Annotated in this window: 110 protein-coding genes, 6 tRNA genes, 3 rRNA genes and 1 riboswitch (2 of these 120 cut by a window edge); of the genes, 35 read left to right on the top strand and 84 right to left on the bottom strand. The window is 52.2% G+C overall.

Annotation, left to right across the window (positions count from 1 at the left end):
- Positions 1 to 88: the beginning of a 4-hydroxybenzoate octaprenyltransferase gene (gene ubiA, locus DYA43_RS14730; protein ID WP_061057100.1), read on the bottom strand. Its footprint begins 767 nt before the window's first position; 88 of the gene's 855 nt are visible here — the first part of the coding sequence; it begins with the start codon at positions 86 to 88; its stop codon lies off the left edge, out of view.
- Positions 89 to 628: a chorismate lyase gene (locus DYA43_RS14725; RefSeq protein WP_024373758.1), complete on the bottom strand. Its 540-nt coding sequence runs from the start codon at positions 626 to 628 to the stop codon at positions 89 to 91.
- A gap of 166 nt (positions 629 to 794) precedes the next feature.
- Here DYA43_RS14725 and DYA43_RS14720 point away from each other — a divergent pair, with 166 nt between their 5' ends.
- A complete protein-coding gene (locus tag DYA43_RS14720) occupies positions 795 to 1202 on the top strand; it encodes a flagellar basal body-associated protein FliL (protein ID WP_020331963.1) in 408 nt (135 codons plus the stop codon).
- Positions 1203 to 1256: 54 nt separating this feature from the next.
- Here the strand turns inward: DYA43_RS14720 and glpG are convergent, their stop codons facing one another.
- The 6 genes from glpG to ftsY form a co-directional block, all read right to left on the bottom strand.
- Complete coding sequence (gene glpG, locus DYA43_RS14715) at positions 1257 to 2102, bottom strand: rhomboid family intramembrane serine protease GlpG (RefSeq protein ID WP_020331962.1); 846 nt, start codon at positions 2100 to 2102, stop codon at positions 1257 to 1259.
- A 3-nt stretch (positions 2103 to 2105) separates the two neighbouring features.
- Positions 2106 to 2426, bottom strand: a complete 321-nt coding sequence (gene glpE / locus DYA43_RS14710) for a thiosulfate sulfurtransferase GlpE (protein ID WP_020331961.1) — start codon at positions 2424 to 2426, stop codon at positions 2106 to 2108.
- A gap of 397 nt (positions 2427 to 2823) precedes the next feature.
- Entirely contained in the window at positions 2824 to 3681 is an 858-nt protein-coding gene (gene rpoH, locus DYA43_RS14705) for an RNA polymerase sigma factor RpoH (RefSeq protein ID WP_020331959.1), read from the bottom strand.
- A 167-nt stretch (positions 3682 to 3848) separates the two neighbouring features.
- Positions 3849 to 4817: a permease-like cell division protein FtsX gene (gene ftsX / locus DYA43_RS14700; RefSeq protein WP_061057099.1), complete on the bottom strand. Its 969-nt coding sequence runs from the start codon at positions 4815 to 4817 to the stop codon at positions 3849 to 3851.
- A complete protein-coding gene (gene ftsE, locus DYA43_RS14695) occupies positions 4807 to 5481 on the bottom strand; it encodes a cell division ATP-binding protein FtsE (protein WP_020331957.1) in 675 nt (224 codons plus the stop codon). The genes ftsX and ftsE overlap by 11 nt, the downstream gene beginning before the upstream one ends.
- Before the next feature lie 67 nt (positions 5482 to 5548).
- Positions 5549 to 6694: a signal recognition particle-docking protein FtsY gene (gene ftsY / locus DYA43_RS14690; protein WP_061057098.1), complete on the bottom strand. Its 1146-nt coding sequence runs from the start codon at positions 6692 to 6694 to the stop codon at positions 5549 to 5551.
- Between the two features lie 283 nt (positions 6695 to 6977).
- On the opposite strand from ftsY, the gene rsmD reads away from it, so the two are divergent.
- Positions 6978 to 7577, top strand: coding sequence for a 16S rRNA (guanine(966)-N(2))-methyltransferase RsmD (rsmD, locus tag DYA43_RS14685; RefSeq protein WP_020331954.1), 600 nt, complete (start codon positions 6978 to 6980; stop codon positions 7575 to 7577).
- On the top strand, positions 7574 to 7840 hold the full coding sequence (locus tag DYA43_RS14680; RefSeq protein WP_020331953.1) for a DUF1145 domain-containing protein: 267 nt from the start codon (positions 7574 to 7576) through the stop codon (positions 7838 to 7840). Before rsmD ends, DYA43_RS14680 begins: the two co-directional genes overlap by 4 nt.
- A 24-nt stretch (positions 7841 to 7864) precedes the next feature.
- Here the strand turns inward: DYA43_RS14680 and DYA43_RS14675 are convergent, their stop codons facing one another.
- The 4 genes from DYA43_RS14675 to DYA43_RS14655 form a co-directional block, all read right to left on the bottom strand.
- Positions 7865 to 8452: a YhgN family NAAT transporter gene (locus tag DYA43_RS14675; protein WP_020331952.1), complete on the bottom strand. Its 588-nt coding sequence runs from the start codon at positions 8450 to 8452 to the stop codon at positions 7865 to 7867.
- A 97-nt stretch (positions 8453 to 8549) separates the two neighbouring features.
- Positions 8550 to 8786, bottom strand: a complete 237-nt coding sequence (locus DYA43_RS14670; protein WP_020433043.1) for a YecH family metal-binding protein — start codon at positions 8784 to 8786, stop codon at positions 8550 to 8552.
- Positions 8787 to 8853: 67 nt separating this feature from the next.
- Positions 8854 to 9489 carry a lysoplasmalogenase gene (locus tag DYA43_RS14665; RefSeq protein ID WP_024373752.1) on the bottom strand — a complete coding sequence of 212 codons (636 nt, stop codon included), beginning with the start codon at positions 9487 to 9489 and terminating at the stop codon, positions 8854 to 8856.
- An 878-nt stretch (positions 9490 to 10367) separates the two neighbouring features.
- On the bottom strand, positions 10368 to 10736 hold the full coding sequence (locus tag DYA43_RS14655) for a hypothetical protein (RefSeq protein WP_020331948.1): 369 nt from the start codon (positions 10734 to 10736) through the stop codon (positions 10368 to 10370).
- Between the two features lie 227 nt (positions 10737 to 10963).
- Between DYA43_RS14655 and DYA43_RS14650 the strand changes: the two genes are divergently transcribed.
- On the top strand, positions 10964 to 11293 hold the full coding sequence (locus tag DYA43_RS14650; protein ID WP_020433049.1) for a DUF2500 domain-containing protein: 330 nt from the start codon (positions 10964 to 10966) through the stop codon (positions 11291 to 11293).
- Here the strand turns inward: DYA43_RS14650 and DYA43_RS14645 are convergent.
- The gene (locus DYA43_RS14645; RefSeq protein ID WP_061057096.1) at positions 11290 to 12303 is read right to left on the bottom strand and encodes an acyltransferase; all 1014 of its coding nucleotides are present in this window, start codon (positions 12301 to 12303) and stop codon (positions 11290 to 11292) included. The two genes, DYA43_RS14650 and DYA43_RS14645, sit on opposite strands and share 4 nt — an antisense overlap.
- 229 nt (positions 12304 to 12532) lie before the next feature.
- On the opposite strand from DYA43_RS14645, the gene DYA43_RS14640 reads away from it, so the two are divergent.
- A complete protein-coding gene (locus DYA43_RS14640) occupies positions 12533 to 13003 on the top strand; it encodes a Dps family protein (protein WP_020331943.1) in 471 nt (156 codons plus the stop codon).
- A 21-nt stretch (positions 13004 to 13024) separates the two neighbouring features.
- Here DYA43_RS14640 and arsJ read toward each other — a convergent pair whose 3' ends face one another.
- From arsJ to rhtB, 6 genes are all read right to left on the bottom strand, one after another.
- On the bottom strand, positions 13025 to 14251 hold the full coding sequence (gene arsJ, locus DYA43_RS14635) for an organoarsenical effux MFS transporter ArsJ (protein WP_061057095.1): 1227 nt from the start codon (positions 14249 to 14251) through the stop codon (positions 13025 to 13027).
- 48 nt (positions 14252 to 14299) lie between these two features.
- Positions 14300 to 14797 carry a cyclin-dependent kinase inhibitor 3 family protein gene (locus tag DYA43_RS14630; protein ID WP_061057094.1) on the bottom strand — a complete coding sequence of 166 codons (498 nt, stop codon included), beginning with the start codon at positions 14795 to 14797 and terminating at the stop codon, positions 14300 to 14302.
- Complete coding sequence (locus tag DYA43_RS14625) at positions 14794 to 15798, bottom strand: ArsJ-associated glyceraldehyde-3-phosphate dehydrogenase (RefSeq protein ID WP_047459736.1); 1005 nt, start codon at positions 15796 to 15798, stop codon at positions 14794 to 14796. Before DYA43_RS14625 ends, DYA43_RS14630 begins: the two co-directional genes overlap by 4 nt.
- 10 nt (positions 15799 to 15808) lie before the next feature.
- On the bottom strand, positions 15809 to 16144 hold the full coding sequence (locus tag DYA43_RS14620; protein ID WP_020331937.1) for a metalloregulator ArsR/SmtB family transcription factor: 336 nt from the start codon (positions 16142 to 16144) through the stop codon (positions 15809 to 15811).
- 91 nt (positions 16145 to 16235) lie between these two features.
- On the bottom strand, positions 16236 to 17462 hold the full coding sequence (locus DYA43_RS14615; RefSeq protein WP_020331936.1) for an EAL and HDOD domain-containing protein: 1227 nt from the start codon (positions 17460 to 17462) through the stop codon (positions 16236 to 16238).
- Between the two features lie 30 nt (positions 17463 to 17492).
- Positions 17493 to 18110 (bottom strand): homoserine/homoserine lactone efflux protein, encoded by a 618-nt coding sequence (rhtB, locus tag DYA43_RS14610; RefSeq protein ID WP_020331935.1) that lies wholly within the window; start codon positions 18108 to 18110, stop codon positions 17493 to 17495.
- An 84-nt stretch (positions 18111 to 18194) separates the two neighbouring features.
- On the opposite strand from rhtB, the gene DYA43_RS14605 reads away from it, so the two are divergent.
- A complete protein-coding gene (locus tag DYA43_RS14605) occupies positions 18195 to 19175 on the top strand; it encodes an alpha/beta fold hydrolase (RefSeq protein ID WP_081094792.1) in 981 nt (326 codons plus the stop codon).
- 114 nt (positions 19176 to 19289) lie between these two features.
- Entirely contained in the window at positions 19290 to 20117 is an 828-nt protein-coding gene (locus DYA43_RS14600) for a Cof-type HAD-IIB family hydrolase (protein WP_020331931.1), read from the top strand.
- Positions 20118 to 20203: 86 nt separating this feature from the next.
- Here the strand turns inward: DYA43_RS14600 and DYA43_RS14595 are convergent, their stop codons facing one another.
- The gene (locus DYA43_RS14595) at positions 20204 to 20665 is read right to left on the bottom strand and encodes an EVE domain-containing protein (RefSeq protein ID WP_061057093.1); all 462 of its coding nucleotides are present in this window, start codon (positions 20663 to 20665) and stop codon (positions 20204 to 20206) included.
- Positions 20666 to 20706: 41 nt separating this feature from the next.
- Here DYA43_RS14595 and DYA43_RS14590 point away from each other — a divergent pair, with 41 nt between their 5' ends.
- Together DYA43_RS14590 and DYA43_RS14585 are read left to right on the top strand one after the other, a co-directional pair.
- A complete protein-coding gene (locus DYA43_RS14590) occupies positions 20707 to 22236 on the top strand; it encodes a COG3650 family protein (protein WP_061057092.1) in 1530 nt (509 codons plus the stop codon).
- Positions 22233 to 22829, top strand: a complete 597-nt coding sequence (locus DYA43_RS14585) for a tRNA-uridine aminocarboxypropyltransferase (RefSeq protein ID WP_061057091.1) — start codon at positions 22233 to 22235, stop codon at positions 22827 to 22829. Before DYA43_RS14590 ends, DYA43_RS14585 begins: the two co-directional genes overlap by 4 nt.
- Positions 22830 to 22857: 28 nt before the next feature.
- Here the strand turns inward: DYA43_RS14585 and DYA43_RS14580 are convergent, their stop codons facing one another.
- From DYA43_RS14580 to lptM, 7 genes are all read right to left on the bottom strand, one after another.
- Positions 22858 to 25341 (bottom strand): bifunctional diguanylate cyclase/phosphodiesterase, encoded by a 2484-nt coding sequence (locus DYA43_RS14580; protein WP_061057090.1) that lies wholly within the window; start codon positions 25339 to 25341, stop codon positions 22858 to 22860.
- A 107-nt stretch (positions 25342 to 25448) separates the two neighbouring features.
- Positions 25449 to 26168, bottom strand: a complete 720-nt coding sequence (gene yigB, locus DYA43_RS14575; protein WP_061057089.1) for a 5-amino-6-(5-phospho-D-ribitylamino)uracil phosphatase YigB — start codon at positions 26166 to 26168, stop codon at positions 25449 to 25451.
- Between the two features lie 3 nt (positions 26169 to 26171).
- Complete coding sequence (gene xerC / locus DYA43_RS14570) at positions 26172 to 27101, bottom strand: tyrosine recombinase XerC (protein ID WP_061057088.1); 930 nt, start codon at positions 27099 to 27101, stop codon at positions 26172 to 26174.
- Complete coding sequence (locus DYA43_RS14565; RefSeq protein WP_032082424.1) at positions 27073 to 27777, bottom strand: DUF484 family protein; 705 nt, start codon at positions 27775 to 27777, stop codon at positions 27073 to 27075. The genes xerC and DYA43_RS14565 overlap by 29 nt, the downstream gene beginning before the upstream one ends.
- Positions 27778 to 27789: 12 nt before the next feature.
- On the bottom strand, positions 27790 to 28620 hold the full coding sequence (gene dapF / locus DYA43_RS14560) for a diaminopimelate epimerase (RefSeq protein WP_020331923.1): 831 nt from the start codon (positions 28618 to 28620) through the stop codon (positions 27790 to 27792).
- Positions 28621 to 28631: 11 nt separating this feature from the next.
- Positions 28632 to 29885: a diaminopimelate decarboxylase gene (lysA, locus tag DYA43_RS14555; protein ID WP_020331922.1), complete on the bottom strand. Its 1254-nt coding sequence runs from the start codon at positions 29883 to 29885 to the stop codon at positions 28632 to 28634.
- A gap of 30 nt (positions 29886 to 29915) precedes the next feature.
- Positions 29916 to 30032, bottom strand: a complete 117-nt coding sequence (lptM, locus tag DYA43_RS23335) for an LPS translocon maturation chaperone LptM (RefSeq protein ID WP_020433066.1) — start codon at positions 30030 to 30032, stop codon at positions 29916 to 29918.
- 75 nt (positions 30033 to 30107) lie between these two features.
- On the opposite strand from lptM, the gene cyaY reads away from it, so the two are divergent.
- Positions 30108 to 30422: an iron donor protein CyaY gene (gene cyaY / locus DYA43_RS14545; protein ID WP_020331920.1), complete on the top strand. Its 315-nt coding sequence runs from the start codon at positions 30108 to 30110 to the stop codon at positions 30420 to 30422.
- A gap of 64 nt (positions 30423 to 30486) precedes the next feature.
- On the opposite strand, the gene DYA43_RS14540 is transcribed toward cyaY, so the two are convergent.
- A complete protein-coding gene (locus DYA43_RS14540) occupies positions 30487 to 33015 on the bottom strand; it encodes a class I adenylate cyclase (RefSeq protein ID WP_061057087.1) in 2529 nt (842 codons plus the stop codon).
- Positions 33016 to 33366: 351 nt separating this feature from the next.
- Between DYA43_RS14540 and hemC the strand changes: the two genes are divergently transcribed.
- Genes hemC through DYA43_RS14520 form a run of 4 tightly spaced genes read left to right on the top strand, consistent with a single transcriptional unit; the run spans position 33367 to position 37454 of the window.
- A complete protein-coding gene (hemC, locus tag DYA43_RS14535; RefSeq protein ID WP_020331918.1) occupies positions 33367 to 34305 on the top strand; it encodes a hydroxymethylbilane synthase in 939 nt (312 codons plus the stop codon).
- A gap of 3 nt (positions 34306 to 34308) precedes the next feature.
- Positions 34309 to 35037 carry a uroporphyrinogen-III synthase gene (locus DYA43_RS14530; protein WP_061057086.1) on the top strand — a complete coding sequence of 243 codons (729 nt, stop codon included), beginning with the start codon at positions 34309 to 34311 and terminating at the stop codon, positions 35035 to 35037.
- An 18-nt stretch (positions 35038 to 35055) separates the two neighbouring features.
- Positions 35056 to 36273 (top strand): uroporphyrinogen-III C-methyltransferase, encoded by a 1218-nt coding sequence (locus DYA43_RS14525; RefSeq protein WP_055452921.1) that lies wholly within the window; start codon positions 35056 to 35058, stop codon positions 36271 to 36273.
- Positions 36273 to 37454 (top strand): heme biosynthesis protein HemY, encoded by a 1182-nt coding sequence (locus tag DYA43_RS14520; protein ID WP_055452922.1) that lies wholly within the window; start codon positions 36273 to 36275, stop codon positions 37452 to 37454. Before DYA43_RS14525 ends, DYA43_RS14520 begins: the two co-directional genes overlap by 1 nt.
- Before the next feature lie 67 nt (positions 37455 to 37521).
- Here the strand turns inward: DYA43_RS14520 and hemN are convergent, their stop codons facing one another.
- From hemN to DYA43_RS14490, 5 genes are all read right to left on the bottom strand, one after another.
- Positions 37522 to 38910, bottom strand: a complete 1389-nt coding sequence (gene hemN, locus DYA43_RS14515; RefSeq protein ID WP_020331914.1) for an oxygen-independent coproporphyrinogen III oxidase — start codon at positions 38908 to 38910, stop codon at positions 37522 to 37524.
- A gap of 138 nt (positions 38911 to 39048) precedes the next feature.
- The gene (locus DYA43_RS14510; RefSeq protein ID WP_020331913.1) at positions 39049 to 39537 is read right to left on the bottom strand and encodes a DUF2489 domain-containing protein; all 489 of its coding nucleotides are present in this window, start codon (positions 39535 to 39537) and stop codon (positions 39049 to 39051) included.
- 9 nt (positions 39538 to 39546) lie between these two features.
- A complete protein-coding gene (gene yihI, locus DYA43_RS14505; RefSeq protein ID WP_024373655.1) occupies positions 39547 to 40113 on the bottom strand; it encodes a Der GTPase-activating protein YihI in 567 nt (188 codons plus the stop codon).
- Positions 40113 to 40751, bottom strand: a complete 639-nt coding sequence (locus DYA43_RS14500; protein WP_020331911.1) for a class I SAM-dependent methyltransferase — start codon at positions 40749 to 40751, stop codon at positions 40113 to 40115. The genes yihI and DYA43_RS14500 overlap by 1 nt, the downstream gene beginning before the upstream one ends.
- Before the next feature lie 692 nt (positions 40752 to 41443).
- Complete coding sequence (locus DYA43_RS14490; protein ID WP_020433074.1) at positions 41444 to 42061, bottom strand: c-type cytochrome; 618 nt, start codon at positions 42059 to 42061, stop codon at positions 41444 to 41446.
- A 146-nt stretch (positions 42062 to 42207) separates the two neighbouring features.
- Between DYA43_RS14490 and yihA the strand changes: the two genes are divergently transcribed.
- A complete protein-coding gene (gene yihA, locus DYA43_RS14485; protein WP_020331909.1) occupies positions 42208 to 42873 on the top strand; it encodes a ribosome biogenesis GTP-binding protein YihA/YsxC in 666 nt (221 codons plus the stop codon).
- Positions 42874 to 43358: 485 nt separating this feature from the next.
- Here the strand turns inward: yihA and spfP are convergent, their stop codons facing one another.
- From spfP to hemB, 4 genes are all read right to left on the bottom strand, one after another.
- Entirely contained in the window at positions 43359 to 43406 is a 48-nt protein-coding gene (gene spfP, locus DYA43_RS23330) for a small protein SpfP (RefSeq protein WP_438356636.1), read from the bottom strand.
- Between the two features lie 193 nt (positions 43407 to 43599).
- Positions 43600 to 46398, bottom strand: coding sequence for a DNA polymerase I (polA, locus tag DYA43_RS14480; RefSeq protein WP_061057085.1), 2799 nt, complete (start codon positions 46396 to 46398; stop codon positions 43600 to 43602).
- Positions 46399 to 47086: 688 nt separating this feature from the next.
- Positions 47087 to 47521 carry a GNAT family N-acetyltransferase gene (locus DYA43_RS14475; RefSeq protein ID WP_061057084.1) on the bottom strand — a complete coding sequence of 145 codons (435 nt, stop codon included), beginning with the start codon at positions 47519 to 47521 and terminating at the stop codon, positions 47087 to 47089.
- A gap of 117 nt (positions 47522 to 47638) precedes the next feature.
- Entirely contained in the window at positions 47639 to 48682 is a 1044-nt protein-coding gene (gene hemB / locus DYA43_RS14470) for a porphobilinogen synthase (RefSeq protein ID WP_020331906.1), read from the bottom strand.
- 184 nt (positions 48683 to 48866) lie between these two features.
- Here hemB and DYA43_RS14465 point away from each other — a divergent pair, with 184 nt between their 5' ends.
- Positions 48867 to 49628: a TatD family hydrolase gene (locus tag DYA43_RS14465; RefSeq protein WP_061057083.1), complete on the top strand. Its 762-nt coding sequence runs from the start codon at positions 48867 to 48869 to the stop codon at positions 49626 to 49628.
- A 307-nt stretch (positions 49629 to 49935) separates the two neighbouring features.
- Here the strand turns inward: DYA43_RS14465 and tatC are convergent, their stop codons facing one another.
- The 7 genes from tatC to rmuC form a co-directional block, all read right to left on the bottom strand.
- Entirely contained in the window at positions 49936 to 50679 is a 744-nt protein-coding gene (gene tatC, locus DYA43_RS14460; RefSeq protein ID WP_020331904.1) for a twin-arginine translocase subunit TatC, read from the bottom strand.
- Between the two features lie 63 nt (positions 50680 to 50742).
- Positions 50743 to 51144: a Sec-independent protein translocase protein TatB gene (gene tatB / locus DYA43_RS14455; RefSeq protein ID WP_020331903.1), complete on the bottom strand. Its 402-nt coding sequence runs from the start codon at positions 51142 to 51144 to the stop codon at positions 50743 to 50745.
- A gap of 3 nt (positions 51145 to 51147) precedes the next feature.
- Positions 51148 to 51390: a Sec-independent protein translocase subunit TatA gene (gene tatA, locus DYA43_RS14450; protein WP_020331902.1), complete on the bottom strand. Its 243-nt coding sequence runs from the start codon at positions 51388 to 51390 to the stop codon at positions 51148 to 51150.
- A 50-nt stretch (positions 51391 to 51440) separates the two neighbouring features.
- Positions 51441 to 53075 (bottom strand): ubiquinone biosynthesis regulatory protein kinase UbiB, encoded by a 1635-nt coding sequence (ubiB, locus tag DYA43_RS14445; RefSeq protein ID WP_020331901.1) that lies wholly within the window; start codon positions 53073 to 53075, stop codon positions 51441 to 51443.
- 7 nt (positions 53076 to 53082) lie between these two features.
- A complete protein-coding gene (locus DYA43_RS14440) occupies positions 53083 to 53691 on the bottom strand; it encodes a ubiquinone biosynthesis accessory factor UbiJ (protein WP_020331900.1) in 609 nt (202 codons plus the stop codon).
- A gap of 10 nt (positions 53692 to 53701) precedes the next feature.
- Positions 53702 to 54484, bottom strand: coding sequence for a bifunctional demethylmenaquinone methyltransferase/2-methoxy-6-polyprenyl-1,4-benzoquinol methylase UbiE (ubiE, locus tag DYA43_RS14435; protein WP_020331899.1), 783 nt, complete (start codon positions 54482 to 54484; stop codon positions 53702 to 53704).
- Between the two features lie 49 nt (positions 54485 to 54533).
- Positions 54534 to 56066: a DNA recombination protein RmuC gene (gene rmuC, locus DYA43_RS14430; protein WP_061057082.1), complete on the bottom strand. Its 1533-nt coding sequence runs from the start codon at positions 56064 to 56066 to the stop codon at positions 54534 to 54536.
- A gap of 146 nt (positions 56067 to 56212) precedes the next feature.
- Between rmuC and DYA43_RS14425 the strand changes: the two genes are divergently transcribed.
- Positions 56213 to 57118 carry a DMT family transporter gene (locus tag DYA43_RS14425; protein ID WP_024373649.1) on the top strand — a complete coding sequence of 302 codons (906 nt, stop codon included), beginning with the start codon at positions 56213 to 56215 and terminating at the stop codon, positions 57116 to 57118.
- A gap of 26 nt (positions 57119 to 57144) precedes the next feature.
- Here the strand turns inward: DYA43_RS14425 and DYA43_RS14420 are convergent, their stop codons facing one another.
- The 6 genes from DYA43_RS14420 to DYA43_RS14395 form a co-directional block, all read right to left on the bottom strand.
- Positions 57145 to 57975 (bottom strand): HDOD domain-containing protein, encoded by an 831-nt coding sequence (locus DYA43_RS14420; RefSeq protein WP_020331895.1) that lies wholly within the window; start codon positions 57973 to 57975, stop codon positions 57145 to 57147.
- A gap of 80 nt (positions 57976 to 58055) precedes the next feature.
- Positions 58056 to 58895 carry an arabinose operon transcriptional regulator AraC gene (gene araC / locus DYA43_RS14415; RefSeq protein WP_055452955.1) on the bottom strand — a complete coding sequence of 280 codons (840 nt, stop codon included), beginning with the start codon at positions 58893 to 58895 and terminating at the stop codon, positions 58056 to 58058.
- Between the two features lie 65 nt (positions 58896 to 58960).
- On the bottom strand, positions 58961 to 59476 hold the full coding sequence (locus DYA43_RS14410) for a hypothetical protein (protein WP_061057081.1): 516 nt from the start codon (positions 59474 to 59476) through the stop codon (positions 58961 to 58963).
- Between the two features lie 44 nt (positions 59477 to 59520).
- Complete coding sequence (gene araA, locus DYA43_RS14405) at positions 59521 to 61023, bottom strand: L-arabinose isomerase (protein WP_061057080.1); 1503 nt, start codon at positions 61021 to 61023, stop codon at positions 59521 to 59523.
- A gap of 13 nt (positions 61024 to 61036) precedes the next feature.
- Positions 61037 to 61786 carry an L-ribulose-5-phosphate 4-epimerase gene (gene araD, locus DYA43_RS14400; protein WP_061057079.1) on the bottom strand — a complete coding sequence of 250 codons (750 nt, stop codon included), beginning with the start codon at positions 61784 to 61786 and terminating at the stop codon, positions 61037 to 61039.
- Entirely contained in the window at positions 61779 to 63482 is a 1704-nt protein-coding gene (locus DYA43_RS14395; protein ID WP_061057078.1) for a ribulokinase, read from the bottom strand. The genes araD and DYA43_RS14395 overlap by 8 nt, the downstream gene beginning before the upstream one ends.
- Before the next feature lie 362 nt (positions 63483 to 63844).
- On the opposite strand from DYA43_RS14395, the gene DYA43_RS14390 reads away from it, so the two are divergent.
- The 3 genes from DYA43_RS14390 to araH are packed head-to-tail and all read left to right on the top strand — an operon-like array spanning position 63845 to position 67426.
- A complete protein-coding gene (locus tag DYA43_RS14390; RefSeq protein WP_020331889.1) occupies positions 63845 to 64846 on the top strand; it encodes an arabinose ABC transporter substrate-binding protein in 1002 nt (333 codons plus the stop codon).
- A gap of 60 nt (positions 64847 to 64906) precedes the next feature.
- A complete protein-coding gene (araG, locus tag DYA43_RS14385) occupies positions 64907 to 66421 on the top strand; it encodes an L-arabinose ABC transporter ATP-binding protein AraG (protein WP_061057077.1) in 1515 nt (504 codons plus the stop codon).
- An 18-nt stretch (positions 66422 to 66439) separates the two neighbouring features.
- A complete protein-coding gene (gene araH / locus DYA43_RS14380) occupies positions 66440 to 67426 on the top strand; it encodes an L-arabinose ABC transporter permease AraH (protein ID WP_020331887.1) in 987 nt (328 codons plus the stop codon).
- Between the two features lie 73 nt (positions 67427 to 67499).
- Here araH and DYA43_RS14375 read toward each other — a convergent pair whose 3' ends face one another.
- From DYA43_RS14375 to ftnA, 3 genes are all read right to left on the bottom strand, one after another.
- A complete protein-coding gene (locus DYA43_RS14375) occupies positions 67500 to 68687 on the bottom strand; it encodes a BaiN/RdsA family NAD(P)/FAD-dependent oxidoreductase (protein WP_032082399.1) in 1188 nt (395 codons plus the stop codon).
- A gap of 104 nt (positions 68688 to 68791) precedes the next feature.
- Positions 68792 to 69115, bottom strand: a complete 324-nt coding sequence (gene uspB / locus DYA43_RS14370; RefSeq protein WP_020331884.1) for a universal stress protein UspB — start codon at positions 69113 to 69115, stop codon at positions 68792 to 68794.
- Between the two features lie 74 nt (positions 69116 to 69189).
- Positions 69190 to 69717, bottom strand: coding sequence for a non-heme ferritin (gene ftnA, locus DYA43_RS14365; protein WP_020331883.1), 528 nt, complete (start codon positions 69715 to 69717; stop codon positions 69190 to 69192).
- Between the two features lie 163 nt (positions 69718 to 69880).
- Here ftnA and uspA point away from each other — a divergent pair, with 163 nt between their 5' ends.
- Positions 69881 to 70306 carry a universal stress protein UspA gene (gene uspA / locus DYA43_RS14360; protein WP_020331882.1) on the top strand — a complete coding sequence of 142 codons (426 nt, stop codon included), beginning with the start codon at positions 69881 to 69883 and terminating at the stop codon, positions 70304 to 70306.
- A gap of 56 nt (positions 70307 to 70362) precedes the next feature.
- Positions 70363 to 71247 (top strand): carboxylate/amino acid/amine transporter, encoded by an 885-nt coding sequence (locus tag DYA43_RS14355; RefSeq protein ID WP_061057076.1) that lies wholly within the window; start codon positions 70363 to 70365, stop codon positions 71245 to 71247.
- Positions 71248 to 71300: 53 nt separating this feature from the next.
- Here DYA43_RS14355 and DYA43_RS14350 read toward each other — a convergent pair whose 3' ends face one another.
- The 3 genes from DYA43_RS14350 to DYA43_RS14340 all read right to left on the bottom strand — a co-directional run bounded on the left by DYA43_RS14350 (position 71301) and on the right by DYA43_RS14340 (position 74930).
- Entirely contained in the window at positions 71301 to 71708 is a 408-nt protein-coding gene (locus DYA43_RS14350) for a hypothetical protein (RefSeq protein ID WP_055452940.1), read from the bottom strand.
- Between the two features lie 77 nt (positions 71709 to 71785).
- Complete coding sequence (locus tag DYA43_RS14345) at positions 71786 to 72574, bottom strand: class I SAM-dependent methyltransferase (protein ID WP_061057075.1); 789 nt, start codon at positions 72572 to 72574, stop codon at positions 71786 to 71788.
- Positions 72575 to 72638: 64 nt separating this feature from the next.
- A complete protein-coding gene (locus tag DYA43_RS14340; protein ID WP_061057074.1) occupies positions 72639 to 74930 on the bottom strand; it encodes a sensor domain-containing protein in 2292 nt (763 codons plus the stop codon).
- A 100-nt stretch (positions 74931 to 75030) separates the two neighbouring features.
- Between DYA43_RS14340 and asnC the strand changes: the two genes are divergently transcribed.
- Entirely contained in the window at positions 75031 to 75495 is a 465-nt protein-coding gene (gene asnC, locus DYA43_RS14335) for a transcriptional regulator AsnC (protein WP_020331877.1), read from the top strand.
- A 40-nt stretch (positions 75496 to 75535) separates the two neighbouring features.
- Here the strand turns inward: asnC and tsrA are convergent, their stop codons facing one another.
- Both tsrA and DYA43_RS14325 read right to left on the bottom strand, forming a co-directional pair.
- Positions 75536 to 75817 carry an H-NS-like global regulator TsrA gene (gene tsrA / locus DYA43_RS14330; protein ID WP_004724296.1) on the bottom strand — a complete coding sequence of 94 codons (282 nt, stop codon included), beginning with the start codon at positions 75815 to 75817 and terminating at the stop codon, positions 75536 to 75538.
- A gap of 104 nt (positions 75818 to 75921) precedes the next feature.
- Complete coding sequence (locus DYA43_RS14325) at positions 75922 to 77082, bottom strand: multidrug effflux MFS transporter (RefSeq protein WP_172465301.1); 1161 nt, start codon at positions 77080 to 77082, stop codon at positions 75922 to 75924.
- 144 nt (positions 77083 to 77226) lie between these two features.
- On the opposite strand from DYA43_RS14325, the gene DYA43_RS14320 reads away from it, so the two are divergent.
- From DYA43_RS14320 to choV, 8 genes are all read left to right on the top strand, one after another.
- On the top strand, positions 77227 to 78168 hold the full coding sequence (locus tag DYA43_RS14320; protein ID WP_020331872.1) for a LysR family transcriptional regulator: 942 nt from the start codon (positions 77227 to 77229) through the stop codon (positions 78166 to 78168).
- Positions 78169 to 78282: 114 nt separating this feature from the next.
- Entirely contained in the window at positions 78283 to 80073 is a 1791-nt protein-coding gene (locus tag DYA43_RS14315; protein WP_061057072.1) for an aminopeptidase P family protein, read from the top strand.
- 286 nt (positions 80074 to 80359) lie between these two features.
- Complete coding sequence (gene betI, locus DYA43_RS14310; RefSeq protein ID WP_020433587.1) at positions 80360 to 80965, top strand: transcriptional regulator BetI; 606 nt, start codon at positions 80360 to 80362, stop codon at positions 80963 to 80965.
- Positions 80966 to 80973: 8 nt separating this feature from the next.
- Positions 80974 to 82434, top strand: coding sequence for a betaine-aldehyde dehydrogenase (gene betB, locus DYA43_RS14305; protein ID WP_061057071.1), 1461 nt, complete (start codon positions 80974 to 80976; stop codon positions 82432 to 82434).
- Positions 82435 to 82443: 9 nt separating this feature from the next.
- Positions 82444 to 84165, top strand: coding sequence for a choline dehydrogenase (gene betA, locus DYA43_RS14300; protein WP_061057070.1), 1722 nt, complete (start codon positions 82444 to 82446; stop codon positions 84163 to 84165).
- A gap of 10 nt (positions 84166 to 84175) precedes the next feature.
- Positions 84176 to 85105, top strand: coding sequence for a choline ABC transporter substrate-binding protein (locus DYA43_RS14295; RefSeq protein ID WP_061057069.1), 930 nt, complete (start codon positions 84176 to 84178; stop codon positions 85103 to 85105).
- 51 nt (positions 85106 to 85156) lie between these two features.
- A complete protein-coding gene (gene choW, locus DYA43_RS14290) occupies positions 85157 to 85996 on the top strand; it encodes a choline ABC transporter permease subunit (protein ID WP_061057068.1) in 840 nt (279 codons plus the stop codon).
- Positions 85996 to 87180: a choline ABC transporter ATP-binding protein gene (gene choV, locus DYA43_RS14285; protein WP_061057067.1), complete on the top strand. Its 1185-nt coding sequence runs from the start codon at positions 85996 to 85998 to the stop codon at positions 87178 to 87180. Before choW ends, choV begins: the two co-directional genes overlap by 1 nt.
- Positions 87181 to 87268: 88 nt before the next feature.
- Here the strand turns inward: choV and thiH are convergent, their stop codons facing one another.
- The 20 genes from thiH to DYA43_RS14185 all read right to left on the bottom strand — a co-directional run bounded on the left by thiH (position 87269) and on the right by DYA43_RS14185 (position 104333).
- Entirely contained in the window at positions 87269 to 88381 is a 1113-nt protein-coding gene (thiH, locus tag DYA43_RS14280) for a 2-iminoacetate synthase ThiH (RefSeq protein ID WP_061057066.1), read from the bottom strand.
- A gap of 2 nt (positions 88382 to 88383) precedes the next feature.
- Positions 88384 to 89148, bottom strand: coding sequence for a thiazole synthase (locus DYA43_RS14275; RefSeq protein WP_061057065.1), 765 nt, complete (start codon positions 89146 to 89148; stop codon positions 88384 to 88386).
- Between the two features lie 5 nt (positions 89149 to 89153).
- Complete coding sequence (gene thiS, locus DYA43_RS14270) at positions 89154 to 89360, bottom strand: sulfur carrier protein ThiS (RefSeq protein WP_061057064.1); 207 nt, start codon at positions 89358 to 89360, stop codon at positions 89154 to 89156.
- The gene (locus DYA43_RS14265; protein ID WP_061057063.1) at positions 89357 to 90163 is read right to left on the bottom strand and encodes a HesA/MoeB/ThiF family protein; all 807 of its coding nucleotides are present in this window, start codon (positions 90161 to 90163) and stop codon (positions 89357 to 89359) included. Before DYA43_RS14265 ends, thiS begins: the two co-directional genes overlap by 4 nt.
- Entirely contained in the window at positions 90150 to 91355 is a 1206-nt protein-coding gene (locus DYA43_RS14260) for a thiamine phosphate synthase (RefSeq protein ID WP_061057062.1), read from the bottom strand. The genes DYA43_RS14265 and DYA43_RS14260 overlap by 14 nt, the downstream gene beginning before the upstream one ends.
- A gap of 3 nt (positions 91356 to 91358) precedes the next feature.
- Positions 91359 to 93308: a phosphomethylpyrimidine synthase ThiC gene (gene thiC / locus DYA43_RS14255; RefSeq protein WP_024373625.1), complete on the bottom strand. Its 1950-nt coding sequence runs from the start codon at positions 93306 to 93308 to the stop codon at positions 91359 to 91361.
- Between the two features lie 110 nt (positions 93309 to 93418).
- Positions 93419 to 93517, bottom strand: a riboswitch (TPP riboswitch).
- Between the two features lie 51 nt (positions 93518 to 93568).
- Positions 93569 to 93952 (bottom strand): fluoride efflux transporter CrcB, encoded by a 384-nt coding sequence (gene crcB, locus DYA43_RS14250; RefSeq protein ID WP_020331858.1) that lies wholly within the window; start codon positions 93950 to 93952, stop codon positions 93569 to 93571.
- A gap of 139 nt (positions 93953 to 94091) precedes the next feature.
- Entirely contained in the window at positions 94092 to 95474 is a 1383-nt protein-coding gene (locus DYA43_RS14245; RefSeq protein WP_061057061.1) for a multicopper oxidase family protein, read from the bottom strand.
- A gap of 174 nt (positions 95475 to 95648) precedes the next feature.
- A tRNA-Trp gene (locus DYA43_RS14240) sits at positions 95649 to 95725 on the bottom strand.
- A gap of 59 nt (positions 95726 to 95784) precedes the next feature.
- Positions 95785 to 95861, bottom strand: a tRNA-Asp gene (locus tag DYA43_RS14235).
- 32 nt (positions 95862 to 95893) lie between these two features.
- A 5S ribosomal RNA gene (gene rrf, locus DYA43_RS14230) occupies positions 95894 to 96009 on the bottom strand.
- Between the two features lie 94 nt (positions 96010 to 96103).
- Positions 96104 to 98991 (bottom strand): 23S ribosomal RNA (locus tag DYA43_RS14225).
- A 290-nt stretch (positions 98992 to 99281) separates the two neighbouring features.
- Positions 99282 to 99357, bottom strand: a tRNA-Val gene (locus tag DYA43_RS14220).
- 12 nt (positions 99358 to 99369) lie between these two features.
- Positions 99370 to 99445: transfer RNA gene (locus DYA43_RS14215), tRNA-Ala, on the bottom strand.
- 31 nt (positions 99446 to 99476) lie between these two features.
- Positions 99477 to 99552 (bottom strand) — tRNA-Lys (locus DYA43_RS14210).
- 1 nt (position 99553) lies between these two features.
- Positions 99554 to 99629: transfer RNA gene (locus tag DYA43_RS14205), tRNA-Glu, on the bottom strand.
- Between the two features lie 67 nt (positions 99630 to 99696).
- Positions 99697 to 101249: ribosomal RNA gene (locus DYA43_RS14200) — 16S ribosomal RNA — on the bottom strand.
- Together the 16S, 23S and 5S rRNA genes with 6 tRNA genes alongside form the textbook arrangement of a ribosomal RNA operon.
- A gap of 434 nt (positions 101250 to 101683) precedes the next feature.
- On the bottom strand, positions 101684 to 102208 hold the full coding sequence (hemG, locus tag DYA43_RS14195) for a menaquinone-dependent protoporphyrinogen IX dehydrogenase (protein WP_055452363.1): 525 nt from the start codon (positions 102206 to 102208) through the stop codon (positions 101684 to 101686).
- A gap of 10 nt (positions 102209 to 102218) precedes the next feature.
- Entirely contained in the window at positions 102219 to 103676 is a 1458-nt protein-coding gene (locus tag DYA43_RS14190) for a TrkH family potassium uptake protein (RefSeq protein WP_024374751.1), read from the bottom strand.
- A 33-nt stretch (positions 103677 to 103709) separates the two neighbouring features.
- On the bottom strand, positions 103710 to 104333 hold the full coding sequence (locus tag DYA43_RS14185; protein ID WP_061057060.1) for a YigZ family protein: 624 nt from the start codon (positions 104331 to 104333) through the stop codon (positions 103710 to 103712).
- Between the two features lie 216 nt (positions 104334 to 104549).
- On the opposite strand from DYA43_RS14185, the gene fadB reads away from it, so the two are divergent.
- Together fadB and fadA are read left to right on the top strand one after the other, a co-directional pair.
- Entirely contained in the window at positions 104550 to 106721 is a 2172-nt protein-coding gene (gene fadB / locus DYA43_RS14180) for a fatty acid oxidation complex subunit alpha FadB (protein WP_061057059.1), read from the top strand.
- 25 nt (positions 106722 to 106746) lie between these two features.
- Positions 106747 to 107910 (top strand): acetyl-CoA C-acyltransferase FadA, encoded by a 1164-nt coding sequence (gene fadA / locus DYA43_RS14175; protein WP_024374754.1) that lies wholly within the window; start codon positions 106747 to 106749, stop codon positions 107908 to 107910.
- 54 nt (positions 107911 to 107964) lie between these two features.
- On the opposite strand, the gene punR is transcribed toward fadA, so the two are convergent.
- On the bottom strand, positions 107965 to 108870 hold the full coding sequence (punR, locus tag DYA43_RS14170; RefSeq protein ID WP_024374755.1) for a DNA-binding transcriptional activator PunR: 906 nt from the start codon (positions 108868 to 108870) through the stop codon (positions 107965 to 107967).
- 153 nt (positions 108871 to 109023) lie between these two features.
- Here punR and punC point away from each other — a divergent pair, with 153 nt between their 5' ends.
- Positions 109024 to 110226, top strand: a complete 1203-nt coding sequence (punC, locus tag DYA43_RS14165; protein WP_061057058.1) for a purine nucleoside transporter PunC — start codon at positions 109024 to 109026, stop codon at positions 110224 to 110226.
- Positions 110227 to 110257: 31 nt separating this feature from the next.
- Here punC and DYA43_RS14160 read toward each other — a convergent pair whose 3' ends face one another.
- Positions 110258 to 111031: a transporter substrate-binding domain-containing protein gene (locus DYA43_RS14160; RefSeq protein ID WP_024373974.1), complete on the bottom strand. Its 774-nt coding sequence runs from the start codon at positions 111029 to 111031 to the stop codon at positions 110258 to 110260.
- A 96-nt stretch (positions 111032 to 111127) separates the two neighbouring features.
- Here DYA43_RS14160 and DYA43_RS14155 point away from each other — a divergent pair, with 96 nt between their 5' ends.
- Positions 111128 to 111862, top strand: a complete 735-nt coding sequence (locus DYA43_RS14155; protein WP_061057057.1) for an amino acid ABC transporter permease — start codon at positions 111128 to 111130, stop codon at positions 111860 to 111862.
- Positions 111863 to 111892: 30 nt separating this feature from the next.
- Here the strand turns inward: DYA43_RS14155 and glmU are convergent, their stop codons facing one another.
- From glmU to atpG, 4 genes are all read right to left on the bottom strand, one after another.
- Complete coding sequence (glmU, locus tag DYA43_RS14150) at positions 111893 to 113254, bottom strand: bifunctional UDP-N-acetylglucosamine diphosphorylase/glucosamine-1-phosphate N-acetyltransferase GlmU (protein ID WP_061057056.1); 1362 nt, start codon at positions 113252 to 113254, stop codon at positions 111893 to 111895.
- 153 nt (positions 113255 to 113407) lie between these two features.
- Positions 113408 to 113830, bottom strand: a complete 423-nt coding sequence (locus DYA43_RS14145) for a F0F1 ATP synthase subunit epsilon (protein WP_024373977.1) — start codon at positions 113828 to 113830, stop codon at positions 113408 to 113410.
- Positions 113831 to 113848: 18 nt separating this feature from the next.
- Positions 113849 to 115252: a F0F1 ATP synthase subunit beta gene (gene atpD, locus DYA43_RS14140; RefSeq protein ID WP_020430348.1), complete on the bottom strand. Its 1404-nt coding sequence runs from the start codon at positions 115250 to 115252 to the stop codon at positions 113849 to 113851.
- A gap of 34 nt (positions 115253 to 115286) precedes the next feature.
- Positions 115287 to 115343, bottom strand: partial view of a F0F1 ATP synthase subunit gamma gene (atpG, locus tag DYA43_RS14135; protein WP_020430349.1) — the final stretch only. The gene runs 810 nt beyond the window's last position; 57 of the gene's 867 nt are visible here — the last part of the coding sequence; its start codon lies beyond the right edge, outside the window — the gene reads right to left on this strand; its stop codon occupies positions 115287 to 115289.

Here is a 115343-nt window from a genome sequence, read left to right as displayed (position 1 = left end):
AAATCGTCGGCCACAACAGCAATAGTGAGCCAATCGGACGATCCATGCGCGTTAACTGCCAGTACGCGCGGGCTTTTGCAGCGATCATTTACACTCTCTCCTTAGAGTAAATTGGTGAGTCGGGCAGAAACAGTTCTGCCACCAGCATAGGTTTGTGATTCATCCACAAGCGGGAGCGGCGCGCCAGCAGCGGGCCGTGTGACGTTTGCGCCCAGCCGACCTGCAACGCGTCACGCTTGGCATTGTCGGAGCTGAACACCGTTAAGCCAAGCGGAATCTCACCCTGTTGAGTGAAATCGTGGGGTTGATCCTGCAAGGAGGAACGCGGAATCAGCGTGCTCCCCAACACCCAAGGCACCTCGTCGCCAAGCAGCAAAACCTGGCGCAGCAGGCAATCTTCTTGCGCCAGCAGCGTCATTTCATCCGCCTGCAATGAACCATGTCCCGTTAACTGATTGTGTAACAGGTTCACGCTGAAATGGTCGCAATGCTGCGCCATCAAATGCGACAATGACCCCTGCTCAAGCAGCCAGGTTCTGGCATTCTCATCAGGATATTGGAAGTTTTCCGGCTGCTGCCACGTGACCTGGCGCAAAGCAGTCAGATAAAGCGAAGTTGTTTGATTCATACTAGTATTCAATATGACGCTTAATCGTCATACAATAAGGCCCAAACAGGGAGGTTTCCCTGACCTTTCGAACCCTATCAAGCATTTTGTTTACAATTAGATGCGCTATTGTAACAAGACTCGGGCGTTTCGAGTATCGTGAACCGAAGAAAGAACAGACAGAAATATGCTTAAACGTTACCTAGTCCAAACAATGCTCGCTGTCAGCCTGCTGATCCCATTCGTTGCCGGCGCCAGCGAAGAAGATGCGCCCAAGCTCGCCTACTTCACACTCGAACCCGATCTGACCACCAACTTTTATACCAAAGGCAAAAAGCTCGGCTACATTCAGGTGCGCATCGATATTATGGTCGCCAACAGTGTCGATCTGCCACTGGTTGAACGTCACCAACCGCTGATCCGCGATGCCGTGGTGGAACTGCTCGGTAAACAGACCGAAGACACCATTAAGTCTCTTGCCGGGCGCGAAGACTTACGTAAAACGCTGGTTGAGCAGCTCAACAATATTCTGCTGCCGGAAACCGGCCGTCCGCTCATCGCAGACTTACTGTTTACCAAATACATTTACCAGTAACAGCAAGCACAACGTCATCAATGAAAAAGCGGCCCATCAGCCGCTTTTTTTATCTTATTGCTGCGTCGCCTTGGACTGAAAACGTCCGGCATCATGCAGCCCCAGTACCACACCCGTAATCAGTCCCGCCAGATGAGCGGTATTAGCGATCGCCATAAATGGCTGCACATAACCGAGCACCAGCCACACCAACATAAAACCGACCAAGGGTTTGGGCATGCCGAGGCCAAGATGCGGCGCGCGCAACCCGAGCATCCATAAATAGCCAACCAGCGCATACACCACACCAGACAGGCCACCAAAGTTGGCTCCTTCCACCCAATACTGGCCAGCGCCCGACAGTGCGGCTGAGATCAGAAACACTTGCAGCAACTTACCGCTACCAAGTCGCTTTTCAATATCGCCGCCTAATTGCCACCACCATAACAGGTTAAACGCAATGTGGATCACCGAGAAATGCAGCAACGCGTGGCTGAACCAGCGCCACAGCTGCCATTGCTGACCCGCATGCGCCGGAAAATGCAGCGCATCAAAAATCTGATTACCCATGCCCAAAAACGCCAGTGCGAATATGACGGCGCAGACAGCCATCACCGACAGCGTCAGCGGGCCGGCTTTCGCCCGGATCATGGCCATCATGCTCGGTGACCGATAATAGAATTTGGATTGGCGGGATTCGGCCATCGTCCAGGAGGCGGCCTGATATTTCGCATCACGCGGGTTTTGCAGAAACAGATTCAGCTCAGCCTCGGCTTCCACCTGATGCTGATCGTCCACCAGCCACAACGCAAACTGATTCCCCCCTTCCGGCATCATCTGAATCTCAATATGGCGAGAGGCCATATAGTCGATGAAGGCTTGCGCCACGCGCGGGTTATTGAGGGCAATCAGTCTAATCATAAATCAGCTCGCTTCGACAGGCAGGTTGGCACGATGCCAGGCTTCAAAACCACCATCGACACTATACACCTGTTCAAAGCCCTGGTTAACCAAGTATTGCGCCGCGCCCTGACTGCTGATGCCGTGATAGCACATTACCAATACCGGTTGATCAAACTCGACTTGATCCATGAAAGAAACGATCGAGTCATTAGTCAGGTGGTAAGCCGTTTTGGCGTGCGCCACAGCAAACGACTGCGGATCACGAATGTCGACAAGCTTGGCTTCGTGTTGTTCGATGAGCGCTTGCGCACCCGCAACATCGATATGCTGAAATTGTTCCATGTTGAGTTCTCATTTGAGCGTTATTTTACGGCACACATTGTAACCTATCCAAAGCTGAACAAGTACACGAGCGGAGTAAGGTTATCCACCAGCGATCAAATTCTCATCATTTGTGGATAATTCTGTGGATTGCGTTGATAAAGTGGTTTGAATCTATTCGATCCACAACATCTTGTGATGATCCTTATTTAGTTGTGTGTAAAGAGAAACATATCCCCAAATAGAAAACAGCGTTCAAGCCTTGATTTGCCCAGCTTGATGACAGTCAGGAAATAATTTTGTCACAGAGTTATCCACAGAAAGTTTCCTACTTCTGATCGCGCATTTCGATCAGACATAAAAAAACCGAGATCCGGAGATCTCGGTTTTCAGCAATTTGCTAGAAGCTGTTGGCCGCTTAGAATTCGCCAACCGCATCCTTCAATTTCTTCATCGCATTCTTTTCTAGCTGACGAATACGCTCTGCAGAGACGTTGTACATTTCCGCTAACTCTTGCAGCGTCGCTTTCTGGTCATCCAGCCAGCGTGAACGCACGATGTGTTGACTGCGCTCGTCTAAACTCGACAGAGCCAACGCCAGACGCTGGTTAGTATGCGCTTCCCAGTTCTGTGCTTCGACGTTTTCAGCCAGATCGGAATGTTTGTCTTCCAGATACAACATCGGCGCGGTGTACGCATTCGGGTTATCATCATCATCGTTCGACATTTCGAACGTGGCATCTTGTGCCGCCAGACGCGATTCCATTTCTCGCACTTCGGACGGTTCAACGCCCAGCTCGCGTGCCACGGTTTCAACTTCACCGTTATTGAACCAACCCAGACGCTTTTTCGATTTACGCAGGTTGAAGAACAACTTACGTTGCGCCTTAGTAGTGGCGATTTTCACGATGCGCCAGTTACGCAGCACGTACTCGTGAATTTCGGCTTTAATCCAGTGCACGGCAAACGACACCAGTCGAACACCCACATCCGGGTTGAAGCGTTTGACCGCTTTCATCAGACCGATATTCCCTTCCTGCACCAAATCCGCCATTGGCAAACCGTAGCCGGAATAACCACGAGCAACATGAACAACAAATCGAAGATGCGACAGGATCAACCCTTTCGCGGCTTCAATATCACCTGAGTAATGTAATCGCTCTGCCATTTCACGCTCTTCTTCAGCGGTCAGCATTGGGTAGCTGTTCACTGAACGGATGTAGCTGTCTAAGCTGTCCTGTGAAACGAGAGCCATTGGATACGCTTGGTTAGTCATTCAAATCCTCATCAATCTCTGATCTGGAGTAAGTTTTAACCCATCAATCTTGAACCCAAAATGAACAGGTTTCAAGACTCGATTGGTCATTATGCACAAACTGTTGGTGGTGACAAGTCAGTCAGTAGCTCTGATTTTTGCACACTGCCATTTATGACACGCCAACCTTACACCGGTTCAATTTCTTTTAGATGACGGCGTGCCGACACCCGTGCAGCAATGCAGCCAAGGAAAGTGCCCAACATCAACAGCAACAGAGATTCGTCCCAGCCAAGGCCAATTAAACGAAAACGGCTGTCGTACAACTTCGCCAAATCTTCCACAGCACCATTCAGCAAAATGGTGATCAGCGCGGTCAGCAGCCAGGCCGATAATGCTCCCAATAACCCAAACCACATGCCGGAATACAGATACGGACGCAGAATGTAACCATCGGTGGCGCCAATCAGCTTCATGGTCTGAATCTCTTCTTTATTGGCCTGAACGTTAAAACGCAGTGTGTTGCCGACAATCAGGAATACCGACGCCAGCATCAATATCGACAGGCTGACCACAACAATGCTGGCCAGATTACGAATCGCGTCCAGCCTTGCCAGCCAGTCTTCGTCAAGACGTACGTCGGTGACATCGTCTTCACCATGAATTGCACGCGCGATGGCTTTAATCTGCTCTTTGTTGTCCACTCCCGGCGTGATGACCAATACACCCGGCAGCGCATATTCATCCAGTAGGCTGATCGCTTGATCGAATCCGGCGTACTGACTTAAATCATCCAGCCCCTGCTGCGGTGAAATGTAGTCGACCACCGCCACATCACTGCGACTTTCGATTTGATCCTTAAGCACCATGATACGCGGCTCTGGCGTGCCCTCTTTTATATACACGCTGATTTGTGACGGACTGGCGACATTATCCGCCACCGACGCAATGTTTTTGCTCAGCAGATACAGACAAGCTGGCAGCGACAACGCCATCGAAATCACCGCCAGTGTCAGCAGGTTACCCAGCGGGCGCTGCCACAACGCGGCAAATGACGCTTTGGCCTGCTTAACATGCACAGTAAAAAAGCCGTCGGTCTGGCCACGTTTGTTTTCCCGAATTTTGGCGGGTTTCTTGGCTTTCGGCTTAATGGCCATAGTCTTCTACCTCACTCAAAAATCCCTGATTCAGTTCCAGATGGCGGTACTGCGGACGCGAGTTGACCAGATTGATGTCGTGGGTGGCGAGCAAAATCGTCACGCCAGCACGGTTAAACTCTTCAAACAGACGCAGAATTCGATTCGACAATTCCGGATCCAGGTTACCAGTCGGTTCGTCAGCCAGTAGCAAGGTCGGGCGGTTAACGACTGCTCGGGCAATACCAACACGTTGTTGTTCACCACCGGACAATTGAGTCGGCAGACAACGCGCTTTGTCTAGTAGGCCGGTTTTATCCAGCGCCGCCGATACACGGCGTTTGATGTCGTTTTCAGAAATCGATTCGATGCGCATTGGCAGCGCCACGTTTTCAAACACAGTGCGGTCCATCAACAAGCGGTGATCCTGAAATACGATACCGATGTTGCGACGCAGAAAAGGAATGTCTTTAGCAGGAATTCGCGTAATGTCGTGACCATTGAAACTGATCTTGCCATCAGTCGGGCGCTCAATCGCACAAATGAGTTTCAGCAGCGTACTTTTCCCCGCTCCCGAGTGGCCGCCTAAAAAGGCCATTTCGCCACGGCGCAAATGAAAGTCGACTTTTTGCAGTGCTTGGCGTCCGCCGCGGTAGGCTTTACTGACTTGTTGGAACTTGATCACGCATCCTTCCCCTGTTGACCGTAAACCAAAGCCAGAAGCATTGCTTCTGGCTGTGTGGCAGATTCAATTACTCGTCGCGGCTAAACAGCGCGTCGATAAATTCCTGCGTTGCAAATGGACGCAGATCGTCAATGCCTTCACCGACACCGATGTAACGAATTGGAATCTGGAACTGATCGGCAATCGCGAAGATCACCCCGCCTTTGGCGGTACCATCGAGTTTGGTCAGCGTGATCCCGGTCAGCGGCGCAACATCGCTGAACAGTTTCGCCTGACTGATGGCATTCTGGCCGGTACCGGCATCAAGCGTCAGCATGATCTCGTGCGGTGCTGAGTCGTCAATCTTCTTCATCACGCGCACGATTTTGCGCAGCTCTTCCATCAGGTTCGCTTTATTCTGCAAACGACCGGCGGTATCAGCAATCACCACGTCAACGCCACGCGCTTTCGCCGCTTCAATCGCATCGTAAATGACTGAGGCGCTGTCGGCGCCAGTGTGCTGCGCAATCACCGGTACATTGTTGCGCTCGCCCCAGATTTGCAGCTGTTCTACGGCTGCGGCGCGGAAGGTATCACCTGCCGCCAGCATCACTTTCTTACCCTGCGCTTGGAACTGTTTGGCCAACTTACCGATGGTGGTGGTTTTACCCACACCGTTCACGCCGACCATCAGAATTACGAATGGTGTTTTGCTACTATCGACCACCAATGGCTGCTCAACTTTGGACAGAATCTCCGCCATCTCTTCTTTGAGCAGACCATACAAGGCTTCGCCGTCACGCAGTTGCTGGCGTGACGATTTCTCCGTCAGGCTTTCGATGATCTTCAGCGTGGTGTCCATACCGACATCGGCCACCAACAGTTGTTCTTCCAGCTCTTCAAACAGGTCGTCGTCGATTTTCTTGCCTTTAAACAGGCCAAAGAAACCGGCGCCAATGTTGGCTTTGGTGCGACTCAGGCTGCGTTTCAGGCGCGCAAAAAAGCTTTCGGTTGGCTTTTCCTGCTCTTGAATACGTTCTGGCTGAGCGGCGACCGGAATGTCTTCTTCAATCTCAACTTCTGCTTCTGCTAATTCAGTTTCTGGTTCCGCGACAGGCTCTTCAACCGGGTTCTGTTGTTCGTCTTGTTCTGTTTCGGTTGTTGGTTTCTGGCTCTGTTCTTCATCACCAAAGCCAAGCCATGACAGTAAGCCACGCTTCTTCTTTTCCGTCATCTGGGGATATCCTGGATTTAATTAACTCACATACCTAAGTCAACTGTGCCTTGCGCTGTTGAGCCAGCGAAGGTTTGGCTATGGGCCGCATCAAAGTGACTTGGGTGTGTCTTCTTTTCTTAAAGAATTATCGCTTTTGCACAAAGAATAATGACAAAGCAGTGAAAACTTTTACGCTTGCTTGATACACTTTGCCATAATTTTGAATGCCAAACTTCTGTTCGCCCGGCGAAAAGGCGCACAGACTGGCTATAGTAACACTTAATTAGCGGTCAAAAAATCTATGCTAAGACGTCGTCAGCAAAACCCATCACAAAAACGCGCGCCAAGCGGTCAGGTTCGCATCATCAGCGGCCTGTGGCGCGGACGTAAACTACCGGTGCACGATGCCGAAGGCCTGCGCCCGACCACCGATCGCGTCAAAGAAACGCTGTTCAACTGGCTCGCTCAGGATATTCCGCACGCCAGGTGTCTTGACTTGTTTGCCGGCTCCGGCGGTTTAGGCTTTGAGTCAGCCTCTCGCCAGGCTGATAAAGTGACCATGCTGGAGATGAATCCGCAGGCCTTTGCACAGCTCAAAACCAACATCGCGGCGCTCAAAGCCAGCAACATTGAAGCAGTCAACACCGATACGCTCGCCTACCTCAAGCAACCCGGCCAAGCGTACGATGTGGTCTTTATCGACCCGCCCTTCCGTCAAGGTTTGTTACAAGAAACGGTGCAGTTACTCGAGCAAAACGGGTGGCTAGCCGCTAACGCAATGATTTATATTGAGAGCGAAAAAGAACTGCCCCTGACTGAGTTGCCGGAAAGCTGGCAACTGTATCGCGAGAAGCTCGCGGGTCAGGTGTGTTACCGACTGTTTGAAAGGACATCCGAATGAAAATTCTGCTGACATTGGCCAAAGCCGCCATCGCGTTTGTCTGGCTGGTACTGCTGATCAACATCGTTATGCCATTTCCGGGCAAAGCGGCGATCGCCTTGTACATCATGACCGCGTTCCTGTTCTTCATGCACGGTTTGCAGATGCTGATCTTCGTTGGCGCGTTTGGCGACAAAGTCAAAATGAATGGCTGGGAAAAATGGTCCATTCTGATTTTTGGTATCTTTGCGCTGCTCGATATTCGCCGCAAACACATGATGTAAAAAAACCGCCGAATGGCGGTTTTTTTACATCCCTACGTAACTCTTAATACCGTTGAGGAACATCTGCGTCGACATCATGACCAACAACAGGCCCATCAGACGCTCAACTGCCTTGAGACCACGCTCGCCCAGTACCTTGTGAAAGAAGCCATAGAACATCAAAATCAGGAACGTACCCGACCAGGCAAGGATCACCGCCGCCGACAATTCCATCAGATTATCCGGGTATTGGGTCGACAGCAGCAATAGCGCTGCAATCACTGACGGGCCGGCGATCATCGGAATCGCCATTGGCACGATAAACGGCTCTTCACCCGCCGCGAGACCAGTAATACTGCCTGCACTCGGGAAAATCATCTTAATCGCGATAATGAACAGAATGATACCGCCAGAGATGCTTAAGGTTTCCGGCTGCACATGCAGGAAGCTGAGAATCGATTTCCCCGCAAACAAAAACAGCATCAGAATCACCAGCGCGAAACAGAGCTCGCGAACCAGCACAACACGGCGACGTTTGGGATCAAGGTGCTTTAGGATAGACAGAACAATAGGCAGGTTGCCCAGCGGGTCCATGATCAGAAACAGCATGGTTGCAGCCGATAAAATCTCCATAACACCTCAATACCACAACAAAAATTTTGCGCAGTATATCAGCGTCACTTATCGATTTCGATGTGTATTCCTGCGCTAAATGGCCATTTTGCCACCCTTAATGCTGGCAAATGCGCGCTTCATTCAGATGCCAGATCCCCGCTTCAATTATCACTTTGCGTTTCTCCTGCAAGAAAGCCAGCAAAGCATCTAAATCCATCCCGTTCAGCTTGCAGGTGTGGAAACGGGCATGCGTACCAAATTCCCGGCTGACCGCTTCACGCAGCGCCGCTTCCGTCATTGGCGTTTGTTTGAGTAGATTGAGTACTTGGTGGGCATGAATTTCAATTGTCATCGTCGTTCTCGCAAGGATGGAAAACTCAGACTGTAACCAAAGGCGCCCTATCCGGCTTTGATTTAGCTCAGGGCAGCAGCACCACAGACGCCACAATCAGCCCCTGAGCCAGTAGATAGCTGCCGGAGATCAGGTACTGACCCAACGGCAGTGGACGCCGATAGTCATGGATTGCCAGCAAAAGCGCCGACAGCATGAGCAGCAGACTGCCGATGAATCCGGCTAGCGATGCAGATGATGGTAACTTCAGCCACACTTCTCCGGCAGCCCACGTCATTTGCAATAACATGATGCCCATGATGGTGACTGGAAAAATCAAGGTATCCAGTTGAGGCAGCAATAAGAAGAAGGCGACGATGCTGGTTGCGATCAGCAGTGCAGGCAACCACCAGACAATTGAACCGGAAATCTGAACCCAAAACGCTTTGCTGTAGAACAGCTGGGCCAGCAGAAAAGCACCAAAACAGGCTTTGGGGCGAAATCTTAGCAGATGCAGTGAATCACCGACCAAGGCAGAACTCAACCCCACCGTCACCCACAGAACCGGAGCCGAAAAGGCGGCGGATTGCGTGACAGTGATGGACAGAAGCAAGGCTAAACTCACCGCTTTAAAAAACAGAGCGTACTTTAGTTTATTGTTTTCAAAAGCAGAAATGCTGATAAGTCCCGATACCGCGACAGAAATCCAGCTCCACATGCCTATACCTCTTCTAAAATCTGCCGCCAGTGTAGGCATGTGACTTTCGATGTCCAGAACCAAGCTGCAAAAGTTGGATCTTGATTGCGATTCCTTGTTGAGGCAAAAAACGGACGAACATTTACACTGTTTACTCTTTCATCAACAAAACAGAAAAACCTGCCGCAGAGGCTATCAACAATTAAAAACAACGTTTTAAATGATACAAACCAGATTAAATTACACTTAAAGTCACTAATAAATTAAGAATTAAGTTAATAAAAATCGATTAAAAACAATAATATAAACACAATAAAACAACAAACAAACCAATAAAGACCTTCCCAAACCAACAATGAGCCTCACCAACCAGTTTACCTTCCAATGCTACTGGTTAGACCATACACAAATGACATTAAATCTCATCTATGATTTTTTATTTCTTAAAAAATGGGAATTCATGGAAAAATGACAACATACCAACCTCTAGCAAGCAAAAAACTGACAAAACGATTAATGAAACATTAATTTAACTTAATTAAGTTAATTAAAAACAACAAGTTATACCAAAATGAGATTATTTAAAACTCACTATGATTATTTGATAATCGCACCAAAACCACACATCTAACTCACCATTTCAGGGCAGATCTTAAGATATAGAATGGTATTTTTAAGCATTTTGAAAAGATGGGCTTGATCAAGCCGTTAAACTAGTGCTATTCTGATCTCACTGAATGAAACCGAATAAAGGAGCAGTGTTATGATTTCTTCATCTCAGAAACAAGGATTAGTAATGATCGCAGTAATCGTTGGCCTAATGACACTGCCGATGATGTACTAAACATCTGTTACAAAACAAAAAAGGACGCCAAGGCGTCCTTTTTTAGTTCTTCACTCTTCAACTATTGCAGATGTTGTGACAACTCTTCCCAGTGCAGGTAGTACACCACCATCGCCGCGAGCGTCATCAGCATCATTAGCATTAATGCCACACGCCAGATAAACCGACCACTTCTTGGGGTCAGTTCCTTTTCACATTCGATACACACTGCGACAAACGCCTTTCTGTCTTCCAACTGATAGTGCTCTTCTTCCACCACTTGATTACTAATCGTGGCCACGTAATGCAGTTTGGCCAGCACATCATGTGGCAGGCGCTCTTCACAGCTGTTGATCAGCTCTTCCAGGTTTTGTCCCTGCGCGTGATATTGGGTCCTCAGCAAGGTTTCCAGTTTCCGCGTTCGCTCGACAACTTGTTCAATATCAGACATCACTGCCTCCCTGCTCATCCGCTTGTGTTTATAGTTGTTTCAGAATCTGTTGATCTATAGATAAGGGTGAGCAAAGCTCACTTCTAGCTTAGCCTTCAAATAGCAGGTCAAAGTGTGACACCAGCCGAAAAACTCGCCTCTCTCACTGTGCATTTACCGGTTTATTTCGTCAAAGTGCTTATAAAATCAGATTATTAGCTTCCACTTGCTGTCAGATGGGGACGACGATGCCGAGCGTATTTTGGATTGCGATTATTGTACTGTTGCTGTTGGGTCTCTGGCTGTTCAGCCAGTTTTATCGCCGCCATATTCAGGGGGAAAACGCCCCCGAACGCAGCACCGAAGTTATCATTCTCGATAAACAAAGCATCTCGGTTGAACATCCCCTGCCGGGGCAGGAAGATCGAGAGTACTGGATTTACGTGCAACAAGGAAAACTGGGGCCCAAACGCGAGTTTCAGGTCGGAGTGCACTACTTTCACGCTCTGAATCCAGGGGATCGCGGCGTGCTGACTTATCGCGGTACCCAGTTCTTACACTTTGCCTTGCAGCGCTAAGGCAACAACCAGCGGATCTTGCCACTGCGAGAGACCAACCAGCTAACCCACAACGAAGCCGCGCCGCTCAATACAATCCACAGCGGAATCACCCAACCCGGATGCCCTTGATACCAGCCGTAAGCTTTCATCGGCCACAGGAATATCGGATGCAACAGGTAAATCCCCAGGCTGTGCTGGCTGATAAACGCCACTATCGTCTGCGCCCGCTGCGACAGATGCTCTGCCCACGCGCGACAAAGAATAAAAATCATACTCGCCGCCAGAATGGTATTGAGTGTCTTGTAAGATAGCCAGCGCCCGACCGTGTAACCCTGATACTCCAGGCTTAACGTCACCACCGAATACACGGTGGTATAGAGAGCACCGCCGCCCAAGAGCAGCGCTGTCCAGACTACCCAAGGCGTATTCGGCACTTTCTGATACAGCAAATAGCCGAGCAACAGGTAGCCGCTGTAGAGCCACAATTCCGCGCTCCACACGCCATCAATGAAGAACAGGAACAGCGTCGCACTAACAAGCCAAATTGCCACCCACGCACAAATCGCCAGCGTATCGACCCGTTTCACCAACCACTGCAGCAACGGAATGACAAAATAGAGCGGAATGAAGTAATAGAAAAAGCCCAGATGGTAATAGGTTTCGTGTTGCGGGCTATGTTTGAGCGTATCGAGCGCCAGTGCGCCGTCAAACCCGTTCGCGCTCCAACCGGAAAGATAAGCATAGAACAGCGACCAAATAATGAATGGCACCAGCACCTTGCCCAAGCGACGTCGCAAATAGTAGTGAAGATCAAAAGGACGCGGATCGCTGAGCATCAAAGCACCGGAGATCAGAATAAACACGGGCACCGCCCAGCGGCTGATCCCGTTGATGGTGACCGCCGTCAGCCACTCCGAAAACGGGATATTCCCCAGCTCTTGCCGATACGGCGCCAGCACGTGAATCCCAATCACAGCCACGGCCGCGACACAACGCAACAAATCAAAAAAAATCACTCGCTTAGTCATAAACCACGCTCTCAAGCCGCCATAGAACTCACTATAGAACGATAACCATGTGCTGTGTAAGAGAAAGGTTAATGATTGGTGAGATCCTTAACTTATTTTCAGAACGATAGTTATTGCCTATCACAACAATGCACACAATCGAATATAGTTATACAAATCACAAGGTTATTATGCACTCAACGATTTCACAGAAATCCATCTATTTTCAATTACTAATGAGGTGAGTGTTATGACTACTAATCTGATCGGCCTGGACCGCAACCACAGCCAACAACTTGCTCAGTCACTCAACCGCCTGCTGGCCAACTACCAGGTGTTCTACATGAACACTCGCGGTTACCACTGGAACATCAAAGGTAAAGAGTTCTTTGAGCTGCACGCAAAATTCGAAGAGATTTATACCGATCTGCAAACCAAGATTGATGAACTGGCTGAGCGTATTCTGACGCTGGGTTACCAGCCGCTGCACAGCTTCAGCAGCTATCTGGACAGCACTGAGATTCAGGAACACACCAACGCGACCGATGGCAAAAGCACCATGCAAGGGCTGGTCAACGGCTTTGGTGCATTGATCACACAACAACGCGCCATTCTGGCTCTGGCTTCTGAGGCTGGTGATGAAGGGACTGCCTCACAAATGGGTGACTACATTCGTGAACAGGAAAAACTGGTGTGGATGTTGAACGCGTGGTTGCAATAAGCCAATAAAAAACAAGCCCGTTTAACGGGCTTGTTGTGACAGTTTCGGTAATCCGAGCGAAATTAGGCTGGTCAGCATGAGGAAGCCCAAAGACACCCAAAGACATGCGGCCAGCCCCCCTACCTGAAACAGATAACCCGACAGAATCGTACCAATCAAACGTCCCATCGCGTTGGCCATGTAGTAAAAGCCCACATCGAGCGACACCCCATCACCCTTGGCATAACTGACAATCAGATACGAATGCAGGGACGAGTTGACCGCAAACACCGCGCCAAACAACATCAACCCTACCGTGATCACCCATTGCGGGTGCCAGTTTAGGGTGACACCGAGCGCCACCACTGCCGTCACCACACACAGCATCACCGCCCAACGCAGTGCAGCATGACCATCCGGCAATTTACCCTGCGCTTTACCCGTAATGCGCGGCGCGATGCTTTGAATCACGCCATAGCCGATGACCCACAGCGCAAGAAAACCGCCAACCCAGATGTGATCCCAGCCAAACACGGTGCCGAGATAGACCGGTAGCGCGACCACAAACCACACATCGCGCGCGCCAAACAAAAACAGACGCGCCGCCGACAGAATGTTCACCGACGTCGATTTAGAGAAAATCTCCGAGAACTTGGGTTTGGCCTTGGCTTTGCCGATATCTGAACTCAGCCAGGTCAGGCTGCCAATCAGCACCAAGACCAACACCGCAGCCATGCACGCCACCGCGAGCTGGAAGCCGAGCAACGTCAGCAGCACACCACCTAAAAAGAATCCTGCGCCTTTGAGCGCGTTTTTCGAGCCGGTCAGAATCGCAATCCAACGATACAGCGCGCCCTGTTGCTCATCCGGCACCAACGTTTTGATCGCGCTTTTCGCGCTCATCTTGTTGAGGTCTTTGGCGATGCCGGACAGCGCCTGCGCGGCCATGACCCAGGGAATGGTCAGCCACACGCTGGGCAGCGCCAGCATCCCCAATGCAACGATCTGCATCGCCAGCCCGACGTTCATGGTGCGATTGAGCCCCAGTCGCGCGCCCGGCCAGCCACCGATGAGGTTAGTGACCACGCCAAAGAACTCGTAAAACAGAAACAGCGAGGCGATCGCCAGCGTGTCGTAACCAAGCTGATGGAAATAGAGCACCACCAGCATGCGCAGCGCACCGTCCGTCAGCGTGAAGTTCCAGTAGTTGAACGTCACCAGCATGTACTGACGGATCGAGTGGTCTAATTTGGCATAAGTTTTCAACATATTCCGATCCAAAATGAGCTTTGGGATCATGATGATCCCAAAGCTCGATTAGCTGATCACACCCGCGACGTGTTCGATGTAACAGCGCTGCTCCGCTTTAGTAAACGCGCCCGGACGCAGGGCCTGAATGCGTTCAATACACTGATCCAGCGGCCAGCCGATATCGAGCAGCAAATGCCCGGCCAGCAAACCGGTACGGCCCGAGCCACCCATACAGTGGATCGCCACTTTGTCGCCGCGTTTGAGCACACTGCGCAGTTGCGGGCTGACGGTTGGCCAGTGCTCAGTAAAGAGCTCATCCGGCACACTGTCGTCTTCAATTGGCAGATGAATCCACATCATGCCAAGCGCTTGGGCGGTATAACCGAGTTGCTCAACCTGTTTGGCCTCCATCTCTTCACGCGTGATCGCGCTGACAATCACACTGACGCCGCTCGCTTTCAGCTGCGTGAGGCTGTCAAACAGGCTGACGTCTTTGGTGCCCGGGCACGGCATCAGCACCAGCGCCGCTTTCTCGACTGGCAATTCCCATGTCGGATGCATCATTTCGCCAGCCCAACCTTACGCACCAGTTCAGCGGTGCGGGTCGCGTAACCCATTTCGTTGTCGTACCACGCGTAGATTTTCACCATGCGCGTGCCCACCACCATGGTCGACAAAGCATCAACGATGGTCGAACGTTGGTCACCGCGGTAATCAATCGACACCAGCGGTTTTTCTTCGAAGCCGAGAATGCCTTGCAGCTCACCTTGCGAGGCTTCTTTTAGCAGTGCATTGACTTCTTCGGCGGTGGTATCGCGTTTCACATCAAAAATGATGTCGGTCAGCGACGCATTCGCCAGCGGTACACGTACCGCGTGACCGTTAATCTTGCCTGCCAGTTCCGGAAAAATTTCCACAATCGCCGTCGCGCTGCCAGTGGTGGTCGGGATCAGGCTCATGCCGCACGCACGGGCACGACGCAAGTCTTTGTGCGGCGCATCCAAAATGGTTTGCGTGTTAGTCAAATCGTGAATGGTGGTGAACGACGACTGCTCAATGCCGAGTTTTTCGTGAATCACTTTCACCACGGGGGCAATACAGTTGGTAGTGCACGAGGCCGCGGTGACAATGCGGTGCTGCGCGGGGTCGAAAATGTGGTCGTTCACACCGACCACGATGTTGGCAATGCCCGGCTCTTTGACCGGTGCCGACACCACCACACGCTTGACACCCTGCTCCAGATACTGGTTCAAGAACGCCGTTTTGCGATGCACGCCAGTGGCTTCAATCACCACATCGCAACCCGACCAGTCCACCGCGCTGATGTCACGCTCCTGACTGGTGGTGATGCGCGCGTCACCAATCAGCATGGTATTACCTTGCGCTTCCACCGCGTGGGACCAGCGCCCTTGCACCGAATCGAACTCCAGCAGGTGCGCCAGTGTCGCGGTATCGCCAGCGACATCGTTGATGTGCACAAATTCGACTTCTGGCCAGTCAAATGCTGCACGCATTGCCAAACGGCCAATGCGGCCAAATCCGTTGATTCCGACTTTAATGGTCATTTTTCTCTCCTTAACAGCACGGGCGGTCGGCCATGGTCGCCAGTCGCTGACTGTCGACACCGTATTGTTGTTGCAAACAGTTGGATTGTTTTAATCCGTCGATAATTTTATTCAGCCAGCCTGGCAGCTGGTCTGAAATCTGGTAGTAGACCCATTGGCCCTGACGTTCGTCCACCAGTACGCCGCTCTGGCGCAGCTGCGCCAGATGGCGCGACACTTTCGGCTGACTTTCCTGCAGCGCATGCGTCAGTTCGCACACGCACAGGCGTTTTTCACGGGCAATCAGCAGCAGGCAGCGCATACGCGTTTCATCCGCCAGCAGCTTAAAAAATTGGTGAGGTAGCATTGGCGACTCCAATATATTCACATATCCATATATCTTAAATACAAAAAAGCACGCGTCAATGCGCGTGCTCTCGTTGTCATAAAAGTTTCATCTATTCGACGCGGTTGACGTCCTGGCTCCAGCGTGCCGCCGCGGTGAGATCTTGAGTGACATCATTGACTTGCAATCCCAGTTGCAGGCAACAGTGTTCTACCCCTTGCCAATCAGCCTGCTCAAAGCACTCTTCCAAATTGAGCAGTTCACCAAACGGGCCGACGCGCTGATTAAGCGCATCTTTGATCGCTTTGCTGAGCGGCAACTGCTCTACCAGTTCATCCAACGACGTATCCAGCAGGACATCAAGCAGCGAAAACAACCCGACCAGAAATGCCTGATCTTTATGTTCCGTAAAGGGACGCTTGGCGGCCATCAACTGGCAGAACTGCGCCCGTTGCAGCGACAGGTTGTACAGCTCTTTCGGTTTGTTGGCCGAAATGTACGACGCTACCGCCAGCGACACGAAAATTTTCAACCGATCCTGACCCAGATACACCAGTGCCTGGCGAAAAGAGGAAATCGGCACCGCAATCCGATCTGACATGCTGTTCACAAAGCGCAGCAGCTTGTACGACAACGCCAAATCCTGCGCCACGATGTGCTCAATACGTTCGAAATTGACGTCGGGGCGGCACACTTCCTGAAACAGTTGCATTGCCAGCACGTGTTCCGGGCTGACATAGCGCTGCTTCATGATTTGCGGCTTGCTGAAAAAGTAGCCTTGGAAGAAGGTAAAACCAGCGCGGCGGGTCTGTTCAAACTGCTCCTCGGTTTCTACCCGTTCAGCAAGAAAACGGCGACGACTGCCACGCTCAAGACGTTGCTGAACAATGGCACACGCTTCGTCAATGCCCAGCGCCATAATGTCGAGTTTGACGATGTGCACGTAAGGCAGAAAACGCTCCCACTCCGGCGCGAACACAAAATCGTCCAGCGCGATCAGATAACCGCGTGAACCGAGTTCACGGATTGCAGCCAAGAGTTCATCAGTCGGCTCACAAGTCTCCAGCACCTCGACCACAATCTGGTCTTTGGGCAACGTCAGCGGCAACCTGCGCAACAGGCTTTTGTAGGGAAAGTTAATAAAACAGCGGGAACGGGCGATGGACGGATTCGTGCCCATCGCCAGAAAATTTTCGACAATCAGTCGATATGTCGCACGATCAGAGTCCATGTGCTCAGGAAACGCATTCTCTTCCCCATCACGAAACAGCAGCTCATATCCTAATGTCTGCCGCTTCGCATTTAAGATGGGTTGTCGTGCTACATAAGTGGTATACATGTCACCCTCAAGCGCATTCGGCGTGGGTTATCAGGCTTTAGCCGCCGCCAGCAGCGCGCCACAACCCATAAACATCGAGCCGAATACTCGGTTAATTTTACGCATGATGCGATCGGAACGAATAAAGCGTCCCATTTGTGAGGCCAGCGAGGTATAGCCCAGCATCACGAAAGAATCTATGGTAACGGTTGTGATGCCCAGTACCAAGAGCTGGGTCATCTGATCTCTGGCCGGATCAAGAAACTGCGGAAACAACGCAACCAGAAACACAATCGATTTCGGGTTGGTCAGGTTAATCAGAACCGCTTTGCGCAGCAAAGTTCCGGCACTCAGCGTTTGTGTGGCCGCATCGGCGACCAGGCTGGAGCGATCGCGCCATTTCTGAATGCCAAGCCACACCAGATACACCGCACCGACCCATTTGATGATGGTAAATGCCAGCGCCGATTGCGCCACCAACGCACCAATGCCGGCGCCCACCAGCATAATGTGAATGGCAAGGCCAATCTGCAGACCGGCGATCGACGCCAGCGACTTGCGCGTGCCGTAACTCAGTCCGTTACTGATCGAGTTCACCGTACCGGACCCCGGCGCCAGACTAAAAACAATAGCAGTGGCCACATAGGCCAGCCAAACATGCGTATCCATTGCAATTCCTCTCAACTCGCTTATTCTAGCGACCTTAGACAACCAATTTGATACTCACCCCATGTGATGAACCGAGCGAGTGTTATGACCTCACCTTATACTCAAGAGTCAAACTTTGAGCAAGCGATCCAACATGAGATCGCCGATTTCTGGCACACTCGCGCCGAAGGATTTTATCGTTCTTTCGATAAAACAAAGCTTTACTGGTGCTCCCTCACCAAGCCGGAACACAGCAAAGCGATTGTGGTGGTCAATGGCCGCATCGAATCGGCCTGGAAATATCAGGAACTGTTCTACGATCTGTTCCGCCAGGGCTACGATATTTACTCTTATGATCATCGCGGTCAGGGGTTATCGGATCGATTAATCGACGAGCGAGAGATGGGGTATGTCGGCGATTTTCACGACTACGTACAGGACCTGTCCGGCCTGCTCGAACTGTGGGACCTGCGTCGTTATCAGCAACGCTTCCTACTGGGGCATTCCATGGGGGGCGCTATTGCGACCCGTTATGTGCAAACGCACCCGCATCATGATTTCGCGGCGATGGCACTCAGCGCGCCGATGTTTGGGGTCAACATGCCTTGGCAGCTGCGTCCGGTGGCTTTGTCGCTGTCACAGATGTTAACCGCGCTGTACAGCAAACCCACTTACGCGCCCGGTTATAGCGCTTATCTTCCCAAACCCTTTGAGATTAACGCGCTCACTCAGAGCGAAGTGCGCTACCGCTGGTTCCGCGAGCTTTACGAGACCAAGCCGGAACTGAAACTGGGCGGCCCCAGCACCCGCTGGGTCTGGCAGGGCCTGATGGCTGCCAAACAGTGTATTCAGCTTACCCGCCAGGTACGCCTGCCAACGCTGGTGCTACAAGCAGAAGCCGATACGATTGTCAGCAACGAAGCGCAAACTCGCTTTGTCACCAAGCTGGCGCGCACCAATCCACACAGTGCGATTAAAGTGATCCTCGGCTCGCGCCACGAGCTGCTGTTTGAACAGGATCAGTATCGTAATCAGGCGCTGGATGCGTTACTCAACCACTTTGCGAACGTGAACCAAGCCAAATAGAGGAAATTTTGCTCCGGCAGGTTTACCCTCTTTTTCCTCTTTCGCTTCACGTACACTAACCACCCAGAGACGCGCCTGCTTCTCCGCTATTTCACCTGTGATTAAGAGGGTTTTATGACCACTGAACGTAACGCATCACCATTTCGCATTGTGGCTTCCGATCTTGACGGCACGCTGCTGGCACCGAATCATCAACTGAGTCCGTTTGCCAAACAGACACTGAAAGATCTGCACCAGAAAGGGTTCACGTTCATTTTCGCCACCGGTCGTCACCACGTTGATGTGGCGGGCATTCGTGAAATTGCGGGCATTCCTGCCTATATGATCACCTCGAACGGTGCGCGCGTGCATGATCAGAATGACCAAGAGATGTACAGCAAAAACGTTCCGCCACATTTAGTGCAGGCGATCATTGATCTGGTGAAAGAAGAGCAAGACATCTACGTTCACATGTACCGCGATGACGAGTGGTTACTGAACCGCGAAGATGAAGTGCTGCGCGACTTCCATGAAGATTCCGGCTTTACCTACCAAATTTTTGACGTCAATGCAGCGCCGACCGACGGCGTGGCCAAGGTGTTTTTCAGCAATGAGAGCCACGACCACGAGCAACTGGTGAAATACGAAACGCTGATCAATGAGCATTTTGGCGATCAGGTCAACGTTGCCTTTTCAACCCCATGGTGTCTGGAAGTGATGTGTGCCGGCGTGTCGAAAGGCGATGCGCTGCAAGCGGTCGCAGAATCACTGGGTCTGACGCTCGACAACTGCATCGCGTTCGGCGACGGCATGAACGACGTTGAAATGTTGTCGATGGCCGGCAAAGGTCTGGTGATGGGGACCGCACACGAGAAAGTGATGCGCGCCCTGCCAAATAACGAAGTGATCGGCAGCAACGCCGATGACGCGGTGCCGCACTATCTGCAAACGCACCTGATTTAATCTCGCGCTTGTTTCGATAGCGCAGAAAAGGCAGCCTCGGCTGCCTTTTTTGTATCGGTGACGGGTTCACCCGTAAATTGCTGACATCAGCGCAGCGTTTCTTTACTCAGAATCGCCTGCCACTCCGCTTCACTGACTGGCATCACCGACAAACGATTACCACGTTTCACCAGCGCCAGTTCACTCAGCTCTGGCATCGCTTTTAGCACGCTCAGCGGAATCACACGCTGCGTTTTACGCACAAACTCGATATCGACCATCACCCAGCGCGGGTTGTCCGGTGACGATTTCGGATCAAAGCAATCACTGCTTAGGTCAAAGGCAAAGTGATCCGGATACGCCTCACGCACTACGCGCGCGATGCCTGCCACCCCAACCTGTTTGCACGAGGAGTGATAAATCAGCACTTCATCGCCCACTTTGATCGCATCACGCAACATATTGCGCGCCTGATAATTGCGCACGCCTTCCCAGCACGAAACCTTTTGTGTCCGCAGAGTGTCAATAGAGAAGGTGTCTGGTTCTGTTTTGAACAGCCAATATGCCATAATGAAACCCGTTTAATGTTCTGTCACGAGGAAGATATAACATGAAGGCGCTGAGAAACCCAGCAGCAATCCTGACCGCCCTTATCCTGCAAGCCTGTTCCAGCAGCCAGGCCCCTCAGCCGACTGGAACTGAGCAGCCCAAAGCCAGCCTGGATCAACCCGCGTCGATTCAGCCACAACAGTTTGTGTTGCGTGGTCAGATGGTCGTCGGCCCGGAAGTGCGCGCTCTGACCCCTTGTGGCAGCAATCAGCAGCTGTTACTCGATATGCCGGAAGCGCTGGTGAAACAGGCGACCGAGCTGAGCCGGTCGCCTTACCAAATCATGTATGGCGAAGTCATTGGTCACCTAGCGCCGCCAAGCCAGACTGGCTACAACGGTGATTACGCCGCGCGCTTTGTAGTAGAGCAAGTGAATATGCTGAGTGCGGAAAACCCGCAGCGCTGCAACTTAGCCGCCACGCCAACCCGCGCGTTTGGTACCGAGCCGTTCTGGAACATGAATTACACCGCAGATGGCCTGAGTTTTCAGCCGCTCGGTGGCCCTAAACAGACGTTCAAGATTGATAGCAGCCGTTTGTCTGCCAACCAACGCCTCTACCGTTTCAACGACGGTGAACTGACCCTGACGCGTGAATCCTGCTCCGATGGCATGAGCGACACGCTGTATGGCTGGCGTTCTGAACTGAGCCTCAAAGGCGGCGAATACAAAGGCTGCGCGACGCTGGGCAACAGTGACCCGACGCTGGAATGGGTTGGCACTTACTTTGCCAGTTCAACCCAGAACAACGGCTTTAGCGTCACGCTCAATCTCGATGCCGATCATATGGCCACTACCCGCTATCACTACAGCAGCGGAGAAGCCGATATCGTTGAGCGCGGTTACTGGCAGCAGTTGAATCCGCGTCAGATTCAAGTGGTGATGACCCAACATCAGCAGCAGTATTTACTGTCAGAACGCGTCTTCACTCGCGACGGCAGCACGCTCAGCGCCGACAAAGAGAAAGTCGGCAGCGTGGTTTACCCGATCGCCAACGGCGGATTGGTGCTGTTTTCTGCCAGTCAGGTAACGGCTCCGCAAGCAATGCTGTTACCGATAAGCGAACAGCAGATTGCCTCCCGCGATGACTACGAAGAAGATGTTGACCAAGCGCTGCGCCGCTACTTTGCGCTGCATAACACTGCGCCGGAAAACACGCAGTACCGCTGGCTGAAATACGATTTGAACGGCGACAGCCAGCCTGAACTGCTGGTACAGCTGGACTGGTGTGGTTCCGGTGGCTGCACGTTACTGGTGTTCCAGCAGCAGAATCAGGAGTGGCGCTTTAACAGCCGCATTACGCTGGTTCGCACGCCCTTTCAACTCGGTAAGCAGAACACTCACGGATGGCAGGACCTGATGCTGCCGGTCAGTGGCGGTGGCGCGCAAGCCGCAACCCACCGTTTGCAATACAACGGCATCAGCTACCCGGTCAATCCGAGCATCGCTGACGTTGCCAACCAAGATGACATCAGTGGCGTCACCCTGTTTGCTGACGGCTTATCACCCAAGCAGGCCGGAGTGAAACTGTGACACCTTGCCCGCAATGCCTGTTGGTACACCAGTGCGTGTGCCCTCAGGTACCCCAGCTTAGCAGTGCATTGCAATTGTCCTTATTGATGCACGACAACGAAGCTCAGCGTGACACCAACACCGGGCGCTGGCTGAATGCAGCCCTGCCTGACTGCTACAGTTTCAGCTGGAGCCGGGTTGAGCCTAACGCCGCGCTCAACGAGCGCATCGCCGACCCTGACTATTACTCGCTGCTGGTATATCCGGGAGAGCAGAGCCTGAACTTGGATGACGCGCTGGAACAGGCACGCGTGCTGGGGTGCCAGCCGCATTTTATTCTGCTCGACGGCACCTGGCAGGAAGCGAAAAAAATGGAGCGCAAAAGCCCGTGGCTCGAGGATTTGCCACGAGTCACCCTCAGCCCTCAGCAACTGTCGCGCTATCGGCTGCGGCGCAATCAGAGTGACGGCCATCTGTGTACACTGGAAGTGGGGTGCGAGCTGTTGCGTGCGATTGGCGAAGCGCACAATGCCGAGCAACTCGACGCTTTTTTTGCAGAATTTATGGCGATTTTTCAGGCCGATAAGAGCGGCCATCGCTGGCAGCGCCCTTAATCATGAATGTTAAGCGTGAATCTTCACCTTAGCTGAGGCGCTGCGGCGCGCCCAAATGGAAGCCTTGCAGATAATCGACGCCCATCTCTTCGCTGATGCGGCGCACGTCATCATTGTGGACAAACTCAGCCACAGTTTTGGCATTCAGTACCTGACACAGCTGCACCAGTTGCTGAGCGATACGGCGCTGCTTCACATCCTGATCGATATTACGAATCAGGCTGCCATCCAGTTTGATCACCTGCGGTTCCAGTTTGACGATTTCATCAATGTTGGAATAACCGGAACCAAAATCGTCGACGATGATGCTCGCACCCAGTGAGCGGAAATGGTTACACACTTCGATCATGTGGCCATAATCTTTAATCTGTTCGGTTTCCAGTACTTCCAGACCAACCCGGCTCGGATCCGGCAGCGATTTGATCGCCTCTTCCAGATTGAGCAGCGTGCGCTCACTCATAAAGTCCTGCGGCGCAAGGTTGATGGAAAAGGCTTCGCTGCGATCGCGCATCAAATCAAAGGTACGATTAATCATCTGGCGACTGAGACGAGTGTAGAGATGCGTGCCTTCGATGATCGGCAAAAAACGCCCCGGCAAAATAATTTCGCCATCATCTTCAATCCGCACCAGACATTCATACGACGCGAGTTCATGGCTGTGTGCCTTGAAAATCGGCTGCGCGTAGACCAGCACGTTGTTATCCAGCACTGCCCGGCTCACACACGATAACCAACCCAGCCGCTCCTGACGCATCTGCTCTTGGGCGCGCAATTGGCTGGCGTTACAGAAATGGCGGTTGTGCTGCTGTGCGTGGCGACGTGCCTCTATCGCGCGCAGCAATAAATCATCCGGATCTTTGTCCGGAAAATCACGGCGGCTGACCAAACCGGCACACAGCGACACCGAGACATAATCCACCTCCGGCAGACCGAAAGGTTCGAAGTTCACATGCTCCAGTTGGTCAACAAACTGAGAGAACGTCAGGTGAATAAACTCTTCATCCGCTTCACTGCGAAACAGTGTGGCCCACTCGCCCACACCGATAGCAAACAGCTCGCTGCGTCCCGCCAGATGCTGATGCAGATAGTGCTGAAAATGAGCGCTGAGATCCTGCAGCAGACGGTCGCCGACTTGATAGCCATACTTTTCATTAATCTGGTTGAAGTTCGTCAGTTTGAGTGCCAGCAGATGATGGTTGCCAGCCATGCGCAGTAATTTCTCACGCAGCACGACCCGGTTCGGCAATCCGGTGCGCGGGTCGACACGATAACTGGCCGTCAGCATGCTGGCCTGACTCTGAATCTTGTGCGCCAGGTTGAGGTTCATCTCATCCAGGTCCGACAGCGAATTACGAATCAGGCTGAACAGAGGAGCGATGACATCATGGCGGCCAAAGCTGAAAGGCTCGCTCGGCCGTTCCACCACGTCGCCTTCACGCAGGGCGAGATAGGTCATGCTGTGATGCAGCGTGCGCTGCATGGTGCCGTCATGCCACAGCTCGCCAAAGCAGTAACAACCTTGCGTCGGTGCGACGGCCTGCAATGGTAAAAGCTCTTGGTTTTCTTCGATAAATTCCAACCGCGAAGTGCAGTTGTAGACAAAAATCTGTTCAGGCTGAAAGGTGCGCAGTTGCTCAGCGCCAAGGTACACTTGCTCAAGCGTCAGTGACGGATGGTCAAAACAGAAGCGGACTTCATCGCCCACCGACAACGGCTTATTCAGGACCAGACCCGGTTCATCCTCATACATCGGCACGTACACGTCCTGACGCTGTAAGTCCCCTTTGATGAGCGGAAAGTTGTGCAGCAGCTCAAACGGCACATGCTGGCCATCGCCCAGGTAGCGGTTATATACGTCCTGCACTGGCAAATCATCAAGACGATACAGCGTATTGCCATCAGCTTTGGTGACGCGGAAATTGCGCCCGATCGGGTTCCATTCCGTGTAAGCCGCATTGCTGACATGCAAATTGTCACCATGCAGCGCCACCGACACCATCGCATGCTGGTAGGTTTTGGTGCCAAGCAACACCCAGCGCTCGCCATCAACCTGCCCCGCCGCACCACCAGCCACCGGCACACCCGGCGTCAGATGATTGAACGCACCGATACGTTCGGTCCGCTCCATGCTCATGCGCTCTGCAAAGCAGATGATCGCCCGCGTATTGGCCTGCACCGCTAAATCGGTCACCAGGTTCTGCGTATCACGCACCGGATTACTGCTGTAGCGACTCACCGCGCTGCTGAGCGTCGTGTCATCAAAGCGGCTGAACAGCAGCAGCGTACCCTGATGGTGAATATCACCGTGATGAATGAGTTGCCCTGAGCTCAGACCAATCAGCGTAGCTTGTGGATAAATATGCACAAGTTGCTCAGCTAAGGGCTCGATCTCCTGCGCAGGCAGACTGGAGAACAATTGAATAAGCGTACTGCCACGAGCAGAAAAGGAGAAGGCCGATAAGGCTTGATTAAGCGATTGATGTGCTGGAATAAAAAGCGAGGATGTGAACATGTAATCCAACTAACTCATCATGAGTGACTGGCGATCCGGTGGACTGGTTACCATAAAACATACTGATTAATAAGTTAATTGCAGAGCACAAAAATAACAATCTTTATTCAAATAATTAACTGATTAAGTTGAGATAGCTTATGGATCTCGATATCTGGCAGTAGTCTTGCCTTGGCTGTTGCACGTAAGGTGAGACCTTGATCGTTGTACCAGCAGGCTTGAAAGCCGTTCTGCTTAGCGCCCTGCACATCTGTCACCAAGTGGTCACCAACGTGCAGGATGGCGTGAGCGGGTAAACCAAGGAAAGTGCGCGCTTTATCAAACATGTCCGGATACGGCTTGGCGTGCCCATCCGGGCCCGCCTTCAGCACCAACTGAAAATAGTGGCCGAGACCGATTTTTTCGACATTGACGTTGCCGTTAGTGATCGCCACCAGCGGAACTTTCGCCGCCAACTGAGCCATCACGCGGTGCGTTTCCTCCGGCACATCGACCAGATTACGCAATCGCATCACTTCCTCAAGCGCATCACTGGCCGCTTGTTCCGCCTGTTGCGGGCCATAACCGAGCGCAATCAACCCCTGGCGAATCTGCTCAAAACGCCACAGCGTGACATCATGAGTCAACCATGGGTTGTCTTCGGCGAGGCGCATTTTCAGCGCTTTCCACCACGGCATCGGTTGACTCGCCGTAACCGGATGTTGACGATGCAACCACAACGCCGCCTGCTGCTCGACGTGACGAATCACCGGACGGTTATCGTACAACGTGTCATCCAGGTCAAAAGTCATGGCCTGAATCGGCTGCAGGTTGCGATAAATCAGCATCGGTTACTCCTTGTCTTTTTTGCGGGCACGCGGGTGAGCTTGGTCATACACCTGCGCCAGATGTTGGAAATCCAAATGCGTATAGATTTGGGTGGTCGAAATGTTCTCATGCCCGAGCAACTCTTGCACCGCACGCAGGTTGTTGCTCGATTCCAGCATATGAGTGGCGAACGAGTGGCGCAGTTTATGCGGGCTGATGTGACTGGCCACCGACTGTTTGTGCCCCCATTCCGCCATACGTTTTTGCACGTTGCGATGCGAAATCCGTACGCCCAGTTTGGAGATAAACAGCGCGGGTTCGTCGCCTTTGAGCAACGAACTACGCACCTTGAGCCATTTACCAACCCACTCTCTGGCCTGACCGGCAAACGGCGCTTTGCGTTCTTTGTTACCTTTACCAACCACGCGGATTTCTCCGGCGCTGAGGCTGACATCACGCACATCAATTGCCACCAACTCTGCCAAACGCAGGCCAGCGCCGTACATCAGTTCCATCATGGCGCGATCGCGGATCGCCAGCGGGTCATCTTCGTTCACTTCCAGCAACTGAGCCATTTCATCGACATCGAGGTTTTTCGGCAACGGGCGTTTCTTACGTGGCGCCGACACCCCTTTGGCCGGATTGGCACTCAGCTCTCCGCGCAGGATCAGGAAATCAAAAAAGCTGCGCAGCGACGACAACCGGGTCGCCAAACTGCTGGCTTTCATCCCTTCACGCATACCTTTGCTCGCCAGCTGGCGTACCCAGGCGGCATCGACCTGTTGCCAGCTCTTGAGCCCCATCTGGTTAAGATGCTGCGCCATGGTGGTGAGTTGCTGCTTGTAGTTGCGCTGGGTGTGCAGGCTGAGCCCCTTTTCACTGCGCAGATACTCGTAAAAGCGCTCCAGAGGACGGCCAAGACTATCAGGCAGAAGGTTGGCTGAGTCGATCATGCTCGGTCACCTGCCAGGGTAGAATTTCTATCAGATGCGACAGTACCAGCGCCAGATGACGCAGGAACAGTGTGTCCATGCACGGCTGGAAATGGCCGCCATCGTCACTGGCAAACGCCAGCACGCCCTGCGGGCTGCGTTTTACCAGCGGCAGAATCACGTACGAGCCCATTTCCGGAGCCAGATTATCTTCGCCGAACAGATGATGACGATCCACCTGACGCAGACGGCCCAGATACGCGCTTTTGCCGTTGAAGTGATTGGTTGAAAAACGTTGCCACTGCTCTTTACTCAGTGCATAACGCGGGTGGTCATGACCGATGAGACGCACATAGGCCGTCAAACCCAGCAATTGTGCTTTGGCTTCAATCGCGCGGCAGACTTCGGTCAGACTGGCGCATTGCAGAATCTGCTCCTGCAAGTCCATAAATTCATGGAAAGTGCGATCGTTGTTGGCAGCCAGAGACATTAAGGTGGTGATCTCTTCTTCCAGCTCCTCGATCCGCTGGCGCTGACGCGCCATCTGAATGTGTACCAGCGACACTGACCCCATCTCCTGATGAGGCAGTGCCAGCCTGTCCACCAGATCCGGACGGTGAGAAAAGAAGTCCGGATGGTCTTTGAGATACTCTGCGACCACTTCGGCCGTCAGTGCATCAGCTTCCAGTTGCGACAAAACAAATCCTTATTAGCAAGAGAGTTGGCCGTCAAAGACGTGTGTCGCCGGACCAGTCATGTACAGCGGTTTGCCCGGACCTTTCCAGCTGATTTCCAGATCGCCACCCGGCAAATGTACCGTCACGGTCTCATCCAGCAAATCCTGCACAATGCCGATAGCCACCGCGGCACACGCGCCACTGCCACACGCCTGCGTTTCGCCCGCGCCGCGTTCATACACGCGCAGATTCACTTCGCTGCGATTGAGCACCTGCATAAAGCCGGCATTGACGCGTTCAGGGAAACGTTCATGCGATTCCAACAGCGGACCCAGCGTTTCAACGTTGGCGGTTTTGACATCGTCAACCACGGTCACCACGTGCGGGTTACCCATGCTGACCGCGCCACAGAACAGCGTCTGCTCTTCAACGCGCATGATGTAGGTCTTTTCCGCTTGCTTGGCGCGGAACGGGATTTTGCTCGGTTCAAACTCCGGCACACCCATGTTGACGGTGATCTGGTCATCGTCTTCCACGTTGAGCACCATTTTGCCTTTCTTGGTGCTGACGCTGATGCTGTATTTGTTGGTCAGGCCTTTCATGCGCACAAAACGGGCAAAACAGCGCGCGCCATTGCCGCACTGCTCCACTTCACTGCCGTCAGCATTGAAGATGCGGTAGTGAAAGTCCGTTTCCGGATCGTAAGGTGCTTCGACCACCAACAGCTGATCAAAGCCCACCCCGGTATGACGATCCGCCATGCGGCGGATCAGCTCAGGGGAAAAGAATACGTTCTGGGTAATGCAGTCCACGACCATAAAGTCATTACCCAAACCGTGCATTTTAGAAAAATGGAAATGCATAATGCGTCACTTTACTCCGGCAGAAGGCTCTCAAGGGCCCACAGGCTCGACAGCTCTTCGCGTTGACGCACTAAGTGGGTTTTGTCACCGTCGACAATCACTTCCGCCGCACGCGTACGGGTGTTGTAGTTTGACGACATCGCAAAACCATATGCGCCAGCAGAACGAACCGCCAGCAGGTCACCCTGCTTGAGCACCAGTGAACGGTCTTTACCCAGGAAGTCCCCGGTTTCACACACAGGCCCGACTAAATCATAGGTCAGCGCAGCACCTTCGCGCGGAGAAACCGGCACGATATCCTGCCATGCCTGATAAAGCGCCGGGCGCATCAGGTCATTCATCGCCGCATCAATAATGGCGAAGTTTTTGTGTTCAGTGTGTTTGAGGAATTCGACTCGGGTCAATAGCACACCCGCGTTAGCGGCAATCGCGCGGCCCGGTTCAAAAATCAGTTCCAGATCCTGATGGTTGGCCAGACGCGACAGCAGCGCCTTGGCGTACTCTGAAGGTTGTGGTGGTAATTCATCACGATACACCACCCCCAGACCGCCACCCACATCCAGGTGTTTGATGTTGATGCCTTCCGCTTTCAGGCTGTCAATCAGTGCCAGCAGGCGGTCGGTAGCATCAATGAAAGGTTCAATCGCCGTCAGCTGTGAGCCGATGTGGCAGTCGATACCGTGAATTGAAATGTTTTCCAGACGTTGTGCCAGACGGTACACATCCGGCGCACGGTCAAACGCGATACCAAATTTGTTGTCGCGCAGGCCGGTGGAAATATAAGGGTGAGTTTTGGCATCCACATCCGGGTTAATACGCAGCGAAATTGGGGCTTTCACGCCCATTTCGCCTGCCACCTGGTTCAGACGTTCCAGCTCAGGTTCTGATTCTACGTTGAAGCACTTAATATTGAGCTCCAGTGCGCGTTTCATCTCCGCCGCGGTTTTGCCCACGCCCGAGAACACCACTTTCGCCGGGTTACCGCCCGCCGCCACCACACGTTCCAATTCACCAGCCGACACGATATCGAAGCCAGAACCCAGACGAGCCAGCGTGTTGAGCACACCCAGGTTCGAGTTCGCTTTCACCGCATAACACACCAGATGGGGATGATCGCCGACCGATTTGTCAAACGCGTGCCAGTGACGCTCCAGCGTCGCACGTGAATAAACATACAGCGGGGTGCCATAATCCTCAGCCAATTGAGCCAGTGATACGTTTTCCGCCCAAAGTTGGCCATCATCCTGATAATTAAAGTAATCCAAAATACTTTCCCTTAATATAATTGTTTGAATTTACTGATTTTGTTCACTCTGTTGAGCGTCATCAGGCATGTACAGCGGGCCTGTTTGACCGCAGCCTGCCAATGTCAGAAGGGACAGTAAAAACAGTGCGGTGATGGACTTTTTCATTTTGCATATCGTGATTATTGAATCAATGCCCCCTATAATCGCACCACAATCAGGAAAAGCAATAGGATAGACAGGATGAACGAGACTGAATTTCATCAACTGGTCGACAGCCAGATGCAAATCATCGAAGAAGCCATTGATGAATCCGGCGCGGACATCGATTTCGAAACCTCCGGCAACGTGATGACGCTGGAATTTGATGATGGCAGCCAGATCATCATCAACCGTCAGGAGCCGATGAAAGAGATTTGGCTGGCGTCGAAATCCGGTGGCTTTCACTTTCAGTGGAAAGAACAGCAGTGGATTTGCTCTAAGACGGGAATGGAACTGTTTACGATGGTGAAGCAAGAGTGTGAAAAACACGCGGGTGAAAGCATCGACTGGGCTTAATCGCCCAAAACGCAAAAAGAGCACTTGAAGTGCTCTTTTTTATTGGTTTGAATCAACGCAGGGTTCAGGCGTTTACGGCTTTGGAAGGCTTGGAATACACCGCTGAGTCGTTGCGGTACGGCACAACATAGCTGCCGCCCTCTTCCGGATGAATGATCTGATAATACTGCGGCAGATTGAAGTTAATCAGCTTCGACGCCAGCTGGCTGTCATCACGTACCGAGGTATAGAAGCTGTTGACACTGGCAATCATCTCATCTTTTTCACCACTGAACTGGTGATACACTTCCACCCGGTTGGTTTCATCCAGCACATAAATGTTGAAACCTTTATCGGTATCTTCAAAGAAGAACTGCACCAAACCTTCACTGGCAAAACCATCCACCACGTCCGGCAGTTGATAATCCTGCTCGCGATCCAGCATCAGCAGTGGAGAACCTTTAAGCTTGTTGCTGGAAATACTGCGGTAGAAATCAACCGAGTTTTCCAAACGCTGCACCGATACGCCGCGACGTTCAAAGAACAGACCGTACATTTGCGAGCCGATACGCAGTGCTTTAAAGCGGCGGCGTTTTTCCTGCTCAACCGGTTTGAGGCGCAAATCAATGCACTCGGCCAGCAACTGATACACCAGATTACGCATCACGCCACGCAGGTTTTTGCTGTAGCAGAACACATCCACCGATTCCGGAGGCAACGCATCCTGATGCATTTTACCCAACACGGTTTTCAGCGCGTCGAGCATCGCGGTTTCGCCTTCAAAGTGCAACGTCCGCACTTCCTGCCACGAGTTGCGATAGACCAAATCCACACTGCCGACCAGACAGCGCTGCTCCGCGCCGAAGCTGAAGATATCCACGTTCTTGAGATCCACTTTGAGCGACTTACCACTCAGTTCAGCGGTCGGGTCATTTTCAAAGTTGATGAACATCGCCAGCTGGCTGATCTCACACGGACTCGCCAGCGCCGACATGGTCGGGCGACGTTTGTGCAGTGAGAAGGTGTTTCGCAGGTCGCTCACCATCTGATAGAACTTGTCGATGTCGAGGTGCGCTTCACGCACCACCGAATGCAGACGCGTCGATTCGGTGATCAGGCCGTTGAAAAACGCCCACGCCACCAGCTTACTCAGGTATTCATTGTGCTCAAGATACGGCTGGCCCAGAATGCGATGCGGCACCAGCGGCTGCTTATACAGATACCAGCCCGCTCTGTTTGTACGGCCCTGACACACTTCGATGAAGGTCAGATCCGGCTCATGCAGGTCGGGAGAAATCTGTGGATTAAGCAGCGTGACTTTACCCGGCAGTACCTCAAACGCGGCATACAGTTTACGCGCCAGAATCGAGATATCCTGCGGGCTGATCGCCGAGGTAATGTCGTTGCGGCGTGCGAACTGAATCAGGTTGCGGTAGCTGAGCATCAGTGCGTCCAACAGCGCGTGGTGCACGCCTTTCACCTGCTCAACTTTCCAGTTGCGGCGGTTGTCGAGTTCCTCAATCACGTCCGCTCCCCAGTTCCAGGTTTTGCTCATGTCGCTCAGCGCTTCACGGCGCCAAGCCACCGAACCAACACCCGGCTCACGTGAGAGTTTTTCGTGGGTTTTGAGGTAGAAACAGCGACGCACCAGATCGAGGCGGGCATGATCGCCGATGCGTTCCAGATAACAGGTCACTTTCGCCAGCATCAGATAGTAGGCGTCCATGCTGTAGAGATCAGGCTCATGAGCAAAGAAACGACGCTTGGTATCGATACTTAATAGTTGAGTGTGCGGGTACTCCCACGAATACGCTTCGAGCAGAGTCGCTTTCAACACCGATTTGTACGGTGAGTCGATACTCTTGTATAGCTGCCACAAGTTGGCACCGAAGTACTCTTCGGCCGGTATGCGATTCAGACGACCAAAGTCGATCCATTCGCAGCAGTTGATGTACTCATTGGCACACAGCTGCTTAACGTATTCGTCGTAGCACTCTTCCATTTCAGGCGGCACAATTTGCCACAGCAGACGTTTACCCGCCAGTCGCACCGCAGAACGGTAGAACTCATCGAGCAGCAACAAATGCTGAGAAGAACCGCAGTTCTCGCCCGTCATTTCGTCTGACTGCTTATGGCGGAAACGCTGTTCATCCATAATAAAGAAATTCGCTTCCACCCCCTGGCTTTTCGCCCAGTCGGTGATCAGCAAACACTTGTTGCCGAGACGTTCACGCGCATCACACCCCATAGTTGCATCGACACACACCCAGATATCGAGATCGCTCGACGTACTCTGGCCAATCGATGAGGTACTGCCCATGGTATACAAACCGAGAATTTGCGGATGTGCGGCCGTTGCCAATGCCTGATTCAGTGCCAGCTCGGTATCATCGACCATCTGTTGCTGAATCTCGTTCAACTCAAATTGGTGTACGCCATGCGGAACATCGTCGGCAAAATAACCGGGAATTAACGGGTGGTTGTAATGAAACAGTGCGGGGATCAGATGGAAAACACGCTGACCTTGTAAATCCATAAGCGCCAGCGCACGCTCAGTGCGTTGCCGGTTCAGCTTATCCAGTCTCTGTATTAAGGTCGTTGTGTAAGCCTGCAAGGTGGATTCCTTGGTTGAAACATAAATGCGCGTTTTGGTTATGTTTTACGCGAATGCGCCAACAAAACGTGATCAATTTAACACTTTAATTTGTGTTGGTAAAGCTATCTGCACACCATGTCACACCAAAGTCGTAGAGCCAGAAGACGCAGATTTCCGGCCCGCCATAGTGTCGGCGCTAACGGTTGCTTTGTAATAATAGCTCAGTTTACAAACGAGAACCTAGTCACACTATTTTGCGTGATCAGTGTGAATCGTCCATCAAACCAGCATCACGGTGATCTTGGAGTGAGAATTTCCCCACCCTTAATGATAGGATGAGGCCATTATTGACTGTCTAACGGGAATATCATGACCTCTACCACCCCCATTCGAATTGCCACTCGTCAAAGCCCACTCGCCCTATGGCAGGCGCATTATGTAAAAGACGCGCTGCAGGCTGCCCATCCCGGGCTCGAAGTGGAACTGGTAACGATGGTGACCCGTGGCGACGTGATTCTCGACACCCCACTGGCGAAAGTCGGCGGAAAAGGCCTGTTCGTCAAAGAACTGGAAGTGGCGATGCTGGAAGGCCGCGCAGACTTAGCGGTGCACTCAATGAAAGACGTGCCAGTCGATTTCCCGGAAGGCCTTGGCCTGGTGACCATTTGTGAACGCGAAGATCCGCGTGATGCGTTTGTCTCCAATACGTATGCATCACTGGATGAGCTTCCACATGGTGCCATCGTCGGTACCTGTAGCTTGCGCCGCCAGTGCCAGCTGAAAGAAGCGCGCCCTGATCTGGTGATCAAAGAGCTGCGCGGCAACGTCGGTACTCGTTTGGGCAAACTCGATGCGGGCGAATTTGATGCCATCATTCTCGCCGCAGCGGGTCTCAAACGTCTGAAACTGGAGCAGCGTATTCGCAGCTTTATTGAACCAGAGCAGTCGCTGCCAGCGGTCGGACAAGGCGCGGTCGGCATTGAGTGCCGTCTGGATGATGCGCGCCTGCGCGAACTACTGGCACCGCTAAGCCATGCTGAAACCACCGATCGCGTGCTGTGTGAGCGCGCAATGAACCTGACGCTGGAAGGCGGTTGTCAGGTGCCGATTGGCAGCTACGCGCTGCTGGAAGGCGACGATTTGTGGCTGCGTGCGCTGGTCGGCGAGCCGGACGGTTCCCACATTGTGCGTGGCGAAATCCGCGGCCCGCGTCAGGATGCCGAACGTCTGGGTGTCGAACTGGCCAATCAACTGCTGGCCAACGGCGCGCGCGACATTCTGACCAAGTTGTACGCCGAGCACGAATAAGCCATGGCCGTATTGGTGACGCGCCCCGATGCGCAGGGACAGGAGTTGTGTCAGCAGCTGACACAACTTGGTATTGATGCCCTCCACCATCCGCTCATCGCCATCGAGGCAGGTGCCGACCTGCCTCTGCTACTTCCCGACCTTTATCACTGCGATATACTAGTTGCCGTCAGTCAGCATGCGGTGACATTTACCCACCAGTTTTTGCAATCTGAGCGATCTTTGTGGCCAACTTCAGCTATTTACCTTGCCGTTGGTCAAAAAACTGCACACGTTTTAAGCAAACTTTCTGCGCAACCAGTACACTACCCGGACGTCAGCGACAGCGAACATTTACTGGCTCTGCCTGAACTGCACTCGGTGCAGGGAAAATCCATCACCATCTTACGTGGCAACGGCGGGCGTGAACTGATTTTCGACACGCTGGTCGAACGTGGCGCGCGCGTCTGTTATCGCGAAGTGTATCAGCGGGTTGATCTGCCATTTGCCGGTGATACCTGCGTCGCTGCCTGGCAGCAAGCTGGCGTAGATACGCTGGTGATCACCAGCAGCCATCAACTGATGTTTTTTGTTTCGCAACTGACCGCATCCAGCCTGAGCTGGGTGCTTGGTCTGAAATTACTGGTTCCCAGTGACCGAATCGCCCACGATGCCAAAGCCTTGGGATTTCAAACTATCGTGACTACAGGAAGTGCGGCGAACCCAGATTTAGTGGCGGCTCTCCAGCCCTAACACACAGGACTCTTAGCAATGACAAGTAAAAACAACAATCCTCAGCAGGAACCTGAACAACAACCAAAATCTGTCCCTGCTGCCGATAACACTCCCCAAGATAAAACGGACAAAGCCTCTGCTACTGACAGCACAATGGCGGCGCCAACCAACACTGAAGCTAAACCTCAGAGTCAGCCAGACTCCACACCGGTTTTTGAAGAGAAACAAGGTAAGCGCGGTGTCAAACTCGGCACCATCGCTATCGTGCTGGCCGTGCTGTTTGGCGGAGGCCTGACGCTGCACAGCCAGCAACAACAAGCCGAATACCAGGCGCAGATCCAAGCGCTGCGCGCCGAACTCGAACAGACGCGTAGCAGCATCAACGAACAACTCGATGCGACGAAGCAAGAAGCACTGAGTAAAACCACTGAGATGACTCACCGCGCCGAAGTGGTGCTGGCCCAGCAGCAAAAGAGCATTGAAAGCCTGCAACTGGCCGTAGCGGACATGAAAGGCCGCCGCCCGAACGACTGGCTGCTGGCCGAAGCCGATTACCTGGTTAAGCTTGCCGGACGTAAACTGTTCCTTGAGCACGATGTCGACAGCGCAACCCAGCTGATGGAAAGCGCCGACCAGCGCATCGCCGCATTAAACGACCCCAGTCTGACACCGTTGCGCAAAGCCATGGCGAACGACATCACGACACTCAAAGCGATTCCTCTGCTGGATCGTGACGGTCTGGTACTGCGTCTGACCAGCCTGCAACAGCAAGTTGATCACCTACCGCTGGCCAACGCCATTCTGCCAGATGCGCCGCAGGAAACCGAGCAAGCGGTTTCAGAAGACATCAACAACTGGCAACAGAACCTGATGACATCGCTGAAAGACTTCGCCGACAACTTCATCACTTTCCGTACCCGCGATGGCAACGTCGTACCGCTGCTGTCACCGCAGCAACATTTCTATCTCAAAGAAAACCTCAAAGCCAAACTGGAAACGGCGATCAAGTCGGTCTATACCGAGCAGCAGGAAATCTACACCGTCTCACTCACCACCGCCGATCAATGGTCGAAGTCGTTCTTCAATCAAAGTGACAACCGTGTGAAAACCTTCAACCAGACACTGGAGCAACTGGCGAAGCAGCAGGTGCAGGTTGAATATCCGGTCAAGCTGGAAACCCAGAAGCAACTGGCGGATGTGATCACTGAACGTCTGCGCCGCTCGGTCAGCTCGATGACAACGGAGGCTAACTGATGGTCCGTTTACTGTTTCTGTTTGCCGTATTAGGCTTAGGCCTGTTTGCTGGCACACAATATGCCGGCCAGCAGGGTTACGTGCTGATCTCAGTCGCCAGCCACACCATTGAAATGAGCGTCACCACGCTGGTGATTTTTGTGATTGGCGCTCTGGCGGGTTTGTTCGCGCTGGAATATCTGCTGAAAAAACTGATTTACGCCAGCTCCAATACTTGGAACTGGTTCAGCGTACGTAAGCTGCGCCGCTCGCGTCGTTACACCAACGAAGCGATCATCAAACTACTGGAAGGTGACTGGAAACAGGCGGAGAAGAAAGTCACGCGCTGGGCCAATCACCATGACATGCCGCTGCTGTGCTATCTGGTAGCGTCTGAAGCCGCAAATGGAATGGGCGATCGCGCCAAACGCGACCGTTACCTGGCGCTCGCCGCGCAGCAGGAAAATGCGGCATTGGCGGTAGAACTGACTCGTGCCAAACAGCAATTAAGTGATGGCGAACTGCAAGCCGCGCTGAGCACGCTAAGCGCACTGCAAGCTGAGCATCCGAATAATACGATTGTGCTCAATCTGCTCAAACAGACTTACACTCAGCTTAAACAGTGGCAACCGCTGCTGGATCTGCTGCCAAAACTGGTCAAAGCCAAACGCATGACGCAGGATGAAGCCGATAAGCTGGCACTCACTGCCCAGCAAGGGGTGATGGAAACCATTGCCAGCCAGAAAGGCAGCGAAGGATTGATTGCGCACTGGAACAGCTTACCACGTAAACTGAAAGCAGAAGCTCAGCTGGAACTCAGCCTGATTCGCCAGCTGATTTCGCGCAAAGCCGACTACGAAGCCTTCACCCTGATCAAAGAGAGCCTGAAAAAACGCCCATCGCCAGAACTCTACGCATTGTTGCCGGAACTCAACATCAGTGACCGTCATCCGGCGATTGTGCTGCTTAAAGATGCGCTCAACCGCGATGGCAACAATGCCGAGGCGCACAGCGCCTTGGGCCAGTTCTATCTGCGTGAGCAGCAATGGGCCGATGCGCAGCAGCATCTGGAAAAAGCCTTGTCACTGCGCTCGAGCGTGTCGGATTACGCCTATCTGGCCGATGCGTTAGAAAAACAGAACCTGACCAAAGCCGCTCACGAAGTGACGCGCAAAGCGTTGTCGCTACTGGAATCGGCGTAAGTTTTAACGCGCACCGCATAACAAAAAAGCCAGCAGAGATGCTGGCTTTTTTCATGCTGAGTCGTGCTTAAATCACGCGTGAGAACTGCTGCTGACGCGCGCGATCGCGCAGGTATTTGTCAAAGCACATACAGATGTTGCGGATCAGCAAGCGGCCACGCAACGTCACACTGATGTGCCGCTCATCGACCGTGACCAGCTCATCGTCGATAAAGGTTTGCAGCAGCGCCAAATCTTGGCGGAAGTAGTCATTGAAACGCACTCGGAACTGGCGCTCAATCGCACTCTTATCGAGTTTAAAGTTACAGATCAGTTGCTTAATCACTTCACGGCGCAGCAGGTCATCGCTGTCGAGCGACACCCCTTTCCACAGCGCGTGACGCATTTCGTTGACCTGAGCGTAGTATTTTTTCAGCTCTTTCTGGTTCTGCGCGTAGGCATCGCCAATCATCGAAATCGCCGAAACCCCAAAGCCGACTAAATCACACTCGCCTTGGGTGGTGTAGCCCTGGAAGTTGCGGTGCAGCACGCCATTACGCTGCGCCACCGCCAGTTCATCATCCGGTAAGGCAAAGTGGTCCATACCGATAAACTGATAACCCGCATCCGTCAGCGTGTTGATGGTGTATTGCAGAATCGCCATTTTCTCTTCTGGCGCGGGCAGGTCTTCGTCTTTGATTTTACGTTGTGCGGCAAACAGTTGCGGCATGTGCGCGTAGTTAAATACCGACAAACGACCCGGTTTCATCTCCAGCACCTGAGCCAGAGTTTGACTGAAAGTTGCCAGCGTCTGCTTAGGCAGGCCGTAAATCAGGTCAAGGTTGGTGGAGCGAAAACCCAAGGTTTTCGCGCGCGCGACCAAGTCGATAATAAACTGCTCATCCTGCTCGCGGTTCACCAATTTCTGCACTTCTTTATCGAAATCCTGCACGCCGATACTCAGGCGGTTAAAACCTTCGCTGCGCAGGTGATCCAACACATCGAGCTGAATCTCGCGTGGGTCGACTTCGATACTGATTTCCGCATCCGCTTCGAACTGGAACTCTTCACGCAGCAGCGTCATCAGACGGCTGATCTGCTTGTTGGTCAGAAACGTCGGGGTGCCGCCGCCAAAATGCAATTGAGTCACATGACGCCCCACCAGCAGCGATGCACGCTGGCGAATTTCATGTTCCAGAACATCTAGGTATTCGTCGGCTTTGTGCGAATGACGGGTGATGACTTTGTTGCAGCCACAGTAATAGCAAAGCTTGTGACAGAACGGAATGTGAATATAGAGCGATAACGGTCGCTCAGGGTACTGGGTACACGCCATATCGTAATCCGCAATGGTGAACGCTTCATGAAACTCCACAGCGGTCGGATAGGAAGTGTAACGCGGCCCCGAGTAGTTGTACTTGTCTAAAATGGCTTGATCCCAAACGATCTGCTGACTGGGTACGACTTGCGACGACATAGTAACTCTTTCCGTTTTCAATCTTTGACGGGCTATTTTGCCACACGACTTTGACACGTCGGGTGGCAAAAATAGGATTTGCGAACAAAATGTTCGAAACTGCTAGCGTGATCACTCACTCGAAAGAGGGAGTGTCACTTATACCATTTGGATGGCAATTTGGTTGTTCAGTGGCTGAACGCGTTTCTGCAGCGCTTTTAACTCTTCGACGATGGCGTCGTTGAGGCGGGTTTCTGCTTTCTGGCGAATCAGGTTGTGTTGCATACGCTCCTTCTTCACCATCTGCTGGCGGGCCTCACCACGCGGCATGTCTTTGACAATATGGTACAACTCGGCCGTTGCCGGGTACTCACGGTCAAAATCAACGCGGTTCTCGCCCTGTACGTAATCCATGATGCAGTAGACGCGGATGCTGATTTCCGACAAATCACACTGCCCTTGAATTCCGGCCATGCACAGAATGTTGACGTTCTCGAAAATGTTCGCATTGCGCTTTTCGATCGCCAACGCCTGGTGCTGCTGTTGCAGCTCCTTTTGCTTTTTCAGTTGCAACAAAAGGTAACCCGCGTAGGCCGCTAAGCCCAGAATAATCACAGCTCCAGCTATCGCTAATAGGGTTACATTCATTGTGGCACCTTATCCTTTGTAATCGTTCAGATCGAGATTTTCAAACTGAGACAGCAGGTCGTCATCGGTTTTCGCCTTGCCTTTGGTTGCTTTAGCTTGTGGCTGTGGCGCGATGGCTTCCTCTTCTTCTGGCTCTTCTGCGTCTTCAAACAGACCCAGTTGATTCATCAGAACTTCAATGCGATCCAGTTTCTCGTCCACGTATTTCTGCAGACCGGCACCCAGTTTTTCACCGTTGTCGATACGATCCAGCAACACGTTCAGCTGCGCGTCATTTTCCAGCATCGCCAGCTCTTTCTCTGCTGAGATGCGGCGTTCTTGCTTGTTCAGCTTCTTCGGTGCATCCACGATCAGTGGGATTTGCTTCTTACTGCCCAAACGCGGATCGCGTTGCTGCGCAGCCTTACGTTCAGCGACTTCCGAACCTTCTGAATGACGGCTGCCCGTTTTCAGACCTTTACGTTTTTTCGCTTTCTTACGCAGGCGTCCTTCCAGTTCACCAGAAGTACGGTTGTGTTTGCGTGCAAAAACCAGATCGCCATTGATACCGGTTTTGGATTTCTTTTCTCGAGACATTACTGGGGCTTCCTCAGTAAAATTACATCATTGCCTATAAATTCAAGTTCGAGCTGATCCCGCTCTGCCAGATATTCAAACGTGTGGCGACTGAAAAAGATCACGTGGGTGAGATCGTTTTTGTAGTGCCATGTCGCGAACGCGTCCACGTCTTTGACCATCTTGGTCATCAGACCAATCCAGCCACCCGGCTTAACTAAATTTAACCATTGCTGCCACACTCGGTGCGGATCGTGCAGATGCTCAATCACTTCCGTGGCAGTCATAAAATCGTAAGTGGTTGCCAACGCCTGTTCGTTCGGATGATAGAAAATATCATACAGCGCCACCTGATGGCCGGCTTCTTCCAGCATCAGAGAGAGCGTCGGGCCAGGGCCGCAACCAAAATCTAACCCTTGTGAGTGCGGTGCTACTCTTTCAAGCATAGGCGTACACACACGAGATAAAAAGCGGCGATAGCCGGCATCATTCGGGTCATTCTCGTGCAGGTCGTAAAACGCTTTTTCGCGTTGCGCACTCAGTCGATGTTCAGGATTAACGAACACCAGTTGGCAAGGCTGACATTGCAGATAAGCACGATGCGCGTCTTCATAGTAAGCGTGTATATCGTCACTGTGACATAAAGGGCATGAGTGCATTCTGACATCCTTCCAACGGGGGATGCGAAACATACCAGAAACTGGCTGGAGAGTGGAGAGTGATCGTACAAAATCTCAGCGATTTTGCAAAAAAAGCCGTCAAAGATAAAAAAAGCGATAGGTTTCCCTATCGCTTTCTAAGTGGTCACAGAACGTGACAAAACTGGGTCGCACTCAATCGGTGCACCAAGAGTCCCTTTGTTTTTCGAGCTTTCCCTGCCAAAAAGTGTGGTTTGTCATCGTCCTGATGAGTTTTGGCTGTCCGTTGTTACGTCCTGTAGCTGGGCGAATCCGTTGCCTGAATCCTTGTCACTGTCTACACCTTTAGACCAGTTGACCATCCCTATCCCGGCTCCCATCCTGGAAACCGTTATCCCTGTCCTGTTGCCAGATTCCTTCCGGCTCCCTGGAGACCTGCCTGGTCTGAATTCCTCGTCAGCCTCTTGCCAACCCGGACACTTTACGCCAACCACCCCAGCAAACAACGGATCGAGTGCACATTTTTGCGCCTTTTTTGCCGAGCTAGAATCAAGTTATTTATTTTCAATCAGTTATAAAGATCGCTACCCGAATTCCGACAGTCGCTATGGCAAATGTCTTACACGAAAGATGGCAATCTGGCGCAGAAATAGAAACAGCCCCGATAGACGGGGCTGTTTCTTACCACTTATGCTCGAACACGTGTAGGGCTATTAGTGCAGGCCGCCAACGTATTTAGACAGAATTTCGATATCAGCGTCGGTCAATTTCTTCGCTACATCACGCATCATCTCGTTCATGTCATTACCGCGGTTGCCATCGCGGAATTTCTGTAGCTGAGCTTTGATGTAGTCCGCGTGTTGACCGGAGATTTTAGGGAATCCAGAAAGTTCGGTTCCGTTACCGCGCGGGCCGTGACAAGCGGTACATGCAGTCAGACCGCGCGACGCATCGCCAGCGTTGTACAGAACTTTCCCTTTCGCGACCACGTCTTCCGGTGTAGAGTTCGACGAAATAGGCAGTGAAGAGAAGTACGCCGCTAAATCAGCCATGTCTTCTTCACTCAGTGGCATCGCCATGCCACTCATCACAGGATCGTAACGACCTTGTTTGCCACCGCTCGTCATACCAAGCTTGAGATCTTTTAGCTGCTTCTCAATATACTTAGCGTGCTGACCGGCAAGTTTAGGGTAAGTTGTAATTTGACTGTTGCCATCCGCACCATGGCAGGCAACACACGTTTGGGATTTTGCTTTACCAGCTTCAATGCTGCCTTGGGCCCATACAGAGCAGCTGGCTAAAAGACTTAAGATTAGCGCTAATTTCTTCATGACATTCCATTTATAATTATCAAGCTTCCAGTACCACGGGGTACCACTCATGGTACAATAAGCGACCTTATGCCGAGCACGGTTATTTTACACAATTTCACAAAAAAGTAATCAATCGACTACACAAAGTCGAGATGGAGTTAACAGTGAGCGTAAAAATTCATTATCAAAACACGCATTTCATCACCAGTGCGCCAGACATTCGCCATCTTCCCACTGATGAAGGTATCGAAATCGCGTTTGCAGGACGCTCAAACGCTGGAAAATCCAGTTCTCTCAACCGGTTAACTAACCAGAAGAGCTTGGCCAAAACCAGTAAAACTCCCGGCCGTACTCAGCTGATCAACCTGTTTAAGGTGACTGAAGGCTGTCATATTGTCGATCTACCTGGGTATGGTTTTGCTCAGGTACCACTGGAAATGAAGAAAAAGTGGCAGAAGTCACTGGGTGAATACCTTCAGAAACGCACCTGCCTGAAAGGTCTGGTGGTGCTGATGGATATTCGTCATCCAATGAAAGATCTTGACCAACAATTAGTCATTTGGGCCGTAGAATGTGGCATTCCGGTTCAGGTACTGCTGACCAAAGCCGACAAACTGAAAAGTGGTGCCCGTAAAGCTCAGGTGCTGAAAGTACGTGAAGCAGCATTGTCGTTTGGCGGCGATGTGAGTGTGGATGCGTTCTCTTCTCACAATGGTATCGGTGTCGATGTACTGCGCAACAAACTCGACAGCTGGTTCGCCCCGATGCTGGCACAGTTGGCAGCAGAAGCTGACGCTGAACCAGAGCAGGACGACGCTCAAGACGCCTAATCCGTTCCGCGCTCACACAAGCCTCGCCTCTGGCGGGGCTTTTTGTTATCTCAATGTGGTCTTTCCCGCCATCGGCAGACGCCAGAAATAAAAATCCCCACCATCCTGGTGGGGCAACGGGAGAGAAATAGGAGGTAATTATTGTTATGGCGCTAGAATTCCTTAATCGCCGCAAGATTACAATATGCTCAGATCACGATTTCCACTCAGCCGTTTTTGGCGGTAATTTTCGCATTATCAAATAAATTCAGCGTGTTATGAAAAAAAACCATGCAAATACATGCTTAGTTTTCTTTTAGAAATAACCAAAACTGTGATTGAAGATTAGTTACAGAAATGAACTTTGCTGTCAGAAGCTTCACCACGTTACGCGCAGGAAAAATTGGGGTGTCTGAGGTTTGAAATGCAAGAGATTTTGCGAGGAAAAAAGTGGAATGCGGCCCAATAAAAAACGCCCCAGTCAAATGGTGACTGGGGCGGCTGAATCAGCCTAATCCAATAACGTGAAACAAAAGGTCTGAAAGATAGAACATCTTACCTCTGTACCCTACGGAAGCTAATGTACAACAATTGGTCACAAATGAAAACTGTTTTTGTAGTTTATTTTCATTAAATTTTTATTAAGCAACATAAATAGATACATGGTGATTACTTTTTTTATTGATAAAAAAAGCCAGCGACTGTGCGCTGGCTCATATAATTTCAGTAATTTAGGCGATTTTTGGCTTAATGTGCTTCATCCCAGTTATCGCCATGCCCTGCCTCAGCCACCAAAGGCACCTTCAGCTCTGCCGCAGATTCCATCAGTTTCTGTACTTTACTTTCAATTTCGGACAAAGCTGACTCTTCGACTTCAAACACCAGTTCATCGTGTACCTGCATCAACAGCTTAACGCGCCCTGCACCTTCCGCTTCGATCCACTCATCCACGAGCAACATTGCTTTTTTGATAATGTCGGCCGCGGTGCCCTGCATCGGCGCGTTGATCGCCGCACGTTCCGCCGCTTTACGGCGCATACCGTTACGCGAAGTGATTTCCGGCAGATGGAGACGACGACCAAACAAGGTTTCCACGTAACCCTGCTCTGCAGCGGTACTGCGTGTGTCTTCCATGTATTGCATCACGCCAGGGTAACGCTCAAAGTAAGTGTCCATGTACGCTTGCGCTTCGCCACGCGGAATGCCCAGTTGTTTCGCCAGGCCAAACGCGCTCATGCCGTAGATCAGGCCAAAGTTGACCGCTTTGGCACGGCGACGCTGTTCACTGGTTACCTGATCGATGCTGATACCCAGAATTTCGGCCGCGGTGGCGGCGTGGATATCTTTACCTTGCTGGAAGGCTTCCAACAGCGCTTTATCGCCCGACAGGTGTGCCATGATGCGCAGCTCGATTTGCGAGTAGTCGACCGCCATGATTTTCCAACCATGCGGCGCGATGAACGCCTGACGAATGCGACGACCTTCCTCATTACGAATCGGAATGTTCTGCAGGTTCGGATCGGTCGAAGAGAGGCGCCCGGTTGCAGTGACCGCCTGATGATACGAGGTGTGCACGCGGCCCGTGGTCGGGTTGATCATCTTCGGCAGTTTATCGGTGTAAGTCGATTTGAGCTTCGCCAGACCGCGGTATTCGAGAATGACCGCTGGTAACGGGTAATCCAGCGCCAGCTCTTGCAGCACTTCTTCGTTGGTTGATGGCGTACCGGATGGTGTCTTCTTGATCACCGGCAGTTTCATCTGTTCAAAAAAGATAGTTTGCAGCTGCTTTGGCGAGCTGAGGTTAAACTCCTGGCCCGCGATGTCGAACGCTTTCTTCTCCAGCTCATCCAGACGCTGCGCAATCTCTTGCGATTGTGCGCCCAGCAGCATGTCGTTGATCAGCACGCCAGTGCGTTCAATGCGCGACAGAACCGGCACCAGTGGCATCTCGATGTTGCGATACACGCTCAGCAGTTTGTCGTCTTGCTCCAACAAAGGCAGCAGACGATGATGCAAACACAGCGTGACATCGGCATCTTCTGCGGCGTAAGGCGCCGCTTGTTCAAGGTCAATCTGGTTAAAGGTCAGTTGATTCTTACCTTTACCCGCCACCTGCTCAAACGAAATGCAGCTGTGTTGCATGAAACGCAGCGCTAGGCTGTCCATATCGTGCTTACCAGCCACGCTGTTGTAGACGTATGACGCGAGCATGGTGTCGTGCGCAATGCCGCGCATGTCGATGTCATAACGCGCCAGAACGCTGGCATCGTACTTGAGGTTCTGGCCGACTTTGGCTTGCTGCGCATCTTCTAAAATCGGTTTCAGTTGTGCCAGCACCCAATCGCGATCGAGTTGCTGTGGCGCATCCAGATAATCGTGCGCCACCGGCACGTAGGCGGCTTCACCTTCCGCGACTGCGAAAGAGACACCCACTAGATTGGCCACCATGTAATCGAGGCTGTCGGTTTCGGTATCAAACGCAAACACCTCAGCGCTGCGCAGTTTGTCGAGCCAACGGCTGAATGCCGCTTCGTCCACAATAGTCTCATAGTGGCTGCGATCGATTTTCACTGCGGCCATATCCGCTGCAGGCGCGGCTTTAGGTGTGCCGCTGACAGCGGCGCTAGCCGCGCTTTTCTCGGCCGCTTCGACCACACCGGTGCCGCCATCAAGCAGCTCGGTCAACCAAGATTTAAACGCCAGCTGGCCGTAAAGTTCAATCAGCGCATCGCGATCCGGGGTGGCTTTGAGCAAGGTTTCTGGCGTGCAATCTAGCTCGACATCAAGTTTAATGGTCGCCAGTTCGTAAGACAGCTCGGCATTAGCACGGTTGTCTTCCAGCTTCTTAGCCATGGTTTTGGACCCACGGAAACCCAGGTCAGCAATTTTATCCAGATTGTCGTACAGCGCCGTCAGGCCACCGATCCCTTGCAGCAACGCGGTCGCGGTTTTATCACCCACCCCCGGCACGCCCGGAATGTTATCGACTTTATCGCCCATCAGCGCGAGGTAATCGATGATCAGCTCCGGCGGAATACCGAATTTTTCAATCACGCCTTCGCGATCCATCACGACGTTAGTCATGGTGTTGATCAGGGTGATATTGTCGTCCACCAGCTGGGCCATATCTTTATCGCCCGTACTGATCAGCACCGGAATGCCCGCCTGAGACGCCTGATGAGCCAGCGTGCCGATCACGTCGTCCGCTTCCACACCTTCAATCGACAGCAGTGGCAGCCCCATGGCACGAATCACTTTATGCAGCGGTTCGATCTGACAACGCAAATCATCCGGCATTGGCGGACGATGCGCTTTGTACTCAGGGTACAGATCATCGCGGAAGGTTTTGCCTTTGGCATCAAAGACGACCGCCATTCGATCACTGGCGAACTGACGCATCATGGCGCGAACCATGTTGATCACGCCATACACAGCGTTAGTCGGGATCTCACCGTTGCTCATCGTGCCCGGGTAGGCATGAAATGCGCGGTATAAATAAGAAGAGCCGTCGATCAGAATTAACGGGTTATCAGGGATGCGAGCCATAGTTTTGCTATCCAACAAGAAACAATGGGGCTTAGGATGCCATGACTGATGATTGGTTTCCATGCTCAAGGCGGAAACCCGCTGGCCTGGCACGGTGAATTATTCTACGCCACCCTTTGCCATCTGTGGATAACTCTGTTTATAGAATTTATCCACCGGTTATTAAACCGCGTACAAAGTCACTATTTGTGCTTTTAATTTATTGTTTTTATTAATTTTTTACAAAGATCGATCATTCCCATCACGATCCTTTTGCGATCATGAATTGTGGAAAAGACACTCGCTGCCCTTTTACTCAACCTGAGATCTGGATCCAGACACTCTGCTGAACATTTGCACAGATCAGGATCGAAAGTTGGACATTTTTGCGTGCGGGTTCGTTGCGCGGTGGATAACTGACATAAAAAAAGCGACACCCGAGGATGTCGCCTAGCAATAACAGGTCAAAGCCAATACCGATTGTTCAGCCTTACCATAAAGCTTAAATATTACACTGGAAGCAATGTGAGCAATGTCGTGTCAAAAAGAACGTGTGCAAGTTCAAATGGGTTTGTTGATTACCGGATACCTAAAGAACCATTCAGGCGGGTAACTCAACGTCCTGGTGAACTTCACTCATTCCCTAAGACATGGTTAATAATAATTATTCTCATTTAACAGTCAAGCATTAAATGAGAAAAAATCTCATTTAATTTAAAAAATGTTTGACGAAATGAATCCGACTTTCCGCTAATGGTTCTGTTTTTTCAAAATTTTCAATGAGATAACCATTCCTCAGCAATAGGCGTAACATGGCCGGAAATTGATTGCGTGATTTCACTGTAAGCTTGCCGTAACCCTGTTCTGCCACCCATTGCTCTTGCGCATCCAGCAGTTGCTGCGCTACGCCGCGATTGCGCGCCAGAGACGATACGCCGCCGAACCAGCTGTAAAACGTTTCGCTATCCAGTTCATAGCCAATTTTAAACCCTAACAGTTGGCCATCTTCTTCGGCGATCAGGATCAAATCTCGCTTGCCTGCTAAACGCTGCGCCAGCGTTTCGACCGTTTCTTTGCGAATGAACTCGCCAATTTCCTGCACCACCTGCGCCGCTTCCGCCAATGTGCCTAAACGAATCTGCATTCATCACCTCATGATTTTCTTGAACATCGGGCCTGGCGAGCCCCCAAGGTTGTCACTCTAACCCTAAAAAAGAAAAGGCCAGCACAGAGCCAGCCTTCGTATGTCGTTCGAACACAGTTATTCTGAACGCAGATGCTGCGCCGCTTGTGCGTTCTCTTCTGCCAGCCACTCAGCCACATCTTTGGCAAAGTAAGTCAGGATGCCGTCGGCGCCTGCGCGTTTGAAGCACAGCAGTGATTCCATTACGGTCTCGCGCTCTTTGAGCCAGCCGTTCATAATCGCCGCTTTATGCATCGCGTATTCCCCCGACACCTGATACGCAAACGTCGGTACTTGCAGCTCACTCTTCACGCGGCGCACCACGTCCAAGTAAGGCATGCCTGGTTTCACCATCACCATGTCCGCGCCTTCATTGACGTCCATCGCCACTTCATGCAGCGCTTCATCGCTGTTGGCCGGATCCATCTGGTAGTTCTTCTTGTTGCCACCTTTCAGGTTGCTGGCGGAACCGACCGCATCACGGAACGGGCCGTAATAGCATGATGCGTATTTGGCCGAGTAAGCCATGATTTGTGTATGAATGTGTCCCGCTTCTTCCAGCGCGTCACGAATCTTGCCAATGCGGCCATCCATCATGTCTGACGGCGCCACCACATCCGCGCCTGCCGCCGCGTGTGACAACGCTTGCTTGATCAGCACTTCCGTGGTTTCTTCATTGAGTACGTAACCCTCATCGTCGATGATGCCGTCCTGACCGTGGGTGGTGAACGGATCCAGCGCCACATCGGTAATCACACCAATTTGCGGCACGTGTTCTTTCAGCAGGCGTACCGCGCGCTGCACCAAACCGTCCGGGTTGTAGGCTTCGGTCGCACACAGGCTTTTTGCATCCTGATTCACGACCGGAAACAGTGCGATTGCCGGCACGCCAAGGTTCGCCAGATACAGCGCTTCTTCCAGCATCAGGTCGATAGACAGACGCTCAACGCCCGGCATCGATTCCACCGCTTCACGACGATCTTTGCCCATCAGAATAAACATCGGGTAGATCAAATCACTCACAGACAACTGATTCTCGGCCACCAGACGACGGCTGAAATCGTGCTTGCGCAGACGGCGCATACGACGCCCCGGAAACTGACCTTGGATAGATACAGACACTCGACTCTCCTTATTTGTCTACCTGAACCACAGCGCTGGCGCGCAATATCAGGCTTTTTGTGTTGGCGAAATCATATCATTCTGATTGCACGACGCTAGGCTCAAAGCGGAAAAATGCAAAAAATGACCCCAAGCTCACACTCACGTATACTGCCGCCAAGCTTACCGAAAACGAGACGTTGCCATGATTGATACCCACGCCCATATTTATGCCAGTGAATTTGACCACGACCGCGATGACGTCGTCAGTCGGGCGTTGGCGCAAGGCATTGAACGCATTCTGTTGCCGAACATCGATCTGGAGTCAATTACACCAATGCTGGCAACCGAAGCCGCCTATCCGACGATATGCCGCTCCATGATGGGACTGCACCCGTGTTATGTCGATGGCAACGTCACTCAGACGCTCGACACGATCTACAGCTGGTTTGCCAAGCACGATTTCATTGCCGTAGGCGAAATCGGTATCGATCTGTACTGGGACAAAACGTTTCGCGCTGAGCAAGAAATGGCGTTTGCTACCCAGCTCAACTGGGCTAAAGAGATGAACCTGCCGGTGGTGATCCACACGCGTGATTCGATTGAAGAGACACTCACTCTGCTCAAACAGGAGCAAAATGGTCAGCTACGCGGCGTATTCCACTGCTTTGGCGGTACGACGGATGAAGCCAAAGCAATCAACGATCTCGGCTTTCACCTCGGCTTGGGCGGCGTGTCGACATTTAAAAACGGCGGCATGGATCAGGTGATCCCACATCTGGATATGAACTACGTGATTCTGGAAACTGACTGCCCTTATCTCGCGCCCGTCCCTCACCGCGGCAAACGCAACGAGCCGGCGTACACTCAGTTGGTCGCCCAGCGTGTCGCAGACCTGCGCGAACTGTCATTGGCCGAGGTCGATACCCTTACAACGACTAATGCTAAATTATTGTTTAGTTTATAAATTACTAAAATATAGATAACTAGATCACATTTATTAATGGGAGCAGGATCACATTAATAAATATGCACCCTGTGTATTATCTTCGGCCAAATTTTAGAACTATATTCATACAAACGTCATGGCTAAGTGTAATCACACCAATCAACTGCAGCGACTACGTCGAACGCTCTGGCAAAAATTGCTGGGCATCAAGGAAGTGTATGTCTGCAAGCAATGCGGGCAGACAGTTAAAATTAAGTAATCCCAGCGACGGATTCGATAGCAAATAAAAAAGCGGCCACTGGCCGCTTTCTTTTTCTCTTCAGGTTTACTCTTCCACATCACTCTCGTCGTCTTTGCGCGTGTAGAAACGGGCAAAGAACAGACCGATTTCAAACAGTAAACACATCGGAATCGCCAACAGTGTTTGTGAAATCATGTCCGGTGGTGTCAGCAGCATACCGACCACAAACGCACCAACGATGATGTACGGGCGCTTTTCGCTCAGCGCTTTGGGTGTGGTGGCACCTGTCCAGCACAACAGAATAATCGCAACCGGCACTTCAAACGCAATACCAAACGCCATAAACAGCGCCAGTACGAAATCGAGATAGCTGGCAATGTCGGTAGCAAACTCTACGCCGCCAAGCGATATCGCGGTAAAGAACCCAAACACCAACGGGAACACCACGTAATAGGCAAACGCCACACCGCAGTAAAACAGCAGTGAGCTCGACACTAACAGCGGAAAGATCAGCCGGCGTTCATGCTTGTACAGGCCCGGCGCCACGAACGCCCATACCTGATAGAGAATAAACGGCACGGAAAGAAACACCGCGACAATCAGCGTCAGCTTAAGCGGGGTGAAAAACGGCGATGCCACGTCGGTCGCGATCATCGTTGCCCCTTCCGGCAAACGGTCAACCAGCGGCCGAGAAACAAATTCGTAGATGTTATTGGAGAAATAAATCAGCCCGACAAACACCACAATCACCGCGGCAATACTGCGCAGCAGGCGATCACGGAGTTCCAGTAAATGGCTGATCAAAGGTTGAGTCTGTTCGACTGACATTGAAACCTCATGTAACCGATCAAAAAGAGTTACCGCGCTAGGGGTAACTCTTTACAAAGACTATTAGTCGGCTTTCTTTTCTGCCGTATTCGGCTGATCTGACTCAGACGCGACGGACAGGGTTTCCGCCGGGGTTTGCGGCTTTTCATCCTCTGTCTGGCTGGTTGCCGCAGTCGAGTACGGACGCTGAACGTCCTGCGCCGCCTGCTTGAGCTTGTCGACGGATTCCTGCAGCTCGGGCGACAGGTTTTGCATCCCCATCTGCTCGGCTTTACGCAGGTTTTCCTGCAGCTCCTGCACTTTCAGCTCGTGCGCCAGCTCATCTTTGACACTGTTGGCCATGTTTTTGGCCGCAGAGACAAACTTAGCCACACTGCGAATCGCATGCGGCAGTCGCTCCGGGCCGAGCACAACCAGTGCCACGACAGAAATTAATACCAGTTCCCAAAAACCGATATCAAACACGATTTAAGCCTGCTCTTTGTCTTTCTTTGTTTCAGCAGTTGCGTCTGTTTTCTGCTGTTCCAGATTCTTCTGTTCGAAATCGGCATCTTTCTTCGCTGCAGACTGATCGTCGTCTGACATCGCTTTCTTGAAGCCTTTCACTGCGCTACCGAGATCGCCACCGATACCACGAAGTTTCTTCGTACCGAACAGCAATACAACGATGACAGCAATGATAAGAAGTTGCCAAATACTGATACCACCCATTCTTTCTACCTCGGGTTATGTGTTACACAAACATTTCAAGAGTTTAACGTTTATTGACGATAAGCTCGCCAACTAAACAACCAAAATGTGACGCCCGCAATTGCACTGCCGGCTGCCCACGGTTCGTAGTGACTGGACACCAATATAGCCGAGCATACGACTAAAGTGGCGCCAACACCAAACAAAAACTTGCCCGTCGCCTGCTGGCGCTTGCTGTCACGGTAGCCCTGATAAAACTGCTCCATACGCAGATTCAGGTTTCGCCCTTGTTTCAGGCTGTCGTACAGCAATTCGGGTAATTCCGGCAATTTTTCTGCCCAGAACGGCGCGCGCTCTTTGATGGCATTCACCACCGCTTGCGGACCGACCTGATTCATCATCCATTTTTCCAGGAACGGTTTCGCCGTCTGCCATAAATCCAGTTGTGGATACAGCTGACGTCCTAACCCTTCTACGTACAACAACGTCTTCTGGAGCAAGACCAGTTGCGGCTGCACTTCCATATTAAAGCGACGCGCGGTGTTGAACAGGTTCAACAGCACATGGCCAAAGGAGATGTCGCACAACGGTTTAGCAAAAATCGGCTCACACACAATACGAATCGCCACTTCGAACTCATCGATATTGGTGTTTTGCGGTACCCAGCCTGAGTCGACGTGCAGCTGCGCGACTTTGCGGTAATCGCGGTTAAAGAACGCGAGGAAGTTTTCCGCCAGATAGCGTTTGTCTTCCGCATTCAGCGTACCGACAATACCGCAGTCGAGACCGATCCATTGTGGGTTGTCCGGATGATCAGGATTCACAAACACATTGCCCGGATGCATGTCCGCATGGAAGAAACTGTCGCGGAACACCTGAGTGAAGAACACACTCACTCCGCGTTCAGCCAGCAGCTTCATATTGGTGCCGTTGGCACGCAAGCGTTCGACATCGGAAACCTGAATGCCATATATTCGCTCAGAAACCATGACAGTTTTATTACTGAAATCGGTAATAACTTCAGGAACATACAATTCTTCGCTGTCTTCAAAGTTGCGGCGCAACTGAATCGCATTGGCCGCTTCACGGCGCAAATCCAGTTCATCGAGCAGCGTTTTCTCGTATTCACGCACCACTTCAAGCGGTTTCAAACGACGTGCTTCAGGCATTGCCCGAGCGACTATACGCGCTAAGCGGTACATCAGTTTTAGATCTGCATCAATCACCGGGCGAATATCCGGGCGAATGACTTTCAGTACCACTTCTCGCCCGTTCGATTTAAGAGTCGCGGTGTGCACCTGGGCGATAGACGCAGAGGCGAGAGGCTTGACATCGAAGTCGTTGAACCAGGTCTCCAGCGGGCCACCGAGCGCTTTTTCGATTTGCTGCTTGGCCAGTCCGCCGTCAAACGGGGCGACTTTGTCTTGCAGCAGCGCGAGCTGATCAGCAATGTGCGGTGGAAACAGATCACGGCGGGTCGACATCATCTGGCCGAACTTAATCCACACCGGGCCAAGTTCTTGCAGAGCCAGACGCAGACGTTCGCCCAGAGGTTTATCGGCGTGTTGGTTACGAATCCAGAAGATGGATTTGCGCGCCAACAGCGGCGCTTTGGTCAGTTGATGCTCGGGTAACAACTCATCCAGCCCGTATTCGAGCTGAACTTTGATGATTCGGTATAAACGCTTGATTTCGGCGGGAGTCATACGGGGTCTACGCGCCTTTTTCCAATAACTGGTTAAGACGGCTTTCCAGGCGAGCGGCCTGACTTTTCACATCGTCGACCTGATCGCAGAAGTAAGCAATTTCCAGAGGACCGGGAGCCACGCGCCACTCTTCAGTCAGCACCTGCGCCAGATGGTTTTGGTGTTTACTCACTTGCGCGCTCAGCAATGCACCGACGTTTTTCGCGCCTTGCACCACAGTATGGGCCACCACATCCCCCGTCACCCGCGACAACCACTCTTCGATGTCTGGTTTGCAGTCGGTCATCAACTGCGCAAATTTCTGCGCCAGCTGAATGTCGCCTTCCAGCACCAATTTGTCTTGTTTGATCAGCTTGGTGATGTTGGCCTGTTCGCGCAGTTCCGGCAGCACCGACAGATTGAGTGACAGATAACAATCTGGCTCACCTTCGTAGTTGGCCAGTACATCGATCTGTTGGCTGAAAATGAAGGTCAGGGTTTTATTAATTTCTTTGAGATGGACCTGAATCACTTGGCCTTTGAGGCGAGCAAGACGACGACCCAGTTCCGGGTCGTCTTTGATCAGGGTATTGAGCGATGATTCAATCACCGCAGTGATCAGCGGTTCAAACGGCATACGCAAGTCCTCAGAACTTGTAGCCGCGGTGCAGAGCCACGATACCGCCGGTCAGGTTGTAGTAGCTGGCCTGTTCAAAGCCGGCTTCCATCATCATGCCTTTCAGCGTTTCCTGATCCGGGTGCATACGAATCGATTCCGCCAGGTAACGGTAACTGTCGGCGTCGTTGGCGATCAGTTGACCCATTTTCGGCAGAATGTGGAATGAATACGCGTCGTACACTTTTGATAGCGGATCCAGCACCGGTTTCGAAAATTCCAGTACCAGCAGACGACCGCCCGGCTTCAGCACGCGGAACATCGAACGCAGCGCTTTGTCTTTATCCGTCACGTTACGCAGACAGAAACTGATGGTGATACAGTCGAAGTAGTTGTCTGGGAACGGCAACTCTTCCGCATTCGCTTGCACGTAATGAACGTTACCGACGATGCCACGGTCGCGCAGCTTGTCACGGCCCACATTGAGCATGGAGTTATTGATGTCCGCCAGTACAACGTGGCCTTTGTCACCCACGATGCGAGAGAATTTTGCGGTCAGGTCACCCGTACCACCGCCCAGATCCAGAATACGTTGCCCCGGACGCGCGCCGGCACAATCAATCGTGAAACGCTTCCACAGACGGTGAATCCCGCCCGACATCAAATCGTTCATGATGTCGTATTTCGCCGCAACCGAGTGGAATACTTCCGCTACCTTGGTTACTTTTTCTTCTTTACGTACGGTCTCAAAGCCGAAATGAGTGGTGTCTTGATTCTCTACTGCTGTATTCGTTTGCACGCTGGTATCCGTCATTGTGTTTCCTCTTGGGCAGTTTTCACGACCAAACTGCGACTGCGGGCGATTAGTTTACTTTATCCTCAGCGTGATGTCTTTCTACTAAAGGGCCAATTTCCGAATCTGGCTCACGCTGCGCCTTTTCTACCCACTCATTGCTGATAGAACGCTTAATTTCCACCCCCAATTGTTTGAAGCTTTCAGCCTGACGAATGGCGTTGCCGCGTCCGGTGGCGAGCTTATTCATCGCGCCTTGGTAAGTCTGGTTGGCTCTGTCGAGCGCGCCGCCCAAACCTTCCATATCTTCTACGAACAGGCGCAACTTATCGTACAAACGACTCGCCCGTTCAGCGATCAGCTGTGCATTCTGGTTCTGGCGCTCGTTACGCCACAGGTTGTCAATCGTGCGCAGTGCCACCAGCAGCGTGGTCGGGCTGACCAGAATGATGTTCTGCTCCATCGCATCTTTCACTAGGCTCGGGTCGGCCTGAATCGCGACCTGAAACGCGGGCTCGACCGGAATAAACATCAGCACGTAATCGAGCGACTGAATGCCTTTAAGCTGGTGGTAATCTTTCTGCCCCAAGCCTTTGATGTGGTTGCGCAGCGCCAGTAAATGATCGCGCAGAGCGACATCGCGCTCGGCATCGGTGTCGGCGTGGTAATAACGCTCGTACGCCACCAGCGCCATTTTGGAGTCGATCACCACCTGCTTGTTGTGCGGCAGATGGACGATCACATCCGGCTGATAACGCTTGCCCGCTTCATTTTGCAGGCTGACTTGAGTTTGGTATTCGTGCCCTTCACGCAGACCTGATTCCGCCAGCACGCGTGCCAAGACTACTTCGCCCCAGTTGCCCTGCTGCTTGTTGTCACCTTTCAGCGCTTGAGTCAGGTTGAGCGCTTCTTTGGCCATCTGCTCATTGAGGCGCTGCAAATTACGCAGCTCATGCACCAGAGTGTGGCGCTCTTTGGCTTCCTGATTGAAGCTGTCGTTGACCTGCTTCTTAAAACCATCCAACTGCTCACGCAGCGGCGACAGCAAACCATCGAGGCTTTGGCGATTCTGCTGATCGACCTTGGCGGTTTTGGCTTCAAACACCTGATTGGCGAGGTGCTCAAACTGTTGCTTGAGGCGCTCTTCAGCGCGTTCGAGCAGTTGCAACTTATCCTGGCTGGCCTCGAGTTGCTGCTGATGACGCGCTTCCTGCTCGCGCAGTTGCACCTCGAGCTGCGCTTTCTGTTCACGCATGCGGTTGAGCTCGTCGGCGTATTGCTGGCGCTCTTGTTTGATCGCTTCGAAATAGCGCAGTTTCTCCATCACCGCCATCACTTTACCGTGCGATTGCTTGAGCTCAAACTCCGCCTTGTCGCGCTCCTGATCGAGTTCATCCAGCTCCTGCTGCGCAGCGCTCAGCGTCTGTTTGAGCTGCTCAATCTGCTGTTCATGCCAGCGTGCATTGCTTGCCAGCTGCTGTTCGAGCAGTTGCGCCTGCAGTTGATATTTCTGTTTCACCCACCAACCAGCGGCGGCGGCCGACACAACGGCAGCAGACAAGGTGGTGATCCACAGAGCGGGGTTATCGAGAATCCATTGCATAATAATGAGTTACTTGATGTTGGTTGTTGATAAAAAGAGTATTTCGACACTGGATAAATGTCCAGTTTGCCGGGCAATTATTCAGCCGATAGACTAGCGATTCACCTGAAAGCAGGTTTACCTAACATGGATATGGGGAATTTGGAATGAATGAAGGCCGCGCCCTCGGACTGGGCTTGTCTGCTGTATTGCTTTGGTCAACGGTCGCCACCGCGTTCAAGCTCACGCTGGCAGAGTTCTCACCCATTCAGATGCTGACCATCGCCAGTATCGTCTCTGCCTTAGCCCTGTTGGTGATTTGTGCGCTGCAGGGCAAGCTGTCTCTGGTGATCAGTACCTTCCTTGCCAATCCTTGGTATTACCTGCTGCTGGGCCTGATTAACCCGCTCGCCTATTACCTGATCCTGTTCAAAGCCTATGCGTTGCTGCCCGCCTCACAAGCGCAGGCGATCAACTACAGCTGGGCGATTACCCTGACGCTCATGGCGGCGGTGTTTCTCGGTCAGAAAATCCGTAAACAGGACTGGATTGCCTGCGCGCTGAGTTATTTCGGCGTGGTAGTCATCGCCACCAAAGGCGATGTGCTCGGCATGCAGTTCGATAGCCCGCTGGGTGTCGGGCTGGCGCTGCTGTCTACGCTGCTGTGGGCCGGTTACTGGATTCTCAATACTAAAAATCAGGCCGATCCGGTGGTGGGCGTGCTGTTGGGGTTTGTGATTGCGATTCCGTTTGCGATTGCGCTCAGCGTTTACGAAGGTGCGCCTTGGCAGCACATCAGCCCGCAAGGCTGGGCGGCGGTGACTTACGTGGGTTTATTTGAGATGGGCATTACCTTTGTGTTGTGGCTCAGCGCGCTGAAAAACACCAACAACACCGCTCGCATCAGTAACCTGATTTTCGCCTCACCGTTTATTTCGCTGATCCTGCTCTCCACCATCATCGGTGAAGAAATTCACCCCACCACCTTGTTCGGTCTGGTGCTGATCATCGCAGGTCTGGTGGTGCAACAGGTCAAACGCAAACACAAAAAGCTCGCCGCCGAAAAGGCGTGAGCGACTATCCTGCCTGCCAAGGCGCGTCAGAACAGCTGATGCGCCAATTCGGCTCCCTGACCGCGCACCTGATCAATCAAGCCGTAACTTTCCGGAGCCAACGCCAATGCCTTCGCGGCAGGGTGACGGCTGAGAAACGCCTGCTTCTCCTGCGCATCAAATAGCGAATCCCAGCGTTTGTGAATATCGCGCGCCAGGTACAACACACACGCTAAACGTTTGGCTTCCCCCGCCTGACCGGGATGATTCACGTGTTCTATCGCATCGGCCATGTCGGCCGGGAAATTCCACTCTTTGGCGAGCTGCGCGCCGAGCTGCTGGGCATCAACGCCGAGCAAATCCTGCTGCACCTCGGCCAGTTTTTCGCCTTGTCTGACCCGCTGCTCGATCTGCTCGGCGAGGTCCGGTTCGAGCGCATGAATCATCAACTCGCCGATGTTATGCAGCACGCCAGTGGTGAACACTTCGTTGGGGTCGAGCTTGAGCGGTTTGGCGAGCTTACTGGCGATCATGGCGATTTCAAACGTGTTGGACCAGTAATCTTTGATATTGAGCGTGCGCAGCTGGGGAAACACCCCGGATACCACTGAAGACGAAATCAGCGTGCGCACCGCACTGCTGCCGACGCGAATGATAGCATCACTGATGGTCGAGACGCCTTTGCCGTTCGAGCCACCAAATTGCGCTGAATTGGCCATTCGTAACACACGGGCACTGAGGACCTGATCCATCGACATCTTGCGCGACAATTCGCTGAAGTCCACGTTGTCGCGATTGACCATATTCAGAAGTTCTTGCTGGATACTTTCGATGCGGGGCAATTCATTCAGGCGGGAGATCAGGGCTTCTTGATTCATTCGTTCACTCCTTCTAGCAACCAACAGATTTACTATAGGACAGAAATCCCGCTTTGGAATGATAAGTGTTGAGAGTTTTATCAGGTAATTTGCTCGCGATAGAGCTTCGGACTGACCCCGGCTTTGCGCTTGAATACGCGCGAGAAATAGAGCGGATCGGAATAGCCGATAATCCGCCCAATGTGGTTAACCGAGTAGTGAGTAGTCACTAACAATTGTTTGGCGCGGCTGATACGCTGATCATCCCGCCACTGGGTAATGGTCATCTTCATCTCATCGCGGAACAGATGGCCAAGGCGCGACGGTGACAAACAGGTGTGTGCGGCAATCTCTTCCAAGGTGAAGTCCTGATTGAGGTTCTGCGTCATGTAGTTGATGGCCTGAATGATGCGCGGATCGAGCGGCTTGCTCACCACATCCGGCTGTACGGTTTTACAGCGGATCAGCAGTTGTTCCAGCAGGTTAATCGCCAGATCATCGCGATACGGCATGTCCGATTTGGCGGTGTACTCGATATCAACAAACAGGTTTTCGATGTGCTGCATGGTCTGCACGTCCAGCCCACGGGTCAGGTAAACACCGTTGCGCTCTTGCTGCCAGTTCAGCCAGTCATTCCAGAACGCGCGCGGACGGAAATAGACCCAGCGGTGAAACCACGATGCGCTGTCGCTTTTACGGTGATAAAAATGGGTCGCACTGGGCGGAAACAGCAACAAGTCGCCAGGTTTCACATGAAACATCTGCTCACCGGAAAAGATGGTGCCCTCGCCTTTACTGGTGAAGTTGATGATGTAGCCTTTCATGCCGTTCGGGCGGTCGATGGTGTAATCCAGTTCATCGCCTTCGATAATCGGTGTCAGGCCGGCCACCAGATGGGCGTCGAAGTTGTATCCCGGTTTGAGCGGATCGGTTGTTTGCATAGACCAACAGTTGCTGAGTTTTTGCTTAGTGTATGTTGCACCTTGCCGCATTGCGATTTCTGAGTTCACACTTTTCCTAATACGATCCATTGGGTGGCGGAAAACGCCTCGCGAAACCAGTCGGTTTTGGCTGACTGACGAATAAAATCGCTTGGCAGCCCGTGGCGTGTGCGTTGCCAGTCCGGTTGTGCCGTATCAGTAGATGGGAGCATGACCCGCGCCGCATTGAGCGGCTGGATAACATGACGAATGTCGAGCCGGGTCGGAATGCTGTTGCGCGCCAGATATTCAATCACCACGGCATCCTGATGAAAGTAGTAATTCATATTGAGCGATAGCTGAGCGGCGTGATGCCACTGGCACCACTGCTCTATCCGGTCCGGTCGGTGACGGAACTTCCACTGTGCGTGCGACACATCCAGCACTTCACTGTTGTTGGTCAGCTCCAGTGTGCCTTCGTACATCAGTTGATTGCCATGCAGCAACTGAAAGCGGGTCGGACACACCCGCGCAACCCGCAGCGTCCAGCGCTGATAGTGAATGTCGAACCCCGACACTAAATTCGATTCGTCAACCGTCATAAGTACCTCTACAACGCCCCCTCATCGCTGAGGGGGCCGATTTATTACACGCCAGACGCCAAGCGGTAGTACAAGCTGTTAGTTTTCAACTCTTGTTTGAACTTGCGGGTTTCGGTGTGTTCATCAATCACCACCATTTCCATGCCGAGAATGTCAGCATAGTCAGCCAGCGAGTCGACACTCACCTGTTGGCTGTAAGCACTGTGGTGCGCCGCGCCCGCGTGAATCCAGCTCGCCGCCGCGACTTGCAGATTCGGCATCGGTTCCCACAACGCATGAGCCACCGGCAAATGCGGCATACCTTGCGGCGGCGCGACGGTGTTAACACGGTTCACTACCATGCGGAAGCGATTACCCAAATCGATCACCGACACGTTGACGGCCTGCCCTTCACGGCCACTAAACAGCAAACGCGGCACGTCGCAGCGCAGGCCGATGGTATGCAGATGCACTTCGAGTTTTGGTTTCGCCGCAGCAATCGATGGACACACCTCCAGCATGTGCGCACCCAGCACCTGATCGGTGGCGCCGAAGTTGTAGGTGTAGTCTTCCATAAACGAGGTACCGCCCTGACGCCCTTTGCCCATCTGTTTGATGATGTGCACCATAGCCGAGGTTTTCCAGTCGCCTTCACCGCCGTAACCAAAGCCTTTGGCCATCAAACGCTGGGTGGCCAAACCGGGCAGAGAGCCGAGGCCAGTCAGGTTTTCAAACGTGTTGGTAAACGCCTGCGCGCCGACCTCAGTCAGAAAACGTTCCATGCCCATTTCCAGACGCGCTTCGTGCTGCATCAGTTTGAGCAGCGCCGGATCATTCAGCAGTTGCGGGCTCATGTCGTAGGTGGACGCGTATTCATCGAGCAAACGCGCGATATCCGCATCCGACACCGACTGCACCACATCACTCAGTTCGCCCAAACCATACGCATTCACTTCATAACCAAATTGAATTTGCGCCGAGACTTTGTTGCCTTCGGTCACTGCCACTTGGCGCATGTTGTCGCCAAAGCGCGCCACTTTCAGGTTCTGCCCGGCATCAATCCCGATCGCTGCGCGGCACCAGTCATCGATCTCCTGATGCACCTGCGGGTTCTGCCAATGCCCGACCACCACTTTGCGGTCAAGGTCGAGGCGAGTACCGATAAAGCCGAATTCGCGGCAGCCATGCGCACTCTGGTGAGTGTTCATGTAGTTCATGTTGATCTCATCCCACGGCAGCGCCGCATTAAACTGGGTATGCAGATGCAGGAACGGTTTGTTGAGCTGCGACAAACCCGCGATCCACATTTTCGCCGGGGAGAAGGTGTGCATCCACAGCACCAGACCAATACACGCCGGATCGTTGTTGGCCGCGCGACATACTTGCAGAATTTCGTCCGGTGATTTCACCGTGCCTTTGTCGACCATCGGCACGGAAATCGCGTCGGTCTGGTTAAAGCTGGCCACAATTTGTGCGCTGTCCTGCGCCACTTGTTCCAGCACTTTTGGGCCGTAGAGGGTTTGCGAGCCGGTTACGAACCACACCTGTTTGTTGTCGAATACTTTCATAACTTTCCCTTGATTATTTTTTGTTCGTCGCAGTCTGACCGTAATAAGCATTCGCGCCGTGTTTGCGCAGGTAATGCTTATCGAGCAGAGCCTGATTGATGAATTGCACCGCCGGGTTGATTTGCAGCGTTTGCAGCGCCATCGACGCCACCACTTCCATCACCACCGCGTTATGCACCGCTTGATGGGCATCTTTCCCCCAACTGAACGGGCCGTGTTCATTGACGATGATGCCGGGGATCGCCATCGGGTCTTGCTCTGCGATGGTTTCGACAATCACCACTCCGGTATTGAGTTCGTAATCGTGGGCGATTTCGCCATTGGTCAGCGGGCGGGTGCACGGAATGCTGCCGTAGAAGTAATCGGCGTGGGTGGTGCCAAGAGCCGGAATGGCTTTCCCCGCTTGCGCCCACGAGGTGGCGTGCGGCGAATGGGTGTGCACCACGCCGCCGATGTGTGGGTAGGTGCGATACAGCACCAGATGGGTCGCGGTATCGGACGACGGATTGAGGTCCCCCTCCACCACGTGCCCCGCCAAATCCACCACCACCATGTTGTCGGCAGAGAGATCTTCATAAGCCACGCCGCTCGGTTTGATCACCACCAACCCCGATTCGCGGTCGATGGCCGAGACGTTGCCCCAGGTAAAGGTCACCAGATTGTGACGTTGCAGATCGAGGTTGGCCTGCCACACGTCATGGCGCAGTTTGCGCAGCCGTTCACTCTGGGTCGACACGGGTTGCATCAAGATGTGTTCACTCATGAGCGCACTCCTTGGCTTGATGAAATTCGGCCAACTGTTCTAAGTGCTGACCCAGCTCACGATAGCCAGCGTAACGCTCACGGCGCAGCGCCTGCGTGTCGGCATTGGGCGTATACACCGCACTGATGGGGCTTGCCATCGCCGCCTGCGCTTGCCGGGCGTTGTCATACACACCTGCTGCCACAGCGGCGAAAATCGCCGCGCCCAATGCGCAGCACTGCTCTGAGCGCACCACCGCGATATCGCGGCCAATCACATCGGCACACATCTGCATCACGTACGGGGATTTTTGCGAAATGCCGCCAATCGCGATCACGCGCTCCACCGCCATGCCTTGATCGACAAAACAGTCGACAATCGCTTTGGCGCCATGCGCGGTCGATTCCACCAACGCGGCAAACAGCGCAGGCGCGCTTGAGCCTAAATTGAGATCCGACAGCGAACCTTTCAGACGCTGGTTGGCGTAAGGGGTGCGGCGGCCATTGTGCCAGTCCATTGCCAGCGGCGAATGAGCGTTAAATTCATAATCCGCCGCCGCTTGAGACAGCAGTGGAATCAGAGCGTTATCTAAGGCGTCTAACGTGGCTTGCGCTTGAGGCTGCTGCTCCGCCAACGCTTGCAGCGGCCACAACAACACGCGTTTGTACCAGGCATAAATATCACCAAACGCCGATTGGCCGGCTTCAAGCGCCATCAGATTCGGCAGTGCGCTGCCTTTGACCTGACCGCAAATGCCGTGAATGGTGCGCTCGCCCACGTTGTCGGCGTCCACCATCAAAATGTCGCAGGTGGAGGTGCCAATCACTTTGACCAAATCGTGCGCGCCCGCGCCCGCACCGACAGCGCCCATGTGGCAGTCAAACTCACCGACCGCGACCGCGATACCCTCCGGCAAGCCCAGCGTTTGCGCCCACTCAGATGACAAAGTGCCGGCTTGCTGCTCGGCGGTGTAGACCTCACTGAACATGTGCTCGCGCATGCCATCCAAGGTCGGGGAAATCGCCGACAAAAACGCTTGATCCGGCAAACCGCCCCAGCTTTCATGCCACATCGCTTTATGCCCGGCCGCGCAGATGCCGCGGCGCAGGTGGTGTGGGTGCTGATTACCACTGAGCAGGGCCGGAATCCAGTCACACAACTCCACCCAACTGTAGGCGTGTTTTGCCACGTCGGCATCTTGCTCGCTCACCCACGCGGCTTTGGCCCAAAACCATTCCGACGAATAAATGCCGCCGATGAATTTGGTGTAGTCGGTAAAGTCGCCGCTGTGCGCCAGTTGGTTAATGCGTTCCGCTTTGGCGACCGACGTGTGGTCTTTCCACAAAATGAACATCGCATGCGGGTTATGTTCAAACTCCGGCCGCAGCGCCAACACATTGCCTTCAGCATCGATCGGTGCCGGCGTCGAGCCGGTGGTGTCGACGCCAATGCCCACCACCGACTGCGCGACCTCAGCCGGCACGGCGGCCAATGCCTCACGCACCGCCTGCGTCATCGCTTCAATGTAGTCTTTCGGGTGGTGGCGAAATTGCGACTGCTCCGGCTGGTTATACAGCCCTTGCATCCAACGCGGGTAGTAAGTCACGCCGGAGGCGACTTCTTCTCCGCTGACTGCATTCACCAGTAAGGCGCGCACCGAATCGGAACCAAAATCGAGGCCGATGACGTGCGCTGGTTGAGTAGCGAAATGCTCCATAACAACTCCATGTAGGGTGATATTTTTCATTTGTTATAACGCTCAACCCCATTTTCAACCATGAACCGCACCGCTAGATTCATGGATAAAAACGCCACATAGATAAAATCGTGCAGTTGTTTAAAAAAAGCTCACCGTGAATAAAATCTGATTAAAATAGCCAGTTAACCGTTTACACTTGCACCATTTATATGAAACATCGCACCACAAAACAGCAATTGAGATCTGCATCATGGCTACTCGCGCTAAATGAATGGACTATTTTGCTACAATTTTTTGGTGTGATTTTGGTCACTTCAACCCAACATCGAATCAACAAATATGGATAGCGAAACAACCCCCTACCAGCGGATGGAATAACAATGAAACTAAAAACCTTACTCTCGACCGCAGCCCTCTCCGGGCTGACGCTGCTCAGTGCTTCTGCCAACGCTTTTTTTGGATCCAGTGACGACACCCTGAAACTGGGCTATCTGGTCAAACAGCCAGAAGAACCATGGTTCCAGACTGAGTGGTCATTTGCAGAAAAAGCCGGCAAGGACATGGGCTTTGAAGTGATCAAAATGGCCGTGCCTGATGGTGAGAAAACCCTGAACGCGATCGACACTCTGGCCGCCAGTGGCGCCAAAGGCTTTGTGATCTGCACCCCCGACCCGAAATTGGGTCCTGCCATCATGGCCAAAGCCAAAAGCTATGATTTGAAAGTCATCACCGTCGATGACCAGTTCCTCAACGCCAAAGGCGAGCCGATGAAAGACGTACCGCTGGTGATGATGGCAGCCAGCGCGATTGGCGAACGTCAGGGCCAGGAGCTGTACACCGAAATGCAAAAACGCGGCTTTGATGTCGCCACTACCGGCGTGATGGCGATTACCGCCGATGAACTGGATACCGCACGCCGCCGTGTGGACGGCTCAATCAAAGCGCTGAAAACCGCCGGCTTCCCAGCCAACCAAATCTATCGCGTACCCACTAAAACCAACGACATTCCAGGGGCATTGGATGCCGCCAACTCCCTGCTGGTGCAATACCCTGGCGTGAAACAGTGGCTGGTGGTTGGCATGAACGACAACACCGTATTAGGTGGCATTCGCGCCACAGAAGGCCAAGGCTTTGCCGCTGACAAAGTGATCGGCATTGGTATCAACGGCGTGGACGCGGTCAACGAACTGGCGAAATCACAAGCGACCGGCTTCTACGGCTCGCTGTTGCCAAGCCCGGACGTACACGGCTACAAATCGATTGAGTCCCTGTACAAATGGGTGAAAGACGGTGTGGAACCGAACAAGTTTGTTGAAGTGACCGACGTTGTCCTGATCACCCGCGACAACTTCAAAAAAGAACTGGAGAAAAAAGGACTGTAAGTCCGGTTGGGGTGGCAGTCCTTTTACGCTGCCACCCGTTATTGGAACGGAGAGAATGTTATGGCGATGTCCCCCTCTTACCTCGAGTTTCGCAACATTTCAAAGCACTTTCCCGGTGTTAAGGCGCTGAGTAACATCAGCTTTCGCGCCAACGCAGGTAGTATTCATGCTCTGATGGGCGAGAACGGTGCAGGTAAATCGACGCTACTCAAAACCTTAAGCGGGCTACACCAGCCAACGGAAGGTCACATTGCGATTGACGGCCAGGAGCTGTCATTATCCGGCACCACAGATGCGCTGACACAAGGCATTGCCATCATCTATCAGGAACTCAATCTGGTGCCTGAACTGAGCGTGGCGGAAAATATTTATCTCGGTCAGCTGCCGACCAAAAACGGCAGCGTGGATACCGAAACCCTCAATCGTCAGGCGCGCGAACAGTTGCTGCGTCTGGGCGAAGATTTTGATCCATCACGCCCGCTGAAAGAGTTTTCCATCGGCCAATGGCAGATGGTCGAAATCGCCAAGGCGCTGAGCCGCAACGCGCAAATCATCGCGTTTGATGAGCCGACCAGCAGCCTGTCACAACGTGAAATTCAAAACCTGTTCAAAGTCATTCGCGAGTTGCGCGATGACGGCAAAATCATTCTGTATGTCTCGCACCGCATGGAAGAGATTTTTAACCTGTGCGATGCGATCACCATTTTTAAAGACGGCACTCATGTGCAGACGTTTGATGACCTGTCGCAACTGACCCACGATCGCCTGGTTGAACTGATGGTCGGACGCGAAATCAGCGACATCTATAACTACCGTTCACGTGAGCTTGGTTTAAGTGGTCTGCGATTGGAAAATTTTGAAGGCCCCGGACTGACGGCGCCCGTCTCACTCGATATTCGTCAGGGCGAGATTCTCGGCTTGTTTGGTCTGGTTGGCGCCGGGCGTACCGAACTGACCCGACTGATTTTCGGCGCGGAGAAACGCACCGCTGGCGAGCTGTACCTGCATGACGTCAACATTAATGTGCGTAAGCCGGGCGACGCCATCAAAGCAGGCATTACCTTGTGCCCGGAAGATCGCAAAGCCGACGGCATCGTGCCGATCATGTCGGTGGCGGAAAACACCAACATCAGTGCACGTCCGTGGCACCTGAAACTCGGTGGCCTGATCGATTTTGGCTGGGAAGCGAAAAACGCCGACACTCAACGTCAGGCACTCAACGTCAAGACCGCTTCGCTGGATCAGCCCATCGGCAAACTCTCAGGCGGAAACCAGCAAAAAGTCATTCTCGGTCGCTGGCTCTCCACCGATATGAGCGTCATTCTGCTCGATGAACCCACCCGTGGCATTGATGTCGGCGCCAAATCGGAAATCTACGAACTGATCTTTAAGCTGGCCGAGAACGGCGTCACCGTGCTGGTGGTATCGAGCGATCTGCCGGAAGTGCTGGGCATCTCCGATCGCCTGTTGGTGATGAAAGACGGCGCGATTTCCGGAGAGCTCCAACGCGACGAATTTAAAGAACAGACTGCACTTCGCCTCGCTATGCTGGGCCAAGAACAAGCCGCAGCTTAAGAATGAAGGAATATCACTATGTCTCTATCAAGTTCTACCAAAATGGTTAATTCCGAACAGAAGTCTGGCGGGTTTAACTTCGCCCAGATCTGGGATCGTTTCGGCATGCTGATGGTGTTTGCTGGCTTGTTTCTGCTGTGCTGCCTGTTCGTGCCCTACTTCGCGACCTTTGTGAACATGAAAGGTCTTGGTCTGGCCATCTCCATGAGCGGTATGGTGGCGTGTGCGATGCTGTTCTGCCTTGCCTGTGGCGACCTCGACCTCTCCGTCGCTTCCGTCATCGCCTGCTCCGGCGTCGTGACCGCGGTAGCGATCAACGCCACCAGCAGTGTCGTACTGGGCATTGGTGCCGGCCTGTTGTCGGGCGTGCTGTTTGGCCTGCTGAATGGCTTTGTGATTGCCAAACTGCAAATCAACGCGCTGATTACCACTCTGGCGACCATGCAGATTGCCCGTGGCCTCGGTTACATCATCTCCGATGGTAAAGCAGTCGGCATCACGGAAGAAAGCTTCTTTACCTTGGGTAACTCGTCGCTGCTTGGCATTCCGACCCCGGTGTGGCTGACCATCGTGACGTTTGCCGTGTTTGCCTTCCTGCTCAACCGCACCGTGTATGGTCGCAACACTCTGGCCATCGGTGGCAACGAAGAAGCAGCGCGTCTGGCCGGCGTGAATGTGGTTAAAACCAAGATGCTGATTTTCACCATCTCAGGATTTATCTCAGCGTTGGCGGGGGTAATTCTGGCGGCGCGGATGACCAGTGGTCAGCCCATGACGTCGGTCGGTTTTGAACTGGTGGTGATCTCCGCCTGTGTGTTGGGCGGTGTGTCGCTCAAAGGCGGGATTGGTAAAGTCTCTTATGTCATTGCCGGGGTGCTGATTCTCGGCACCGTGGAAAATGCCATGAACCTATTGAACATGTCACCTTTTGCACAGTACGTCGTCCGTGGTGCAATCTTGCTGGCTGCCGTTATTTTTGACCGCTACAAACAAAAATCACGTTAAGCCAATTCATCGGTTACTTGCTCTCTTATTTCCCACAAATAAGAGAGCTTTTTTATGAAATGAATTCGACCCGCTATACCCACTGTCCCGCCACGTAACCGCTCGACCACGCCCACTGGAAGTTGTAGCCGCCGAGCCAACCAGTCACGTCCATCACTTCACCGACAAAATAAAGCCCCGGCACGGTTTTGCACTCCATGGTTTTCGATGAGAGCGAGTCGGTGTCGACGCCACCCAGCGTCACTTCTGCGGTGCGGTAGCCTTCGGTGCCGTTGGGTACAATGCGCCACTGTTGCAGCGTCTCGGATACGGCGCTCAGCTCTTTCGGGTTGAGTTGTTTGAGCGGTTTGTCGCTCAGCAGTTTGCGCTCGATCAGCACTTCCACCAAGCGTTTCGGCAGCACGCGTGCCAGGGTATTTTTCAGGCTTTGATTCGGGTGTTTTTCACGCGAACGGGTCAGCAGCTCATCGATATCCACGTCCGGCACCAGATTGATGGTCACCGCCTGACCGGGTTTCCAGTAAGAGGAAATCTGCAACACCGCCGGGCCGGATAAGCCGCGATGGGTAAACAGCAGCGCTTCTTTAAACACCTTGCCACACTCGGCCTGAATTTCGGACGGCACCGCGATGCCCGACAATTCAGCCAGCGCGTCTTTGTCTTCCACATGCAGCGTAAACGGCACCAAGCCCGCCGTGGTCGCGTGTACGGGTAAACCAAACTGCTCAGCAATTTTGTAACCAAATGGCGTCGCGCCAAGTTTGGGCATCGACAAGCCACCGGTTGCCACCACCAGCGACTGGCATTCAATATCGCCGGCTGAAGTTTTGAGGCTAAAGCCCTGCTCGGTTTTGGCGATCTCCAGCGTTTCCACCTGATAGCGCTGGCGAATGGTCGGCTGATCGCACTCGGCCAGCAGCATGTTGACGATATCTTTGGCCGAATCGAGACAGAATAGCTGTCCATGGTCACGCTCTTCGTACGCAATGCCGTACTTGCCGACCATGGCGATGAAATCCCAGTTGGTGTACTGCGACAGCGCAGACTTGACGAAGTGCGGGTTGCCACACAGGTAGTTGGCTGCCGACACATCGTAGTTAGTGAAGTTACAACGGCCGCCGCCAGAGATGAGTATTTTACGTCCCGGTTTTTTGGCGTGATCGATAATAAGCACTTTGCGGCCACGCTTACCTGCTTCAGCGGCACACATCAGGCCTGCGGCACCCGCCCCAATCACGACAACATCGACTTTTTCACTCATCTCGGCTCACTCAACTGCAATAAAAAAGGATGTGCAGCGCACATCCTTACTCACTCGGGGCGGTATTCTAACGGTAAAAACACCGCTTGCCAATTGACCACTTGTCACAGCATAAAGGCTGCTACCGTCGTCAGTACGACCAGTGAAGTCGAGAGGATAAACAGCTCACGCACGCGGTCGCACTTACCGGTAAACACCGGGTCGTGATGGTGGTGATACTCTTTGCTTTTGATGTAGTGGTACAAGCGCACCTGTTTGGTCATATTACCATGGGTGGTAAAAAAGCCACCGCCGTCAACTTGCTGATAGAGCAAGGGGTGAGCTTCGCGCATGATGTAGATGAGAGAGCGTAATGCGGTGAGGTAACGGAGCACGTTCACACCGGTTACGATCATTAGCGCTAATAGAATGGTATCTCCACTGATCATCTTTTCCTCCCTACATCTTGTGTAAGAATGCCCAGAGAAAAAGACGATCGCTTCAATTGGTCTTTTTGCTGAGGTTACTCAGCGGGGGCATCCATTACCGAAGATGAGCCTGCTTTTGCCAATGCTGCCAGGTCTTTATCGATGAAGAACAACGCCTTACCATCTTCGCCGACAAGCTCCAGCTTATCTAAAATCCCTTTAAACAACTTCTCTTCTTCATGTTGCTCCGCAACGTACCACTGAAGGAAGTTAAATGTTGAGTAGTCTTGAGATGTGAACGCCAGATGAGCCAGCTTGTTGATTTTCTGCGTAATCATCTGCTCATGTTCATACGTTTCGCGGAATACTTCGCCTAAGCTTGCGAAATCGTGTTTTGGCGCTGCGATCGCACCCAGGATTGGCATTGAGCCCGTCTCACTAACATACGTAAACAGACGTTGCATGTGCTGCATCTCTTCTACGGCATGAGAACGTAAAAACTCTGCGGCACCATCAAATCCTTTGTCTTCACACCAAGCACTCATTTGTAAGTATAGATTGGATGAAAAAAATTCGAGATTAATTTGATCATTCAGTTGATCGACCATAGCTTGCGATAGCATCGAAGGCTCCTAATTCATCATAAATCACTGATGCCACTATAACATGTTCGCTGGCTATTGTTAGAACACCTTGTCCGCTCGCGATGGATATTTGATCGCGACGGCAAAAAACTTCTGAGCGAGGTGCTAATCTGTAGTTAGTCACCTACAAGGAGATAGCATTATGAGTTATCAACACATTTTAGTTGCCGTCGATCTCTCAGAAGACAGCAAACTTTTGATCGACAAAGCGGTTGCGCTGGCTAAGCCTCTGAATGCGGAGATCTCTTTTATTCATATTGATGTGAATTATGCCGAGCTTTACACCGGGCTGATCGACATCAATCTGGCGGAGACTCAGCACCACGCGATGGAAGCGTCCCAGAAACAACTGCAGGATCTGGCGAACTACGCAAACTACCCAATCAAACACACCCTGGTGGGCAGTGGCGATCTGAGTAATGAACTGTGTGACACCATCAATGAGTTCAACATTGACTTGGTCGTGTGTGGTCACCATCAGGATTTCTGGAGCAAATTGCTGTCCTCAACCCGTCAGCTTATTAATTGCTCACCTGTCGACATGTTGGTTGTACCACTCAACGACTGACGGCGAAGAAAAACTCAGTTAGACTGCAGGTAATTTTTCATTAAACCATTCTCGTTATGATTTATTTATCTGCAGTCACCCTACTTTGGGCCTTCTCATTCAGCCTGATCGGCGTTTATCTTGCCGGTCAGGTTGATTCTTGGTTTTCTGTACTGATGCGCGTGGCATTGGCCAGTATCGTTTTCCTGCCATTTCTTAAATTCAAACAAGTACCCGGTAAGCTGATCGGCAAACTGATGGCGATTGGCGGAATTCAGCTTGGCTTGATGTACTGCTTCTATTATCAGTCGTTCTTGCTGCTCTCCGTACCGGAAGTGCTGCTGTTCACCATCTTTACGCCGATTTATGTCACCCTGATTTATGACATGCTCAAAGGACGTTTCTCGCCATGGTATCTGGTCACAGCAGTGATTGCGGTGGCGGGCGCGGCGGTGATCAAATTTGCCGGCATTAACGAAAACTTCTTCCTCGGCTTTATGGTGGTTCAAGGGGCGAACCTCTGCTTTGCCATCGGTCAGGTCGGCTATAAATACGTGATGGAACGGGAAACCGTTGAGCTGCCACAACACACCGTGTTTGGTTACTTCTATCTTGGCGCGCTGGTGGTTGCGACGGTCGCATTCCTGCTGCTGGGCAACCCTGGCAAGCTGCCAACCACCTCGGTGCAATGGAGCATTTTAATTTACCTCGGTGTGATTGCCTCTGGCTTTGGCTATTTTGCCTGGAACAAAGGTGCGTGCATGGTCAACGCTGGCGCGCTGGCGATCATGAACAATGTGCTGGTACCGGCGGGTCTGGTGGTCAATATTCTGATCTGGAACCGCGATGTCGACCTGGCGCGTTTGTCTCTCGGCGGGCTGGTGATCCTGCTGTCGTTGTGGGTCAACGAAACCTGGGTGAAGCGCCGCGTGGAACTGAGCTACCGCGCTTCCGAGCAGTAATCTCTATACGATAAAAAAGCCCACCGAATGGTGGGCTTTTTGTTGAATTCGAATCAGTGCATCTGCGCCATGATGCCCGCTTCGGGCAACACCACACTCGGATTGAGTGCATTGAACTTGGCTTGCAGCGCCTGCTGTTTTTTCATCATTTTCTGTTGCTGTTTGAGCACCTTAGCCAGCTTCTTCTGATATTTTTTCTGCTTTTTCAGCGTCTTCTTCGCCAGTTTCAGCGCCGCTTTTTCAGCTGACTTACTGCGCGATTGCCCCACGTTCAGCGCCAACTTGGCGTTACCTTTACTCTTCATCTTTGGCAGAGCTTCCGGTTTACACAGCGCATTTTTGTCTGCCGATGAACGCGCACATGAACGGCACATAAAGGCCGGCTGCGCGACAAGACGATGAATCTCACCCAAGGATGAGGTGATGTCACGACGATTTAACTTACACAAACGTTTCGTCATGGTAGAGGCTCCAGCTAAGAATAATAATAATTCTTAATCAGATATAACCGCAGGCCAACGGAAACGCAAGTGATGTTTTAGTGGCTGTCGCCCATCGCCGCAATCACGTATACGTCAAAGCGGTTCTTCTTGGTTTCGATCGCCATGCTCGGTTTATGTTCATCCAGCCATTCAGCGTAGTCCGGACGTTTTACCACCACGCGTTTGGTCGCCAGCCGTAAAGCCGGCGCCAGCAGGCTATCTGCATCGTTATCTGCCCCGACCAAGGATTGAAATACGCGCATCTCTTTTTTGACCAGCGCACTTTTCTTTTTGTTTTCCGGGTGTGGATACATAGGATCGAGGTAGACCACATCCGGGCGTTCAAAGGCGGCGTCTTGCGCCAACTGTTGCAGCGCAGAGTGGCTCGAGGCGTGCAGCAACGTCACGCGCTCACTGACCCACGGGCCGATTTCTGCATCCAGTTTGGCGCGCATCAGGCCATCGTCCAGCAAAGCTGCGACCACCGGGTGACGCTCCACCATCTGCACTTTGCAGCCCAATGACGCCAGCACAAACGCATCGCGGCCAAGACCTGCTGTGCCATCCAGCACGGTTGGCGTCACACCTTTGTTCAGCCCTGCTGCTTTGGCGATTGCCTGACCTTTACCGCCACCGAATTTACGGCGATGCGCCACGGCACCGCTGACCCAGTCGACGTAAATCGCTCCGAGTTTCGGCTCATCGGTTTTACGTAGCTCTAAGCGCTCCGCCGTCAGTACCAGCGCAAACGGACTGCTGGCATCGTGGCTTAAATGCCAGCGCTTGGCGATACGTTGCAGTTCTTCAGCACGTTCGCGGACTTCACAAATCAGTTGTAGCTGCAAAGGTCTCACTCCAGAATCGAGGGGTCAAATCGGCCGCCAGTGTAGCCGATTTTACGCGTGGCGGCTAAGCCTTCTGTGCGGTCAGAAATTGTTCAACCAGCTCGTCAATCGGCTGTGGTTTACCAATCTGATAACCCTGCGCAAAGTGAACGCCTATCTCTCGCAGGCGCTGCAAAATCGCGTCGTTTTCGACAAACTCGGCCACGGTTTGCTTGCCCATCTGACGCGCCAGATCGTGAATCGAACGTACCATCAGATGATCCATCTCATTCACATCAATGTCGCGGACAAACAGGCCGTCGATTTTGACGATATCGATCGGCAGCTTCTTCAGGTAACCGAATGATGACAGCCCAGAGCCAAAGTCATCCAAGGCGATTCGGCAACCGAGCTCTTTCAGGCGACTGAACAGAGCAATGGCCTGATTGAGGTTTCGCATCGCGGCGGTTTCCGTGATCTCAAAACAGATTTTGCTGCATGGCACGCAGCTGCTTTGCAGGCGCGCGATCAGGTTATCGATGAATTCTGCGTTCCCCATCGAGTGGCCTGAGAGGTTAATCGAGCACAAACCCAGACAAGCCAGTGCCTGTGGGCGTGTTTCAAACCAGCGCAGCGTCTGCTCCACCACCTGTTTGTCCAGCAAATGCGCCACGTTATAGCGCTCTGAAGCGGGCACAAAAATCCCCGGTGATACGTACTCGCCGTCGGCGTTTTTGATCCGCACCAGAATCTCAAAGTGCATGCCTGGCTCATCGGCATTGAGCGCCAGTATTTGCTGGGCAAACAGTTCAACCCGCTCTTTGGCCAGCGCATCGTGTACCAGGTTAACGCTCTCCATCTCCAGCTCGCGGCGGCGCAGGTCCGCATCGTCCTGGCGATACAAGTTATAGCGGTTGCGTCCCTCTTCTTTAGCGGCATGGCAAGCCGTGTCTGCCTGCGCATGGACCATTTGCGGTGAGGTTGCGGTGTGGTCGATCAGGCGAATACCTATCGAACAGGTCAGATTGAGGCGAATCTCCTCCCACCAGAACGCATGCTCCGCCATGGTCGCGACGATGGTTTTCGCCACCTGAATCGCATCCCGCTCTGTGCAGTCTTTAAGCAGAATGGCAAACTCATCACCGCCCATTCGAGCCAGCACCGCGTTATACGGCAGTACCTCTTCGAGCATGCTGGCGCAGAACTGAATAGCGCCATCACCCGCATCGTGACCGGCGGTATCATTGAGCACTTTCAACTGGTCGAGATCGAGATACAACATGGCGTGGGTACGCAGCTCGGTGGCGGTTTCCTGCAATGCCTGCGCCAGTTCGAGTTCAAACTGGTTGCGGTTGAAGGTGTTGGTCAGCATATCGTATTTGGCCTGATACGCCAGTTTGTCGGCCAATTGCCGGGTCTCTGTAACATCCTCGCCGACAATCAGCAGATGACCCGTTTCTACCAGCGCACGAATGTTCTCACGCACCCAGATGGCACGCCCATCCGCGTGGCGATATTCAATTTCGCGCTGCCAGATGCCTTGCAGTGACTGATTAGGTTGTAGCAGAACCTGACGCGCGCTGAGTGCCAGCTCGCTGAGATAAAAGTCGCTGAGGGGATGGCCAAGCAGTTGTGATGCCTGAAAACCAAGCAACTGCTCGGCAAAACGGTTCACCTGCTGAATGCGGTTCTGTTCATCCAATGTCAGCATCATCACAGGTTGCAAATCGTAGTAGTGGCTGAGGCTGGCTTCACGCTGAAACAATTTGTCTTCGGTGATTTTTCGCCAGGTAATGTCCTGCCCCTCACACAAATATTGAATAGGTACACCCGGCACGGTCAGCATCGGTTTGAACGCCCATTCAAGCATCATAGAGCCTTGCTCTGCGTGCCAGATTTCCGCCTCAAACTGACGCGGCTGAGTCGACACTTCTTCAAAATACTCTTTAATGCGCTGCGCCGAGGCATCTTCCCAGTGAGGGTGTGTCCACAGGGGCAGCTCCAGGTTCATCCCCTGGCGATAAAACAGTTCTTGAAACTTGTGGTTGCAGGAAATCAGGCGCCCCGAATGGTCAAGAATGCCGATGTAGTGATTGCTCTGCTCAAACACCGATTCGAGCAGAATCTGGTTATCGCGGCTCAAGCGCTCACTGCTGCGCAGACGCAGCACATAGTAAAGCAGCAGCGCGATCACCACAGAGAAAAACAGCAGAATGAGGAGTACACCAGCCAGATCCCAATGCTGGTGATTGCTCAAGCCAAAATCCGGTCCTAGGAGTGACTCTGTGTCTGAGATCGAGAGCGAAGCGGCGAATACGGGGAAAATGCCCGTCAGGCTCAGTAATAACGATTGCATTAAGAAAGATAAGCGAGCCACAAACGGATTCCTTGGCAGAGTCGATGATTAATGATATCACTCGATATCAGAGAATATCCGCGTGATATTCTGACCAATTGCACAAATCTCAGGAATTCATATGCAAGTAGCCTCGACAAAGCTGGACGAATTGGATCGCGCGATTCTGAAAATTTTGATGGATGATGCCCGCACGCCCTACGCCGAAATGGCCAAGCAGTTCAACGTCAGTCCGGCCACCATTCACGTTCGAATCGAAAAAATGAAAGCCGCCGACATCATTCAGGGAACGGAAGTGGTGGTCAACACCAAAAAGCTCGGGTACGACGTCTGCTGTTTTATCGGCATCAACCTTAACGCCGCGCGTGACTACCATTCGGCGCTGGCCAAACTCAATGCGCTGGATGAGGTAGTTGAAGCCTATTACACCACGGGCGCGTACAACATTTTCGTTAAGCTGATGTGTAAGTCGATCGAAGAGTTGCAATACGTGTTGATTGATAAGTTGCAGGCGATTGATGAAGTGCAGTCGACCGAAACGCTGATCTCGCTGCAAAACCCGATCAACCGCAACGTCAACCCATAAAAAAGCCCGGCACTCAGTCCGGGCTTTTTACGCAATATCGTTATTTATTGAGGTATTTCAACAGCTCGTCTGGAGAGATACCTTGTTTGGCGAGTTCTTTAGCCAGCAAATCCACTTGCTCGTTTTTACGAGAATCAATCACTTGCTGAAACTGGAAAACCAGATCACGCAACACAGGCAGTGGTACCTGTTTAGCCGCACTACGAACACGCTCACTACTTTGGTTACCCAGTTCTGCTAGCAATTTGCCGAACATCACCTTTTCTGGAGACTCATCGAGTTGTTCCCAGATGCGGGCCATTTCATAGGTTGTCATAGACATTGTTTAGTGATTCCAAGTGATTACTAAAAGGGTGAGAGGCAACAATATACACGCCTTATCTCATTTAGAAAATAGCCCTTTGAGTGAATTTACCAAAGCTTACGCTACGACTCCAAAGCCCATTGATGCCAGGCGCGACCTGCTTTTGAAAACAGAATGATCAAGGCCGGAGCGATAAGCCACATATGCAATGCGATCATCATTTGCGGCTCCAAGTGTAAACGTTGCAATGTTCCGACCACCAGACCAGAACCACTCATTTGGAATAAACCTAACAGTGCCGCCGCCGTACCCGCTTTATCGCCGAACGGTGCCAGCGCTTTTCCAGCCGCCGCCCCGAGAATCCAGGCAAACCCAACCGACGAAAGGAAGATAGGCAGCATAAAGGCAAATGCGGTCGCCACACTCGCCAACATCACCATCGCCACGCCAGCCACCAGCAGCGAACTGATGCCCATGACTAAGGTGGTGTGAGTACCGAAGCGATCCATCACGCGTGGCGCCGTCATACAGGCAATGATGTTTACCACGGCGTTGACGCCAAACCAGAACGTAAACTGATTCATCGTCAGGCCGAGGCGTTCCATCAACACCACAGGAGCGGATGTCACATAAGCCAGAATCACTGCCATCGCCAGCAAACATAATGACGCATGGAAGACAAATGATGGTGTCTTGAGTACCGACCAGTAGCGCGACAGCTTAAACACCGCTTGTTTTTCGGTGCTTGGGTTGGTCTCTTTCATACGCATCAGCAGCAACAGGCCGACCGACAGCGCAAACCCAGCCATAAAGCTGAAGTTCGCGCGCCAGCCAAACTGTTGAGTCAGCCAGCTTCCCAGAATCGGCGCAAGAGCAGGAATAAAACAGATCGCGCCGTTGAGGTAGCTGATCATTTTGCCGCTGCGTTGCGGACCAAAGATATCGCGAACTGTCGCAAAGGCTGCTACCGATGTCGCACATGCACCTAAGCCTTGTAGCAGACGGGCTGTCAGCATCCATTCAATGCTTTGTGCGCTCCACGCCAATAAAGCGCTCACCGCATAAATGCTGATACCACCCAATGCAACAGTTCGACGACCGAGTTTGTCTGCCAGTGGGCCGGCAAACAGCTGACCGACACCCATAGCAAACAGAAACCAAGTAATCGTGTCCTGAGCCAGAGCGTGTTCCACGTGAAACGTCTGAGAGATCTGCGGCAATGCAGGCAAATAAATATCAATCGCCAAAGGGCTAAACAGGACCAACAGCGTCAGTAATATCATTTGCTGTTTACTCGGTCCGCCAGATTGCGTCACGCTCACGTTCTACTCCAACTAAATTAATGAGACTTCGCGCATAATAGAGCAATCATGATATGCGTAAAAATGGCTTATAATCATCCGTAATATTCCTCAAAGGAAAATCAGATGAAGATTGAAAAGTTAGCGCGCATCGATCTCAACTTACTGGTGTGTCTCAAGGTACTCAGTGAAGAGCTGAGCGTGACTCGCACCGCCAACCGCCTCTATCTCAGCCAGTCGGCGGTGAGTAAATCGCTGGCCAAGCTGCGCGAGCAGTTTGACGACCCGTTGTTCATTCGTACCTCGCACGGCCTGAAACCAACGCCTAAAGTGGTGTTTCTCAAACCTAAACTGGACATTCTGGTGAACCAGCTCGAGCTCATCACTCAGCCGGAACAGTTTTCTCCGCAGTCGAGTGAATACCGCTTTCACATCGCCACGGTGGAAAGTGTCTATCCGTTGATCCTGCCGCATTTCTTGCCTGCCATTTTCAGTCAGGGCCCGAATCTCAACATCAGCACACACGCCTGGACAGATCAGACTTTCAAGAAGCTACAACTGGGCGAACTCGATTTTGGCCTTACGGGGAAAGACATCGACATCAACGATGCGCGGCTGACCATGATGCCGCCGAGCGATATCTGCGAGCAGGAAATTTACCGCGATACCCAGATGTGTGTGGTGCGTCATAACCACCCGGCCCTGAGCCAACCCTGGAATCTGGAGCAGTACCTGTCGCTGCGTCATGTGCAGGTACGTTGCGATGGCAATGACCGCTGGCTGCTCGACTATCGACTGGCAGACATGGGTTATGAGCGTGATATCGCCATCACCGTGCCGGATTTCAACAGCGCAGCCAGCTTGTGTACCTACACCGACTTTGTGTTTACCGCGCCGAGCCATTTTACTCATTTGGTCGCGCAGCAAATGGGCTTGGTGGTGCTGCCGTTACCGTTAGAATTTCCGCCGATGGCTTACACTCTGTTCTGGCACCGCGATCGGGAAAACGACCCGGCATTGAACTGGCTGCGCCAGATCATTCAAACCAAAACACTACACTTGAGATAAAGCGACGGATATTTGCACGCCTTTGGTAAAAGGAGTAGCTTATCCGCACTTGTCCCGGGCCAGCTGATCACAGCCTGCGCCGTCACAAAGGACTGTTAATAAGGATAATCACAGATGCCACAATCCATTTCCCAACGTGTTGCCGAACTGCGTAACTGGCTGACACAACAAGGTTTAGATGCACTCATTGTGCCTCACGAAGACGAGTACCTCGGCGAATATGTCCCTGAACACAACGAACGCCTGCATTGGCTGACGGGTTTTACCGGTTCAGCGGGTGCTGCAGTGATCACCGGCGAAAAAGCGGCGATCTTCGTCGATGGTCGCTATACCGTACAAGTTCGCAAACAAGTTCCGGGAGAACTGTTTGAGTATCGTCACCTGATTGAAGAACCGTATCTGGCCTGGCTGAAAAGCGCCCTGCCAGCGGGCAGCAAAGTGGGTTACGACCCACGTATGCACCGTGCAAGCTGGCTGAAAGCCGCGCACACCACGCTGGAAGGAGAACTGCAACTGGTCGCCACCCGTGGCAACGCCATTGACCAACTGTGGCATGACCGCCCGGCTCCCGTGGTCTCTGACATGCGCCTGATGGGTAATGAGCTCGTCGGCGTCGACAGCGCAACCAAACGCCGCACCATCGCAGATATTCTGGTCAGCAAAAAGGCCGACAGCGCAATTCTGACTGAGCTCGATTCCATCTGCTGGCTGCTCAACATTCGTGGTCTGGATGTCTCTCGCCTGCCAGTTTTGCTGTCGCACGCGATTGTGCATGCGGACGCCAGTGTCGACTTTTTCCTCGATCCGGCACGTCTGGCGGCAGGCTTTGACGCCCACGTCGGTTCAGGTGTGCGCGTACATCATCCGGAAACTCTCGAATCACAACTGGTGCAACTGCGCGGAAAACGCGTGATTGTGGACCCAGCCACCAGCAACGCTTGGTTTACACTGGTACTGCAAAATGCCGGTGTCGAGCTGCTGAGCGATGCCGATCCGTGTCTGCTGCCAAAAGCCGCTAAGAACGCAACCGAAATTGCCGGCATGAAAGCGTGCCATGTACGCGATGGCGCGGCGATGACCAAGTTCCTTGCCTGGCTGGACAGCGAAGTGGCGGCCGGACGCCTGCACAACGAAGCTGAGCTTGCCGATCAACTGCAAGCGTTCCGCGAGCTGGACCCGACTCTGGCAGATCTGAGCTTTGATACCATCTCTGCAGCCTGCAGCAATGCCGCCATGTGTCACTACAACCACATGAACCAGCCACAACCGGGTCAGCTGGAAATGAACACGCTGTATCTGGTCGATTCAGGCGGTCAGTACACAGACGGCACCACCGATATCACCCGCACTATCGCGATTGGCGACGTGAGCGACGAGATGAAGCAGCAGTTTACTCTGGTGCTTAAAGGCCACATTGCACTGGCCAAAGCCCGTTTCCCGCAAGGCACCTGCGGCCATCAGCTCGATGTGCTGGCACGTCAGCATCTGTGGGCCAATGGCTACGATTACGATCACGGTACCGGCCACGGTGTCGGTCACTTCCTGAGTGTGCATGAAGGCCCGCAACGCATCGGCAAAGTGTTCAACAATGTCGCTCTGCGCCCGGGAATGGTGCTGTCGAACGAGCCGGGTTACTACCGCGCTGATGGCTTTGGGATCCGTATTGAGAACCTGGAACTGGTTACCGAAATTGCCACTCAAGGTGATTTTAACGTGCTCGGTTTTGAATCGCTGACCCGTTGCCCAATCGATGTGCGAGCCATCAACGTCAACATGCTGACCAAACCGGAACTGAGCTGGCTGAATGACTACCACGCCAAAGTATGGAACGAAGTCAGCCCGCTGGTGGAAGGCGACGTTCAAGCCTGGTTGCGTCAAGCAACGCAACCGATCAGCCACGCTTAAGCGCAAATCTTAATGCTATCAATCCCTTAACGAGCCATCGTTAAGGGATTTTTTGTATCCACTTTCCTCCCTGCCACTTACCCTCTGCTATTTTCATACAATTCTAAAGTTTCCACTTCAAATCAAAAAAAATATTTATCAGTTATCTCGTTGTTTTTAATAAAAATATCAAGCAACAAAAACCAAACAGAACACCAATTGCACAACATTTTAGTTTGAGATCTAACAATTTTTTGTTTAACGTATATTTAACTAATCGTTCAATTAAAAATGATAAGGAGTGCAGATGCCGAAAGTTGGGATGCCCGACATACGCAAACCGCAATTGGTTCAAGCAACCATGGCCGTTATCGAACGAGTGGGATTGCATGCTGCCAGTATTGCGCTGATCAGCCGTGAAGCCGGGGTATCCACCGGCATCATTAACCACTACTTCGGCGGCAAGCATGGTCTGCTAGAAGAAACCATGCGCGCGATTTTGCGTGAACATTCGGTCACCGTCACTCAGGCACTGGCGAAAATCCCGCAGCACGAGCATCAGGCACGGATCAATGCCATCGTGAATGCCAACTTCGAAGGATTTCAGGCAGAAAGTCAGGTGGTTAAAACCTGGCTGGCGTTCTGGTCCTATTCGATGCACGACGCGCAGTTGAACCGCTTACAACGAGTCAACGAACAACGCCTGCTCTCTCACCTTAAAATTGAACTTAAAGCCCTTCTGCCCCGTCACCACGCTCAACAGGTGGCACACGGGATCGCTGCTCTGATCGATGGTATCTGGCTACGCGGTGCGCTGAATCCTGATGGAATCAACGCTCAGCAAGCCCGGTTATTGATAAACGATTACTTAGAAATACAACTGGCGCAGCATGCGCTGACGACAACCAGCTAGGTCTTCAAATGGAAAAAGCATCACTTTATATCGATGGCGCGTTAAAACACGCGTCATCCGGGGAAACCTTTACCTCATACAACCCGGCCACCGGCGAACCGCTTGCGGTTTTGGGTCTTGCGAGTGCTCAGGATGTGCAGGACGCGATTGATTCTGCGCAGCGCGGTTTCGCGATTTGGTCAGCAATGACCGCAGTCGAACGCAGCCGTATTCTGCTCAAAGCAGTCGCCATATTGCGTGAACGCAACGACGAACTGGCGCTACTGGAAGTACTCGATACCGGTAAGCCGATTCAGGAAGCAGATTGCGTTGATATCGCCACCGGCGCTGACGTCATCGAATACTTCGCTGGCCTCGCTCCTGCCTTGCAAGGCGAGCAACAGCCGCTCTCCGCCAGCCAGTTTTTCTACACCCGCAAAGAGCCGTTAGGCATCTGCGCCGGGATTGGTGCGTGGAACTACCCGATGCAAATCGCGATGTGGAAATCGGCCCCGGCTCTGGCCGCGGGGAATGCAATGATTTTTAAACCGTCCGAAGAAACGCCGCTCAGCGCATTGAAACTGGCGGAAATCTTCACCGAAGCGGGCCTGCCGGATGGTGTGTTTAACGTCGTGCAAGGCGATGGCCGCGTCGGCCAGATGCTGACCGCGCACCCGGCGATTGCCAAAGTTTCCTTCACGGGTGAAACCGGCACAGGTAAAGCTGTGATGGCGGACAGCGCGCGCACACTCAAATCCGTCACCATGGAGCTTGGCGGCAAGTCACCACTGCTGGTGTTCGATGATGCCAAGCTGGATCAGGCGGTTTCCGCAACGATAACCGCCAACTTCTACACCCAAGGCGAAGTGTGTACTAACGGTACCCGTGTTTATGTGCATGAAAACCTTTACGACGCATTCATCGATCAGCTGAAGCGTCGCACTGAAAAACTGATCGTGGGCGATCCGCAAGATCCGAACACACAGATTGGTGCGCTGATTTCCAAAAACCACATGCACAAAGTGCTGGCCGCTATCGACAGCGCCAAAACAAGCGGTGCCAAACTGCTGACCGGCGGCTATCAGGTGACGGACAACGGACTGGCTAACGGTAACTTCGTTGCGCCGACGGTGTTCGTCGACTGCGACGAAGCGATGAGTTTTGTGCAGCAGGAAATCTTTGGTCCGGTGATGGCCGTCATGAAGTTCAGCGACGAGCAGGAGGTCATCCAGCGCGCCAACAACACGCACTATGGTTTAGCCGCAGGCGTGTTCACTCAGAACCTGTCGCGCGCGCACCGTGTCATCCACCAGCTGCAAGCGGGTATTTGCTGGATTAACACCTGGGGAGACTCTCCGGCTCCGATGCCTGTTGGCGGTTTTAAGCTCTCCGGTGTCGGTCGTGAAAACGGCATCGAAACGCTAAACCATTACACTCAGACAAAAAGTGTGTTGGTGGAACTGGATGATTTCGTCGGTCCGTATGCGTAAGGAGACAGCATGAAACAACACTTTGACTACATCATCATCGGTGCGGGCTCGGCAGGTTGTGTGCTGGCCGATCGTCTGACGGAAAGTGATGAACACTCAGTGCTGCTGCTCGAAGCCGGCGGCAGTGACAAAAGCATCTTCATTCAGATGCCCACCGCGCTCTCTTACCCGATGAACAGCGACAAATACGCCTGGCAATTTGAATCACTGCCAGAGCCCGGCCTCGATGGCCGCGCCCTGCACTGCCCGCGTGGCAAAGTGCTCGGCGGCAGTTCTTCAATCAACGGCATGGTTTATGTCCGAGGCCACGCCTGCGACTTTGATGAGTGGCAACAGCAAGGTGCTACAGGCTGGGATTACGCGTCGTGCTTGCCGTATTTCAGACGAGCTGAACGCTGGAGCGGCGGCGCGGATGAATACCGTGGCGGCGATGGCCCACTGGCGACCTGCAACGGCAACGACATGAGGCTCAACCCGCTCTATCAGGCGTTCATCGACGCCGGTCAGCAGGCGGGTTACCCGCAAACTGACGACTACAACGGTTACCAGCAAGAAGGCTTTGGCCCGATGCACATGACCGTCGACCACGGCGTACGCGCCTCCACCGCCAACGCTTACCTGCGCCGCGCGCTCAAACGCAACAACCTGACCCTGCTGAAAGGTGTGCTGAGCCGCAAGGTGGTGCTGCAAAACAAGCGCGCAATTGGTGTCGAGTTTGAACGCAACGGCCAGATTCAGGTGGCATTTGCCAACCGTGAAGTGGTCTCTTGCGCCGGATCGATCGGCTCTCCGCAACTGCTGCAACTTTCCGGCATTGGTCCGCGTGACGTACTGGAAAATGCCGGCGTTGAAGTACAACACGAACTGCCCGGTGTGGGCGAAAACTTGCAGGATCATCTGGAGATTTATTTCCAGTATCGCTGCCAACAACCGATCACACTGAACAGTAAGCTGGGTTTGCTCAGTAAAGGCATGATTGGTGCCGAATGGATACTGACCAAACGTGGCTTGGGCGCCACCAACCATTTTGAGTCCTGTGCGTTTATTCGCTCTCGCGCCGGACTCAAGTGGCCCAACATTCAATACCACTTTTTACCAGCTGCTATGCGCTATGACGGACGAACCGCGTTCGACGGCCATGGTTTTCAGGTCCATGTCGGCCCGAACAAACCATTAAGCCGTGGTCGTATCTGGATTCGTTCCGCCGATCCCAAGCACAAACCAGCCATTTTGTTCCGTTACCTTTCCGAGCAGCAGGATATTCAGGATTGGCGTGATTGCATTCGCCTCACGCGTGAAATTCTGGCTCAACCTGCTTTGGATAGTTATCGCGGTGACGAAATTCAACCCAGTCTGGCGGTCAGCAGTGACGCTGACATCGACGCCTGGGTGAAACAAAACGTAGAAAGTGCCTATCACCCGTCGTGCAGCTGCAAAATGGGCGCCGACGACGATGCGATGGCCGTACTCGATAGCGCTTGCCGGGTACGGGGAATTGAGGGGCTGCGAGTGGTGGATTCGTCCGTTTTTCCAACCATTCCAAACGGCAATTTAAACGCGCCGACCATTATGGTCGCCGAGCGCGCCGCAGACCTTCTGTTGGGTAAAGCACTGCTTGCCCCAAGCGAAGCCCCTGTGTGGATCGCACCGCAATGGCAGACCCAACAACGAGAAACCGCGCCAAAACGTGCGCTGGATACTCAACCGTCTGTGGAATTGATAACAAAATAAGGAAATACCCATGCGTAAAGTCATGACCTTCACGGCAGCCACGCTGCTCTCACTCAACGCCTACGCCAACAGCTGTAGCACCGTTCGCTTCGCCGACGTCGGCTGGACCGACATTACGGCCACCACCGCAGTGACAACGGAACTGCTGCATGGTCTCGGCTATCAGACCAAAACCGACCTGTTGTCCGTACCGGTCACCTACTCATCGATGGCGAACGGCGACATTGATGTCTTTCTCGGTAACTGGATGCCGACTATGGAAGGCGACATTGCCAAGTACCGTGACTCTGGCACAGTAGACACGCTGCGCGCCAATCTCGAAGGCGCCAAATACACGCTGGCGGTACCGAAATACGTGTATGACGCCGGGGTGAAATCGTTCGCTGATCTGGCCAAACACGCAGAAGAGTTCAGGCACCGTATTTACGGCATCGAACCGGGTAACGATGGCAATCGCCTGATTCAGTCGATGATCGACAAGAACGCTTTTGACCTTAAATCATTCGATCTGGTTGAATCGAGCGAAGCCGGTATGGTGTCGCAGGTGAAACGCGCCGTGCGCCGACACGAGTGGATCGCCTTCCTCGGTTGGGCGCCACACCCAATGAACAGCAACGTTGAGATGGAGTATCTCAGCGGCGGTGACGATTTCTTCGGCCCGAACTACGGCGGGGCCAACGTGTATACCAACGTGCGTCAGGACTACGTTTCACAATGTCCGAATGTCGGCCAGTTGCTCAACAACCTCTCTTTCAATCTGGAGATGGAAAATGCGTTGATGGAGGCGATCCTCAACCAAGGTCAGCAACCATCGAAGGCGGCCAAAGCGTGGTTGCGTGAGCACCCGGAAGTATTGTCAAAGTGGCTCAACAAGGTAACCACACTCAATGGCAAACCTGCTGAGCAAGCCATCAAAGACTACCTCAACTCAGACGTTTAACTCGGAACAGGTGGAGTTCCACTCCACCTTTCTTAAGGGACTTATCAAACTATGATTAGCGATCACAAAATTCCGTTAGGCAGTTGGATGGAAACCGGGGTCGACTGGCTGACTCTGCACGCGTCCGGCTTCTTCGACGCCATCTCATTTCTGCTCGAGAGCATCATCATGGTGCTGGTCGATGTCTTCAAATGGTTTCCTCCAGCAGTACCGATCATGGTCACCGCCGCTCTCGCCTGGTGGCTGCACCGCAGTCTGTCACTGGTCATTTTTATCATCGCGGCGCTGCTGCTGATTCTCAACCTGGGCTACTGGCAGGAAATGCTGGAAACTTTTGTTTTGGTGTTTGCCGCGACAACGATTTCCGTATTAATTGGCGTACCTCTGGGCATCATGGCCGCGCACCGACCTTGGATGTACACCGTGATGCGCCCGATTCTCGATTTGATGCAAACGGTACCGACCTTCGTGTATCTGATTCCAACTCTGGTGCTATTCGGCCTTGGTATCGTACCGGGTCTGATCTCCACCATTATCTTTGCTATCGCTGCACCGATTCGCCTGACCTATCTCGGCGTGACTCGCGTGCCGGAAGAACTGATTGAAGCGGGTAAAGCGTTTGGTGCAAGCGATATGAAATTGCTGTTCAAAGTCGAATTGCCGGCCGCATTACCCAGCATCATGGCGGGCGTGACTCAGTGCATCATGTTGTCGTTATCGATGGTGGTCATTGCTGCTCTAGTCGGTGCCGATGGTTTAGGTAAACCGGTAATTCGCGCGCTCAACACCGTCAATATTTCACAGGGATTTGAGGCTGGGCTGGCGATTGTTCTGGTCGCGATCATTCTCGACCGTTTATGCAAAGCACCCAATAGCAAGGAGGTGTCGTAATGAACGCTATCAGTATTGAAAATCTGGATGTGGTGTTTGGTGCCAACACAGCACCCGCTCTCGACCTGCTGGACCAAGGCAAAAGTCGTCAGCAAATCATCGACGAAACAGGATTAGTCGTGGGTGTGGATAATGTCAGCTTGAATGTTCGACAAGGTGAAATCTGCGTGTTGATGGGCTTGTCAGGATCGGGAAAATCCAGCCTGCTGCGAGCTGTGAATGGCCTCAACCCGATTACGCGTGGCGCCCTGAAAATACAGGATGGCGACAATTGTGTCGACCTTGCGCACTGCGATGAAGCAACCTTACGTCACCTGCGTACCGATAAAGTCTCGATGGTCTTTCAGAAGTTCGCGCTGATGCCGTGGCTGAATGTGCTGGATAACGTGGCATTTGGTCTGGAGATGCAAGGCATCGGTAAAAGCGAACGCCGCCAGCGCGCACGTGAAAAGCTGGCCATGGTCGGCTTGTCGGAATGGGAGAAGAAATTTCCCCATGAGTTATCCGGCGGTATGCAGCAGCGCGTCGGTCTGGCCCGCGCCTTTGCGATGGACAGCGATATTTTGTTGATGGATGAACCGTTTTCCGCCCTCGACCCGCTGATTCGCAGCCAACTGCAGGATGAATTGTTAAGCCTGCAACAACAGCTCAATAAGACCATCGTATTCGTCAGCCACGATCTGGATGAAGCGCTTAAGATTGGCTCACGCATTGCAATCATGGAATCAGGCAAACTGATTCAGTATGGTAAACCGGAAGAGATTGTCCTGACGCCAAAAACGCAATACGTACAGGACTTTGTTGCCCACACAAATCCGCTCAACGTTCTGAAAGGTCGCTCGCTGATGAACAGCTGTGACGACCTCATTCAAGACAACGGTCGCTGGCAAATCTGTCAGCAGTCGAATGTGTGGGTTGAACAGCGCGAGCAGCAATGGGTCGTGTCTGGTGATACGCCATTGAAGCTGATTCAATGGCACGCCGAGATGCAGCATCATCAGCTGAGCCAACAATCTTTGGTCATGGCCAGTCCGGATATCGATATGCGTGATGCAATTGAAATTCGCTACCACACTGGCAACCCGATTCTGCTGATGGAGAACAATCGTCTGGTGGGTACCTTGAGCGATCACGACTTCTATCACGCGTTGCTTGGAAAGTATCATCAGGCTCAAGCAGCTTGAATCCAATGAAAATATTTCGCTGCGCCAGATAAAATAAAGGCGACCAAAAGGTCGCCTTTATGTGTTTCACGTGAAACATTATCACCGCTTAGCCAGAGTAAACGGCATGCCAATCGTGCCAAACCGCTTCCAAACCCTTGGCTTTGATTACCTGCTCAACTTGCCAGGCAGGACGCTCATCGCTGGTCGCAAACTGCTCCAGTTCGGCTTTCGGATCAGCATAACCGCCCGGCTGAGTTTTCGATGCCGCCGACATACTGGTGATACCCAACATCGCCACGTTATCGCGAAACTGTGGCGTCTCACGGGTCGACAATGACAGCTCCACTTCCGAGTTCAACAGACGAAACGCGCAAATCAACTGCACCAGTTGTTTGTCACTCATGACCGATTTCGGCTGTAGTGCCCCTTCACAGGGCCGCAAACGCGGGAACGAAATCGAATAACGCGATTGCCAATAAGTCTTCTCCAAGTAGTGAAGATGCTCAGCAACGTAGACGCAGTCGGTGCGCCAGTCCTCCAAACCGATCAGTGCCCCTAAGCCAATTTTATCGATCCCTGCTTTGGCCAATCTGTCTGGTGTGTCGAGACGAAAATCAAAATCCATCTTGTTGCCACGTAAATGATGCTGCGCATACGTCGATGGATGATACGTCTCCTGATACACCATTACTGCGTCGAGCCCTAAGGTTTTCAGCTCAGCGTACTCTTCCTGCTTCAGCGGTTGCACTTCCATCGCCAGATAATGGAACGACTGCTTGATCACGGGCAGCATCTGGCGAAAGTAGTTCATACCAACTTTGGTTTCATGCTCACCAGTAACGAGCAGCACACTGTCGAACTTCATCTGTTTGATCGCCGCAATCTCCTTCTCCACTTCCGCTTGTGTCAAGGTTTTACGTTTGATGCGGTTCTCCATGGAAAAACCGCAATACGTGCAGGCGTTGGCACACAGGTTAGACAGATAGAGCGGAATGTAAAACGACATGGTGTTGCCAAAGCGGCGACGAGTCGCCTGATAAGACAGTTGCGCCATTTGTTCCAGATACGCTTCACCAGCCGGAGAAATCAGAGCCTTGAAGTCCTCCACGTCGCGTTTGCTTTTCGCCAGTGCTCGCTCAACGTCAGCCGCGGTTTTGCCGTACACCGACAACTTAATGTCATCCCAATCAAGTTGGTTGAATCGTTGTACAAAGCTCATCGTTAACCATCCAGAAATGCAGTGAACGGACTCGATGCGGCAGCGTGTTGGTGTTGCGCCGCCAGACCAGATTCATAAGCCAGTCGCCCCGCTTCCACTGCGAGCTTGAAGGCACGCGCCATCGCAATCGGGTCGCGCGCAGTAGCGATAGCGGTATTCACCAGCACGGCGTCAGCACCCATCTCCATCGCCAGCGCCGCATCCGAAGGTGCGCCAATGCCGGCATCGACAATCACTGGCACGTTCGCCTGGTCGATGATGATTTCTAGAAAGGTCTTTGAACTCAGCCCCTGATTGGTGCCAATCGGAGCACCGAGCGGCATGACCGCAGCGCAGCCCACCTCTTCAAGCCTCTTACACAGTACCGGATCGGCATGGCAATACGGCAGCACGGTAAAGCCATCTTTCACCAACTGCTCCGCCGCTTTCAACGTTTCGATCGGGTCAGGCATCAGGTATTTCGGGTCTGGGTGGATTTCCAGTTTGAGCCACGACGTCCCCAATGCTTCACGAGCTAAGTGCGCAGCAAAAACCGCATCGCGCGCTGTTTTCGCCCCCGAGGTGTTCGGTAATAAATGAATCCCCGCTTCAATCAACGGAGCCAAAATATCATCATCACGTTCGGCTAAATCGACGCGCTTAAGCGCCATCGTGACCAGCTCAGATTCACAATGACGAATAGCGTCGGCCATCAGATGACGATTGGCAAATTTGCCCGTCCCGGTTAAAAGGCGGGAACGAAAAGTTTTATCAGCTATGGTTAACATGGCGTTCAGCCTCCTGCAATCGCCTGAAAAAGAGAAATGTGGTCACCGTCGTTGAGCACCATTTGGTGCCATAAACCACGAGGAATAACCTGATCGTTAATCGCAAACACGCAGCCTTGCACGGGTAGTTCAAGCTGAGTTTGCACATTCGCCAAGGTGCTACCGGCTTGCGCGGAGTGCGGCTGCGTGTTGATGTGAATCGTGATGGTCATAACACGTCCTCATTGATTGGGGATGCCAGGTTCGTGGTTTGATGGTCGGATTGAGACGCGCTGCAAACCGAGCAATCGGGGTCATTCAGCAAGCGCCACTTTTGCCACTGCATGGTAAAGCCATCAAAACGCATCACCTGATGAGATTGGAAGTTGCTGAGTTGCAGCAGCCATTGCATCGCCATCAGCGCCTGAAGGTTGCCGATGGAACCTACCACAGGCCCCATCACACCTAGATCGGTGCAACGCCCTGTGGTTGGCGTCACATCATCCGGCACCAAGCAGCGATAGCAACCTAGAGGCTGATGGGCAAAATCAAACGCCACCAACTGACCTTCCCAGCCAATCGCCGAACCCGAGATCAGTGGCTTGCGCGCAGAAAAACAGGCGGCGTTGATCGCATGACGCGTTTCCAGATTGTCACAGCAATCCAGCACGATATCAGCTTGACTGACTTCCAAGCTCAGTACATTACTGTCCATTCTGCGCTGCACGGTTCTGACCCGGCATTCAGGATTGATGGCTGCCAGCGTTTGTGCCAAGGCGACGACTTTCGGTTGCTTGAGCTGAGTTACACGATACGCCAATTGGCGATGCAAATTGGACAGCTCAACGCAATCGTCATCGGCAATCACCAGATGGCCGACACCGGCTGCCACCAAATATTGCGCCGCGGCGGTGCCTAAACCGCCACAACCGACGACCAAGACTCGGCCATTGAGTAGCTTTTGTTGACCACGCTCGCCAATCTCAGTCAACGAAATCTGGCGCTGATACCGTACAAATTGTTCATCCGACAACATTACTGCGCTCCTTAGCCGACGCCAGCGACGACGCTAAGATATGCTGCAACGTGTCGACAGCCGCGGCCACGTTCTTTGCCTCAGTGATGGCTCTCACCACCGCAATGCTGCTTACTCCGCACGCCAGAACTTGCTCAGCATTGAGCGCATCAATCCCACCTATCGCCACACTGGGCACACCAACTGCGTCGCCATAAGGCATCGAATCAAGCAGTCGCTGATACAACGCCAAGCGCACCAGTCCCTGCGGTTTAGAAGGCATCTGTTTAGTGGTTGTCGGGAAAATATGACCTAAGGCAATATAGCTCGGCGCCAATTGGTGAATGCGCAGCAATTCAAAGTAACCGTGGGTGGATAAACCCAGTCGAAGGTTATTCTCCAATAGCACATTCAAATCGACCGTCTGCAGATCTTCCTGCCCCAGATGCACGCCGTAAGCACCATGTTTTGCCGCCAGTTGCCAATAATCATTAATGAATACCTGCGCCCCGAACTCGCGGCCAAGACGAATGGCTTCAATCACCTGCTGTTCCAAGTCGGTTTGATGCGGGTCTTTGATGCGCAGTTGAATGGTGGTGATACCCAGCGGTAATAGCTGCGCGATCCAGCGGACATCATCCACCACCGGGTAAACACCCAGTGATTCCGGAGTCAGGGTTGGAAAAGCGGAAAGGTTGGCTTGGGTTTGTGGTTGAGGAAAGTGTCGGTAGTCGCATGGCCATGTTTCACGTGAAACATTCAAGGCTGCTCGACTCAAAACCAAAGCATCTTCGATAGGGAAATCAAGACTCAAGCACGCCAGCACCCATGCTAAATGACGCCAACAGTCGGCAGGTTCCAGCGTTTTAACCTGAAGCAGGCGACGGACTTCGTCTGAATGTTGCCAACGATCAATAACACGGCCTTGGTGCGGCTCTTCGCCAATAAAAATCCAACCATCATGCACGTGAATGGCAGGCAAATCTTTGGCCGCAGCACCATAGTGCAGCACCCAATCCGCATCAGGTTGAACGTGAGTAAACCAATTACAGGACAAACTGAGAGTCGTGTCGCCAACAAGTTGCAAATAAGGAGTTGGGCTCACGCCCAACTCGATATGTCCAATCGCAAAGCCCTGTTGTTCGGCGAGCAATAGCACCCGCTGCACTTCTCCCGTCAGTTCAATACACTGAGATGGGATAAGTAATTTCACAATTTATTCCTCAGTCACTGTCTCTGCAGACGCAACCGCTGGGTGATAAAGTTCGGATCCTGAGGCTAAGAACTCCTGAGACTTCTGGCGCATGCCTTCGAGCGGATCGTCGAGCATCTTGACCTGAATGGCTTGTTCGCCGGTGGCCATGTCGGTGTTGGCGTACGTGCGGCGCACTTCCTGCGAGATTTTCATCGAACAGAATTTCGGACCACACATCGAACAGAAATGCGCGACCTTGCCTGACTCCTGCGGCAACGTTTCATCGTGGAACGCACGCGCAGTCACCGGATCCAGCGACAGGTTAAACTGGTCTTCCCAGCGGAATTCAAAGCGCGCTTTAGACAGCGCGTTGTCGCGAATCTGCGCGCCAGGATGCCCTTTGGCCAAGTCAGCCGCATGGGCAGCGAGCTTGTAGGTGATAAGCCCGGTTTTTACATCTTCCTTATTCGGCAACCCTAAGTGCTCTTTAGGTGTCACGTAGCACAGCATGGCACAACCAAACCAACCGATCATCGCGGCACCAATGCCGGAAGTGATGTGGTCATAACCCGGAGCAACATCGGTAGTTAATGGGCCTAAAGTGTAGAATGGTGCTTCATGGCAATGTTCCAGCTGCTCATCCATGTTGGCTTTAATCATGTGCATTGGCACGTGCCCTGGGCCTTCAATCATCACCTGCACATCGTATTCCCACGCCACTTTAGTCAGTTCGCCCAATGTTCTCAATTCGGCAAACTGCGCTTCATCGTTAGCATCAGCAATCGAACCCGGACGCAGGCCATCGCCCAGCGACAGTGCCACGTCATACTTCGCACAAATCTCGCAGATTTCACGGAAGTGAGTGTAAAGGAAGTTTTCTTGATGATGAGCCAGACACCATTTAGCGATAATAGAACCGCCGCGTGAAACAATACCCGTCACTCGCTTCGCAGTCATCGGCACGTAGCGCAGCAGCAGGCCGGCGTGAATGGTGAAGTAATCCACACCCTGCTCTGCCTGTTCCAACAACGTATCGCGCATCACTTCCCAGGTCAGGTTCTCGGCAATACCATTCACTTTTTCCAATGCTTGATACATGGGTACCGTACCAATCGGCACGGGGCTATTGCGCAGAATCCATTCACGCGTTTCGTGGATATTACGCCCGGTCGACAGATCCATTACGGTATCGCCGCCCCAACGGGTTGCCCAAACCAGTTTTTCAACTTCCTCTTCAATTGACGAACTCACTGAGGAGTTACCGATGTTCGCATTCACCTTCACTAAGAAGTTGCGACCGATAATCATCGGTTCCGATTCAGGATGGTTGATGTTGCATGGAATGATTGCGCGACCTTCGGCGACCTCCTGACGAACAAATTCGGGTGTAATGTCTTTTGGCAGGTTGGCACCAAAGTTTTGTCCCGGATGTTGACGGTTCAACTGCTCGTCTTGGTAACGACGACGGCCCATGTTTTCGCGCAGCGCAATGTATTCCATTTCTGGAGTGATCATTCCCTGACGCGCGTAGTGAAGCTGAGTCACGCGGCGGCCCGCCTTAGCACGGCGAATGATTGGCAGGTTACCGTAACGCAGTTCATCCAGTGTATGGTCAGCCAGACGCTCACGTGCGTACTCCGAGCTCATTCCCGCGAGAACTTCGGTATCCTCACGCTCCATAACCCACTGTTCACGCAGCTTAGGCAGCCCCTGATAGAGGTCGATGGTGTAATCAGGATCAGTGTACACACCAGAAGTGTCATACACGCACACTGGTTCATTCGGTTCGTAAACGGGCGCTTCCTTTGTGCCGCCAATCAGGCTATCGGCGAGAGAGATTTCGCGCATTGGCACGCGGATATCATCGCGCGAACCAGTCAGGTAGGTTTTCTTTGAATTTGGGTACGGCTGTACCGAGAGGGTTTCAATAAACTGTTTGGCTTCCAGTCTCGCTTGTTTGCGATTCGACATAGCATTTTCCTTTATTAGGATTTTAGGGATAAATGCTTGGCGGAAAGATGCGACAAGAGGTGATCAGACAGATCTTGGAACTGAAGATACGACGATCCACAGATCGCCAGAGATTGTCTTCTCTTGTTCCCTTCGCAGGTTCTAACCTGATCAGGTTCAACGGATCCCGAATAAACGGTCTCAGCCTTATGGCACTCCGACAAGTGAAGTCATTATAGAGAAGTCATTTCGCTAAACAAGCAGAAAAGTAGAGTTTTTAATCAGCCTCGAATCAACCATTGATACGCAACCCAGGCAGCAGAAATACTCAACAGTACATTGAGCAGTACGTTAAGCCCCATCTTAAAAAAAGCACCTTGTTGCATAAGAAGTACGTTATCCATCGAGAACGTTGAAAACGTCGTTAACGCACCAAGGAATCCCAGACCGACAATCTGACGCCAAGGATAAGGAGCTAACCATTCATTCTCAAAGGCTGCGATTAAGAGTCCCATGATAAAAGAACCGACGATGTTAACGGTCAACGTACCGTATGGAAAACTGCGCCCAAATAGCGTCACACACCATTCAGAGACCAAATAGCGTGAGCAAGCACCAATTGCTCCACCGATTGCAATCAAACCTAAAATTGCCAACTGCCCCATGTACCCTCCCAATTTGTTGCAATCATTGTAATGGCTCACCGTCTAAAAATGAGCCACAACGAGTAAAAAAATAGTTTTCAATAACAGCAATTAGCCTGCCAAAGTGAGGATAAATACAAACGTTACAGGAGTCACTTATTCAAGCAACTTCGATAAAGCCCATCAAGCCCGTTTTCATATGCTCAATAACATGACAGTGATACATCCATCGACCTGGGTTGTCAGCGACAAACGCCGCTTTGGCACTGCCATTTTTACCCAGCAATACGGTATCGGTATGGAATGGCTTTTCCAGCGTTTTTCCATCAAGTTCAAGCACGGTAAAAGTGTGGCCATGCAGATGGATAGGATGGTGATACTGAGTAACATTACGCAGATTGAAAATATAGGTTTTCCCCAACTCCAGCTTTGCCAATGGCTCTGGAATATGGCCAGCACTCATACCTTCCCAAGCCCGTTTATTGACCAGCCAAAAATTCGGCACAGCATGGCCACTCTTATCCGCAGGAGTCACGGCTCCTTCCCATTCAAACACAAAGTCGATTTCCTGCGCCTGATAGAGCTTCACGGGTGCAATAGGATTTAACGGCAGCGATGGGATAGATTTATCACTCGCGAGCCAGGACTCCTCACTGAGGAATTCGCACAGAGGAAAGGCAAACTTACCCTTCATTTGACGCACATAAACCTTATCGCCAGCTTTTGGCGCGATAAAGGCGATATCCAAACGCATTCCCGGGCCTATCTTATGCTGTGTTAGCTGATATGGTGTTTCGATCGGGTTGCCATCAATAGCAATCACCCAAGCGTCAACACCTTCAACAGCGATCGGATAGGTAATAGTGTTATCCACGTTGGCGATGCGAGCTCTCACCGTCGCATTCTGTTTAATTGTGTACTGCGGATTGTGCTTACCATTGACCGTACCCCATTCACCTGGTGTACCCATACGTGCACTGTAACGAGGGATCATTAAATCCTTCCATTGGCCTTTTTTATCAAGATGCCAGTGTTTAAGCATGAGCGCATGCTCTTCATCAAATACAACAGGTTCAGTTTCTTCAACGATGATCAGACCAACCAAGCCCATTCCAAGCTGTTTGACGCTGTTCATATGCGGGTGATACCAAAAGGTCCCGGCATCCGGTGGTGTAAACTCGTAAGTAAAGCTCTCACCGGGCATGATAGGAGGTTGACTAAGGAAAGGAACCCCATCCATCGCGACAGGAATACGCAGGCCATGCCAGTGTATCGTGGTCGGCTCATCCAGCTTATTGGTGAAGTGAATCGTCACCTTCCGCCCCTGGCGGCAACGTATCGTAGGAGCCGGAATAGAACCGTTGAAGCCCAGAACTGATGTAGAGTAACCCGGAACCAGCGATGCTTGTGCCGGCTCAGCCGTCAACTGATAAACATATTCGTCCTCTTCCGATGTCAGTTTAAGCAATGAACACGCAGGTAAAGCGGCGCTAACACCCAACGCAGAACCCAATTTTAAGAAATGACGACGAGAAAGATCCATAATCAGTCCTGATAACAATATTTTCTGGATTGGTAATAAAACTGATTCGCAACAAAATGTAAATGATGCGTTGTTGAAATAGAGAAGGAAAACCAAGTAAACCGGATTTTCCACCTTATTTAGAGATTGATAAGCAATAAAAAAGGCTCCAGCAATCGCTGGAGCCTTTAATAATGGCAGGGGTGGAGAGATTCGAACTCCCAACACGCGGATTTGGAATCCGCTGCTCTGCCAATTGGAGCTACACCCCTAAATTTTGGTCTTCTAGATTGAAGAAAACCCCAGCATTGCTGCTGAGGTCTTAAATAAGTGGCGGAGCGGACGGGACTCGAACCCGCGACCCCCGGCGTGACAGGCCGGTATTCTAACCAACTGAACTACCGCTCCGCACTGGTTAGACTCAAGAGTCTAAATTTAAAGCCTGGCGATGTTCTACTCTCACATGGGGAGACCCCACACTACCATCGACGCTGTTTCGTTTCACTTCTGAGTTCGGAATGGGATCAGGTGGGTCCAAAACGCTATGGTCGCCAAGCAAATTCTTAAAATTCGGAAAGCTGTTTTTCGTTCTCTCAACACATTCTTATGCGCTTAGCTTTGAGTCCACTACAAAACCCCTTGGGTGTTGTATGGTTAAGCCTCACGGGCAATTAGTACAGGTTAGCTCAACGCCTCACAACGCTTACACACCCTGCCTATCAACGTTCTAGTCTCGAACAACCCTTTAGGATACTTAAAGTATCAGGGAAGACTCATCTCAGGGCTCGCTTCCCGCTTAGATGCTTTCAGCGGTTATCGATTCCGAACTTAGCTACCGGGCAATGCGTCTGGCGACACAACCCGAACACCAGAGGTTCGTCCACTCCGGTCCTCTCGTACTAGGAGCAGCCCCCTTCAATCTTCCAACGCCCACGGCAGATAGGGACCGAACTGTCTCACGACGTTCTAAACCCAGCTCGCGTACCACTTTAAATGGCGAACAGCCATACCCTTGGGACCGACTTCAGCCCCAGGATGTGATGAGCCGACATCGAGGTGCCAAACACCGCCGTCGATATGAACTCTTGGGCGGTATCAGCCTGTTATCCCCGGAGTACCTTTTATCCGTTGAGCGATGGCCCTTCCATACAGAACCACCGGATCACTATGACCTGCTTTCGCACCTGCTCGAACCGTCATTCTCGCAGTTAAGCGGGCTTATGCCATTGCACTAACCTCACGATGTCCAACCGTGATTAGCCCACCTTCGTGCTCCTCCGTTACTCTTTGGGAGGAGACCGCCCCAGTCAAACTACCCACCAGGCACTGTCCTCACCCCGGATAACGGGGCTAAGTTAGAACATCAAACATACAAGGGTGGTATTTCAAGGACGGCTCCAACGCAACTAGCGTCACGTCTTCAAAGCCTCCCACCTATCCTACACATGTAGGTTCAATGTTCAGTGCCAAGCTGTAGTAAAGGTTCACGGGGTCTTTCCGTCTAGCCGCGGGTACACTGCATCTTCACAGCGATTTCAATTTCACTGAGTCTCGGGTGGAGACAGCGTGGCCATCATTACGCCATTCGTGCAGGTCGGAACTTACCCGACAAGGAATTTCGCTACCTTAGGACCGTTATAGTTACGGCCGCCGTTTACCGGGGCTTCGATCAAGAGCTTCGCTTACGCTAACCCCATCAATTAACCTTCCGGCACCGGGCAGGCGTCACACCGTATACGTCATCTTACGATTTTGCACAGTGCTGTGTTTTTAATAAACAGTTGCAGCCACCTGGTATCTGCGACTCTCATCAGCTCCATCCGCGAGGGACTTCACCATCAAGAGCGTACCTTCTCCCGAAGTTACGGTACCATTTTGCCTAGTTCCTTCACCCGAGTTCTCTCAAGCGCCTTGGTATTCTCTACCCGACCACCTGTGTCGGTTTGGGGTACGATTCCTTACAATCTGAAGCTTAGAGGCTTTTCCTGGAAGCATGGCATCAATGACTTCACTACCGTAGTAGCTCGACGTCGTGTCTCAGCCTTAGAGAGAGCCGGATTTACCTAACCCTCAAGCCTACGCACTTGAACCTGGACAACCGTCGCCAGGCCCACCTAGCCTTCTCCGTCCCCCCATCGCAATTGTAAGAAGTACGGGAATATTAACCCGTTTCCCATCGACTACGCCTTTCGGCCTCGCCTTAGGGGTCGACTTACCCTGCCCCGATTAACGTTGGACAGGAACCCTTGGTCTTCCGGCGGGGAGGTTTTTCACCCCCCTTGTCGTTACTCATGTCAGCATTCGCACTTCTGATACCTCCAGCATGCTTTACAACACACCTTCAACGGCTTACAGAACGCTCCCCTACCCAATACGATAAATCGCATTGCCGCAGCTTCGGTTTACAGCTTAGCCCCGTTACATCTTCCGCGCAGGCCGACTCGACTAGTGAGCTATTACGCTTTCTTTAAATGATGGCTGCTTCTAAGCCAACATCCTAGCTGTCTGAGCCTTCCCACATCGTTTCCCACTTAGCTGTAATTTGGGACCTTAGCTGGCGGTCTGGGTTGTTTCCCTCTCCACGACGGACGTTAGCACCCGCCGTGTGTCTCCCGGATAGTACTTACTGGTATTCGGAGTTTGCAAAGGGTTGGTAAGTCGGGATGACCCCCTAGCCTTAACAGTGCTCTACCCCCAGTAGTATTCGTCCGAGGCGCTACCTAAATAGCTTTCGGGGAGAACCAGCTATCTCCGAGTTTGATTGGCCTTTCACCCCTAGCCACAAGTCATCCGCTAATTTTTCAACATTAGTCGGTTCGGTCCTCCAGTTGATGTTACTCAACCTTCAACCTGCCCATGGCTAGATCACCCGGTTTCGGGTCTATATCCAGAGACTGAACGCCCAGTTAAGACTCGGTTTCCCTACGGCTCCCCTAAATGGTTAACCTTGCCACTGAATATAAGTCGCTGACCCATTATACAAAAGGTACGCAGTCACCCCACGAAGAGGCTCCTACTGCTTGTACGTACACGGTTTCAGGTTCTATTTCACTCCCCTCACAGGGGTTCTTTTCGCCTTTCCCTCACGGTACTGGTTCACTATCGGTCAGTCAGGAGTATTTAGCCTTGGAGGATGGTCCCCCCATATTCAGACAGGATAACACGTGTCCCGCCCTACTCGATTTCACTGAACATGCGCTGTCGGCTACGGGGCTATCACCCTGTTTCGCGGTCCTTTCCAGAACCTTCACCTGACGCATGTAAAGCTTAAGGGCTAATCCAATTTCGCTCGCCGCTACTATCGGAATCTCGGTTGATTTCTTCTCCTCGGGGTACTTAGATGTTTCAGTTCCCCCGGTTCGCTTCATTAACCTATGTATTCAGTTAATGATAACTGCTTATGCAGTTGGGTTTCCCCATTCGGAAATCTCAGACTCAAGTGGCTGTTACTGCCTAATCTGAGCTTATCGCAAGTTACTACGTCCTTCATCGCCTCTGACTGCCAAGGCATCCACCGTGTACGCTTAGTCACTTAACCATACAACCCGAAGGAGTTTCGGGTTGCTGTTAAACAACCTAGGTGTCACACATTTATTTTTCATGAGTGTGTGACTGATTTTGCCGGACTCAATTTGAAGACTTACTGAATCAGTAAGCTTCGATACCAAGCACACTTGAATGTGTTTGTTGGTGTATTCCATTCAGGAATACATTGAGAACTTTACAAACAACAATAAATTGTTGTTTTGTCAGCTTTCCAAATTGTTAAAGAGCAGATTTTCTGATGAAAACCATGTTTAAGAACACTTAAGCAAATGTGCTTAAAGATGGTGGGCGATACCGGGTTCGAACCAGTGACCCCCTGCTTGTAAGGCAGGTGCTCTCCCAACTGAGCTAATCGCCCATTATTCAAGAATGGTGGAGCTAAGCAGGATCGAACTGCTGACCTCCTGCGTGCAAGGCAGGCGCTCTCCCAGCTGAGCTATAGCCCCAGTCTTGAGTTTTAATTCCTAATGGAAGGAATGGTGGGTCGTGCAGGATTCGAACCTGCGACCAATTGATTAAAAGTCAACTGCTCTACCAACTGAGCTAACGACCCGTGGTATCCCGTAGGGGAGTCGAACCCCTGTTACCGCCGTGAAAGGGCGGTGTCCTAGGCCTCTAGACGAACGGGACACTAAGATACTCTTCACATTTAAACCGTATCAATCTGTGTGAACACTCATCGCAATAATCATTCGTATAAGGAGGTGATCCAGCGCCAGGTTCCCCTAGCGCTACCTTGTTACGACTTCACCCCAGTCATGAACCACAAAGTGGCAAGCGTCCTCCCGAAGGTTAAACTACCTGCTTCTTTTGCAGCCCACTCCCATGGTGTGACGGGCGGTGTGTACAAGGCCCGGGAACGTATTCACCGTGACATTCTGATTCACGATTACTAGCGATTCCGACTTCATGGAGTCGAGTTGCAGACTCCAATCCGGACTACGACGCACTTTTTGGGATTCGCTCACTTTCGCAAGTTGGCCGCCCTCTGTATGCGCCATTGTAGCACGTGTGTAGCCCTACTCGTAAGGGCCATGATGACTTGACGTCGTCCCCACCTTCCTCCGGTTTATCACCGGCAGTCTCCCTGGAGTTCCCGACATTACTCGCTGGCAAACAAGGATAAGGGTTGCGCTCGTTGCGGGACTTAACCCAACATTTCACAACACGAGCTGACGACAGCCATGCAGCACCTGTCTCAGAGTTCCCGAAGGCACCAAAGCATCTCTGCTAAGTTCTCTGGATGTCAAGAGTAGGTAAGGTTCTTCGCGTTGCATCGAATTAAACCACATGCTCCACCGCTTGTGCGGGCCCCCGTCAATTCATTTGAGTTTTAATCTTGCGACCGTACTCCCCAGGCGGTCTACTTAACGCGTTAGCTCCGAAAGCCACGGCTCAAGGCCACAACCTCCAAGTAGACATCGTTTACGGCGTGGACTACCAGGGTATCTAATCCTGTTTGCTCCCCACGCTTTCGCATCTGAGTGTCAGTATCTGTCCAGGGGGCCGCCTTCGCCACCGGTATTCCTTCAGATCTCTACGCATTTCACCGCTACACCTGAAATTCTACCCCCCTCTACAGTACTCTAGCCTGCCAGTTTCAAATGCAATTCCGAGGTTGAGCCCCGGGCTTTCACATCTGACTTAACAAACCACCTGCATGCGCTTTACGCCCAGTAATTCCGATTAACGCTCGCACCCTCCGTATTACCGCGGCTGCTGGCACGGAGTTAGCCGGTGCTTCTTCTGCAGCTAACGTCAAAAGATACCGCTATTAACGATACCTCCTTCCTCACTGCTGAAAGTACTTTACAACCCGAAGGCCTTCTTCATACACGCGGCATGGCTGCATCAGGCTTGCGCCCATTGTGCAATATTCCCCACTGCTGCCTCCCGTAGGAGTCTGGACCGTGTCTCAGTTCCAGTGTGGCTGATCATCCTCTCAGACCAGCTAGGGATCGTCGCCTTGGTGAGCCCTTACCTCACCAACTAGCTAATCCCACCTGGGCATATCCTGACGCGAGAGGCCCGAAGGTCCCCCTCTTTGAGCCGAAGCTATCATGCGGTATTAGCCATCGTTTCCAATGGTTATCCCCCACATCAGGGCAATTTCCCAGGCATTACTCACCCGTCCGCCGCTCGCCGCCCAACAAATCCCCCGAAGGTTCAATGTTGTCGCTGCCGCTCGACTTGCATGTGTTAGGCCTGCCGCCAGCGTTCAATCTGAGCCATGATCAAACTCTTCAATTAAAGTTTTGGCTCAATGAATACTGATAACATTACTACGTAATGTTGAATTGACTGTGCTCGATACCGAAGTATCAAATTGGTCACTCACTTCATTGATAAATCTTTTGCGATTATCATCAACGAGTGCCCACACAGATTGATAGGTTTAAGTTGTTAAAGAGCGTTGCTTTTCGAAGCTTTCTTCTCAAAGCGGACGGCCATTTTAGCGAGTTAAGTTTTAGTGTCAACCACTTTTTTTCAAAACTTTTTCATCATATTTGACGAAGCTAAGTGACCAGCTAATCAAGGACTTTTCTGTCGAACCGTTCCCGTGTCAGCGAGGCGGCATTATAGGGAGACCTAGAATTTTGGCAATAGTTTTTGAGGCGAATTTTACGTATTTTTTGTCGTTCGGCTAAAAAAGAGGCAAAAAGCCACAAATCTGCTGGTTTTCTTTACATCTTTTTAAATTTTATCGCGAATTGAGTCACTTTTTCCCAGTTGGTGTACTCCACTTCTTTTGTGGTATCCGTTTCTCCGCCTGTCAGCGTCATGATTAAACGAATCATCATTTTGTCGAAAAAGCGGTATCTAGGGTAATAGAGTGCACCAGCAAACACACCTATCAGTTCCGGCTGCCACGGTGACTTTTTCAAAAACGTCTGTATATAGACACTCCCCTCAGGCGTGTCTTTGCCCTGATCCTCTTTACGAGCGGTCAGATTGACACAAAAGAACGCGGCTTTGCTTTGCTGCAACTGGGTAAGATGACGCGCGATAAACTCATAGAGCTTTTTATTCAGGTGACCATAACGAATGGAAGCCCCAATCAGAACTTTGTCATAAGCGGCCAGATCCAATGAGGCACAATCGTGCAGGTTGCGAATATCACACTCATACCCTTCAAGCTGACCTGCAATGGTACGTATGATTTTTTGCGTTTGCCCTTCCCGGCTGGAATATAATAATAGTGCTTTCACGAATGCTTCCTCAGCTGCGCCAGAACGTCGGCGTCAACAATATTAATAGTGTGAAGATCTCTAATCGGCCAAACAGCATCGATACCACCAGAATCCACTTGGCTGTATCGTTCACATCAGCAAAGTGTACCGCGACTTCACCCAAGCCCGGGCCCAGGTTATTAAGTGTGGCCGCGACTGCCGAAAACGCGCTTAGTTCATCCATGCCAGTAGCAATGAGGGCCAGCATACACACGACAAACACCAACGCGTACGCGGAGAAGAATCCCCAAACGGCATCCACAACACGTTGTGGCAGTGCGCTGTCTCCAATCTTAATGTGGTAGATCGCACGCGGGTGCACCAGGCGCTTCATTTCACGTGCCCCCTGCAGCGTGAGCAAGAACACGCGAATCACCTTCATTCCGCCCCCCGTCGATCCTGCACAACCGCCTATAAAAGAAGAGAACAATAGCAATACAGGCAAAAACAGTGGCCAATCGGAAAAGCCCGTGGTGGTAAATCCTGCGGTGGTCGAAATGGAGACGGTCTGGAATAGCGCCTGGTCAAACGCATCATAAAGCGAGTCATAAGAGTGGTGCTTGAGCAGCATCAGGAAACAGACGCTAAACAAAATCGCCTGAATGACAACAAACGCTCGAAACTCCGGGTCTTTCCAATAGTACTTCGGGTGCACGCCTCCGGTCGCAAACGCGGCATAGTGCAGAGTGAAGTTACACGCCGAAATCAGCAGGAACACCACCGTAATCATATTAATCGCGTAGCTATCGAAATAACCAATGCTGGCATCGTGAGTAGAGAAGCCCCCAATCGCAATGGTGGAGAAACTGTGACAAATCGCGTCGAACAACGTCATACCTGCCAGCCAGAACGCGCCCGCACAGGCGATGGTTAAGCTCAGATAGATATACCACAGCGCTTTAGCCGTTTCGGCAATGCGTGGCGTCACTTTGTTGTCTTTCACCGGCCCCGGAATTTCCGCTCGGTAAAGCTGCATGCCACCGATACCCAGCACGGGCAGAATGGCCACGGCCAAGACGATGATCCCCATCCCGCCGAACCATTGCAGAAACTGACGATAAAACAATACCGCTTTCGGCAGATTATCCAGCCCGACAATCACCGTGGCGCCTGTGGTTGTCAGCGCAGAAAAAGATTCAAAAAAGGCATCCGTGACGGAAATATTCGGATTGTCGGCAAGCAGAAACGGCAGCGATCCCGCACTGCCGATAACCGTCCAGAACAGGACCACAATCAGAAAGCCGTCGCGCGCTTTCAATTCATGGCGATAACGACGGTTAGGAAACCAGAACAGGCCGCCACACATCAGCAGAACAAAAAAGGTCGAAACGAACGGAACACCAGCACCGTCGCGGTAGATCAAAGCCACCAGCGCGGGCGCCAGCATAGACACACTGAATAACGCGAGCAGCAGCCCGACGATTCGAATGATTGAACGAAATTGCATGAATAGACTTAACGAAGCTGCGCTTCTGAGTTCCTAACTGTTTTCCACACCAGCAACAAGAATCTTGGCGCCGCTCTTGTTAATGATGCTCTGAGTAAACGCCTCAAGATGAAGGCATTCCAATTCCACGGTAAGGCAGACACTTTCTCCATACTCAGCGTCCACTTCCGCGGCTTCAAACTGGCTCATGATCGACTGCGCCAGAGCAACCAATCCGTAGTCTAGCGTCAGGTGCAGTTTTGTGGTGATTTTTTTCTCAATAGTTTGAAGCAACTTGAGCGCTTGCTGCACACCGCCGCCATAGGCTTTCACTAAGCCGCCGGTTCCGAGTCGAATCCCGCCATAGTAACGCGTCACCACCGCAGTCATCTCTCCCACGCCCGACCCGGACAGCTGAGCCAGAATCGGCTTTCCCGCAGTACCGGATGGCTCACCATCATCACTGAACCCCCACAGCATAGAATCCTGTGGCCTGCCAGCGACAAATGCCCAGCAGTTGTGACGCGCATCGGCATGACGCGACTTGATCTCATCGACAAACGCTTTCGCTGCGTCAATTCCTGGCGTATGAGCTAAATAGGTAATAAAGAGGCTCTTTTTGATCTCTTCTTCAAAGCGAACCGGAGCTGCAGGAATGTGGTAAGGCTGAACGTTCATTTTTCTCGCCGATGATGAAAAGGTCGCCAAGTGTAACACGAGGATTTGAAAAATGACTCAGGATTGGCATGGCGCACAATGTTAAACAGTTGTTTAAAAAATGTATTGAAATTAATCAATCTCAGGTTCACACTAAATCGACTGGTCTAACCAGAATTTTAAATACAATAAAAACTCTCACACACAATCGTGGATTGTATGTCACGGAGATAGACAATGATTTACCAAGCCAAAACCCTACAGGTAAAGGAATTACATGATGGCATTGTGGAGCTGAGTTTCTGCTCTCCAGAATCCGTCAATAAGCTTGACCTAGCAACACTGACGTCCCTGGACGAAGCGCTGGATGCGCTAAAGGCACATGCCGGACTGAAAGGCTTAGTCCTGACATCGGATAAAGAGGCATTCATCGTTGGTGCAGACATCACCGAATTTCTCGGCTTATTTGCTAAGCCGGAAGCAGAGCTCGATGAATGGCTGATCTTTGCCAACCGCATCTTTAACAAACTGGAAGATCTTCCGGTTCCGACGCTGTCAGCTCTGAAAGGATTCACATTGGGTGGAGGATGTGAGTGTGTACTCGCTACCGACTTCCGCATTGGTGATAAAACCACCAGTATCGGTTTACCTGAAACCAAACTGGGTATCATGCCAGGGTTTGGCGGCACGGTACGTTTACCTCGTGTGATTGGCGCAGACAGCGCAATGGAAATCATCACGCAAGGTAAAGCCTGCCGCGCAGAAGAAGCATTAAAAATCGGTTTGCTGGATGCTCTGGTCGACAGCGACAAACTGCTGGAATCTGCTCTGGCGACATTAACGCAAGCCATCAATGAAAAGGTCGACTGGCAAACACGTCGTCAGCAAAAAACATCGCCTCTGACGCTGAGCAAACTGGAAGCCATGATGAGCTTTACCATGGCCAAAGGCATGGTCGCGCAATTGGCTGGTCCGCATTACCCGGCGCCAATGACGTCTGTCGTGACGATTGAAGAAGCCGCTCGCTGCGCGCGCGATGAAGCACTGGCGATTGAACGCAAACATTTCATCAAGCTGGCGAAATCTCAGGAAGCACAAGCGCTGGTCGGTATTTTCCTCAACGATCAGTACATCAAAGGCCTGGCGAAAAAATCCGCGAAAGCGGCCAGCAAAGCCACAGAGCGTGCAGCGGTACTGGGTGCCGGCATCATGGGTGGCGGCATTGCTTACCAGTCTGCCAGTAAAGGCGTACCGGTACTGATGAAAGATATCGCGCAGAAATCACTGGATTTAGGCATGACTGAAGCATCCAAGCTGCTGAATAAACAGCTGGAACGCGGCAAAATTGATGGTTTTAAAATGGCCGGAGTTTTGGCTTCCATCACGCCAAGCCTGCATTACGCAGGTATCGAACAAGCCGACGTTATCGTCGAAGCGGTGGTAGAGAATCCAAAAGTTAAAGCTGCGGTATTGAGCGAAGTGGAACAAAATGTTTCTGCTGAGACCATCATTACGTCCAACACCTCAACCATTCCGATTAACTTGCTGGCCAAATCGCTGCAGCGCCCGGAAAACTTCTGTGGCATGCACTTCTTCAACCCGGTACATCGCATGCCGCTGGTTGAAATCATTCGTGGCGAGCATACCTCTGAAGACACCATCAACCGCGTTGTGGCTTACGCCGCCAAGATGGGTAAATCGCCGATTGTGGTCAATGACTGTCCGGGATTCTTCGTCAACCGCGTCCTGTTCCCCTACTTTGGCGGCTTTAGCCTGCTGATGCGTGACGGTGCGGACTTCACTCAGGTTGATAAAGTAATGGAACGTCAGTTCGGCTGGCCAATGGGCCCGGCGTACCTGTTGGATGTGGTCGGTATCGATACCGCGCATCACGCGCAGGAAGTGATGGCGCAAGGCTTCCCGCAACGTATGGGTAAACAAGGCCGTGACGCGATTGATGCCCTGTATGAAGCGAACAAATATGGTCAGAAGAATGGTTCAGGCTTCTATCAGTACACGATTGATAAGAAAGGCAAACCGAAAAAAGCGTTCTCAAGCGATATTCTGCCAGTGCTGGAAACCGTGTGTGGTGCGAAAGCGGAGTTTGACGCACAAACCATTATCGCTCGTATGATGATTCCGATGATCAACGAAGTCGCCCTGTGTCTGGAAGAAGGCATTATCGCGACACCACAAGAAGCTGATATGGCGCTGGTCTACGGCCTAGGTTTCCCTCCTTTCCGCGGCGGCGTGTTCCGTTACCTCGACAGTATTGGCCTGGCTAATTATGTCGCGATGGCGAAAAAGTATGAACATCTGGGCGCCATGTACCAAGTACCACAACTGCTGATCGACAAAGCAGAGAAAGGCGAAAGCTTTTACCAGTCGCAGCAAGCTGGCTCGCTATAACCCCGTTTGGAAAAGGAATGACAAAATGAATAATGTAGTGATTGTTGATTGCCTTCGTACCCCGATGGGTCGCTCCAAAGGCGGGGCGTTTCGCCACCAGCGTGCGGAAGATTTGTCGGCGCATCTGATGAAAGGCCTGCTGTCGCGTAACCCTCAGGTTAACCCGCACGAAATCGAAGACATCTATTGGGGCTGTGTACAGCAAACGTTAGAGCAAGGCTTCAATATCGCCCGTAACGCCGCGCTGCTGGCGGGTCTGCCAATTGAAATCGGTGCCGTAACCGTCAACCGTTTGTGTGGTTCATCCATGCAGGCGCTGCATGACGCTACGCGTGCGATCATGGTGGGTGATGCGGAAATGTGTATCGTCGGCGGTGTTGAACACATGGGTCACGTACCGATGACGCACGGCGTAGATTTCCACCCGGGCATGTCGAAAAACGTCGCCAAAGCCGCTGGTATGATGGGTTTGACAGCCGAAATGCTGGGTAAACTGCACGGCATCAGCCGCGAACAACAAGATGCCTTTGCCGCCCGCTCTCATCAACGTGCGCAGGCAGCAACACTGGAAGGTCGTTTTAAAAACGAAATCCTGCCAACTGAAGGCCATGCGCCAGACGGCACTCTGTTCACGCTCGATTACGATGAAGTGATTCGTCCGGAAACCACCGTGGAAGGCCTGTCTGAACTGCGCCCGGTGTTTGACCCGGCAAATGGCACCGTGACTGCGGGCACCTCGTCAGCTCTGTCGGATGGTGCATCTGCGATGCTGGTGATGAGTGAAGCCAAAGCCAACGCACTGGGCCTGACCATTCGAGCACGCGTGAAATCAATGGCCATTGCAGGCTGCGATCCCTCCATCATGGGCTACGGTCCGGTTCCAGCGACGAAAAAAGCGCTGCAACGCGCCGGTCTGAGCATCGATGATATGGATGTGGTGGAGCTCAATGAAGCGTTTGCGGCTCAGTCGCTGCCCTGTGCCAAAGATCTGGGTTTGCTGGATAAGATGGATGACAAGGTCAATCTCAACGGCGGCGCGATTGCACTCGGTCACCCGTTAGGCTGTTCCGGAACACGTATCTCCACCACGCTGATTAACCTGATGGAAGCCAAGAATGCCAAATACGGCTTAGCTACCATGTGTATCGGTTTAGGCCAAGGGATTGCCACCATCTTTGAACGCCCATAAGCGGCAACTGAAAAGCCAGCATCTGCTGGCTTTTTTATTTCCTGTGATTCTGGCTCAATACGCCTGCAACCAATCTTTATGTAACTGCTCACTGGTGCCGAGATAGTTCACCATCCACTCAATCAATTTGTGATTGTCGTCTTTACGCCACACCAAACAGCACTGGCTGAGCGGCTTTTCGTCCGGCAACATTTTCTCCACTAACTGACCACTGGCCAATAACGGCTGCGCCATATGACGAGGCATATACCCCACGCCCACACCATTTTTCAGGCACTCGATAGCGCTATACCAGTTGGGCAGCAGCAGACGTCGCTGCTGCGGATAGTGCCCGGTATGCCTTTTTGGCAATACACTGGAAGTGTCATCAAGACAGATCGCCGGAAACTGACTGACAAACGCTTCAGTAAGCACTTGCTCACGTACACACGGATGGGCCGGCGACATCACAAACGCCCAATCAAGAATCCCCATATCCCGCACTTCAAAATCGCCCCCGACAGGCACCGCAGAGGTCGCCCCAATCACAATATCCGCCCGCCCCTGAGAGATGGCTTCCCAAGAGCCATTAAACACTTCCATGTTGATTTGCAACTCGGCAAATTCAAACGTGCGGTAGAAATCTTCCACCAGCGGCTTCATGCGATCCAATTTGACCACATTGTCCAACGTGACTTTGAGGGTTTTCTGCCAGCCATGCGCGGCACGGCGGGTCTGCGCTTTCAGCTCTTCCATCTGGCGTAATAACGACCTTGCCTCTTGCATAAACAGTTCACCTGCGGGAGTCAGCTCCACTTTTCGTGGCAGACGGCGAAACAGCACCACCCCGAGTTCCACTTCCACCTGACGCACACCATAGCTGATCGCCGAGGGGACTTTATGCAGCACATCCGCAGCGGCGGTGAAACTGCCCAAACGAGCTACGGTGTCGAGCATTTCCAGTGAGGATTTGGAAAACATGATTTTTACCCATCAAATTTTTTGAACGATAACTAACAAATTTCGCGTTTCAATTCATCTTAAACCAAAAATAGAATGAGGGCGCTCAGAAATCCTGGTTGGCGCCAAGAGATACAGGGTCAAATTGAATTAATTTTTTTGATGGGAAGAACAATGAACGTATCACCCTTACAGCTGTTTTATTTAGCAGCGCTCTCTATGCTCGGCTTCATCGCCACCGATATGTATCTGCCGGCGTTTAAAATCATGGAACAGGACTTTGCCACCGGGCCAGAACAAATCGCACTGTCACTGACCGTGTTTCTGGTTGGAATGGCGTCGGGTCAGTTATTGTGGGGTCTGGCATCGGATAAATTTGGTCATCGTAATACATTGATCACTGGTCTGGTGGTGTTTACTCTTGCCTCTGCTGGCCTAGCGTTCTGCGATCAAGTGTGGCAATTGCTCTCTTTGCGTTTCGTGCAAGCGATTGGGGTTTGTGCACCCGCAGTGATTTGGCAAGCCATGGTGATCAAACGTTACCCAAGCCAGACCAGCCAACAGATCTTTGCCACCATTATGCCACTGGTCGCGCTTTCTCCGGCCCTAGCCCCCCAATTAGGCGTGTTGCTGGCGGACCAGTTTGGCTGGCACAGCATCTTTCTGGCACTGACGGTCATGGGAATTGCACTGGTGATCAGCACTGGCGTACAGAAAAATGCCGTTAGTGAACCGAAAACGACGTCGATCACTCAGGACATCAAACATCTGCTGAGCAGTAAATCTTACCTTGGCAACGTACTGATGTTTGCAACCGCATCTGCCGCGTTCTTCGCTTACCTGACTGGCATGCCAGAAATCATGGCTCAACTGGGCTATGAAGCAAAAGACATTGGCCTGAGCTTCATTCCGCAAACCATCGCGTTTATGATCGGTGGTTACATGGGCAAATGGTGTGTGCGTAAGTTCGGCGATGAAGCGGTGCTGAAACAACTGATCGCTCTGTTCACGCTATCAACAGTACTGATCTTCATCGCATCACAATGGACATTGACGTCGATCTGGCCGATTCTGGCGCCGTTCTGCCTGATTGCTGTGGCTAACGGTGCGCTATACCCAATTGTTGTCAACCGCGCGCTGTCCAGCGCTAAAGACAGCCCGGCTACCGCAGCAGGTTTACAGAACAGTCTGCAAATCTGTGCTGCAAGTGTAGCCAGTGCGCTGGTAGCGGCCTTTGCCAGCCAGGCTCAAATGGTCACGGGGATTGCGATTGTGGTCTGTATGCTCGGCTTATGGGTGGGCTACATCATTGCCAATCGTCAGCTGAACCAGCATTTCACTACGCCGGACAATGCTCGTGTAGTTCAGGATAAATAAACCATAAGCGCCTCAACTGAGGCGCTTTTTATTACAGACTTTTCAGCCCCCACTTCTCTGCGGTTTGACGGAAAAAACCTTGCGTTTTTTTCAGTTCCACCCAGTGATTCACGTAGTTAATCCATACCTGATCGTCCTGAGGTAACAGCATCGCAATCGGGGTTGGGCGACGCGCCTCTTTCACTGGAACGATCGCCAACTGATTGAATTTTTCTACCAGCGTTGCCGCCTCGACATTGGACGTCACCGACACATCGGCACGTTTGGCCAACAGTTCCTGATAATCACGTGCCGGCGCTTCAATCACGATGTGCTGAGCATTGGGGAAAAACTCTTTAACCATTTTTTCCTGCACCGTGCCGAGCGTCGCGGCCACTTTTATCTCGGCGTTATCAAAATCACTCCAATCCTGATAGCGGCTGAGTTCACTTTTTTGCACCACTGGCACAAACGCCAGATAGAAATAGGGCTGGCTATAACCCGCTACTTTTGCCCGCGACATATTGAGTGACGCACTGCCGGTGATGTCATATTTGTTGGCGGTAATACCATTGACCAGGGTTTTCCAATCGGTCGCGACGTACTCCACTTTAACGCCGAGATCTTTGGCCAACTCAGCCGTCACATCAATATCAAAACCACGGTAACTGTTGGTCGCCGGATCTTTCATCGTCATCGGATTCCAGTCCCCCGTCGTCCCAACGCGTAACACGCCAGTGTTCAAGACGTCCTGAAGACGGCTCTGCGCATACACCTGACCCACTGACAACAAACATAACCCCAGCACTGCTATTATTTTTTTCATCGTTTTTTCCTTAAAAACTGTTCACTGAATGTACTGCATCATTGTTAACATAGCAGTATCAAAGGACTTTTTTTAGTCAGACTACGGAGGAGTGTGATGCTGCGATACAGTGCCTGGCTATTGCCGCTGCTGTTAACCGGGTGCAACCAGTACCAGTGGGGCTGGTACGTTCTGGATCCATCGACAGAGCAAGGCATGCGTAACCTCAAATTCCTCGTCGCGGGCTTTGGTGACACCTTGAGTATTTCTCTTCTGAGCATGGTGTTGGCAATGTTGATAGGGCTGGTGATTGCTCTGCCAGCACTGTCGCGTTATCGCTCGCTGCGCCGTGCCAATCGGGTGTACGTTGAAGTCGTGCGCGCCATTCCCGTCTTGGTACTGCTGTTGTGGGTCTACTACGGATTACCCGCGCTGTTTGACGTGTCACTTAATCATTTTACCGCGGGGGTTATCGCGCTCAGCCTGGCGGAAAGCGCATTCATGGCTGAGGTGTTTCGAGGTGGGATTCAAGCCATCGCCCGCGGCCAACATGAAGCAGCAGAAGCCTTGGGGCTGAATTATTGGCAAAAAATGCGTCTGGTAATCCTGCCTCAGGCACTGAGACAAATCCTGCCGCCGCTGGGCAACCAGTTTATCTATATTCTGAAAATGTCATCGCTGGTCAGCGTCATTGGTCTGAGCGATCTGACCCGCCGCGCCAATGAACTGGTGGTCACAGAGTACTTGCCGCTGGAAATCTACACTTTTCTGGTACTGGAGTATCTGGTGTTGATTTTGTTGGTGTCACAAGGGGTGCGAAGTCTGGAGAAAAAGCTGACCCTGCCGCAATAAAAAAGCCTGCTATTAGCAGGCTCTCTAGGTCTATTTCTTTTTAACCGGACGCTGCCAGCCAGAGATTTTCTTCTCTTTAGCGCGAGTAATGACTAACTCACCTTCCGCAACATCGCGCGTCAGAGTAGTACCCGCACCGATGGTAGCCCCGTTTGCAATCGTCACAGGAGCCACCAGCTGGCTGTCAGAACCGACAAAAACGTCGTCGCCAATCACGGTTTTATGTTTGTTGGCACCATCGTAGTTACAGGTGATCGCACCTGCACCGATGTTGACGCGTTGGCCAATTTCCGCATCACCAAGATAGGCCAGATGGTTGGCCTTTGAGCCCTGACCCAAACGCGCATTTTTCACTTCAACAAAGTTGCCGACATGTGCATCGTTTTGGAGCTCAGCGCCTGGACGCAGGCGCGTAAACGGCCCTACCGTACAATCTTCACCGACGGTCGCGCCTTCAATCACACTGTACGGGCGGATCACAGTATTGTCGTCAATTTCACAATCTTTCAGAATTGAACCGGCACCGATCACTACATTGTTGCCGATCGAAACGGAACCTTCGATGATCACGTTCACGTCGATTTCAACGTCCGTACCGCACTGCAGCTCACCACGCAGATCAAAACGCGCCGGATCGCGCAGCATCACACCTTGCTCCAGCAGCTTGTTCGCCTGACGCGCTTGGAAAGCACGCTCAAGACGCGCCAGTTGAATGCGGTCGTTGACGCCTTCCACTTCAATCGAGCTGACCGGATGCACGGCTTCTACAGCGCGACCTTCATCGTGCGCTGCCGCAATCACGTCCGTCAGGTAGTACTCGCCTTGAGCGTTGTTGTTATTCAGCCCTGCCAACCAGCGCTTCAAATCGCCCCCCGTTGCGACCATCACACCCGTATTGATCTCTTTAATCAGTTTCTGCTCTTCTGTGGCATCTTTTTGTTCTACGATCGCCACCACAGGGCCATTTTTACGTACGATGCGGCCGTAACCCATTGGGTTATCGAGCACCACGGTCAACAGTGCAATGCCGCCCGTAGGTTGAGCGTCCAGCAAGCTATCGATGGTTTCTTCTGAAATCAGCGGGACATCGCCGTACAACACCAGAATTTTCTCATCATCCTGAAACTGAGCAGACGCTTGATCCACTGCGTGTCCAGTACCCAACTGCTCCGCCTGCAATACCCAATTGACGCTCTCTTCAGCCAATGCGTGTTGCATTTGATCGCCGCCGTGGCCAAAGACTAAATGGATATTTTGTGCCCCTAAACTGTTACAGGTGTCGATAACATGCTTCACCATTGGTTTGCCCGCAAGGGTATGAAGCACTTTGGGCATATTAGAATGCATACGGGTGCCTTTGCCCGCGGCAAGAATTACTGCGCTAAATTTCATTGGATACCTAACTTACCTGACGTTAAACCTAATACTGCCCGCATTTTAGCGGCTTAATGAAGGGGTGTTAAATGAATGGCGTAAATTTCTATTAAAAATTAAGCAAAAAGGCGACCTTTCGGTCGCCTTTTGGTCTCAACGTAGTTAATTGGCTTAACGACGTTTCTTCGTCAACTCGATCACTCGAAGCTGAGCAATGGCTTTAGCCAGTTCACTGGCCGCTTGCGCGAAGTCCATATCGCCATGCTGATTCTGAATGTGTTCTTCAGCGCGACGTTTGGCTTCTGCTGCCTTCGCTGCGTCTAGATCTTCACCACGGATTGCCGTGTCAGCCAGCACAGTCGCTGTGCCAGGCTGAACTTCAATAATACCACCAGAAACATAAATGATTTCTTCGTGGCCGTGCTGTTTCACAATACGCACCATACCAGGCTTAATAGCGGTCAGCAGCGGTGTGTGGCCGTGGAAAATACCCAGCTCACCTTCGCTACCGGTCACCTGGAACGTTTCAACGAGGCCCGAGAAGATTTTCTTCTCAGCACTCACTACATCCAGATGAAAGGTTATTGCTGCCATATCGCCTCCTAGTTAGCCTTATAGCTTCTTCGCATTCTCAAGAGCATCGTCGATTGCACCGCAGTACATGAACGCTTGCTCTGGAACATCGTCGTAGTCACCAGCTAACAGGCCTTTAAAGCCACGTAGAGTTTCTTTTAGTGGTACGTAGATACCTGGGTCGCCCGTGAAGACTTCCGCTACGTGGTAAGGCTGAGTTAGGAAACGCTCAATCTTACGCGCACGAGCTACCACTTGCTTATCGGTTTCAGACAGTTCGTCCATACCCAGAATCGCAATGATGTCTTTCAGCTCTTTGTAGCGTTGCAGAGTCTGTTGAACGCCACGCGCAATGTCGTAGTGCTCTTGACCAACAACCAATGGATCTAGCTGACGAGAAGTCGAATCCAGTGGGTCGATCGCTGGGTACAGACCCATTGCTGCGATGTTACGGTTAAGTACAACCGTTGCATCCAAGTGAGCAAACGTGGTTGCTGGTGACGGGTCGGTCAAGTCATCCGCAGGTACGTATACCGCCTGTACAGACGTGATAGAACCTTTCTTAGTTGACGTGATACGTTCCTGAAGTACACCCATCTCTTCAGCCAGTGTTGGCTGGTAACCTACCGCAGATGGCATACGACCCAGAAGTGCCGATACCTCTGTACCCGCAAGGGTATAACGGTAGATGTTATCGATGAACAGCAGTACGTCACGACCTTCATCACGGAAACGCTCAGCCATAGTCAGACCAGTCAGAGCTACACGCAGACGGTTGCCTGGTGGCTCGTTCATCTGGCCGTAAACCATCGCTACTTTTGATTCTTCAGGTTTCTCGATGTTTACAACACCCGCTTCCTGCATCTCGTGGTAGAAGTCGTTACCCTCACGAGTACGCTCACCAACACCAGCAAATACAGACAGACCTGAGTGTTGCAGTGCGATGTTGTTGATAAGTTCCATCATGTTAACGGTCTTACCTACACCTGCACCACCGAACAGACCGATTTTACCACCCTTAGCGAATGGACAAATCAGGTCGATTACCTTAACACCAGTTTCCAGCAGCTCAGTTGCGTTAGACTGCTCTTCGTAGCTTGGTGCTGCACGGTGAATCGAGTAAAGCTCTTCAGCACCGATTTCACCACGTTCATCAATCGCATCGCCAAGTACGTTCATGATACGACCTAGCGTTTTAGTACCTACTGGCACTGAAATTGGAGCGCCAGTGTTTTCAACTGTCATTCCACGACGTAAACCATCCGAGCTACCCATTACGATTGCGCGTACAACGCCACCGCCAAGCTGTTGCTGAACTTCAAGAACCAGACGTTCTTTTGCTTCAACAACTTTCAGAGCATCGTAAACACCTGGTACTGCGCTCTGTGGGAACTCTACGTCGACTACCGCACCGATGATCTGTACGATCTTACCTGTAGCCATCGTTAATCCTCTAAACTGTTTGTTTTACCTAAGCTTAAACCGCTGCTGCGCCGCTCACGATTTCTGACAGTTCTTGTGTGATCGCAGCCTG

Source organism: Vibrio fluvialis, assembly GCF_900460245.1.
GTDB classification, from domain to species: Bacteria; Pseudomonadota; Gammaproteobacteria; order Enterobacterales; family Vibrionaceae; genus Vibrio; species Vibrio fluvialis.
The sequence above is the reverse complement of the archived record's forward strand: the minus strand, read 5'-3'. Positions and strand labels throughout refer to the sequence as shown.

What these genes read in the sequence shown, in the direction of transcription:
- DYA43_RS14145 (WP_024373977.1), bottom strand. Translation starts at nt 113,830, where the DNA reads ATGGCAGCAATAACCTTTCATCTGGATGTAGTGAGTGCTGAGAAGAAA.
- DYA43_RS14650 (WP_020433049.1), top strand. Translation starts at nt 10,964, where the DNA reads ATGCCGAGCGTATTTTGGATTGCGATTATTGTACTGTTGCTGTTGGGT.
- DYA43_RS14620 (WP_020331937.1), bottom strand. Translation starts at nt 16,144, where the DNA reads ATGCTACCTCACCAATTTTTTAAGCTGCTGGCGGATGAAACGCGTATG.
- DYA43_RS14520 (WP_055452922.1), top strand. Translation starts at nt 36,273, where the DNA reads ATGGTCCGTTTACTGTTTCTGTTTGCCGTATTAGGCTTAGGCCTGTTT.
- DYA43_RS14600 (WP_020331931.1), top strand. Translation starts at nt 19,290, where the DNA reads ATGACCACTGAACGTAACGCATCACCATTTCGCATTGTGGCTTCCGAT.
- uspB (WP_020331884.1), bottom strand. Translation starts at nt 69,115, where the DNA reads ATGATCAGTGGAGATACCATTCTATTAGCGCTAATGATCGTAACCGGT.
- DYA43_RS14425 (WP_024373649.1), top strand. Translation starts at nt 56,213, where the DNA reads ATGAATGAAGGCCGCGCCCTCGGACTGGGCTTGTCTGCTGTATTGCTT.
- xerC (WP_061057088.1), bottom strand. Translation starts at nt 27,101, where the DNA reads ATGATCGACTCAGCCAACCTTCTGCCTGATAGTCTTGGCCGTCCTCTG.
- betA (WP_061057070.1), top strand. Translation starts at nt 82,444, where the DNA reads ATGAAACAACACTTTGACTACATCATCATCGGTGCGGGCTCGGCAGGT.
- lptM (WP_020433066.1), bottom strand. Translation starts at nt 30,032, where the DNA reads ATGAAAAAGTCCATCACCGCACTGTTTTTACTGTCCCTTCTGACATTG.
- DYA43_RS14590 (WP_061057092.1), top strand. Translation starts at nt 20,707, where the DNA reads ATGAAGGCGCTGAGAAACCCAGCAGCAATCCTGACCGCCCTTATCCTG.
- glpE (WP_020331961.1), bottom strand. Translation starts at nt 2,426, where the DNA reads ATGGAACAATTTCAGCATATCGATGTTGCGGGTGCGCAAGCGCTCATC.
- rhtB (WP_020331935.1), bottom strand. Translation starts at nt 18,110, where the DNA reads ATGGATACGCATGTTTGGCTGGCCTATGTGGCCACTGCTATTGTTTTT.
- DYA43_RS14390 (WP_020331889.1), top strand. Translation starts at nt 63,845, where the DNA reads ATGAAACTAAAAACCTTACTCTCGACCGCAGCCCTCTCCGGGCTGACG.
- DYA43_RS14420 (WP_020331895.1), bottom strand. Translation starts at nt 57,975, where the DNA reads ATGAATCAAGAAGCCCTGATCTCCCGCCTGAATGAATTGCCCCGCATC.
- choW (WP_061057068.1), top strand. Translation starts at nt 85,157, where the DNA reads ATGATTAGCGATCACAAAATTCCGTTAGGCAGTTGGATGGAAACCGGG.
- DYA43_RS14245 (WP_061057061.1), bottom strand. Translation starts at nt 95,474, where the DNA reads ATGGATCTTTCTCGTCGTCATTTCTTAAAATTGGGTTCTGCGTTGGGT.
- DYA43_RS14190 (WP_024374751.1), bottom strand. Translation starts at nt 103,676, where the DNA reads ATGCAATTTCGTTCAATCATTCGAATCGTCGGGCTGCTGCTCGCGTTA.
- DYA43_RS14580 (WP_061057090.1), bottom strand. Translation starts at nt 25,341, where the DNA reads ATGTTCACATCCTCGCTTTTTATTCCAGCACATCAATCGCTTAATCAA.
- DYA43_RS14320 (WP_020331872.1), top strand. Translation starts at nt 77,227, where the DNA reads ATGAAGATTGAAAAGTTAGCGCGCATCGATCTCAACTTACTGGTGTGT.
- DYA43_RS14725 (WP_024373758.1), bottom strand. Translation starts at nt 628, where the DNA reads ATGAATCAAACAACTTCGCTTTATCTGACTGCTTTGCGCCAGGTCACG.
- DYA43_RS14645 (WP_061057096.1), bottom strand. Translation starts at nt 12,303, where the DNA reads ATGACTAAGCGAGTGATTTTTTTTGATTTGTTGCGTTGTGTCGCGGCC.
- DYA43_RS14615 (WP_020331936.1), bottom strand. Translation starts at nt 17,462, where the DNA reads ATGTATACCACTTATGTAGCACGACAACCCATCTTAAATGCGAAGCGG.
- DYA43_RS14410 (WP_061057081.1), bottom strand. Translation starts at nt 59,476, where the DNA reads ATGACGGTTGACGAATCGAATTTAGTGTCGGGGTTCGACATTCACTAT.
- DYA43_RS14475 (WP_061057084.1), bottom strand. Translation starts at nt 47,521, where the DNA reads ATGCAGATTCGTTTAGGCACATTGGCGGAAGCGGCGCAGGTGGTGCAG.
- cyaY (WP_020331920.1), top strand. Translation starts at nt 30,108, where the DNA reads ATGAACGAGACTGAATTTCATCAACTGGTCGACAGCCAGATGCAAATC.
- betI (WP_020433587.1), top strand. Translation starts at nt 80,360, where the DNA reads ATGCCGAAAGTTGGGATGCCCGACATACGCAAACCGCAATTGGTTCAA.
- rsmD (WP_020331954.1), top strand. Translation starts at nt 6,978, where the DNA reads ATGCTAAGACGTCGTCAGCAAAACCCATCACAAAAACGCGCGCCAAGC.
- punR (WP_024374755.1), bottom strand. Translation starts at nt 108,870, where the DNA reads ATGTTTTCCAAATCCTCACTGGAAATGCTCGACACCGTAGCTCGTTTG.
- DYA43_RS14160 (WP_024373974.1), bottom strand. Translation starts at nt 111,031, where the DNA reads ATGAAAAAAATAATAGCAGTGCTGGGGTTATGTTTGTTGTCAGTGGGT.
- DYA43_RS14490 (WP_020433074.1), bottom strand. Translation starts at nt 42,061, where the DNA reads ATGAAGAAATTAGCGCTAATCTTAAGTCTTTTAGCCAGCTGCTCTGTA.
- DYA43_RS14640 (WP_020331943.1), top strand. Translation starts at nt 12,533, where the DNA reads ATGACTACTAATCTGATCGGCCTGGACCGCAACCACAGCCAACAACTT.
- DYA43_RS14350 (WP_055452940.1), bottom strand. Translation starts at nt 71,708, where the DNA reads ATGACGAAACGTTTGTGTAAGTTAAATCGTCGTGACATCACCTCATCC.
- fadA (WP_024374754.1), top strand. Translation starts at nt 106,747, where the DNA reads ATGAATAATGTAGTGATTGTTGATTGCCTTCGTACCCCGATGGGTCGC.
- ftsX (WP_061057099.1), bottom strand. Translation starts at nt 4,817, where the DNA reads ATGGCCATTAAGCCGAAAGCCAAGAAACCCGCCAAAATTCGGGAAAAC.
- araG (WP_061057077.1), top strand. Translation starts at nt 64,907, where the DNA reads ATGGCGATGTCCCCCTCTTACCTCGAGTTTCGCAACATTTCAAAGCAC.
- DYA43_RS14275 (WP_061057065.1), bottom strand. Translation starts at nt 89,148, where the DNA reads ATGTTAACCATAGCTGATAAAACTTTTCGTTCCCGCCTTTTAACCGGG.
- araA (WP_061057080.1), bottom strand. Translation starts at nt 61,023, where the DNA reads ATGAAAGTATTCGACAACAAACAGGTGTGGTTCGTAACCGGCTCGCAA.
- DYA43_RS14510 (WP_020331913.1), bottom strand. Translation starts at nt 39,537, where the DNA reads ATGAATGTAACCCTATTAGCGATAGCTGGAGCTGTGATTATTCTGGGC.
- DYA43_RS14525 (WP_055452921.1), top strand. Translation starts at nt 35,056, where the DNA reads ATGACAAGTAAAAACAACAATCCTCAGCAGGAACCTGAACAACAACCA.
- glpG (WP_020331962.1), bottom strand. Translation starts at nt 2,102, where the DNA reads ATGATTAGACTGATTGCCCTCAATAACCCGCGCGTGGCGCAAGCCTTC.
- betB (WP_061057071.1), top strand. Translation starts at nt 80,974, where the DNA reads ATGGAAAAAGCATCACTTTATATCGATGGCGCGTTAAAACACGCGTCA.
- DYA43_RS14315 (WP_061057072.1), top strand. Translation starts at nt 78,283, where the DNA reads ATGCCACAATCCATTTCCCAACGTGTTGCCGAACTGCGTAACTGGCTG.
- crcB (WP_020331858.1), bottom strand. Translation starts at nt 93,952, where the DNA reads ATGGGGCAGTTGGCAATTTTAGGTTTGATTGCAATCGGTGGAGCAATT.
- polA (WP_061057085.1), bottom strand. Translation starts at nt 46,398, where the DNA reads ATGGCTCGCATCCCTGATAACCCGTTAATTCTGATCGACGGCTCTTCT.
- DYA43_RS14675 (WP_020331952.1), bottom strand. Translation starts at nt 8,452, where the DNA reads ATGGAGATTTTATCGGCTGCAACCATGCTGTTTCTGATCATGGACCCG.
- atpD (WP_020430348.1), bottom strand. Translation starts at nt 115,252, where the DNA reads ATGGCTACAGGTAAGATCGTACAGATCATCGGTGCGGTAGTCGACGTA.
- DYA43_RS14595 (WP_061057093.1), bottom strand. Translation starts at nt 20,665, where the DNA reads ATGGCATATTGGCTGTTCAAAACAGAACCAGACACCTTCTCTATTGAC.
- DYA43_RS14670 (WP_020433043.1), bottom strand. Translation starts at nt 8,786, where the DNA reads ATGACAATTGAAATTCATGCCCACCAAGTACTCAATCTACTCAAACAA.
- DYA43_RS14720 (WP_020331963.1), top strand. Translation starts at nt 795, where the DNA reads ATGCTTAAACGTTACCTAGTCCAAACAATGCTCGCTGTCAGCCTGCTG.
- rmuC (WP_061057082.1), bottom strand. Translation starts at nt 56,066, where the DNA reads ATGCAATGGATTCTCGATAACCCCGCTCTGTGGATCACCACCTTGTCT.
- DYA43_RS14185 (WP_061057060.1), bottom strand. Translation starts at nt 104,333, where the DNA reads ATGAACGTTCAGCCTTACCACATTCCTGCAGCTCCGGTTCGCTTTGAA.
- dapF (WP_020331923.1), bottom strand. Translation starts at nt 28,620, where the DNA reads ATGCATTTCCATTTTTCTAAAATGCACGGTTTGGGTAATGACTTTATG.
- fadB (WP_061057059.1), top strand. Translation starts at nt 104,550, where the DNA reads ATGATTTACCAAGCCAAAACCCTACAGGTAAAGGAATTACATGATGGC.
- DYA43_RS14375 (WP_032082399.1), bottom strand. Translation starts at nt 68,687, where the DNA reads ATGAGTGAAAAAGTCGATGTTGTCGTGATTGGGGCGGGTGCCGCAGGC.
- DYA43_RS14605 (WP_081094792.1), top strand. Translation starts at nt 18,195, where the DNA reads ATGACCTCACCTTATACTCAAGAGTCAAACTTTGAGCAAGCGATCCAA.
- thiC (WP_024373625.1), bottom strand. Translation starts at nt 93,308, where the DNA reads ATGTCGAATCGCAAACAAGCGAGACTGGAAGCCAAACAGTTTATTGAA.
- rpoH (WP_020331959.1), bottom strand. Translation starts at nt 3,681, where the DNA reads ATGACTAACCAAGCGTATCCAATGGCTCTCGTTTCACAGGACAGCTTA.
- yigB (WP_061057089.1), bottom strand. Translation starts at nt 26,168, where the DNA reads ATGCTGATTTATCGCAACCTGCAGCCGATTCAGGCCATGACTTTTGAC.
- DYA43_RS14155 (WP_061057057.1), top strand. Translation starts at nt 111,128, where the DNA reads ATGCTGCGATACAGTGCCTGGCTATTGCCGCTGCTGTTAACCGGGTGC.
- araD (WP_061057079.1), bottom strand. Translation starts at nt 61,786, where the DNA reads ATGAGTGAACACATCTTGATGCAACCCGTGTCGACCCAGAGTGAACGG.
- DYA43_RS14530 (WP_061057086.1), top strand. Translation starts at nt 34,309, where the DNA reads ATGGCCGTATTGGTGACGCGCCCCGATGCGCAGGGACAGGAGTTGTGT.
- araC (WP_055452955.1), bottom strand. Translation starts at nt 58,895, where the DNA reads ATGCAAACAACCGATCCGCTCAAACCGGGATACAACTTCGACGCCCAT.
- punC (WP_061057058.1), top strand. Translation starts at nt 109,024, where the DNA reads ATGAACGTATCACCCTTACAGCTGTTTTATTTAGCAGCGCTCTCTATG.
- ftsY (WP_061057098.1), bottom strand. Translation starts at nt 6,694, where the DNA reads ATGACGGAAAAGAAGAAGCGTGGCTTACTGTCATGGCTTGGCTTTGGT.
- hemC (WP_020331918.1), top strand. Translation starts at nt 33,367, where the DNA reads ATGACCTCTACCACCCCCATTCGAATTGCCACTCGTCAAAGCCCACTC.
- ubiB (WP_020331901.1), bottom strand. Translation starts at nt 53,075, where the DNA reads ATGACTCCCGCCGAAATCAAGCGTTTATACCGAATCATCAAAGTTCAG.
- DYA43_RS14355 (WP_061057076.1), top strand. Translation starts at nt 70,363, where the DNA reads ATGATTTATTTATCTGCAGTCACCCTACTTTGGGCCTTCTCATTCAGC.
- tatA (WP_020331902.1), bottom strand. Translation starts at nt 51,390, where the DNA reads ATGGGTGGTATCAGTATTTGGCAACTTCTTATCATTGCTGTCATCGTT.
- arsJ (WP_061057095.1), bottom strand. Translation starts at nt 14,251, where the DNA reads ATGTTGAAAACTTATGCCAAATTAGACCACTCGATCCGTCAGTACATG.
- glmU (WP_061057056.1), bottom strand. Translation starts at nt 113,254, where the DNA reads ATGAAATTTAGCGCAGTAATTCTTGCCGCGGGCAAAGGCACCCGTATG.
- thiH (WP_061057066.1), bottom strand. Translation starts at nt 88,381, where the DNA reads ATGAGCTTTGTACAACGATTCAACCAACTTGATTGGGATGACATTAAG.
- tatC (WP_020331904.1), bottom strand. Translation starts at nt 50,679, where the DNA reads ATGTCAGTCGAACAGACTCAACCTTTGATCAGCCATTTACTGGAACTC.
- DYA43_RS14295 (WP_061057069.1), top strand. Translation starts at nt 84,176, where the DNA reads ATGCGTAAAGTCATGACCTTCACGGCAGCCACGCTGCTCTCACTCAAC.
- yihI (WP_024373655.1), bottom strand. Translation starts at nt 40,113, where the DNA reads ATGTCTCGAGAAAAGAAATCCAAAACCGGTATCAATGGCGATCTGGTT.
- DYA43_RS14325 (WP_172465301.1), bottom strand. Translation starts at nt 77,082, where the DNA reads ATGATATTACTGACGCTGTTGGTCCTGTTTAGCCCTTTGGCGATTGAT.
- thiS (WP_061057064.1), bottom strand. Translation starts at nt 89,360, where the DNA reads ATGACCATCACGATTCACATCAACACGCAGCCGCACTCCGCGCAAGCC.
- DYA43_RS14630 (WP_061057094.1), bottom strand. Translation starts at nt 14,797, where the DNA reads ATGATGCATCCGACATGGGAATTGCCAGTCGAGAAAGCGGCGCTGGTG.
- uspA (WP_020331882.1), top strand. Translation starts at nt 69,881, where the DNA reads ATGAGTTATCAACACATTTTAGTTGCCGTCGATCTCTCAGAAGACAGC.
- DYA43_RS14680 (WP_020331953.1), top strand. Translation starts at nt 7,574, where the DNA reads ATGAAAATTCTGCTGACATTGGCCAAAGCCGCCATCGCGTTTGTCTGG.
- araH (WP_020331887.1), top strand. Translation starts at nt 66,440, where the DNA reads ATGTCTCTATCAAGTTCTACCAAAATGGTTAATTCCGAACAGAAGTCT.
- choV (WP_061057067.1), top strand. Translation starts at nt 85,996, where the DNA reads ATGAACGCTATCAGTATTGAAAATCTGGATGTGGTGTTTGGTGCCAAC.
- DYA43_RS14395 (WP_061057078.1), bottom strand. Translation starts at nt 63,482, where the DNA reads ATGGAGCATTTCGCTACTCAACCAGCGCACGTCATCGGCCTCGATTTT.
- hemN (WP_020331914.1), bottom strand. Translation starts at nt 38,910, where the DNA reads ATGTCGTCGCAAGTCGTACCCAGTCAGCAGATCGTTTGGGATCAAGCC.
- DYA43_RS14655 (WP_020331948.1), bottom strand. Translation starts at nt 10,736, where the DNA reads ATGTCTGATATTGAACAAGTTGTCGAGCGAACGCGGAAACTGGAAACC.
- DYA43_RS14440 (WP_020331900.1), bottom strand. Translation starts at nt 53,691, where the DNA reads ATGCCGTTTGAACCGCTGATCACTGCGGTGATTGAATCATCGCTCAAT.
- DYA43_RS14265 (WP_061057063.1), bottom strand. Translation starts at nt 90,163, where the DNA reads ATGTTGTCGGATGAACAATTTGTACGGTATCAGCGCCAGATTTCGTTG.
- DYA43_RS14500 (WP_020331911.1), bottom strand. Translation starts at nt 40,751, where the DNA reads ATGCACTCATGCCCTTTATGTCACAGTGACGATATACACGCTTACTAT.
- DYA43_RS14465 (WP_061057083.1), top strand. Translation starts at nt 48,867, where the DNA reads ATGATTGATACCCACGCCCATATTTATGCCAGTGAATTTGACCACGAC.
- tsrA (WP_004724296.1), bottom strand. Translation starts at nt 75,817, where the DNA reads ATGTCTATGACAACCTATGAAATGGCCCGCATCTGGGAACAACTCGAT.
- asnC (WP_020331877.1), top strand. Translation starts at nt 75,031, where the DNA reads ATGCAAGTAGCCTCGACAAAGCTGGACGAATTGGATCGCGCGATTCTG.
- ubiE (WP_020331899.1), bottom strand. Translation starts at nt 54,484, where the DNA reads ATGACGGATACCAGCGTGCAAACGAATACAGCAGTAGAGAATCAAGAC.
- ftnA (WP_020331883.1), bottom strand. Translation starts at nt 69,717, where the DNA reads ATGCTATCGCAAGCTATGGTCGATCAACTGAATGATCAAATTAATCTC.
- DYA43_RS14625 (WP_047459736.1), bottom strand. Translation starts at nt 15,798, where the DNA reads ATGACCATTAAAGTCGGAATCAACGGATTTGGCCGCATTGGCCGTTTG.